General features: G+C 35.0%; 104 protein-coding genes, 5 pseudogenes and 1 riboswitch (1 of these 110 only partly in view). Of the genes and pseudogenes, 22 read left to right on the forward strand and 87 right to left on the reverse strand.

The window, feature by feature from the left end; genetic code table 11:
* Together MHB74_RS18050 and MHB74_RS29225 are read left to right on the forward strand one after the other, a co-directional pair.
* Positions 1–227 (forward strand): annotated as a pseudogene (locus MHB74_RS18050) (Gly-Xaa-Xaa repeat protein) (its annotated part extends 654 nt beyond the left edge of the window); the annotation flags it as partial.
* Between the two features lie 11 nt (positions 228–238).
* Positions 239–770, forward strand: a pseudogene (locus MHB74_RS29225) (Gly-Xaa-Xaa repeat protein); the annotation flags it as partial.
* A 19-nt stretch (positions 771–789) separates the two neighbouring features.
* On the opposite strand, the gene hfq reads toward MHB74_RS29225, so the two are convergent.
* A complete protein-coding gene (hfq, locus tag MHB74_RS18070; RefSeq protein ID WP_445661911.1) occupies positions 790–1002 on the reverse strand; it encodes an RNA chaperone Hfq in 213 nt (70 codons plus the stop codon).
* 21 nt (positions 1003–1023) lie between these two features.
* Positions 1024–1977, reverse strand: a complete 954-nt coding sequence (gene miaA / locus MHB74_RS18075; protein ID WP_061676391.1) for a tRNA (adenosine(37)-N6)-dimethylallyltransferase MiaA — start codon at positions 1975–1977, stop codon at positions 1024–1026.
* A gap of 335 nt (positions 1978–2312) precedes the next feature.
* Between miaA and MHB74_RS18080 the strand changes: the two genes are divergently transcribed.
* Complete coding sequence (locus tag MHB74_RS18080; RefSeq protein WP_048545845.1) at positions 2313–2558, forward strand: hypothetical protein; 246 nt, start codon at positions 2313–2315, stop codon at positions 2556–2558.
* Between the two features lie 62 nt (positions 2559–2620).
* On the opposite strand, the gene entD is transcribed toward MHB74_RS18080, so the two are convergent.
* The 8 genes from entD to gabP all read right to left on the reverse strand — a co-directional run bounded on the left by entD (position 2621) and on the right by gabP (position 11597).
* Complete coding sequence (gene entD / locus MHB74_RS18085; protein WP_061680374.1) at positions 2621–3553, reverse strand: cell wall-binding protein EntD; 933 nt, start codon at positions 3551–3553, stop codon at positions 2621–2623.
* Between the two features lie 348 nt (positions 3554–3901).
* Positions 3902–5758 (reverse strand): PTS fructose transporter subunit IIABC, encoded by a 1857-nt coding sequence (locus MHB74_RS18090; RefSeq protein ID WP_061680373.1) that lies wholly within the window; start codon positions 5756–5758, stop codon positions 3902–3904.
* 13 nt (positions 5759–5771) lie between these two features.
* Entirely contained in the window at positions 5772–6683 is a 912-nt protein-coding gene (gene pfkB / locus MHB74_RS18095; RefSeq protein WP_061680372.1) for a 1-phosphofructokinase, read from the reverse strand.
* Positions 6680–7432, reverse strand: a complete 753-nt coding sequence (locus MHB74_RS18100; RefSeq protein WP_061680371.1) for a DeoR/GlpR family DNA-binding transcription regulator — start codon at positions 7430–7432, stop codon at positions 6680–6682. The genes pfkB and MHB74_RS18100 overlap by 4 nt, the downstream gene beginning before the upstream one ends.
* A gap of 158 nt (positions 7433–7590) precedes the next feature.
* Complete coding sequence (locus MHB74_RS18105) at positions 7591–8754, reverse strand: iron-containing alcohol dehydrogenase (protein ID WP_061680370.1); 1164 nt, start codon at positions 8752–8754, stop codon at positions 7591–7593.
* 116 nt (positions 8755–8870) lie between these two features.
* Entirely contained in the window at positions 8871–9413 is a 543-nt protein-coding gene (locus MHB74_RS18110; protein ID WP_000228316.1) for a DUF420 domain-containing protein, read from the reverse strand.
* Positions 9414–9730: 317 nt separating this feature from the next.
* On the reverse strand, positions 9731–10069 hold the full coding sequence (locus MHB74_RS18115) for a hypothetical protein (protein ID WP_002072695.1): 339 nt from the start codon (positions 10067–10069) through the stop codon (positions 9731–9733).
* Between the two features lie 133 nt (positions 10070–10202).
* On the reverse strand, positions 10203–11597 hold the full coding sequence (gene gabP, locus MHB74_RS18120) for a GABA permease (RefSeq protein ID WP_061680369.1): 1395 nt from the start codon (positions 11595–11597) through the stop codon (positions 10203–10205).
* 270 nt (positions 11598–11867) lie between these two features.
* On the opposite strand from gabP, the gene MHB74_RS18125 reads away from it, so the two are divergent.
* Both MHB74_RS18125 and MHB74_RS18130 read left to right on the forward strand, forming a co-directional pair.
* A complete protein-coding gene (locus MHB74_RS18125; RefSeq protein WP_061680368.1) occupies positions 11868–12950 on the forward strand; it encodes a chitinase in 1083 nt (360 codons plus the stop codon).
* Between the two features lie 120 nt (positions 12951–13070).
* Positions 13071–14227 (forward strand): IS3 family transposase gene (locus tag MHB74_RS18130; RefSeq protein WP_340844345.1). Its coding sequence is split into 2 segments (ribosomal slippage): positions 13071–13323 and positions 13323–14227, totalling 1158 coding nucleotides; the frame shifts between segments, so codons are not numbered across the junction.
* A gap of 200 nt (positions 14228–14427) precedes the next feature.
* Here the strand turns inward: MHB74_RS18130 and MHB74_RS18135 are convergent.
* Positions 14428–15321, reverse strand: a complete 894-nt coding sequence (locus MHB74_RS18135) for a metallophosphoesterase (protein ID WP_061680494.1) — start codon at positions 15319–15321, stop codon at positions 14428–14430.
* Positions 15322–15516: 195 nt separating this feature from the next.
* Between MHB74_RS18135 and MHB74_RS18140 the strand changes: the two genes are divergently transcribed.
* Positions 15517–16332, forward strand: a complete 816-nt coding sequence (locus MHB74_RS18140) for a formate/nitrite transporter family protein (protein ID WP_061680495.1) — start codon at positions 15517–15519, stop codon at positions 16330–16332.
* Between the two features lie 141 nt (positions 16333–16473).
* Positions 16474–16746 carry an HU family DNA-binding protein gene (locus MHB74_RS18145; RefSeq protein WP_001043902.1) on the forward strand — a complete coding sequence of 91 codons (273 nt, stop codon included), beginning with the start codon at positions 16474–16476 and terminating at the stop codon, positions 16744–16746.
* Between the two features lie 20 nt (positions 16747–16766).
* Here MHB74_RS18145 and MHB74_RS18150 read toward each other — a convergent pair whose 3' ends face one another.
* From MHB74_RS18150 to MHB74_RS18170, 5 genes are all read right to left on the reverse strand, one after another.
* The gene (locus tag MHB74_RS18150; RefSeq protein WP_061680497.1) at positions 16767–17246 is read right to left on the reverse strand and encodes a GNAT family N-acetyltransferase; all 480 of its coding nucleotides are present in this window, start codon (positions 17244–17246) and stop codon (positions 16767–16769) included.
* 493 nt (positions 17247–17739) lie between these two features.
* Positions 17740–20160, reverse strand: coding sequence for a heavy metal translocating P-type ATPase (locus MHB74_RS18155; RefSeq protein ID WP_061680496.1), 2421 nt, complete (start codon positions 20158–20160; stop codon positions 17740–17742).
* A gap of 95 nt (positions 20161–20255) precedes the next feature.
* Positions 20256–20462 (reverse strand): copper chaperone CopZ, encoded by a 207-nt coding sequence (copZ, locus tag MHB74_RS18160; RefSeq protein WP_000436980.1) that lies wholly within the window; start codon positions 20460–20462, stop codon positions 20256–20258.
* Between the two features lie 203 nt (positions 20463–20665).
* Positions 20666–20968 carry a metal-sensing transcriptional repressor gene (locus MHB74_RS18165; RefSeq protein WP_000349636.1) on the reverse strand — a complete coding sequence of 101 codons (303 nt, stop codon included), beginning with the start codon at positions 20966–20968 and terminating at the stop codon, positions 20666–20668.
* A 291-nt stretch (positions 20969–21259) separates the two neighbouring features.
* Entirely contained in the window at positions 21260–21487 is a 228-nt protein-coding gene (locus MHB74_RS18170; protein ID WP_000849103.1) for a hypothetical protein, read from the reverse strand.
* Between the two features lie 318 nt (positions 21488–21805).
* Between MHB74_RS18170 and MHB74_RS18175 the strand changes: the two genes are divergently transcribed.
* A protein-coding gene (locus MHB74_RS18175; RefSeq protein ID WP_340844345.1) for an IS3 family transposase occupies positions 21806–22962 on the forward strand; the annotation gives its coding sequence in 2 pieces (ribosomal slippage) (positions 21806–22058 and positions 22058–22962; 1158 coding nt in all).
* A 69-nt stretch (positions 22963–23031) separates the two neighbouring features.
* On the opposite strand, the gene MHB74_RS18180 is transcribed toward MHB74_RS18175, so the two are convergent.
* From MHB74_RS18180 to MHB74_RS18200, 5 genes and pseudogenes are all read right to left on the reverse strand, one after another.
* Positions 23032–23979, reverse strand: a complete 948-nt coding sequence (locus MHB74_RS18180; RefSeq protein ID WP_061678134.1) for a cation diffusion facilitator family transporter — start codon at positions 23977–23979, stop codon at positions 23032–23034.
* 46 nt (positions 23980–24025) lie between these two features.
* A complete protein-coding gene (locus tag MHB74_RS18185; protein ID WP_061678135.1) occupies positions 24026–24268 on the reverse strand; it encodes a ferredoxin in 243 nt (80 codons plus the stop codon).
* A gap of 55 nt (positions 24269–24323) precedes the next feature.
* A pseudogene (gpmA, locus tag MHB74_RS18190) lies at positions 24324–25031 on the reverse strand (2,3-diphosphoglycerate-dependent phosphoglycerate mutase).
* 66 nt (positions 25032–25097) lie between these two features.
* The gene (locus MHB74_RS18195; RefSeq protein ID WP_061678136.1) at positions 25098–25472 is read right to left on the reverse strand and encodes an ArsR/SmtB family transcription factor; all 375 of its coding nucleotides are present in this window, start codon (positions 25470–25472) and stop codon (positions 25098–25100) included.
* A gap of 187 nt (positions 25473–25659) precedes the next feature.
* The gene (locus tag MHB74_RS18200) at positions 25660–26724 is read right to left on the reverse strand and encodes a helix-turn-helix transcriptional regulator (RefSeq protein ID WP_061678137.1); all 1065 of its coding nucleotides are present in this window, start codon (positions 26722–26724) and stop codon (positions 25660–25662) included.
* Positions 26725–26814: 90 nt separating this feature from the next.
* On the opposite strand from MHB74_RS18200, the gene MHB74_RS18205 reads away from it, so the two are divergent.
* Entirely contained in the window at positions 26815–27504 is a 690-nt protein-coding gene (locus MHB74_RS18205) for a class I SAM-dependent methyltransferase (RefSeq protein ID WP_061678138.1), read from the forward strand.
* Between the two features lie 38 nt (positions 27505–27542).
* On the opposite strand, the gene MHB74_RS18210 is transcribed toward MHB74_RS18205, so the two are convergent.
* From MHB74_RS18210 to MHB74_RS18235, 6 genes are all read right to left on the reverse strand, one after another.
* Positions 27543–28361, reverse strand: coding sequence for an alpha/beta hydrolase (locus tag MHB74_RS18210; protein WP_061678139.1), 819 nt, complete (start codon positions 28359–28361; stop codon positions 27543–27545).
* A 16-nt stretch (positions 28362–28377) separates the two neighbouring features.
* Entirely contained in the window at positions 28378–29199 is an 822-nt protein-coding gene (locus MHB74_RS18215; protein ID WP_002014663.1) for an ABC transporter ATP-binding protein, read from the reverse strand.
* A gap of 14 nt (positions 29200–29213) precedes the next feature.
* On the reverse strand, positions 29214–30236 hold the full coding sequence (locus MHB74_RS18220) for a FecCD family ABC transporter permease (protein WP_061678140.1): 1023 nt from the start codon (positions 30234–30236) through the stop codon (positions 29214–29216).
* The gene (locus MHB74_RS18225; RefSeq protein WP_061678141.1) at positions 30229–31236 is read right to left on the reverse strand and encodes a FecCD family ABC transporter permease; all 1008 of its coding nucleotides are present in this window, start codon (positions 31234–31236) and stop codon (positions 30229–30231) included. The genes MHB74_RS18220 and MHB74_RS18225 overlap by 8 nt, the downstream gene beginning before the upstream one ends.
* A 27-nt stretch (positions 31237–31263) precedes the next feature.
* Entirely contained in the window at positions 31264–32229 is a 966-nt protein-coding gene (locus tag MHB74_RS18230) for an iron-hydroxamate ABC transporter substrate-binding protein (RefSeq protein ID WP_061678142.1), read from the reverse strand.
* A gap of 298 nt (positions 32230–32527) precedes the next feature.
* Positions 32528–33286, reverse strand: coding sequence for an exodeoxyribonuclease III (locus tag MHB74_RS18235; RefSeq protein ID WP_061678143.1), 759 nt, complete (start codon positions 33284–33286; stop codon positions 32528–32530).
* A gap of 154 nt (positions 33287–33440) precedes the next feature.
* Here MHB74_RS18235 and MHB74_RS18240 point away from each other — a divergent pair, with 154 nt between their 5' ends.
* From MHB74_RS18240 to MHB74_RS18250, 3 genes are read left to right on the forward strand one after another with little or no spacing between them, the layout of a single operon-like run.
* A complete protein-coding gene (locus tag MHB74_RS18240; protein WP_061678144.1) occupies positions 33441–34037 on the forward strand; it encodes a bifunctional transcriptional activator/DNA repair enzyme AdaA in 597 nt (198 codons plus the stop codon).
* Positions 34018–34548, forward strand: a complete 531-nt coding sequence (locus tag MHB74_RS18245) for a methylated-DNA--[protein]-cysteine S-methyltransferase (RefSeq protein ID WP_061678145.1) — start codon at positions 34018–34020, stop codon at positions 34546–34548. The genes MHB74_RS18240 and MHB74_RS18245 overlap by 20 nt, the downstream gene beginning before the upstream one ends.
* Positions 34545–35456 (forward strand): DNA-3-methyladenine glycosylase family protein, encoded by a 912-nt coding sequence (locus tag MHB74_RS18250; protein WP_061678146.1) that lies wholly within the window; start codon positions 34545–34547, stop codon positions 35454–35456. The genes MHB74_RS18245 and MHB74_RS18250 overlap by 4 nt, the downstream gene beginning before the upstream one ends.
* 37 nt (positions 35457–35493) lie before the next feature.
* Here the strand turns inward: MHB74_RS18250 and pepT are convergent, their stop codons facing one another.
* Positions 35494–36726: a peptidase T gene (pepT, locus tag MHB74_RS18255; RefSeq protein WP_061678147.1), complete on the reverse strand. Its 1233-nt coding sequence runs from the start codon at positions 36724–36726 to the stop codon at positions 35494–35496.
* Between the two features lie 193 nt (positions 36727–36919).
* Here pepT and MHB74_RS18260 point away from each other — a divergent pair, with 193 nt between their 5' ends.
* Positions 36920–37558: a YczE/YyaS/YitT family protein gene (locus tag MHB74_RS18260; RefSeq protein WP_061678148.1), complete on the forward strand. Its 639-nt coding sequence runs from the start codon at positions 36920–36922 to the stop codon at positions 37556–37558.
* A 92-nt stretch (positions 37559–37650) separates the two neighbouring features.
* Here MHB74_RS18260 and MHB74_RS18265 read toward each other — a convergent pair whose 3' ends face one another.
* The 4 genes from MHB74_RS18265 to MHB74_RS18280 all read right to left on the reverse strand — a co-directional run bounded on the left by MHB74_RS18265 (position 37651) and on the right by MHB74_RS18280 (position 40246).
* Positions 37651–37968, reverse strand: a complete 318-nt coding sequence (locus tag MHB74_RS18265; protein ID WP_061678149.1) for a hypothetical protein — start codon at positions 37966–37968, stop codon at positions 37651–37653.
* 226 nt (positions 37969–38194) lie between these two features.
* Positions 38195–38803 carry a histidine phosphatase family protein gene (locus MHB74_RS18270; protein WP_061678150.1) on the reverse strand — a complete coding sequence of 203 codons (609 nt, stop codon included), beginning with the start codon at positions 38801–38803 and terminating at the stop codon, positions 38195–38197.
* Positions 38804–38833: 30 nt separating this feature from the next.
* Entirely contained in the window at positions 38834–39649 is an 816-nt protein-coding gene (locus tag MHB74_RS18275) for an alpha/beta fold hydrolase (protein ID WP_061678151.1), read from the reverse strand.
* 207 nt (positions 39650–39856) lie between these two features.
* Positions 39857–40246 carry a VOC family protein gene (locus tag MHB74_RS18280; RefSeq protein WP_061678152.1) on the reverse strand — a complete coding sequence of 130 codons (390 nt, stop codon included), beginning with the start codon at positions 40244–40246 and terminating at the stop codon, positions 39857–39859.
* 422 nt (positions 40247–40668) lie between these two features.
* Here MHB74_RS18280 and MHB74_RS18285 point away from each other — a divergent pair, with 422 nt between their 5' ends.
* A complete protein-coding gene (locus MHB74_RS18285; protein ID WP_061678153.1) occupies positions 40669–43389 on the forward strand; it encodes a sensor domain-containing phosphodiesterase in 2721 nt (906 codons plus the stop codon).
* Positions 43390–43484: 95 nt separating this feature from the next.
* On the opposite strand, the gene MHB74_RS18290 is transcribed toward MHB74_RS18285, so the two are convergent.
* Genes MHB74_RS18290 through MHB74_RS18305 form a run of 4 tightly spaced genes read right to left on the reverse strand, consistent with a single transcriptional unit; the run spans position 43485 to position 46838 of the window.
* Complete coding sequence (locus MHB74_RS18290; RefSeq protein WP_061678154.1) at positions 43485–44549, reverse strand: undecaprenyldiphospho-muramoylpentapeptide beta-N-acetylglucosaminyltransferase; 1065 nt, start codon at positions 44547–44549, stop codon at positions 43485–43487.
* Positions 44550–44597: 48 nt separating this feature from the next.
* Positions 44598–44918: a DUF6572 domain-containing protein gene (locus tag MHB74_RS18295; RefSeq protein WP_061678155.1), complete on the reverse strand. Its 321-nt coding sequence runs from the start codon at positions 44916–44918 to the stop codon at positions 44598–44600.
* A 25-nt stretch (positions 44919–44943) separates the two neighbouring features.
* Positions 44944–45855, reverse strand: a complete 912-nt coding sequence (locus MHB74_RS18300; protein WP_061678156.1) for an NAD-dependent epimerase/dehydratase family protein — start codon at positions 45853–45855, stop codon at positions 44944–44946.
* Complete coding sequence (locus MHB74_RS18305) at positions 45852–46838, reverse strand: UDP-N-acetylglucosamine 4,6-dehydratase family protein (protein WP_000932599.1); 987 nt, start codon at positions 46836–46838, stop codon at positions 45852–45854. The genes MHB74_RS18300 and MHB74_RS18305 overlap by 4 nt, the downstream gene beginning before the upstream one ends.
* A 310-nt stretch (positions 46839–47148) precedes the next feature.
* Between MHB74_RS18305 and MHB74_RS18310 the strand changes: the two genes are divergently transcribed.
* Together MHB74_RS18310 and MHB74_RS18315 are read left to right on the forward strand one after the other, a co-directional pair.
* On the forward strand, positions 47149–48327 hold the full coding sequence (locus tag MHB74_RS18310) for a DUF2515 domain-containing protein (protein WP_061678157.1): 1179 nt from the start codon (positions 47149–47151) through the stop codon (positions 48325–48327).
* Positions 48233–48715 carry a CBO0543 family protein gene (locus tag MHB74_RS18315; RefSeq protein WP_061678158.1) on the forward strand — a complete coding sequence of 161 codons (483 nt, stop codon included), beginning with the start codon at positions 48233–48235 and terminating at the stop codon, positions 48713–48715. Before MHB74_RS18310 ends, MHB74_RS18315 begins: the two co-directional genes overlap by 95 nt.
* Positions 48716–48768: 53 nt before the next feature.
* Here the strand turns inward: MHB74_RS18315 and MHB74_RS18320 are convergent, their stop codons facing one another.
* Positions 48769–49524, reverse strand: coding sequence for an HAD-IIB family hydrolase (locus MHB74_RS18320; RefSeq protein WP_061678159.1), 756 nt, complete (start codon positions 49522–49524; stop codon positions 48769–48771).
* A 78-nt stretch (positions 49525–49602) separates the two neighbouring features.
* Between MHB74_RS18320 and MHB74_RS18325 the strand changes: the two genes are divergently transcribed.
* Positions 49603–50292 (forward strand): Crp/Fnr family transcriptional regulator, encoded by a 690-nt coding sequence (locus MHB74_RS18325; protein ID WP_061678160.1) that lies wholly within the window; start codon positions 49603–49605, stop codon positions 50290–50292.
* Between the two features lie 63 nt (positions 50293–50355).
* Here MHB74_RS18325 and MHB74_RS18330 read toward each other — a convergent pair whose 3' ends face one another.
* The 10 genes from MHB74_RS18330 to MHB74_RS18375 form a co-directional block, all read right to left on the reverse strand.
* On the reverse strand, positions 50356–50781 hold the full coding sequence (locus tag MHB74_RS18330) for a YfmQ family protein (protein WP_061678161.1): 426 nt from the start codon (positions 50779–50781) through the stop codon (positions 50356–50358).
* 20 nt (positions 50782–50801) lie between these two features.
* The gene (locus tag MHB74_RS18335; RefSeq protein WP_061678162.1) at positions 50802–51473 is read right to left on the reverse strand and encodes an LrgB family protein; all 672 of its coding nucleotides are present in this window, start codon (positions 51471–51473) and stop codon (positions 50802–50804) included.
* A 23-nt stretch (positions 51474–51496) separates the two neighbouring features.
* Positions 51497–51853, reverse strand: a complete 357-nt coding sequence (locus MHB74_RS18340; RefSeq protein ID WP_061678163.1) for a CidA/LrgA family holin-like protein — start codon at positions 51851–51853, stop codon at positions 51497–51499.
* A gap of 33 nt (positions 51854–51886) precedes the next feature.
* Positions 51887–53320, reverse strand: coding sequence for a MocR-like pyridoxine biosynthesis transcription factor PdxR (gene pdxR, locus MHB74_RS18345; RefSeq protein WP_061678164.1), 1434 nt, complete (start codon positions 53318–53320; stop codon positions 51887–51889).
* Between the two features lie 59 nt (positions 53321–53379).
* Positions 53380–54060, reverse strand: coding sequence for a bacillithiol biosynthesis deacetylase BshB2 (gene bshB2, locus MHB74_RS18350; protein WP_061678313.1), 681 nt, complete (start codon positions 54058–54060; stop codon positions 53380–53382).
* A 47-nt stretch (positions 54061–54107) separates the two neighbouring features.
* Complete coding sequence (locus MHB74_RS18355; RefSeq protein WP_061678165.1) at positions 54108–54299, reverse strand: hypothetical protein; 192 nt, start codon at positions 54297–54299, stop codon at positions 54108–54110.
* Positions 54300–54503: 204 nt separating this feature from the next.
* Entirely contained in the window at positions 54504–55211 is a 708-nt protein-coding gene (locus MHB74_RS18360) for a GntR family transcriptional regulator (protein ID WP_061678166.1), read from the reverse strand.
* Positions 55212–55241: 30 nt separating this feature from the next.
* Positions 55242–56651 carry a glycoside hydrolase family 1 protein gene (locus tag MHB74_RS18365; protein WP_061678167.1) on the reverse strand — a complete coding sequence of 470 codons (1410 nt, stop codon included), beginning with the start codon at positions 56649–56651 and terminating at the stop codon, positions 55242–55244.
* A 245-nt stretch (positions 56652–56896) separates the two neighbouring features.
* Positions 56897–57883: a phosphatidylinositol diacylglycerol-lyase gene (gene plcA, locus MHB74_RS18370; protein ID WP_061678168.1), complete on the reverse strand. Its 987-nt coding sequence runs from the start codon at positions 57881–57883 to the stop codon at positions 56897–56899.
* Between the two features lie 177 nt (positions 57884–58060).
* The gene (locus tag MHB74_RS18375; protein WP_061678169.1) at positions 58061–59902 is read right to left on the reverse strand and encodes a S8 family peptidase; all 1842 of its coding nucleotides are present in this window, start codon (positions 59900–59902) and stop codon (positions 58061–58063) included.
* Positions 59903–60198: 296 nt separating this feature from the next.
* Between MHB74_RS18375 and MHB74_RS18380 the strand changes: the two genes are divergently transcribed.
* The 3 genes from MHB74_RS18380 to MHB74_RS18390 all read left to right on the forward strand — a co-directional run bounded on the left by MHB74_RS18380 (position 60199) and on the right by MHB74_RS18390 (position 64952).
* Positions 60199–60996 carry a cell wall hydrolase gene (locus MHB74_RS18380; RefSeq protein WP_061678170.1) on the forward strand — a complete coding sequence of 266 codons (798 nt, stop codon included), beginning with the start codon at positions 60199–60201 and terminating at the stop codon, positions 60994–60996.
* Positions 60997–61260: 264 nt separating this feature from the next.
* Entirely contained in the window at positions 61261–62598 is a 1338-nt protein-coding gene (locus tag MHB74_RS18385; protein WP_061678171.1) for an NAD(P)/FAD-dependent oxidoreductase, read from the forward strand.
* Positions 62599–63032: 434 nt separating this feature from the next.
* Positions 63033–64952: an LTA synthase family protein gene (locus tag MHB74_RS18390; protein WP_061678172.1), complete on the forward strand. Its 1920-nt coding sequence runs from the start codon at positions 63033–63035 to the stop codon at positions 64950–64952.
* A gap of 84 nt (positions 64953–65036) precedes the next feature.
* Here MHB74_RS18390 and MHB74_RS18395 read toward each other — a convergent pair whose 3' ends face one another.
* Positions 65037–67820 carry a dynamin family protein gene (locus MHB74_RS18395; RefSeq protein ID WP_061678173.1) on the reverse strand — a complete coding sequence of 928 codons (2784 nt, stop codon included), beginning with the start codon at positions 67818–67820 and terminating at the stop codon, positions 65037–65039.
* Between the two features lie 483 nt (positions 67821–68303).
* Here MHB74_RS18395 and MHB74_RS18400 point away from each other — a divergent pair, with 483 nt between their 5' ends.
* Together MHB74_RS18400 and MHB74_RS18405 are read left to right on the forward strand one after the other, a co-directional pair.
* Positions 68304–68489 carry a hypothetical protein gene (locus MHB74_RS18400; RefSeq protein WP_000461128.1) on the forward strand — a complete coding sequence of 62 codons (186 nt, stop codon included), beginning with the start codon at positions 68304–68306 and terminating at the stop codon, positions 68487–68489.
* A 313-nt stretch (positions 68490–68802) separates the two neighbouring features.
* Positions 68803–69429, forward strand: coding sequence for a chloramphenicol phosphotransferase CPT family protein (locus tag MHB74_RS18405; protein WP_061678174.1), 627 nt, complete (start codon positions 68803–68805; stop codon positions 69427–69429).
* A gap of 487 nt (positions 69430–69916) precedes the next feature.
* On the opposite strand, the gene MHB74_RS18410 is transcribed toward MHB74_RS18405, so the two are convergent.
* The 39 genes and pseudogenes from MHB74_RS18410 to MHB74_RS18600 form a co-directional block, all read right to left on the reverse strand.
* Positions 69917–70903: a choloylglycine hydrolase family protein gene (locus MHB74_RS18410; protein ID WP_061678175.1), complete on the reverse strand. Its 987-nt coding sequence runs from the start codon at positions 70901–70903 to the stop codon at positions 69917–69919.
* A gap of 230 nt (positions 70904–71133) precedes the next feature.
* Complete coding sequence (gene mutL / locus MHB74_RS18415) at positions 71134–73077, reverse strand: DNA mismatch repair endonuclease MutL (RefSeq protein WP_061678176.1); 1944 nt, start codon at positions 73075–73077, stop codon at positions 71134–71136.
* An 8-nt stretch (positions 73078–73085) separates the two neighbouring features.
* Complete coding sequence (gene mutS, locus MHB74_RS18420) at positions 73086–75758, reverse strand: DNA mismatch repair protein MutS (RefSeq protein WP_061678177.1); 2673 nt, start codon at positions 75756–75758, stop codon at positions 73086–73088.
* 181 nt (positions 75759–75939) lie between these two features.
* Complete coding sequence (cotE, locus tag MHB74_RS18425) at positions 75940–76482, reverse strand: outer spore coat protein CotE (protein ID WP_001288800.1); 543 nt, start codon at positions 76480–76482, stop codon at positions 75940–75942.
* A gap of 125 nt (positions 76483–76607) precedes the next feature.
* The gene (locus tag MHB74_RS18430) at positions 76608–77039 is read right to left on the reverse strand and encodes a RicAFT regulatory complex protein RicA family protein (RefSeq protein WP_000870464.1); all 432 of its coding nucleotides are present in this window, start codon (positions 77037–77039) and stop codon (positions 76608–76610) included.
* A gap of 3 nt (positions 77040–77042) precedes the next feature.
* Positions 77043–78572 (reverse strand): tRNA (N6-isopentenyl adenosine(37)-C2)-methylthiotransferase MiaB, encoded by a 1530-nt coding sequence (miaB, locus tag MHB74_RS18435; RefSeq protein WP_061678178.1) that lies wholly within the window; start codon positions 78570–78572, stop codon positions 77043–77045.
* Between the two features lie 429 nt (positions 78573–79001).
* Positions 79002–79868: a 2-oxoacid:ferredoxin oxidoreductase subunit beta gene (locus MHB74_RS18440; protein ID WP_000190158.1), complete on the reverse strand. Its 867-nt coding sequence runs from the start codon at positions 79866–79868 to the stop codon at positions 79002–79004.
* Complete coding sequence (locus MHB74_RS18445) at positions 79855–81612, reverse strand: 2-oxoacid:acceptor oxidoreductase subunit alpha (RefSeq protein ID WP_000625416.1); 1758 nt, start codon at positions 81610–81612, stop codon at positions 79855–79857. Before MHB74_RS18445 ends, MHB74_RS18440 begins: the two co-directional genes overlap by 14 nt.
* A gap of 227 nt (positions 81613–81839) precedes the next feature.
* Entirely contained in the window at positions 81840–82763 is a 924-nt protein-coding gene (locus tag MHB74_RS18450; protein ID WP_061678179.1) for a dipeptidase, read from the reverse strand.
* A 58-nt stretch (positions 82764–82821) separates the two neighbouring features.
* On the reverse strand, positions 82822–83082 hold the full coding sequence (gene spoVS / locus MHB74_RS18455; RefSeq protein ID WP_000404341.1) for a stage V sporulation protein SpoVS: 261 nt from the start codon (positions 83080–83082) through the stop codon (positions 82822–82824).
* 149 nt (positions 83083–83231) lie between these two features.
* On the reverse strand, positions 83232–84026 hold the full coding sequence (locus MHB74_RS18460; RefSeq protein WP_001221093.1) for a TIGR00282 family metallophosphoesterase: 795 nt from the start codon (positions 84024–84026) through the stop codon (positions 83232–83234).
* 144 nt (positions 84027–84170) lie between these two features.
* The gene (gene rny / locus MHB74_RS18465; protein WP_016086643.1) at positions 84171–85736 is read right to left on the reverse strand and encodes a ribonuclease Y; all 1566 of its coding nucleotides are present in this window, start codon (positions 85734–85736) and stop codon (positions 84171–84173) included.
* Positions 85737–86217: 481 nt separating this feature from the next.
* Positions 86218–86640 (reverse strand): annotated as a pseudogene (locus MHB74_RS18470) (recombinase RecA); the annotation flags it as partial.
* A gap of 327 nt (positions 86641–86967) precedes the next feature.
* Positions 86968–87576, reverse strand: a pseudogene (gene recA / locus MHB74_RS18475) (recombinase RecA); the annotation flags it as partial.
* Between the two features lie 144 nt (positions 87577–87720).
* Positions 87721–88959, reverse strand: a complete 1239-nt coding sequence (gene cinA / locus MHB74_RS18480) for a competence/damage-inducible protein CinA (RefSeq protein ID WP_061678180.1) — start codon at positions 88957–88959, stop codon at positions 87721–87723.
* A 20-nt stretch (positions 88960–88979) separates the two neighbouring features.
* A complete protein-coding gene (gene pgsA, locus MHB74_RS18485; RefSeq protein ID WP_001052972.1) occupies positions 88980–89558 on the reverse strand; it encodes a CDP-diacylglycerol--glycerol-3-phosphate 3-phosphatidyltransferase in 579 nt (192 codons plus the stop codon).
* 63 nt (positions 89559–89621) lie between these two features.
* Positions 89622–90533: a helix-turn-helix domain-containing protein gene (locus tag MHB74_RS18490; protein ID WP_061678181.1), complete on the reverse strand. Its 912-nt coding sequence runs from the start codon at positions 90531–90533 to the stop codon at positions 89622–89624.
* 21 nt (positions 90534–90554) lie between these two features.
* Complete coding sequence (locus MHB74_RS18495) at positions 90555–91340, reverse strand: DUF3388 domain-containing protein (RefSeq protein ID WP_000574107.1); 786 nt, start codon at positions 91338–91340, stop codon at positions 90555–90557.
* A gap of 139 nt (positions 91341–91479) precedes the next feature.
* On the reverse strand, positions 91480–91728 hold the full coding sequence (locus MHB74_RS18500; RefSeq protein ID WP_000114455.1) for a DUF3243 domain-containing protein: 249 nt from the start codon (positions 91726–91728) through the stop codon (positions 91480–91482).
* A 75-nt stretch (positions 91729–91803) separates the two neighbouring features.
* A complete protein-coding gene (gene ymfI / locus MHB74_RS18505; protein ID WP_061678182.1) occupies positions 91804–92517 on the reverse strand; it encodes an elongation factor P 5-aminopentanone reductase in 714 nt (237 codons plus the stop codon).
* Positions 92518–92620: 103 nt separating this feature from the next.
* Positions 92621–93907 carry an EF-P 5-aminopentanol modification-associated protein YfmH gene (gene yfmH / locus MHB74_RS18510; RefSeq protein WP_061678183.1) on the reverse strand — a complete coding sequence of 429 codons (1287 nt, stop codon included), beginning with the start codon at positions 93905–93907 and terminating at the stop codon, positions 92621–92623.
* Entirely contained in the window at positions 93908–95182 is a 1275-nt protein-coding gene (yfmF, locus tag MHB74_RS18515) for an EF-P 5-aminopentanol modification-associated protein YfmF (RefSeq protein ID WP_061678184.1), read from the reverse strand.
* 199 nt (positions 95183–95381) lie between these two features.
* Positions 95382–96341, reverse strand: a complete 960-nt coding sequence (locus tag MHB74_RS18520) for an ABC transporter permease (protein ID WP_000008857.1) — start codon at positions 96339–96341, stop codon at positions 95382–95384.
* Complete coding sequence (locus MHB74_RS18525; protein WP_001085261.1) at positions 96342–97400, reverse strand: ABC transporter permease; 1059 nt, start codon at positions 97398–97400, stop codon at positions 96342–96344.
* On the reverse strand, positions 97393–98925 hold the full coding sequence (locus tag MHB74_RS18530) for an ABC transporter ATP-binding protein (protein WP_000456925.1): 1533 nt from the start codon (positions 98923–98925) through the stop codon (positions 97393–97395). Before MHB74_RS18530 ends, MHB74_RS18525 begins: the two co-directional genes overlap by 8 nt.
* A 118-nt stretch (positions 98926–99043) precedes the next feature.
* The gene (locus MHB74_RS18535) at positions 99044–100120 is read right to left on the reverse strand and encodes a BMP family lipoprotein (RefSeq protein WP_061678185.1); all 1077 of its coding nucleotides are present in this window, start codon (positions 100118–100120) and stop codon (positions 99044–99046) included.
* Positions 100121–100212: 92 nt separating this feature from the next.
* Complete coding sequence (locus MHB74_RS18540) at positions 100213–100938, reverse strand: GntR family transcriptional regulator (protein ID WP_061678186.1); 726 nt, start codon at positions 100936–100938, stop codon at positions 100213–100215.
* 233 nt (positions 100939–101171) lie between these two features.
* A riboswitch (purine riboswitch) is annotated at positions 101172–101273 on the reverse strand.
* Between the two features lie 203 nt (positions 101274–101476).
* Positions 101477–103861, reverse strand: coding sequence for a DNA translocase FtsK (locus MHB74_RS18545; protein WP_061678187.1), 2385 nt, complete (start codon positions 103859–103861; stop codon positions 101477–101479).
* Positions 103862–104074: 213 nt separating this feature from the next.
* Positions 104075–104278: a YlzJ-like family protein gene (locus MHB74_RS18550; protein ID WP_000605027.1), complete on the reverse strand. Its 204-nt coding sequence runs from the start codon at positions 104276–104278 to the stop codon at positions 104075–104077.
* Positions 104275–105024, reverse strand: coding sequence for a translocation-enhancing protein TepA (gene tepA, locus MHB74_RS18555; protein WP_061678188.1), 750 nt, complete (start codon positions 105022–105024; stop codon positions 104275–104277). The genes MHB74_RS18550 and tepA overlap by 4 nt, the downstream gene beginning before the upstream one ends.
* Before the next feature lie 104 nt (positions 105025–105128).
* Positions 105129–106799, reverse strand: a complete 1671-nt coding sequence (locus tag MHB74_RS18560) for a ribonuclease J (RefSeq protein ID WP_061678189.1) — start codon at positions 106797–106799, stop codon at positions 105129–105131.
* A gap of 750 nt (positions 106800–107549) precedes the next feature.
* On the reverse strand, positions 107550–108428 hold the full coding sequence (dapA, locus tag MHB74_RS18565) for a 4-hydroxy-tetrahydrodipicolinate synthase (RefSeq protein ID WP_061678190.1): 879 nt from the start codon (positions 108426–108428) through the stop codon (positions 107550–107552).
* Between the two features lie 11 nt (positions 108429–108439).
* Positions 108440–109672: an aspartate kinase gene (gene dapG / locus MHB74_RS18570; protein ID WP_000692479.1), complete on the reverse strand. Its 1233-nt coding sequence runs from the start codon at positions 109670–109672 to the stop codon at positions 108440–108442.
* Between the two features lie 23 nt (positions 109673–109695).
* The gene (gene asd, locus MHB74_RS18575) at positions 109696–110742 is read right to left on the reverse strand and encodes an aspartate-semialdehyde dehydrogenase (RefSeq protein ID WP_061678191.1); all 1047 of its coding nucleotides are present in this window, start codon (positions 110740–110742) and stop codon (positions 109696–109698) included.
* 150 nt (positions 110743–110892) lie between these two features.
* A complete protein-coding gene (gene dpaB / locus MHB74_RS18580) occupies positions 110893–111492 on the reverse strand; it encodes a dipicolinate synthase subunit B (RefSeq protein WP_001049480.1) in 600 nt (199 codons plus the stop codon).
* On the reverse strand, positions 111489–112391 hold the full coding sequence (gene dpaA, locus MHB74_RS18585; protein ID WP_000954736.1) for a dipicolinic acid synthetase subunit A: 903 nt from the start codon (positions 112389–112391) through the stop codon (positions 111489–111491). The genes dpaB and dpaA overlap by 4 nt, the downstream gene beginning before the upstream one ends.
* A gap of 273 nt (positions 112392–112664) precedes the next feature.
* The gene (locus tag MHB74_RS18590) at positions 112665–112916 is read right to left on the reverse strand and encodes a YlmC/YmxH family sporulation protein (RefSeq protein ID WP_060631972.1); all 252 of its coding nucleotides are present in this window, start codon (positions 112914–112916) and stop codon (positions 112665–112667) included.
* A gap of 130 nt (positions 112917–113046) precedes the next feature.
* Positions 113047–114288: a M16 family metallopeptidase gene (locus MHB74_RS18595; RefSeq protein ID WP_000593004.1), complete on the reverse strand. Its 1242-nt coding sequence runs from the start codon at positions 114286–114288 to the stop codon at positions 113047–113049.
* Positions 114289–114374: 86 nt separating this feature from the next.
* Positions 114375–115274, reverse strand: a complete 900-nt coding sequence (locus tag MHB74_RS18600; RefSeq protein WP_061678192.1) for a polysaccharide deacetylase family protein — start codon at positions 115272–115274, stop codon at positions 114375–114377.
* Between the last annotated feature and the right edge of the window lie 69 nt (positions 115275–115343).

Genomic DNA, 115343 nt, shown 5'->3' on the forward strand with positions numbered 1-115343 from the left:
ACACGGGTTAACAACTTCATTTTTAATACTGCAATTAACATAAACAACATTATCTTCAACGGCACAGATACAGTTACTGTTATCAACGCTGGTATTTATGTCATTAGCGTATCCATCTCTACAACTGCACCAGGATGTGCCCCACTTGGACCTCAAGGTAGGAATTTCAATAAATGGAGCAGTCGCAACTGACAACGTTCTCTTCAAATCTAATAGGCGACTCACTTCAAGGTCATTCACTGGTGCCACTGGACCTCAAGGTGTTCAAAACACAGGTGCTACTGGACTGCTCAAGGCACAGGTGCTAAACATTCAAGGTCACGGGTGTTAAATCAAGGTAACACGGGTGCTACTGGACCTCAAGGTGTTCAAGAACACAGGTTACACCTCAAGGTGTTCAAGGTCTGAAACACCTACCGGACACCAACTGGACCTACTGGGCCTACATTTCCCTGTGGCAACAATTGTCGTTACAAACAACATGTATTTTTAACAACTTCATTTTTAATCGCAATTAACATAAACAACATTATCTTCAACGGCACAGATACAGTATTGTTTTTATGTCATTAGCGTATCCATCTCTACAACTAAAAAAAATTTCAATAAATGGAGCAGTCGCAACTGACAACTTCTCTTCAAATCTAATAGGCGACTCTTTTTTACGATCGAAACATTAGTTTTCTGTTAAATGCGAAATTACAATTCCTGAAACAGGCAACACTAACATCATGTATTTAGAATCGCTTAAATTCCACGATCTTGTTTAATTCAATTGAAACATTTTTTTCAATTGAAACATTTTTTTGGTACAAATGTAGAAATTGCATGTTTATAAATAAGCTGTTGCTTACCTTCTGTTTCCAGTAGGACTGTAAAATTATCAAATCCTTTAATTAATCCACGAAGCTGGAAACCATTTAATAAGTACAGCGTAACAAACGTATTCTCTTTACGGAGTTGATTTAAAAACTGATCTTGAATATTGATTGATTGCTTCATGTCGAATCCTCCTCTTTTTCTCTACTTACTATTATTCGACTTTAGTTGTAACTTTCCTTCTATGTATCGTAAAATTTCTGACGTTTTTTCACCGTCTGTAACATCAAACCATGTGACATCCATCTTATTACGGAACCATGTTAATTGACGCTTTGCATAACGACGTGAATTCGTCTTTAATTGTACTACCGCTTCTTCTAAAGAGACACGATCCTCAAAATAATCATATATCTCTTTATACCCAATCGCTTGAATAGATTGACAATCTCGTATCCCGCTATTATACAATCCTTCTACTTCTTTTAATAAACCTTGGTCCATCATTATATCAACTCGCAAGTTAATGCGATCGTATAGCATTTCTCGATCCATTGTCAAGCCAATCAAGGAAACATCGTATAATAACTCGTTTTCTTGTTTTTCAAGTTGATCACTCATTTTTTCACCCGTCGTGTGGAAAATTTCTAACGCCCTAATGACACGGCGTACATTATTTGCATGAATACGCTCAGCGCTTTCTGGGTCTACTTCTTGTAACTTTTTATGTACATATTCCACACCACGTTCTAATGCTAACTGTTCCATTTGTTCTCGGTATATAGTATCACCAGCATCATCCGTAAACTGATAATCGAATAAAACAGATTGTATATACAGGCCAGTTCCACCAACGATAATTGGCAATTTACCACGCTCTGTAATCTCTCGAATATGCTTACGAACACGTTCTTGAAATTCGGCAACAGAAAATGATTCTTCCGGATTTTTTATATCAACCATATAATGTGGAATTCCGTCCATCTCTTCTTTCGTCACCTTTGCAGTTCCAATATCCATCGTACGATAAATCTGCATGGAATCTCCACTTATAATTTCACCATTCAACGCTTTAGCAAGATCAATACTTAACTTCGTCTTCCCAACAGCAGTTGGTCCAATGATGACAGCAACTTTTTCACGTTGCACTTCTCCCATATCATTCAACTCTCTTTATGTGATGTACTCCATCTATTGATTATATCCAATCTTACCAATTTTAACGGCATGATTGCAAGTTCTTTCATTCCGGTACATGAAATTATAAAGTGAAACTTTAATCAGCGGGGGTTTTCTTCATCCCCCACTGATTATCAGCCCTCACCAATCGGACTTTTAGGGGCAGTTGATCCCCCACCTAACTTCTTTGCTTTCGCTGCATTTTGAGGTGGGGGGTCTTACTGCCCATTAAAGCGGGATAAATAAAAAAGAACATAGTTTGTCCAATTCCGCATATACATGATAAAAAATACCTTCGAGAGGATGAGTTGACTATGAAACAATCCACCATTAATTTTTCATCTTTAACAAAAGACCTCATTTTAGCTACTGCTACAAAAGAACAAAATTGCTCACAAGAAGAATTATACTTCGCCTTAAATTGTTTGCTACGTTCTTTTCATTCTACTCTCCAAGAAACAACATTACATCCAGAAAATGAAAATACAGAATATATTCAAAATCAATTTTGCAGTGCATATAAAATTATTACAGGTAAAACGATTTATCCTTTTCAATAATCCACAAAAGGCGGTTGCTTATACAATTTCAAGCAACCGCCTTTCATATTCATACATATATACTACTCTATAACTTTCACTTTTACAGATTTGCGCCCCCAGTTATCAGCACTACCATCTGAACCAACTAAAACATCAATACGATTTCCTTTAATCGCGCCACCTGTATCTCCAGCAATTGCTTCTCCATATCCTTCTACCCATACTTTTGATCCAAGTGGAATCACTTTAGGATCAACAGCAATGACCTTCATATTTGGATTTGCTGTTAAATCATGCCCCATTGCAGTTAATACACGACCACCATACGTACCATTCTCACTTGGGTGCGCTGTATACGCTGTCGCTTCTACTGTTATTTCACGTCCACCAGCAGGCGCACTTGTTTCAGCAGATTTCGCAACTGGTTTCGCAGTTGTCTTCTCTTTTGCCACAGGTTTACTTGATTCTACATTCTTAACAGACTCTTTACTCTTAACTGCTTTATTATTTTTAACCGGCGTATTTATTTTTTCCGGTGCTTCTTCTTGCGTGACAACTTCTTTCTTTTCAATCACAGGTGCCGTCCCTGTTAAAAATGGCACGTGAACATATCCTGTTTTTCCATTATAGTCAAATTGTAACCATTCATTTTGAACTTGATTTGTCGTTTCAATTACATCATTTTTATTAAGTTTACCAAGAATTTCAGAGTCCGTACTCGCTCCAGCACGAACATTTAACACGCCCGCTGTTACATAATATGTACTTTTTGTAAACTCAGCACTCACAAACGCTTCTTGACCATTTAATTTAATTTTTGTCCATCCATTTTCTGTATTTACCACATCTAATGTATTTCCACTCAACATTTTACCTACAAGCTTTGATTCTACATTTGGGTTTTCTCTAACATTTAATACGTCTGTTGTTACAATCGTTTCTGCTTTCGCAGAACCCGCAAAAATCCCAAGACCAAAAACTGCTGCTGTTGCTATACCTAATAATTTTTTCATGAATAGCCTCCATTTGCTTTGTTTTCGTATTTTCATTATAGCAACAGATTTTTGAGATTTTTAGAAATCACACAATTACAAACCATTCGTAATATGCGATTAATGAGTTGTAACATAAATTTCCATATTAATGAATTCTCTTTCCAATAGAATCCCCAATAGTTTTCATATATTTTCCACGTACAAGCACCAGAATTTTTTTCCAGAAAAAATTACAGTATTACTTTTTTGTTACAAAAAATTCATATTTCATTACATCTTTTACCAAAATCCATCATTCTCCAATTATTAACCTTCTTTTTTGTAATAAAAAGGATCAGCTAATAAAAGCTCCTCCTTTTTCATGTGTTATTTAACTTTCTTTTTCCAAATCCCCATCATAAGAGCTGAAACAACTGTCCCTATCAATATCGAGAAAATATATAACACCGGTTTATTTACTAATGCGATAACAAACAATCCACCATGTGGCGCTGGTAATGTAATTTGGAATAACATAGATAATGCACCCGCAATACTTGAACCAACAACACAACTTACTATTACTCGAATCGGATCTGCAGCTGCAAATGGAATCGCACCTTCTGTAATAAACGACGCTCCCATAATATAATTTGTTAAACCAGATTTACGTTCTGCCTCAGTAAATTTTGATTTAAAGAAAGTAGTTGCGAATGCAATCGCTAACGGCGGTACCATACCACCAGCCATAACTGCTGAGTGAATTCCAAAGTTCTGCGCTTCTATTGCAGCAATGCCAAATGTAAATGCTGCTTTATTAATTGGACCACCCATATCAATTGCCATCATGCCACCTAAAATAAGACCTAATAATATAGCATTTGTACCGTTCAAACCATTTAACCATCCTGTTAACATTTCATTCATTGCTACTACAGGTGGAATTACTACTTTTTGCATAACAACTCCTGTAATCAACAATCCAAAGACTGGATATAACAATACAGGCTTAATTCCTTCTAACTGTACTGGTAATCCTGAGAACAATCGTTTCAATCCTACAACAACATACCCAGCTAAGAAACCAGCAATTAATCCACCTAAAAACCCAGCATTCGCATGTGCTGCTAAAAATCCACCGACAACACCAGGCATAAAACCAGGACGATCAGCAATAGAACTTGCAATAAATCCAGCTAAAATTGGTACGAGGAATAAAAACGCCCCTGTTTTACCTCCACCAATAGACATTAACAATTCAGCCAATGGCCCTTCTGCTTTTATACCACCAACCCAAAATGCTAATGCAATTAAAATTCCGCCACCAACAACGAATGGAAGCATATTACTTACACCGTTCATTAAGTGCTTATAAATTCCTAACCCTTTTTCTTTCTCGGCGCTCTCTATCTTCCCATCTTCCTTTATTCCTTTAAAGATTGGCGCATCTTGTTTTACAGCTCGATTAAGAAGCGCTTCCGTTTTTCTAATCCCATCAGCGACTGGCACTTGAATGACATGTTTCCCAGCAAAACGGTTCATTTCTACTTGTTTATCTGCCGCAACAATTATAGCCGTTGCACGTTCAATGTCCTCTTTCGTTAAACCGTTTTTTATACCTGTTGATCCATTCGTTTCAACTTTAATTGCTATACCTAGCTCTGCTGCTTTTGCTTTCAAGCTATCCGCCGCCATATACGTGTGAGCGATTCCAGTTGGGCAAGCCGTAACCGCTAATACGTATGGTTCATTTCCTTCTGGTTTTGCAACTTCAACCTCTTCTTCTTTTTCATTCTCTTTTTCATCAAATAAACGAAGAAGTTCCTCTTCATCCTTTGCTTCTAATAATTGCTTACGAAATCCTTCATCCATTAATAAAGTAGATAAGCGGGATAACGTTTCTAAATGAGTATTATTCGCCCCTTCACTCGCAGCAATCATAAAGAATAAATACGCTGGCTGTCCATCAAGCGATTCATAGTTGATACCGCTTACACTTCTGCCAAAACAAATCGCCGGCTGCTTAACAGCTTTTGTTTTCGCATGAGGGATTGCAATCCCTTCCCCTATTCCAGTCGTACTTTGTGACTCCCTCTTTAAAATAGCTTCTTTAAATTCCGCTTTACTATTTAAACGATTTGCACCGTCTAATTTCTCAACTAATTCATCTATGACAGCTTCTTTATTTGAAGCTGTCAAATTTATAATAACTGTATCCCTTTTTAATAGTTCTGTAATTTTCATATGTTGCTTCCCCCTATCGCTTAGTTACAATTACTTGCGACAATAATTCTTCTACTTTTTCCTTTTCACATAAATCAGCTGAAAATGCTGTTGCACTCCCTGTTGCAACGCCATATTGAAATGCCTTTTCAATATCTTTCGTCTGTTCATATTTCCCTACAAATCCTGCAACGAGAGAATCTCCAGCCCCAACCGAATTAATTACAACACCTGTTGGAACAGTTGCTTCATATATACCTTCTGCCGTAAATAGTAAAGCTCCATCTCCAGCCATTGATACAATCACATGCTCTACACCTTGTTCAATTAATTTTCTTCCATACGGTAAAATATCTTCTACTGTGGAAATCTCTACACCGAATAACTCACCAAGTTCATGATGATTAGGCTTTATTAAAAATGGTTTATTTTTAATTACATGCTGCAGTGCACTACCACTTGCATCAACCACTACGCGAATACCTTTTTCAGCTCCGAGCGCTGCAATCGATTCATAAAAAGTAGTTGAGATAGACGCCGGTACACTTCCAGCCAGTACAACACAATCTCCCTGCTTCATACTTTCAATCTGTTTCATTAATTGTTCAAATTGCTCTTTTGTTACATTAGGACCTTGCCCATTTAATTCCGTCTCTTCTTGTCCTTTTATTTTCACATTAATTCGGGAATCTCCGTCTACTTGGACGAAGTTTGTTGTTACACCTTCCGCCTGTAATACATCTTTAATAAATTGACCGGTAAATCCACCAGTAAATCCAAGTGCTACATTTTCAACACCTAAACGATGAAGAACGCGAGAAACGTTAATCCCTTTTCCTCCAGGAAATTTCATATCTTTCTTTGCTCGATTTACCGCGCCTAAATCGAAGGAATTAACTTGTACTACATAATCAATAGATGGATTTAAAGTAACTGTATAGATCATTGTTTATCAGCCTCAATTACATTGGTTTGTCTTTTATATTTTTCTAAATCAATTTCTAAATGGTTTGTAATAATATTTGCCTCTTCAACATTGGCAATTTTCGCAAACGCAACTTCTGAAAACTTACTTTCATCAATTAAGAAATATCCTTCGTTTGCTAATGTTAATGCCATTTGTTTTAAAAGAGCCTCTTCTGGATCCGGTGTTGTAAAACCAAGTTGTTCATGCACACCATTCGCGCCTAAAAAACATTTATCAAAACGATACTTTTGCATACTTTCCTGTGCCATAGCACCAATTAAAGCCTTCGTCCTACTTTTCATCATTCCGCCTAGTAAATATGCACGAATATTATTTTCAACTAAAGCTTCAATATGCATAAGTCCATTTGTAACGACAGTAACGTCTTTATTTATTAAAAATGGAATCATTTCAAATGTCGTACTTCCTGCATCTAAATAAATACAATCACCTTGTTCAACAATGCTAGCCGCATGCTTCGCAATTTGTTGTTTTATTTGAATGTTTTTGGATGATTTTTCAACCATCGTCGGCTCTTGTCCTTTTCCTGTTAAAACAGCCGCACCACCGTGAACTCTTTTTAATAACCTTTGTTTTTCCAATTGTGCTAAATCACGACGAATTGTTGATTCAGAGCTTTCTGTTCTTTCCACTAATTGTTGTAATTTAACAACCTTCAGCTCTTTTACAAGTTGCAATATCATTTGATGACGTTCAGGAGTTAACATTTCATTCACCTCTTCTTTGATTACAGTATAATGAAAATGATCACAAAAATCAACCATAAACATTCATAAATAATCAAAATCAATCATAAACAGTTATAAACAACAAAGAAGAAACCCATTTGATATACCAATCAAATGGGTTTCTTTGCTCGATTCACTTATAAAGAAGCTTTATATATGCTTAAAACATCGTCTTTATTTAATTTTTTAAAGTTACCAAATTCGCCATAAGCCATCGCTTTATCCGCCATTAAATCAATTTCATTTTCCCCAATAGCGTAATCAGCTAATGTTACCGGCGCCTCAATTGAAGTCCAAAATTGACGTAACGCCTCAATTCCTTCTAACGCAATTTCTAGATCAGTTTTCCCATCTGTTTCTACATCGAATACACGAATAGCGAACTGTTTAAAACGACTTACATTTTCATCTACGACATGCTTCATCCAGTTCGGGAATAAAATCGCAAGGCCACCCCCGTGTGGTATATCATGAACCGCAGAAACTGCGTGCTCAATATTGTGAGTTGCCCAGTCTCCTTTTACTCCCATCGCTAAAATGCCGTTTAACGCCATAGTACCGCAATATAAAATGGTTTCTCTATGCTCATAATTTTCTAAATCACTTAAAAGCTTAGGAGCGGTTTCAATTACTGTTTTTAATACAGATTCACAATAACGATCTTGTAGTTCTGTATTTGTTCCATGATGGAAATATTGCTCTAATACGTGTGACATAATATCTACCATACCGTAAATTGTTTGGTCCCTCGGTACAGACGAAGTATGAACTGGATCTAAAATCGAAAACTGCGGGAAAGTAACTGGGCTACCCCAGCCATATTTTTCATTCGTTTCCCAGTTTGTAATGACAGAACCCGCATTCATTTCAGACCCTGTCGCTGCAAGAGTAAGCACCGTACCAAATGGTAACGCCTCACTAGCAAATACTTTTTTCGTTACAATTTCCCACACATCTCCATCGTACTTACTACCAGCAGCAATTGCCTTCGTACAGTCGATCACACTTCCTCCGCCAACTGCTAAAATAAATTCAACACCATTATCTTTACAAATTTGAATCCCTTTCTTTACAGTTGATACACGTGGATTCGGTTCAACGCCTGTCAATTCAAATACTTCTGCATTTATATCTTTTAAAATAGAAAGTACATTATCATAAATACCGTTTCTTTTAATACTGCCTCCCCCATATACGAGAAGAACTTTTTTACCAAACTGTGGAATTTCAGTTTTTAACTGTTCTAATTGACCTTTACCAAAAATAAGTTTCGTCGGATTACGAAATACAAAATTTTGCATATCCCTTTACCATCCCTTCTATATGAAAAGCAACTATACTTTTGTATACCATATTTTTTTCATTTCACAAAAATATTTGCCTAACAAAAAAATCCCAGCCTACAGGCTGAGATTTTTTATTGGTAATAAGGTGAGATCATTAAGTAAACAATAACACCAGATAAACTTACATATAACCAAATCGGCATCGTCCAACGTACAATTTTACGATGACGTGTTAATTGATTTGTAAAACCAAATACAAGTGCAAACAATGCAAGTGGTACAATAATTGCTGCAAGGATAATATGTGTAATTAAAATAATGAAGTACACATATTTAATGAATCCTTCCCCACCAAAATGTGTTGCCGGCGCCAAGTAATGATACGATAAATAAGAAACACAAAATAGCAACGTCGTTGTAAATGCTGCCAGGATGAAACCGCGGTGCATTTTCACATTCTTCTTAATAATCGAGTATAAAGCTGCTAATAAGAATACGAACGTAAAGCTATTAAAAATTGCATTTAACATTGGTAAAATCGTTACATCAAAATGTACTTCTCCTTCATAGCCAACAGGTCCAAAGAACAAAAATAAAATAATCGCATTTACAATTACAGAAAGCGTTATCACAATAGGAGCATAGCTTTTCTGATTAGTTGATTGATCCACCAAAATGGTCACTCCTCTTCCTTCAAATATGTATACGTAACCTCACTATTTTAACATATTATTCACAGTGTAAATGTGACAATAGTTTGACACAGTAAGACAGAGCAAAGAAAAAAATCCTTCTTAATAAAACTTCTTAAGAAGGATTTTATCGCTTTATTATTTAAATAGCAATGTAATTAGTTTTTGTTGAAAAACGTATTGCTATATGCTTGAAAAATTTCAGACACTTGATATCCCATTAAAGAAATTGCTGTTAATGAAAAGAAACCAATCATAAGAAATCGAAACCACATATAAATCTCCTCCTTGTATTTAGCTTAAAAAGCAGTCGCTATATTACAAGTTGAGTGGCACTCTTCATCGTCACTTTCCTTTTTCTTTACAATTGCTGTTATAAATCGAATCATAAAGAATATAACAAAAGGAATTTGTTCGTAATTTACCTTGGCATAGTTTGGCAACGGCTCGCGCTGCACATCGAACGGGGATGAGAAGGAATAGAACATACCTTGCTCTTCCATATATACAATTACAATTTTCATACAAAACATTATTCCTAGAAACGAAACAATATCTTGCCATTCTGTCGTATATAACAGGTTATACAGCTCTAATACGTACTCTTCCATTGTCATCCCCCCTTCCTTTTTTACCATTTTGCTCGCCTTCGTATAAAAAGTCAAGAAAAAAGTTTATATTCACTATGACAATAGTAATTACTTGTTTCTATGATTATATATGATTCTTTTATAGCAATGATTGGGTGTAACTCTCTTCTAAAACAAGAAATTAGAATCGAACAGATTCCTCATTTTTACTTTTAGGATTCAACACTGCACTATTTTTATTTCTATTGAAAATAAAATAAGAAAGTATTATAAGAACAGTAACAAGCATCGTTAATAGTGCCTGTGAACGTAAAGATTCAATTACGAGCATTGCAACTAAAACTGCTATAATCGCAGCAATTGTAACATATGTTACATATGGAAAAAGCCACATTTTCACTTTCAAATTTTGTTGTTCCGCTTTCCCCATTTTTTTACGTATCTTGAAATGTGAAACTGCTATAACGAGATAAACGAGTAACGCAATCCCACCAGATGCATTCACTAAAAATAAAAATACTTTATCTGGAGATATGTAACTAAAAACAACTCCAACGTAAGCAAAGAAAGTTCCAAATAAAACCGCCCGAACTGGAACACCACTACTATTCAATTTCAAAAATGCCTTTGGCGCATCTCCTCTTTCTGCCATTGAAAAAAGCATTCTTGAGTTCGTATATAAACCCGAATTTAAACAAGAAAGTACAGCTGTTAAAACGATAAAATTCATAATTTGCGCTGCCGCTGGTATCCCTATATGTTCCAGTACCGCCACAAACGGACTTTTTAGTATGTTCGCCGAATTCCACGGAAGGAGTGTAACAACTACAGCGATCGATCCAATGAAAAATACGAGAATACGCCAAATTACACTATTTGTTGCTGTTTTTACGGCTTTTACAGGTTCAGCAGACTCTCCAGCGGCTACTGCAACAATCTCAGATCCCATAAATGAAAATATAACGACGGTGATTCCAAGTAACACCGAACTTATACCATTTGGCATAAATCCTCCTTGACCTACTAAATTCGAAGTGCCAGGTGCTTCCGTTCCTGGTACAAATCCTAAAATAACAGCTAGTCCAAGACAAAGGAACAAAACAATACTTATTACTTTAATAAATGAAAACCAATATTCAAATTCTCCAAATGATTTCACCGAGAAAACATTCGTCAATGTTAATAAAATCGTTAATATTAAGCTTAATAACCAGAGCGGGATTTCTGGAATCCAGTATTGAATAATACCAGCACCTGCTGTAGCTTCTATTGCAATAACAATTACCCAGAAAAACCAATATAGCCACCCAATTGTATAACCTGCCCATGGACCAATTGCCTCTCTTGCATATGTTGCAAATGAACCACTTGTCGGATTAATAGCTGCCATTTCTCCTAGCATTCTCATAACGAAAATAACTAGAAGTCCTGCTAATGCATATGAAACGATAGAACCTGGACCTGCTGAATGCACAACCGCACCACTTCCAACAAACAAACCAGCTCCTATTACGCCACCAATGGAGATCATTGTAATGTGGCGTATTTTGAGGTCTTTCTTAAGATTTTTATCCAACTCTTGTACATCCCCTTCCAAACTTAATTTTGAAATTTATGTAAGAGTATTATGCGAAAAATCTTGTCCTATACTTTAAAATATATCAAAATATTCTGAATTTAACAATCGTAATTCGACCCCCTCCAGAAATTATTTCATTAGGTTTAATAATTTCCCATACACAATTGTTGAGAAAATTATAGTCGCCTTACAAAAGGGTGAATTTTCAGATATTATTAAATAAACAAGATTATACATCTAGACAACTTTTTGTATAGGAGTGTTGATATGGTAAACAAGTTCAAATTCATTTGTTGTACTTTAGTAATTTTCTTACTGCTACCGCTAGCTCCCTTTCAAGCACAAGCAGCAAACAATTTAGGATCAAAATTACTCGTTGGATACTGGCATAACTTCGATAATGGTACTGGCATTATTAAATTAAGAGACGTTTCACCGAAATGGGATGTAATCAATGTATCTTTCGGTGAAACTGGTGGTGATCGTTCCACTGTTGAATTTTCTCCTGTGTATGGTACGGATGCAGAATTCAAATCAGATATTGCTTATTTAAAAAGTAAAGGAAAGAAAGTAGTTCTTTCAATAGGTGGACAAAATGGGGTCGTTTTACTTCCTGATAATGCCGCTAAGCAACGCTTTATTAATTCCATACAATCTCTAATTAATAAATACGGTTTTGATGGAATAGATATCGACCTTGAATCAGGAATTTACTTAAACGGAAATGACACTAATTTCAAAAACCCAACGACTCCTCAAATCGTAAATCTTATTTCAGCTATTCGGACAATCTCAGATCATTATGGTACAAATTTTCTATTAAGCATGGCTCCTGAAACAGCTTATGTTCAAGGCGGTTATAGCGCATATGGAAGCATCTGGGGTGCATATTTACCGATTATTTACGGAGTGAAAGACAAACTAACATACATTCACGTTCAACACTACAACGCTGGCAGTGGGATTGGAATGGACGGTAATAACTACAATCAAGGTACTGCAGACTACGAAGTCGCTATGGCAGATATGCTCTTACATGGTTTTCCAGTAGGTGGTAATGCAAATAATATTTTCCCAGCTCTTCGTTCGGATCAAGTCATGATTGGACTTCCTGCAGCACCAGCTGCCGCTCCAAGTGGCGGATATATTTCTCCAACTGAAATGAAAAAAGCTTTAGATTATATCATTAAAGGAATTCCTTTCGGAGGAAAGTATAAACTTTCAAATCAGAGTGGCTATCCTGCATTCCGTGGCCTAATGTCCTGGTCTATTAATTGGGATGCAAAAAACAACTTTGAATTCTCTAATAACTACAGGACATATTTTGATGCGATTCCCTTGCAAAAATAATATAAAAACCAACAATAGGTTTTAAATGATCTTGAAGTGAACCCGAATAGTGGTACATGAAAAAAACACCTCCTGAATTCGCATACTAAGTATGCAAATTCAATGGAGGTGTTTTTTCGTATGACGACAAGAGTTCATTACCCAGAAGAAACAAAGTGGAAAGTAATTGAAATGAAGAATGATGGTTATTCAAATCGTACAATTATGGAGAAACTCGGAATTAAAAATGTTTCCCAAATTAAGACATGGATGAAATGGTATCGTACAGATCAAACGTATCGTTTTCAACAACCTGTAGGAAAACAATATTCTTATGGAAAAGGACCAAAAGAGCTCAGTGAATTAGAACAACTACGTCTAGAAAATAAGCATCTAAAAACAAAATTACTTGTATGGGGAAAGTATCTGGAAATCGAAAGGGGCTGAAACCAGAAACTGTAGTTACTTTATGGAAAAATGTAAAAACAAAAATAACGATAAAAGAATTGTGTAACGTATTAGAATTACCCCGTTCCACATTTTATCGCTGGTTACAACGAACGGAAGATCGGAAAGATGATATAGAAGAGAAAGTAAAGGACGTCTGTTTTAGGCATAAATTTCGGTATGGATATCGAAGAGTGACCGCTACTCTTCAAAAAATGGGACTGTGTGTGAATCATAAAAAAGTATTACGAATCATGAGACAAAATCACATTCTTTCAAAAGTACGTCGAAAGAAAAAGAAATATATCAATGGTACGGAACCAATGGTAGCCCCTCATCGATTGGAGCGTGAATTCGATGCATCCAGACCAAATGAAAAGTGGTTTACAGATGTGACGTATCTCTTATTTGGAGAGCGTACCTTGTATTTATCAACGATCATGGATGCCTTTAATCGTGAAATTATTAGTTGTGTCATCAGCGAATCACAAACACTGACATTAGCGATGAAGACATTGAAACAAGCAATGAGAGGGCGAAGAGTAAAAGATGTCCTTCTTCACTCGGATCAAGGAAGTATTTATACAGCAAAAGAATTTCAAGCGTATGCCAAAGAAAACGGCATTATCACCAGCATGTCCCGGAGAGGAAATTGCCATGATAATGCCGTCATGGAAAGCTTCTTTGGTCATTTGAAAAGTGAAGCTTTCTATTCACAAGAGATAACAAAAGTATCCAACACAACTGTGCGAAAGATTGTGCTAGAATACATTCATTACTACAATTGTGTGCGAATTCAAGAAAAATTAAACCACCTATCCCCTAAAGAATTTAGGGAACAAGTGGTTTAGGTGTTTTGATTGGTGTCCCGTTTTCGGGGTTCACTTCAATCTATTGTTGGTTTTTTATTTATGTAAATTACTTTTTCACTTCTACATGATGAAAAGATTCTTTTCCATGTTAACACTTCAAATAAAACTCACATAATATTCCATGTTTAACTAATAAAAAAAGAGAACTTTCTCTGAAAGTCCTACTACTCTTGAATAGTCTAGTTGCTATTTTGCTTTAACACAAATACTGAAAGTTCAGGTACACTCCAAAATCTAACAGGCATTCGAGTTGTCCCAATACCACGATTTACGTATAAATGTAACGGCTTATACTTCCCTTCTAATTCATACATACCTTCCACATAGCTCTCAGCTAATTTTGTAGTAATTAATGGACCTATAAAAGGAATTTGAACTTGTCCTCCGTGACTATGGCCTGACATTTGAAAATCAACTGGGTAACGAGCTACTTTGTCTACAACATCCGGCTCATGTACTAAGAGCATATTGAAATCTTGTTGTCTCACATGTTTTAAAGTCGAATCTATTTGCGGCTTTCCTAATAAGAAATCATCCAAACCTGATATTGTAATATATTTTCCGTTTTCTACTTTAATTTTTTGCATTTCATTTACTAACACAGAGAAACCAGCTTCCTCCATATACTTTTTATAAAATAAACTACCTCCCCCGCCTCTATCATGATTCCCAAACACTGCATATTTCCCTAAGGGTGCATGTATTTTTTGTAATATACCTTTCGCTTCTTCTCTTTCCGCCTTATACGATCCAAACTTATCTATTAAATCCCCTGTAAAAACTACTACATCTGGATGTAAAGCATTCATCTTCTCCACCAAATTTTCTAGTTGTTTCAGTGTAAATTCTGTCCCTAAATGCACATCTGAGAATTGCAATATCTTTTTATTATTAAACTCTTTAGGAATTGTAGATGCTTCTATTTCATTCCACGTAACTGTTACTAGTTTTCGTTCAATTTCTGTCGCATAGAAATACAAACTTACTGAAACCATTACTATACTTATAAAACTGATTATGAATATTTTTATGATTGATTTTTTTTGTTCTTTTTTTACATGATGCGTATTCATGTTCTCACCTCTAAAAGTACTCTACAGCCTTATTGTTACATTAATGTGACAACACGAACAATGTTAGTTATATCCAATTTTACCCCATTCACTTTGACAAACTTATGCAGAAGTCATAACATATTTTTATAATACATAGATTTTCAAAAATGTTCCTTCTATTCATTCTATCATTTTATTGAGGAGAGATTATTCATGTCTGTATTTACACCAGAAGAAATTACGGAACTTGCTGCGAATTCCGGAAGAAAAAAAGCTCATTTATCATTACTCCCTATGCTAATTCTCGGTTTTTTTGGCGGTGCTTTCATAGCATTAGGGTATTTACTCGATATTCATGTTATTGGAACAATGCCAAAGTCTTGGGGATCATTTACTAGTTTTCTAGGCGCTGCTGTATTCCCTATCGGTCTTATACTCGTTATTCTTGCAGGCGGTGAACTAGTAACTGGTAACATGATGACAGTTTCTATGGCTTGGCTTCAAAAGAAAATTACTTTATTTCATTTCATACGAAATTTAATTATTGTTACGTTTAGCAACTTCATAGGTGCTGTATTCGTTGCTTATTTTTTCGGTCATATCGTCGGATTAACAGAGGGCGCTTTTTTAGCGAAAACAGTTTCTATTGCGCAAGCTAAACTACAAGATACACCACTGCAAGCCTTCATTTCTGCCATCGGATGTAATTGGCTCGTTTGTTTAGCCGTTTGGCTCAGTATAGGAAGTAAAGAATTTATCGGGAAGATTATCGGTATCTGGTTCCCAGTTATGACTTTTGTTGCGATTGGCTTTCAACACGTTGTAGCCAATATGTTTGTTATCCCAGCTGCAATTTTTGCCGGGCAGTTAACTTGGATTGAATATTTTCCAAACTTCATTTTTGTTTTCTTCGGAAACTTAGTAGGAGGTATGTTGTTTGTAGCATTACCTTATTTCATATCTTATAATAAGAAATTACCTTCCAATAAAGAGCAAACCGAATTAAAGAAAAAAGCTGTATCCGCTTAAATGAACTGTCTATACAGTAGCTCTAAAAAATATTACAAATTTCATTTTTTTTACGAATATATGTGCGTACACTTGTTCTCGAATGTTTTATACGTTATAATAACAACTTAAATAGCATTATTTACATATGAGGTGAAAAACATGAACAAAACAGAATTAATCAAAAACGTAGCACAAAATGCTGAGATTTCTCAAAAAGAAGCTACTGTAGTTTTACAAACTGTAGTAGAATCAATCACTAACACTTTAGCTGCTGGTGAAAAAGTACAACTTATCGGATTCGGTACATTCGAAGTTCGCGAAAGAGCTGCTCGTACAGGCCGTAACCCACAAACTGGTGAAGAAATGCAAATCGCAGCTTCTAAAGTACCTGCTTTCAAAGCTGGTAAAGAACTTAAAGAAGCTGTAAAATAATGAAGAAATAGCCTTCTCGTTTATGAGAGGGCTATTTTTTTCATTACATAATTAGTAAAAATCTGACCATTATGCTGTTTCTTTTGTTCCTTTATGCAAATAAAACCTTTACTTTCAAAGAAAGGTTTTGCTGTAACACTCGCTTCTGTATATATCTCCCTATGCCTCAAGTTCACTGCTTCTTTTTCTAACTCCTGTAGTATGTAGGAAGCTATCCTTTTCCCTTGATAATCCTTATGCGTAAATAAGCGATCTACGTAATGATCATCATTATAATCCCCAAATCCCACTATCACACCGTTATGATCCGCTACATAACTAATATTCTTCTCTAAAGAATGTAACCAACTTTCTCTATCTAGTCGCTCTGGTGCCCATGCCTGTAGCTGTAACACGTTATAATCTTTTGCATTAATTGTATGAACTGTTTTATAGAACAACTGTAATACTTGTTCTAAATCCTCTTTATGGAATGTTCTAATGATCGTGTCTTTTAACATATATGAACCTGGTTTAAAATTCTTATAAAAATCTATAAATTGTTGGCGAACCAAGTCAAATGCCAACTACCGAAAAGGAATCTCACCTTTTTCCTGTCCGTAAGGGTTGTGACCTTTTCATCCACCTATTGTGAAAGAATGACGGCAGGTTCCTGTTAGGAACGATCTGTCCTTGCATACGACCATTCATCCAAGTCAGTAGTATGCAAGAGGTTATAAGAAATAAACCAGTACCCCCTTTTTCATCACCTGAAAATATTATATGTTGAATTCTGTAAAATATAAAACCTGTAATTGTAAATTTTGATAGTTTTTATAGATTCTTATTTACTGTTATTACCTCCTTACTAAACTATCATTTAACTTTTCTACCATCTAGTATTCAATATTTCTGCTTTATTATATCTTTTTTCTTTCTATATAAACAAAAAACAATACTTATTTCAAAGTATTGTTTTTTGTTTAAAAGCATATGCAATTACTCTATAGATTTTTATTTTTTTAATTTCACTCTTTGTAGTCGTAATGCATTTAATACAACGGATACTGAACTAAATGCCATCGCAGCTCCAGCAACCCAAGGTGCTAAGAAACCGAACGCTGCAATCGGGATTCCTAACCCATTATAAGCTAGTGCCCAGAATAAATTTTGCTTAATATTTCTTATCGTCATCTTGCTCATAAAGATTGCATCAGCAATACTATTTAAATCACCACGGATTAACGTAATGTCTGCCGCTTCCATCGCTACATCCGTTCCTGTTCCAATTGCCATACCGATATCTGCCGTAGCAAGAGCAGGAGCATCATTTATTCCATCTCCAACCATCGCTACTTTCTTACCTTGCGCTTGCAGTTTTTTCACTTCTTCTGCTTTTCCTTCTGGTAATACCTCTGCAATTACATGATCAATTCCAACTTGCTTAGCAATTGCCTGAGCAGTTTGTGTATTATCTCCTGTAATCATAACAACGTCTAGACCCATTTTCTTGAGTCTTGCGATAGCTGCTTTTGAAGTATCTTTTACAGTATCTGCAACGGCAACTATACCAGCATATTCTTTATTGATCGCAATAAGCATCGCTGTTTTTCCTTCTCGTTCTAGCGCTTCCATCGATTTAGAAACTTCTTCAATATCAATATCGAATTTCTTCATTAATCGACGTGTACCAATTAATAATTGTTTCCCTTCTACAACTGATTCGATACCGAATCCTGGAATTGCTTCAAACGTTTCTGAACTTGGGATATCAATTTTCTTTTCTTTAATTCCTTCTACAATTGCTTCTGCAAGTGGGTGTTCAGAATTTTTTTCTGCCGCACCTACTAAACGTAGTATTTCTTCTTCGCGGAATCCATCTGCTACAATTACATCTGTTAACACCGGCTTCCCGTTTGTCACAGTACCTGTTTTATCTAGAATAACTGTATCTAATCGGTGCGTTGCTTCTAAATGCTCCCCGCCCTTAAATAAAATGCCATACTCAGCCGATCTTCCTGATCCCGCCATAATAGACGTAGGCGTTGCAAGACCTAATGCACACGGACAAGCGATAACAAGTACGGCTATCATTTTCTCAAGTGCTCCACCAAAATCACCAGGTGTAACAAATAGCATCCACACTGCAAATGTGATAATAGCAATCACAACTACAACCGGTACGAAAATACCTGAAATTTGATCTGCTACCCTTTGAATAGGAGCTTTTGAACCTTGAGCCTCTTCTACTACTTTAATAATTTGAGCTAATGCAGTATCTCTTCCTACCTTAGTTGCTTTCACTTTTAAAAAGCCATTTTTATTTATTGTAGAACCGATTACTCCATCCCCAATTGTTTTATCAACTGGAATACTTTCGCCTGTCAACATCGATTCATCTATTGCTGACTTTCCTTCTACAATTTCCCCATCTACCGGGATCTTTTCCCCTGGTTTCACATAAACGATATCACCAGCTATCACTTCTTCGATTAAAATTTTTATTTCTGTTCCATCTCGTACAACAGTAGCGGTTTTCGCCTGTAATCCCATTAATTTTTTAATTGCTTCTGACGAACGTCCTTTTGCTTTCGCCTCAAATAATTTACCTAAAATAATTAATGTAATAAGTACTGCGCTCGTTTCAAAATACAAGTCTGTCATATGTTCCGAAGAACCAATCGACCTAATACTTAAATACACACTGTAAAAATACGCCGCAGACGTTCCAAGTGCCACGAGAACATCCATATTGGCGCTTTTATTTCGCAACGCTTTATAAGCCCCAACATAAAACTGCCCACCAATGATAAACTGAACTGGAGTTGCAAGAGCTAGCTGCACCCAAGGGTTCATAAGCATATCAGGTAAATAAATAAATGATGTAAATGAGAAATGACTTACCATTGCCCACAATAACGGGAATGATAAAATAAACGAAATGATAAATTTCTTCTTTTGTCGCTCAATTTCTTGTAAGCGATGATCAGTTGACCCATCCTGTTCATCTGATTTCACTTCCAATTTATATCCTAATTTCGTAATTGCACTCTTCATTTCATTTACATTAATTTCATCAGGATTAAAATCTACTGTAGCCGATTCCAAAGCGAAATTTACTGTCGCTCCGTTCACACCTTCTAATTTATTTAAACGCTTTTCCACTCTATTGGCACATGCTGCGCATGTCATCCCTGAAACAGTAAACTCAGCTTTATCACTGACAATTCCATACCCTAACGATTCAACTTTTTGCTTAAACTGTTGCGGATTTGTTTTTTGGGGATCATACATTATTTTTGTTTTTTCAAGTGCAAAATTTACATTTGCATCATGAACACCTTCTACTTTTTTTAGACCTTTTTCAATTCTATTTGCACATGCCGCACATGTCATTCCTGATATTTGAAGATTGGCCTCTTTTTGTTCATTCATGTCTCTCACCTCTATATACCCTCATAAGGTATAATTTTTAACAAAATAAATCGTACTTCCTATAAAGTACGATTTATTTCCATATCTAAAAATAATTATTGAACATCGTACCCTTGATCTTCAATTACAGCAACGATATCTTTTAACGTTACAACTGATGAGTCGATAGTAACTTCAACAGTACCTTCTGCTAATTGAACTTTCACTTGCTCAACACCGTTTAGTTCTTTCACGCTGCTTTCAATTGAATTTACACAATGTCCACAAGACATACCTTCAACTTGTAATGTTAACTGTTCCATTTAAAATCCTCCTCTTGTTTCTTCATTGTTTGTTAATCACAATTACATCTTACCATACCCCCCTAAGGTAATCAATGGTTTTGTATCATGATTTTTCAATTATTTTCTAAAAGTTTATTTTACACACACTTTTTCACATCAATCCCCCGAAATCCTATATAAAGGTAAAAAAAAAAACAAGCCAGTGACACACTAGCTTGTTTTTACGCTTTTGAAAAACGTTCAAATACAGTCATTAACTCTTCAATTGCTTCGTCACCATTTCCATCTTTAATAGCACCTGAAACACAATGACTTGTATGGTTTTTTAATACACCCATACCTACTTTTTTCATCGCTGCATTAATCGCTGAAATTTGCACTAAAATATCCACGCAATAACGATCATTTTCAATCATATTTTGAATACCGCGGACCTGTCCTTCAATTCTCTTTAATCTATTTATAATTTGTTCTTTTTCTTTTTCTGATCTATGTGTTACCGCTTCATGCTCTTTATGATCCATATTATCACCTTCTTAAAGTTTCTCTTCATCCAACAAAACAATTGCTTTTACGAGTATACCAATTATAGCACTAATTATCTATGTATGATACCCCATATGAGTATATTTCCGCTCTATGCTTATTCTTAACAATTCATTAGCTTCTCAGTCTCAATTTTCATAATACCCTTTCCTTTTTTCAAAAAACAATAATAAGCGGGGATGCACAATCCCCGCTTATTATTCATCCAAAAATACAAAATTCTCAATTTATACACGTATAAATTGAGAATTCTTTCTTCCTATATATAATTATTGCTGATCACATACTTTTGTATCATTCACTACTGAAGTTCCTTCAACGGTTACCGTATGAAAACAGTCATTTACACGAACTGTCACAACATTATCTTGCCGATCAATGATATGATATTCATTAAAATTTTTATTTAGAGCACTGCGAATTTGTTCTCCTTCATAAATTGGAATGCCATGTGATAAAACCCAAATAAGCCCAGCGATAGCAAGAATAGTTTTCATACGATCTACCTCCTTGAGAATATAGTGAACTTTTAATCCATGCTTTTTCAGCTCTATTAATCATGAATGGAATGAATCAAGCTTTTTGGAAATAAGTTCATTTCGTCTATTTTATGTTTATGCTAATTGTGACCGAATTGTGACAACTTTTTGTCTCTTTAGACGAAAAGTTGAAACAAAACTTTCAAAAAGGACAATTCTACTTGAACAAACAAAAGGCTATGGAGAATTGAAGTGAACCCGAATAGTGGTACATGAAAAAAACACCTCCTGAATTCGCATACTAAGTATGCAAATTCAATGGAGGTGTTTTTTCGTATGACGACAAGAGTTCATTACCCAGAAGAAACAAAGTGGAAAGTAATTGAAATGAAGAATGATGGTTATTCAAATCGTACAATTATGGAGAAACTCGGAATTAAAAATGTTTCCCAAATTAAGACATGGATGAAATGGTATCGTACAGATCAAACGTATCGTTTTCAACAACCTGTAGGAAAACAATATTCTTATGGAAAAGGACCAAAAGAGCTCAGTGAATTAGAACAACTACGTCTAGAAAATAAGCATCTAAAAACAAAATTACTTGTATGGGGAAAGTATCTGGAAATCGAAAGGGGCTGAAACCAGAAACTGTAGTTACTTTATGGAAAAATGTAAAAACAAAAATAACGATAAAAGAATTGTGTAACGTATTAGAATTACCCCGTTCCACATTTTATCGCTGGTTACAACGAACGGAAGATCGGAAAGATGATATAGAAGAGAAAGTAAAGGACGTCTGTTTTAGGCATAAATTTCGGTATGGATATCGAAGAGTGACCGCTACTCTTCAAAAAATGGGACTGTGTGTGAATCATAAAAAAGTATTACGAATCATGAGACAAAATCACATTCTTTCAAAAGTACGTCGAAAGAAAAAGAAATATATCAATGGTACGGAACCAATGGTAGCCCCTCATCGATTGGAGCGTGAATTCGATGCATCCAGACCAAATGAAAAGTGGTTTACAGATGTGACGTATCTCTTATTTGGAGAGCGTACCTTGTATTTATCAACGATCATGGATGCCTTTAATCGTGAAATTATTAGTTGTGTCATCAGCGAATCACAAACACTGACATTAGCGATGAAGACATTGAAACAAGCAATGAGAGGGCGAAGAGTAAAAGATGTCCTTCTTCACTCGGATCAAGGAAGTATTTATACAGCAAAAGAATTTCAAGCGTATGCCAAAGAAAACGGCATTATCACCAGCATGTCCCGGAGAGGAAATTGCCATGATAATGCCGTCATGGAAAGCTTCTTTGGTCATTTGAAAAGTGAAGCTTTCTATTCACAAGAGATAACAAAAGTATCCAACACAACTGTGCGAAAGATTGTGCTAGAATACATTCATTACTACAATTGTGTGCGAATTCAAGAAAAATTAAACCACCTATCCCCTAAAGAATTTAGGGAACAAGTGGTTTAGGTGTTTTGATTGGTGTCCCGTTTTCGGGGTTCACTTCAAATTTCCCCATAGCCTTTTGTTTGCATTTGACTAGACAATCATTTCATTATGTTTAATGTTAAGTGTTTCAATTTGAATGGTAGCATGTTCAATATGGAACTCTTGCTTTAACATATCGATAATATTTTGAAGTACTTCTTGATCATCTTGCTTTTTATCAATCATTACATGGACACTTAATGCATCTAATCCTGATGTAATTGTCCAAATATGAAGATCATGTAGATCACGGACACCTTCTACTCCTTTAATCGCTTGCTTCACTTTCTCTAGTTCAATTGCAACCGGTGTCCCCTCCATAAGTATATGAATAGAATGTTTTGTTACTCCCCATGCACTCTTTAAAATTAATAAAGCTACAACTACTGAAATAATTGGATCTGCTATATACCATGAAAATAATGACATAAGTACACCAGCTACTAATGCGCCCACTGATCCTAAAGCATCCCCAAGAACATGTAAATACGCGCTGCGTAAATTCACATTATTTTTCACGTCACCTTGTCTCATAAGTGCCCATGCACTAATTAAATTTGCTAGTAAACCAATTGATGCGATTAACATCATTGGACCACTTGCTACAGTTGGCGGTTCAAAAAAACGATCAATTGCTTCCCATACGATAAGCCCTGCTACAACAAATAACGTAATACCATTAATTAGTGCCGCTAAAATTTCAAAACGATAATATCCATACGTTTTTGTAGAAGTAACTGTTCTAGCTGCTAATCCAATAGCAATTAAACTTAATAATAATGAACTTGTATCACTTAGCATATGTCCTGAATCTGATAATAAAGCTAAACTATTTGTAACTAGTCCTCCGAAAAATTCAAGGAACATAATAGTTGCTGTAATGACTAAAGCTGTAATTAATCCTTTTCTATTTCCTTTCCTACTCTCCTCAAAATGATGATGTCCATGGGAATGCCCGTGAGCATGCCCATGATGTTGGTGACCGTGATGATGTCCCATATAAATGCCTCCTTTTAATTTTGTTTTGTCTTTCATAATTCCACTATTAAATTTTCACTTTATTTACAAATGACTCTTTTCTTATCTGAATCGAACTTGTTGGACAGCCGTCACTTGCCGCCAACATTGCCTGCAAGAAAGTTTTGGGAATACCTATTATTCCTTGGTTGTTATCTAATACACCAAATGATTTTCCTCTTCCGTCTAATTGATATATATCAGGTGCTATAGAAGTACATAGTCCACATGCCTCACAATTCTTTTTATTTACAACCGTATAATGTAGCAATTTAACTCACCTCCGTTACAAACATACAATACATAGGTAGGGTATATAAAAGTGTTTATTGTATACAAATTTCCCTATTTAAATAATAATGGCCTGTCGGTTTTAAATCTTTATCCAATTCATAAACCAATGGTGTTCCTGTTGGAATGTTTAGATTTTCTATATCTTCATCTGAAATTTGATCTAAATGTTTTACTAAAGCACGTATTGTATTGCCATGGGCTGCTATAATTACTTATTTACCAGCTTTTATATTAGGAGCTATCTCTTCATTCCAATATGAAACAACTCGTTTTTCTGTATCTTCTAGATCTTCTGTAAGAGGAAACTCATACTCTTTTACATCTCTATATTTCGGATGTGCTGCTTCATATCTTTCGTCATCTTTTGTAAGTGCTGGTGGACGTACATTTGTTGAACGTCTCCATAAGGTTACTTGTTCATCCCCATATTTTCTCGCTGTTTCTTCCTTATTTAATCCTTGAAGCGCACCGTAATGTCGCTCATTTAATTTCCATGTTTTATGAACAGGTATCCACATCAAATCCATTTCTTCGAGAGTAATCCATAAAGTACGCATCGCTCTTCTCAAAACAGATGTATATGCGATATCAAATGAGAAACCATTAGCTTTCAGCATTACTCCGGCTTCTCTTGCTTCTTCCAAACCTTTACTAGATAAATCAACATCCGTCCAACCTGTAAACCTATTTTCAACATTCCATTCACTTTGTCCGTGTCGTATTAAAACTAGCTTTACCATACTTATTATCTCCTCTCTTTTTAAAGTTGCATTTTCATAAAGAAGTATCTTTATGAAAATGCATAATTACATATCAAGATCTTTATGCTTCATTTCACTACTGTGACTAAACGCTAATTCAATTAATCCATTTACGTGGGAGTCATCTAATGAATAAAAAACAAGTTTCCCCTCTTTACGCTTTTTCGCCAATCCTATCGTTTGTAATAGTCTTAAGTGATGTGAAGCTGTTGCAATACTACTATGAATAATACTTGCGACATCACGCACGCAAAGCTCTTTTTCCGTATACAACGCATAAGCAATTTTCAAACGTGTTTCATCTGCAAGCGCCTTAAACATTTTCGCTACACTACTTATATTTTCTTTCTCAAGCATGTCACTTGCATGTTTTACTTTCTTCTCATCATGATAACAAAGTTCGCAATGCTCTTCCTTCATATGTAACACCTCTTATTCAAATACATATTTGATTATGTATGTAGTATACAGTATAAACGAGAAACATTCAAATGTTTATTTGAATGTTTCTCGTTTATACTAAAAATCCCACTGATTATTAACCCACAGCTATCCATCTTATGAGCTTTCCGATTGTTAATACCGAATAAATCAAACCGTTTTTCTTTTAGTATTCGTCCTGAGAAAAACAAAACTTTGTAAAGAGCTCCCATATAAGTTCGTTTCTACTGCATACTCCGACCTTTTCAAAAATTGACTTGAAATGATCCTGAACTGTATACGTAGAAATACACAATTCTTTTGCCACTTCTTTCGTTGACATCCCTCTAACAATTCCTACTATCACTTCTTTCTCTCTTTGAGACAAACAATAAGAATCTGCAAGAAGTGGAAAAACTTCTTCTGGCCGTGCACTTTCGAACAAAACCCTATATCCTGTATGACAACTACTATAACCTTCTAGCCTGCTCGCACGAATAACCAAAAATTGCCCACACGTTAAACTTATACAGACTGTTGCTTCTTTATTAGTTTCATTCGCTTTTACTTGCGAACAAACTGCCCGTATCGGCCTCGGAATGTCATCTTCATTCAATTGTTCATATTTTCTAAAGTTGGATAACCATATGTATCCTGTTTCATCCCAATAATTTAGTCTAAGATTTTCATTTAATACAATCATGCCCCTTCCTACTACTTTTACTTGTTCTTCTGACCTGATTATAAAGGATGTTCTTAAAGTATCTCCTGCCAATAAACCAACCTTCGATAAATACTTACATTCATCATGCTGAAAAGATACTTTTGTCTTATCTCGAAACAAACTTAAATGTCCAAAACATTTTCCTTTACTCATACAAACCACTCTTACTTCATCTATAAAACCAGCTGGTTTTAAAATGTTTCGATACCTAGTACTTTTTATTGGGTTATCATTTGTGATAATACACATCGCACCAACATGAGGAGGATTTCGTGCTAAGTCTTTAAATTTGTTGTAATCATCCTCTAAAAATTCATTCATAAATAACTGCGAATGCAGTTGTTCAATTCTTCGATCTGTATATGCCCCGGTTGATAAAAATGTGCGCGGGTCTATAGCGGTAAAACAGGAAGCATCAAAAGGAATTACCTTTTTTAAAATATTTAAAAACTCTTTTTGAACTTGTCTAATTGATCTCTCACTTTTCATCAACACTGTTATTTCTTTCGTTGCCTGTTCATAAAGCATCTTGATTTCCCCCCAGATTTATGGGATTGTTTCCTCTAACCATTTCATTTCATAATAAAGTGAAACTTATTGTAAAGAGGAGGCTAAAAAATGAGCTGGAATGATCGTACTGTACATACATATGAACGAACAATTCCGTTGAAAATCCCTGGATATTTTACCCTTTATGAAATGGTGAACCATTTTTTATTTACGACACTCCCTAAAGAAAACATGAATCCAAATTTACTAGTTATAGGTGCTGGTGGTGGACAAGAAATTCTCTCAATAGGTAAACAAAATAGCAACTTATCTTTTACAGGTGTTGATCCATCTAAAAGCATGCTACAGTTAGCTAAAAAAAGAATTGAAAACGAAGACTTGCAAAATCAAATTCACTTTGTACATGGAACTGTTCATTCATTATTAACCAATCCATTATTTGATGCTGCTACTTGTATGCTTGTTCTTCATTTCATCCCAACTATGAAGGAGAAAAAAGAGTTACTTAATGAAATTAGTAGTCGCTTAAAGCCAGGTGCTCCACTCTTTCTCTCTTCAATAAATGGTATACCCCATACAAGTATGTTTTCTGCACAATTAAATGCTTGGCGCAACCATATGATGCAAAATCAAATTCCATTAAAAGATTGGGACCGATTTGAAAATTCTTTTGAAACAGAAATATTTCCTATTTCCGAAACAAATCTACTAACTATTATGGAGGAATGTGGCTTTACTCACATCACTCGCTTTTTCAGTAGCTTTTTAATTGATGGATACGTTGCCTTTAAACAATAATGAAAAAAGGTAAGCAATTGCTTACCTTTTCCCCTCTTCTATACGTGACTAATAAACCTTAACCCTTTACTTAAAGAAGTCGGCACAACTGATGCATGATTCTCCCCTTCAGCTTCATAAAACGTAAATCTAAACTGATCGTGTTTTACTTGGAGAAGGCGCTCTGACAATTCGTTTGCCCCTACAACCATATGCTCTCGTTCTAGTGATCCAACTGTAAGGAACACCCCCGTTTCTAAATTGGCACTATTTAATTCACTTATAAGATTCTCTTCTTTTTCAAGCACAGATTGGTTATTCCACCAAATAGATGGACTACTAATAAAATAATTTTGAAAGGCATTTATGTTTGTAAATAGTATATGTAAAGCAAATAAACCACCTAGCGAATGCCCAAATAATGTTTGTTTTCCTTTATCAATCTCAAAATCATTTTCGATTTGAGGCTTCAGTTCTTCTTCTATAAAAGTAAAGAAGTTATGCGCTCCTCCTGTTTTAGGCCACGGTTTGCCATCTGGTTTTAAAGGCGCATCTTTTGAAATTACGCTAGGCGTAAAATCATAGCATCTTTCTTCACCTGAAAATGCCCCTTCAATACGATAACCAATACCTACTATAATGGCTGGTGAAACACCTGTTTTTTCTGCTCTAACTGATTGTATTTTAACCGCTTCATGAAATGTTTGAAAAAAGGCATTGCCATCTAATACGTATATAACAGGATATCCTGACTCTGGTGCTGGCTGCTTCGGCTTTGAAATAAGAATTTGATATTCCTTACCTTCTAGTTTTGAATACATTTTCCACTGCTCTGTATTAAATGTTATAATCTGCTGTTTTTCAATAGTAGTATTCATCTTATTTCCCCCCTCCTTAACTCGTTACATATATTTCTACTTTCTCTTCTTGAGATACAACGCTATCGTATCCAAAACAAACAGGAGACCCGTTATACGGATCAATCATGACACGCGCATCAATATGAAATACTTCTTTTAACACTTCATTTGTAATAATTTCTTCTGGGCTACCAGTTGTAACGATTTCCCCTTCCTTCATTGCAATAATTTCATCTGAAAACCTTGCTGCATGGTTAATATCATGTAGTACCATTACGACCGTACAATTATGTTCTTTATTTAATTTCTCCACAATTTGTAATACATCTAATTGATGAGACATATCAAGATATGTCGTTGGTTCATCTAGTAGTAACACTTCTGTCTCTTGTGCTAAAGCCATCGCTAGCCATACCTTTTGCCTTTGACCACCTGATAAATTTGCAATTTGTCTCGTTCGAAATTCAGAAGTTTTCGTTATTTCTAATGCCCAATCAATCATTTCTTTATCTTTTGAAGTTAACTTATTTACGTTATTTCGATGTGGATAGCGTCCATAAGAAATTAACTCTTCTACTTTAAGCTCTCCTGGCGCAATTGGAGTTTGCGGAAGTAACGCTAACTGCTTCGCAATTTCTTTCGTTGGAATTGTATTTAAATCCTGTCCTTGCAAATATACTTTACCGCTCTTTTGCTTTAAAATTCTTCCCATTGTTTTTAACAATGTCGATTTACCGCACCCGTTTGGCCCTATAATTGTCGTTACTTTTCCTTCTTGTATTTCCACATTTAAATCGCGAAACACTGTAAGCTTTTCATAACTCGTTTCTAAATTTTTTGCACTTAAAATACTCACTTTTATTCCTCCTCTTACGCTTTCGCCTTATAAAGTAAATATAAGAAATACGGTACACCGACAATAGAAATAACGATTCCAACTGGTAACTCTACAGGTGTGAACACTGTTTTTGCAATAAAGTCTGAAGCAATTACAAGGAACATTCCGATTACTCCGCACGTAGGAATGATATATTTATGCTGAATACCAACTAGCCTTTTCGCTATATGCGGTGCCATTAGTCCAATGAAGCCAATACTTCCTGAAACAGCAACACATGCGCTCACAAGTCCGATACTACTTAGTAGTAAAATAGATTTCTCTCTTTCAACTGAAACACCTAAACTTGTAATACTCGTTTCTTCCAATTGAAATAAATCTAATAAATAAGCTTTCTTTTGTATAAGCGGAATTAATATGATAAGCCACGGCAACATAGCAACAATATACTTCCAGTTTGCGCTATATATGCTTCCAGACACCCAAACTGCAGCCATCTCGAAATCAGTTGACTTCATTTTGAGTGATAAGTACATAGAAAATGCTCCAAATCCTGATCCAATTGCAATCCCTGTTAATAAAAGACGTTGCGAATCTAGCTTACCGTTTTTCCACGAAAACAGATAAATGATGATAGCTGCCCCTAATCCGCCGACTAAACCAAACATTGGCATCATCATAATAGACATCCAGTCTGTGCTCTTTAATTGCCCTTGAAAGAAAAACATAAAAATAACGATGGCTGTTCCGGCTCCAGCATTCACTCCTAAAATACCTGGGTCTGCCAATCCATTTCTCGTAATCCCTTGAATAACAGCACCTGCAACGCCAAGTCCTAATCCTACTAACCCAGCAATTACGATGCGTGGAAGACGAAAATCAAAGATAACTAGATCATGTTCTGGTACTGGATCAATTCTAAAAAGTGTTTTAAATACATCCGTAATCGTAATATCAAACGTACCGTTCGTTAAACTAATATAAATAGCACCAAAAATTAAAAATATAATAATCCCCATTGTCATTCCGAAACGTTGACTTGAACTTTTAGGCATGTCTCTCTCCCCCTCTTGTACGGATTAAATAAAGGAAGAACGGAATTCCAATTAAGGAAGTAACGACGCCAATTGGTGTTTCAAATGGATAGTTTACAAATCTACTCAAAACGTCACACAATGCTAAGAACACTCCGCCAATAACACCTGCACATGGCAAAATCCACTTATAATCTACCCCAATTATAAAGCGAGTAATGTGCGGAATAATTAAACCTACAAAACCTACTTTCCCGACTAATGCAACTGCTGTTCCTGTTAAAAGAATAACGGATAAAATCGCCATCCCTTTAACTAGTTTTGTACGTTGTCCTAGATTAATAGATACCTCTTCTCCTAAAGAAAGAATTGTAATAGATTTTGATATTACTAATGCTAAAGCTATCCCAATTATCCCAAAAGGTATCGTGATTATAATTACATTAGGGTCCACTTGATCTAACTTTGCATTAAACCAAAAACTAACATTTTGAGAAATTTGGAAATACGAAGCCATCGCAGCAGATACACTACTTAAAAATGTTCCAATAACTGTTCCGATAATTGCTAACCTAACAGGCGATAAACCATTTTGAAGGAGCGACCCGAAACCAAACACGATACCTGCTCCTAATGCAGAACCAATCATTGAACATAAAACCATACCGATTGATGACATTCCCGGAAGAAAAATCATACAAAGTGTAATAACAAAAGCTGCACCATCCGTCACACCCATAATAGAAGGGGATGCAAGATAGTTTCTTGTCATCCCCTGCATAAGTGCTCCTGATATGGCTAGAAATGCTCCGACTAAAAGAGCTGCAACTACCCTTGGTAAACGTGAAGTAATAATAATATTATGATTTACATCGCTTGAATCAAAATGAAATAATGCATTCCACACTGTTTCAGCATCAATGTTTTTCGCACCATATAAAATAGAAAGTATAACCGTAAATAAAATCAATATGGGTGCTATACATAAAATGGTTACTGGTACCGTATTCGTTTTCTGCATATCATTCAACGCACCTTACTTATTGTATTATTTAGATAAATTTTTCACTGCTTCTTTTAAGAATGCTGTTTTACTCCAAGCTGTACCACCTTGTGCCATTGGATCTACAACGTTTACAAATACTTTCTTTTCTTTCGCCGCATTCATACTTTGCCAAATTGGATTCTTTTCAATGTCTTCTAACACTTTCGGTTTATTATTTTCACTAGCCTCGTATTGTAAGAAGATATAATCAGGATTAACTTCAGCTAATTTTTCTAAAGAAATCTTTTCTTGTGCTTTTACCGTTTTAAGTTGTTCTGGAGCAGTTAGTCCAAGATCTTTATAAATTACAGGATTAAAGTATACTCCTTCTGGGTATAGGAATAAGTCGTTTGCTCTTAGTCTAATGACAAGTACTTTTTTGTCTTTTAACTTATCTCCTAATTTTGCTTTTGCTTTTTCAGCATCCGTATTGTAATCTTTAATAATCTTTTCTGCTTTATCTTTTTTACCAGTTAATTCTCCCATTAACTTTAAATTATCTTCCCAATTTGTTGAAACGTGCGATACTGGGAATGTCGGAGCTACTTTCGTGAACTTCTCAGCTGTTTCTGCTGGAAATTTCGTACTTGATGTAATAACATCTGGTTTTAATTGTAGTAATGTTTCAAAATTGGGTTCCATCTTCTCACCAACAGATTTTGCACCTTCTAAATCTTTTTCAAGATACTTCGGTAGTTTACCACCAACTGTAATTGCACCGACTGGCTTAATACCAAGTACCGCTGCATCTTCCATTGACTCTAAACTAGCTGTCGCAATTTTATCGACTTTTGCCGGCACTGTATATTCTTTACCTAAATATGTAATTTTTCTTTTTTCGTCTTTTTTCGTTTCCGTAGCTTTTGTCTGTTGCTTTTGCTCCCCAGAAGTTTTATCAGCGCTATTACATGCTGCTAATCCTACACTTAATACTGTAACCATCCCTAATGTAAATAACTTCTTGTTCATCTTTATATATCTCCTCTCGAATTTTCAAACTATATTCTTAATAAAATTTAACTATATGAAACTTGTCTTACATATACATTTCATTAGATTAATAATTCTATCCAGAACTCATTCCCGTTCACTTCCCCTAAACTATAATTCTTTTACACCTCATCCATTGATAACCTTTTTCATTGATAATGATTATCGTTACTAAGTATATATTTAATATGCAATTATTTCAAGAAAGATTTGAAAAATTTTAACAAACTGAATAAAAAAGAAGTATCCGCCTAATGTCAGGGAGATACTTCTTTTTTTAGAAATTTATGTGTAATTCAACTGGGCAATGGTCTGATCCCATTACTTCACTATTAATTTTCGCCTCTGTTATTTTGTCTTTCATTCTTTCAGAAACAACAAAATAATCTAAACGCCATCCAATATTTTTTGCTCTCGCCCCCATACGATACGACCACCATGAGTATGCGCCTTCCTGATCAGGATACAGATAACGATATGTATCAATAAATCCTTCTTCTAAAATACGTGTGAATTTCTCTCGTTCCTCATCAGAGAATCCAGGATTTTTACGATTACTTTTTGGATTTTTTAAATCGATTTCTTTATGAGCAACATTTAAATCACCGCAAAAAACAACTGGTTTCTTCTCATCTAACCGTTTAATATACGCCCGGAAATCATCCTCCCATTTCATTCTGTAATCTAATCGTTCTAATCCACGTTTTGAATTTGGTGTATATAACGTTATCATATAAAAACCTTCGAATTCTACAGTAATAACTCGGCCTTCTTGATCATGCTCTTCGATGCCTAAACCGTATGTAACAGAAAGCGGTTCTTTTTTCGTGAAAATAGCCGTTCCTGAATAGCCTTTTTTCACAGCATAATTCCAGTATGTATAATATCCCTCTGGATTTAAATCAATTTGCCCATCTTGTAGTTTAATCTCTTGTAAACATAATATATCAGCATTTGATTCCTCAAGATATTCTAAAAATCCACCTTTTGCGATAACTGCTCGCAAACCATTTACATTCCACGAAATTAACTTCACCTATAGTCCTCCTCTTGATGTTCACTTTCAAATTTCATGCTATCACAAAATAGAAAAACAATCATATCTTCATCTTTGTAATCTTGCTCTTACATTTGTGAATACATACATACGCACTTTATTCAGGTTATACTAATTTCAGAGGTGATGTTCTTTGCGCAATGAAAGAGTTACGTTAACAAATGAGCATTGGCAAGCAATTATTCATAATGATTCTTCCTATGATAGCAAATTCTTTTATGCTGTGAAATCAACCGGAATCTTTTGCCGGCCTTCATGCAAATCAAGAATACCGAATAGAAACAATGTACGAATTTTTCATCATGCAGAGCAAGCATTAAGTGAAAACTTCCGCCCGTGCAAACGTTGTAAGCCAAATGGGCTCACTTTACCTAATGAAGAGTGGGTAGAACAAATTAAAGATTATATCGAAAAACACTTCGATGAATTATTAACTCTCGATATACTTGCAGAAATGTGCCATGGTAGCCCATTTCATTTACAACGCACTTTCAAAAAAACAACAGGAATAAGTCCAATAGAATATATACTACAATTCAGGATTGTTAAAGCAGCAGAACAGCTATTACAAACAAATCAATCCATTAAAGAAATTAGTACTGCTGTCGGGATAGAAAACCCCGAGTATTTTGCAACTTTATTTAAAAAGAAAACTGGATTTACTCCTACTGAATATCGAAAAAAGAACGAAATGAAAGAAGGATATAATAATGAATTCCAACAAAAATAAATTTATTTATTGGACGCTACTTACACATAAGAATTGGCAGTTTCATATTGCTGCAACAGAAAATGGGCTATGCTTCATTGGATCACAAGATGAAAATTTTGAAGAACTAAATATATGGGCTAGAAAAAAATTGCCACAACATATATTGGCCTGTAATCCAAATTATCTACAATCATATGCGAAAGAAGTTATCGAGTATTTAGAAAGTAAACGAGAAAATTTTACATTCCCTATCGATGCTTACGGAACTGATTTTCAATTATCTGTTTGGAATGCGGTACGTGAAATTCCTTATGGGAAAACATATTCTTATTCAGAAATTGCCGAAAGAATGCAAAAGCCTACGGCTGTACGTGCTGTTGCTACTGCTATTGCTGCCAACCCTCTTCTCATTACGATTCCTTGCCATCGTGTTATTGGAAAGAATGGTAAATTAACCGGATTTAGAGGTGGATTAGAAATGAAGAAAGAATTGCTTACATTAGAAAAGTCGCAGGTAAAATGCATATGACAGCAGAACATACTAGCGCATTAACTTTAGTAGTTCCAACAGAATTTAGTTTCCAAGAAAATTTACGCTATCTATCGCGTTCTAACAATGAATGTATGTTCCACATTGAAGATAACAAAATTTATAAAGTTATTCCTGTTCAGGATGTAAATCCTTTGGTGGAAATTAGTATGAATATGGATGGACATATCCAAATACGTTTTTTAGAAAAATTATTTACATCTGAAGAATCGATATGCGAAGCTGTAGCTCACTATGTGAAAGAGTGGTTTGATTTAACTACTGATTTAGCTCCCTTTTATACATTAGCTAAACATGATGTACTCCTTCAAAGACCAATTGAACAATATTATGGCCTTCGCACTTTAGGTATTCCAGACTTATTTGAAGCACTTTCCTGGGGAATTATCGGTCAGCAAATTAACCTCACATATGCTTATACACTAAAAAGAAGATTAGTCGAACAATTTGGAAGTTATGTAGAGTGGAATGATAGAAAACATTGGATATTCCCTTCTCCTGAAACAATTGCCAATTTACACGTAGAGGATCTCAAAAACTTAAAAATGACGACTAGAAAATGCGAATATATAATCGGTATTGCAAAGCTTATTACAGAAGGAAAACTATCAAAAGAATCTTTACTGCAAATACAAGACGTGAAACAAGCTGAAAAACAATTAACTGCTATACATGGTATAGGACCGTGGACTGCCAATTATGTTTTAATGCGCTGTTTACGATTTCCTTCCGCTTTTCCGATTGACGATGTTGGTTTGCATAATGCAATTAAATATATAACAGGTTCTGAAAGTAAACCGACTAAACATGAAATAAAAGATTTTGCGGCAAATTGGACCAACTGGGAGTCTTACGCAACTTTTTATTTGTGGCGAGTATTATACTAAAAAACCAAGTAGCGCATCCGCACTACTTGGTTCTTTTTTAAGCTTGTTCTTCGAATCGTCTTGCGATTTCCACAATAACTTGAACAGCTTTTTCCATCGTATCTACCGAAACATATTCAAATTTACCGTGATAGTTTTCACCACCTGTGAAAATATTCGGCGTCGGTAATCCCATATACGATAATTGTGATCCATCTGTTCCACCACGAATCGGATGAATGTTTGGTTCGATATTTAAGCTTTTCATCGCTTCATATGCAATATCAACAATTTCTCTCACTGGTTCAATTTTTTCAAGCATGTTATAGTATTGATCATTCATTTCTAAAACGACTGCATCTTGTCCATACTTCTCTTGCATTTGCTTCACAATATTTTCAACGTTTTGTTTACGCGCCTCAAAATTTTCACGATCAAAATCTCGAATAATATAATACGCTTTACTTTGTTCAACATCACCATTTAATGAAAGTAAATGATAGAATCCTTCATAACCTTCTGTACATTCTGGTGCCTCTTCTACTGGTAAATGCCCATTAAACTCCATAGCAAGTTTAGTTGCATTACGCATTTTATTTTTCGCTGTTCCAGGATGTGTATTCGTTCCGTTAAACGTTAACTTAGCACCTGCAGCATTAAAGCTTTCATACTCTAAACCACCTAATGGACCTCCATCCATCGTATAAGCACATGATGCACCAAACGCTTCTACATCAAAATGCGCTGGCCCACGACCAATTTCTTCATCCGGCGTAAATGCTACTCTTATTTTCCCATGTTTAATTTGCGGATTATGTATTAAATAGTTCATTGCAACCATAATTTCTGTAAGACCCGCTTTATCATCTGCTCCTAGAAGTGTCGTACCATCTGTTGTAATAATCGTATGTCCTTTATATGATGGTAACTCTGGGAACTGTTCTGGCGTTAACACAACATTTAGCTCTTCATTTAACGTAATCGCATTGCCATCAAAATTTTCATGAATTTGTGGTTTTACGTTTTTCCCTGTAAAGTCTGTTGCCGTATCTAAATGTGCTAAAAAGCCGATTACTGGAACATCCTTATCCGTATTAGCAGGAAGTGTTGCCATTACATACCCATTATCATCCATCGTTACTTCTGTTAAGCCAATCTCTTTTAACTCTTCCACTAATAACTTACCAAACTCAATTTGTCCAGGTGTTGTTGGTACTGTATGACTTTCTTCATTTGATTGTGTATCAATCTTTACATATCTCGTAAATCTTTCAATAAGTTCTTGTTTCAAACTCATTCACTCCCTTTTATGTTTCTCTCTCTATTATAGTCCTTAAAACGAAATATTTTAACTTTTTTGACTGCGAATATATATTTCATTTGTATTTTAGAAATTATAAATACCAGCTAAAAAGTCGTAATATTTGTACATTAAAACTCTTACATGTAATATACATAATTATACAATATGGGAGGTTTTAAAGATGAGGCTAACTCTCTTTCGCTATTTTCTTTTTTTCTTAGGATTAATTTTTTTCGGCCTTGGAAATGCTCTTGCAGTCAAAGTTAAATTTCTCGGTTTACATCCTTGGGAAGTTTTAAACATGGCTCTCTACCAAAGGTTTGGATTGACGATTGGTACGTGGAGTGTCATATGTGGATTATGTCTCGTTCTCATTTCTTTACTAGTAGATCGAAAATATATAAATGTGGGTACATTTTTAAATGCACTACTTATCGGTCCCATTATGGACTTTTTCTTACAATCAAATATCCTTCCAAACGCTAGTGATTTTTTATGGATAAACTTACTCATTTTATTTGCTGGCATTGCCATTACAGGTATCGGGGGAGGGATGTACGTTGCGGCTGGGATTGGTGCTGGACCTCGCGATGGATTCATGCTTACTATTTCCGACAAAACAGGGCTGTCTATTAGCCGTGCTAGAATTATAGTAGAATGTGTTGTACTCGTTATTGGATTTATGCTAGGAGGTCCTGTTTTCATCGTAACTTTTCTGTACACCTTTATTCAAAGTCCAATCTTTCAACAATCATTTAAGATGTTTCAAACACTTTTACATACTTTACATAGCAAAAAGAACATTAGTGAACATATTTAAAGTACAGCTTAATTCAAATAAATTCACCCTATTTACGATTCTCACCGCAAATAGGGTGTTTCTTTTTTCATCTCACGGTTTAAGAATATATACTATTTATTCACAATAAAAGTATATACATCATCATAAATACAACCGTTTACTCTAACAACATACTTCCCCGGTTTACTAAAACGAATTGTGTATTTATTTAGCTGAATTGCTTCTTTATCCCCAGAAAGAACATCAATACTTCTACCACTCAATACATAAAATTCACTTTGATTCATCGTTACATCAATTGCATTGAAGCTTTCTTCTTTCACCTGCTGTGTTTCTGCAGCACTTACACTGGGTTCTAAAAACAGTAGTCCACTTAATCCAATCGTCCCTGCTAAAGCAAATCCCGCAAACTTTTTAATCTTTTTCATCACAATGTCCTCCTTATAAATTTTGTGTAAAGGTGATTTTCCCCTTTACACCACAAAGCCTATATGTAATGTAATGAAAAGTAAACGAGGACAGTAAGACAAAATTCTACATCTTTTTCTCTGTTTGAATATAAATCCAACGTTTGGAGTTTTGTCATATTTTAAATTGTTTCCTTAAACCAACTTCCAATTATATTATTCAGAAACTGAATAATTACTTATTGATTTAAGATTCTAAAAATAGTTGATAAAGGTTCTTTCTATCTCCTATCCATAATCTTTCTACATTCATTAATTGCTCATCCTTAAATTCCAACTTATATATATCGGGCTTCGATGCGTGTATAAGAAATTCAAACCCGTATTGCTTATCAAAATAATTCATCATTAAAGTCATTACAAGTCCATGTGTGCCAATTACAATTTTTTGCCCTTGAAAATTCATTAATATTTCCTTTAACACTTTCACTACCCTTACCTGACAATCCTTGTATGACTCTCCTTCCTTTAGCGCAAAATCCGGATCAGAGAACATCTTCTTTACAAGTGGATACACCTCTTTATCTGATATAATCTGGCCCTCATTTGAAAACATACACTCTTTGAGATTTTCATATACTACTATTTCTTTTTCATAGAAATCGGCTGATTTTTCTATCGTTAACACAGCCCTCTTATACGGACTCGAAATGAAAGTATCGATTCCCTCTGTTTTTAATATGTCAGTTACTCTATGAGCATCTAAACTTCCCTTCTCAGTTAACCCACGCGTTCTTTCATTTCCTTCTAATTTTGGTGATTCCCCATGTCTAACCATATAAACATATGTACTCATACTTCCTCCTTGAAAATATTCATTTGTCTTTTACAAACTTTGTTGATTTGTTCGTCTAATCCACTCGCCTACTAAACTCTCGAATACTTCAGGTTGTTCAATTTGTAAATTATGCCCTGCCATATCTAACACCGCTAATGTCGCTCTTGGATAATCATCAATAATTCTTATAATGTCTTGATAACCTACCGATATATCTTGTCTTCCGGCTAGTAAAAGAACGGGTTTCTCATATTTCATATGATGAAAATTCATAGTAAGAGAGTAATTCTGTTGCAACCTTTCAATAAATTCATAATTAGCAATATCTAGTCCCGGCTTAATCTCCTCTTTAAATCTCGTATATGTATATTCATTCGCGACTACTGCTAATTCGCAAAACTCTTCTCTATCAGTGGAAGTTAGTGTATTTAAAAACTCCTTATCTTGTACAATTACCTGTTTATTCGGGCGATCCCTTTTTTCTTGCTCCGCTACAACAACAGGGCATACTAATAGTAATCCATTAACTCTTTCAAACAGCTTTGTGAGTATACCTCTAGCTAAATATCCCCCATAAGATTCTCCTACTAATAAAAAGTTTTTCGTTGGAATGATTTCTTCAATACATGCAAGTAACAGTTCTAACATATGATCTGAACTATTTATCCAATCTGGAGCATTCGATTTCCCCATGCCAGGTAAATCAATATATATTCTTTGATAGCCTTTATATTTTTCGAATACTGATTCCATGCACCTCTGCATTAACCTATGATCAGGTGCACAGCCATGTATAATAATGACTGGTTTTCCTTCGCCAATGATTTCATAATATATTTCTGTATCCTTAATCCGGCATTTCATAAAAAGCCCCCTACTTTTCTACTTATCTTTACAGACTCTTCTCTTAAACCAATAGGAATATACGTTCTTATTTTACAACTTTTCAGAATATAATTTCAAATTTTATTTTTCAGATTCCAAACAAAAAAGCCTTCCATGAGTGTATCCCCTCAAAAGAAAGCTCTTTTACGTATTTCGTCCTACTTGAACTTCAAGCATCATTACCCATTATTCCTCTAGTTTCATCAACACAATTCTCCAACCATCTGGATCCTCTATCGTTATCCCCTTATCTTTCCAGTATGGATTTTCAGGCTCGACCTCATCATATCCCAATGCATACAGCCTTTTACTCACCTTTTTCATTTCACTATCTTCACGCATATAAAATACGAGTAAATTATCTTTCGTCGGAGCTGGACATGGACTCCCCTCTATATGTCTCGTAAATTCTAAATGATATTCTTCATCTGGGAGTCCAAACATGACCCCATCATAGCCTTCATGATCGTAGAATTCACCTATACGTTTTAAGCCTACTCCTTTTTCATAGAATTCTATAACCTTTTCAAACTGATCAGTTGGACGTGCTATTCGAAATTTCACCCAATTCTTCATGCTTTTCCTCCCATACTAAAAATTTTATACATGCTTACGTATTATTGTATATACGTAACCTCTTTTTGAAATCCCTCATTAGTATGAGAATAAATACATACAAAAGTTTAGTTCATACTTTATAATGAAAATATTTTATATAAAATTGAATGTATTATCTTTATGCAATTATGCATATTCACTTGCGAAATATTAAAAAACCTATAGAATCCAAAGGATGACTAAATATACAATTCCCATTTAAAATCTTGATGAAGTACATATTATTAAAAACAACACTTTTTTAATTTTAAGAAGTATTACACTTTTTAACACTTTCCTTATAAACATGATTTTTATAAGGAAATCTGATACAATTCTTAAATAATATTATTATGTATAGATATTACGAATATAGTGCATAATTAAAGAAGGTGATTTTATTGAAATTAAATAAAAATTTACAACTATATATATTAATTGGAACATTAATATGCTATTCAATCTATTTTATATTTTTTTATCTGTTCCCTACTCATTTTTCAAATTCGGATGTACGCTTCGCTTCACTTATCGTTGAAGCCATTACATTTGTATCACTCATTTACTCTATATATTCTAAAAAAGTTAGTTCAAATCCATTTTGGATATGTATCACAATAGCAATCGGTAGCTTTTTATTAGGGAAAATAGTATACACATATGAGGATAGCTTCTTCGAAATTCCAATACATCGATTTACTATTTCTGATGTATTTTACATGTTTTTCTTATTTTTCTGTCTTATCGCTTTCTGTTATAAAATTTTAAAAGAATGCGATAAATGGGAAAAAGCGTTCTTTATTTGTGATATATGCATCGTACTTACTTCCATATTCACATTGGAGTGGTATTTATTTAATCAGCCAAATTTAAATATATTCTCTCTTTCACTAGGAGATGTTTTCCTTTCATTTCTATACCCAATTGCAGATTTATTATTTCTTCTACTAGGCGTTAGTCTCTTTTTCCGTCCGACAATTTTTAATTCCAAACGGAAGATTTATATCTTTATTTTTGTATTAATAAGTTCTGCAACTTTTAACTATATTTATTTTTACTTAAATAATCATTTATCAACTGAAACGATAACATTATTACGTCTTTTATATAGAATACCTATATTACTTATTGCAATAGCTGGTTCTATTTCAGATGATTATAATAGCACTAAAAATTACTTTATTGTACACCCTAAACTAGGAAAAAAAGTTTTAGTTGCATTCCCCTATCTTGCCGTTACAATACTAATCGGGTTTACACTAAAAGAACAAACAGCATCTTCAACTCTCATTACAGGAAATTGTATTACTTTTATTTTCGTACTCATTCGTCATTCTATTGTACGTATGCAAAACAATTCCCTAACAAAACGTTTACAGGCATTTAATGCTCAACTAGAAGAAAAAGTGACTTTACGAACTTCTGATTTAGTTTATAAATCAGAGGCTCTATCTCAGAAACAACAAAAATTCAAATCACTATATGAATATCATCCTGATCCTATTTTTACGATTGATTTAAATGGAATCTTCTTAAATGTAAATAAAGCTGGAAGTATGTTACTGGGAGCACCAACGAATGAGTTACTCGGTGAAACTTGTTTTTCGATTATTTTAGATGAAGATAAACATAAACTAGCATCTGCATTAGAAAAAGTGAAACAACAAGAATCGGCATCCTTACAACTCAGTTCTCAATATAAAGATGGCTTTACTTATTTTTTATACGTTACCATCGTCCCTATTATGATAGACGGGCAAATTTCAGGAAGCTATATAATGGTGAAAGATATTACTGCACTAAAAAAACAGCAAGAAGAAATAAAATATTTAGCATTCCATGATACTGTAACGAAAATTGGGAACCGTGCCTTTTTCCATAAGAAATTAAAAAGAGTTATAAAAAATGCTAGAACAACAGACAGTGAGTTCGCATTATTATATTTAGATTTAGATCGCTTTAAAGCAATTAACGATACACTGGGACATTCGTCAGGAGATTACATATTAGAAGAAGTAGCAAAGCGATTCCAATCCTATCTTCCATCACATACTCATCTGTCAAGAATCGGTGGCGATGAATTTACAATTTTAATTGAAAACTATACTGACGAAGATTCCTTATTCCAATTATGTAACCGGTTATTTGAATGCATGGAAAAGCCGTTTGTCATACATGAGCATACATTAACTTTATCACTAAGTATCGGCATCGCAATTTATCCACATTCCGGAATCGATACCGCTACACTTCTGAAAAACGCTAATGTTGCAATGTATGATGCAAAGGCAAAAGAGCTTAACTCTGTCTCTATTTATGACGATGTAATTGCTAAAAAAATTGAAAGACGATTACGATTAGAAAAAGATTTACCAAACGCAATACAAAATGAAGAATTATTCCTTTTATACCAACCTCAAGTTGATAGTGAATCTAATAAAATTATTGGTGCAGAGGCATTAATCAGGTGGAATCATCCTGAATTAGGCGTTATTTCTCCATACGAGTTTATTCCGATTGCAGAAGAAACACTACAAATTATTCCAATAGGAAAATGGACATTAGAGCAAGCTTGCGAGCAAATGAAACGTTGGCATGCACTCGGATATTCACATTTAAAAATAGGTGTAAATTTATCTGCTAAAGAATTTGAACAAGAGGATTTTGTAAAGTCTATTTCTTCTACTTTAGCAAATACAGGTTTACCAGCAAGTTCTCTCGATCTTGAGTTAACAGAGCGAATTGCAATGATGGATGAACGAGAAACATTGATAAAATTGCGCACACTAAAAAGTTTAGGGATTCACATTTCAATCGACGACTTTGGTACAGGCTATTCTTCGCTAGCTTACTTACCTTTATATCCAATCGATACGTTAAAAATCCCAAGAGAATTTATTACAATGTCTGAAACATGTGACGATGGAATGGAAATTATTAAAACAATCATCACATTAGCAAATACATTAGGAATGTCTGTCATTGCTGAAGGGGTAGAAACGAAAGAACACGTGAATTTCCTTCAAAAAAATAAATGTCAGTTTATTCAAGGTTACTATTACAGTAAACCTATTCATACTAATGCATTTACTGAGCTATTAGAAAGTGGGATTCACCCATAATACATAGCTAATCAGGATAAGTAATAATGAATTTGAACAACTATAGTAAAAAGGAAAGAAGATACCTTCTTTCCTTTTTACTATTTAAATTTCTATTACTGCACCACTTCATTTATTATATCTATTAATTGATGAATCCCCTCATCATTTGTTTTCGTATAGCCAGTCATGTTTTGAATATATCTCTCCTTATTTGCATACAACTTATTTACTGCATGTATGAATACATTCATACTTACTTTGTCTTGGAGTATAACTTCTGCATATCCTTGCCGAGAAAAATATTCAGCATTTAAAACTTGATCTCCCCTACTGGAACTGTTAGTTAGCGGGATAAGCAACATTGGTTTCTTCAAGAATAGCAATTCAGAAATAGCAGTAGAACCCGCTCTCGAAACTACAACACTCGCCATATTTAGTATATGCGGCAACTCTTCCCCTATATATTCAAATTGCATATAACCTTCCATACCAATAGATGAATCCACCTTCCCTTTACCGCACATATGAACAATATTAAAATTTAATAGTAATGTTTCCAAACTTTCCCTTACTATATCATTTATCCATTGAGCACCTTGACTCCCACCCATAATTAACAATACCGGTTTATCTTGCTGAAATTTACAATAGCTTCTTCCCCGTAATACATTGCCCCTCTCAATTTCTTCCCTTACAATTGGTCCTACATAAACCTTCTTCTCATTACTTACATTTTCTCCTGTCTGAGGAAATGTTGTGCATAGTTTTGTAGTAAAAGGTAATGCTATTTTATTTGCTAATCCTAACGTACTATCTGGTTCACGTATTATTACGGGTACTTTATTCATCCACGCTCCTATTACTACCGGAACGGAAACAAATCCTCCTGCCGAAAAAATAACATCTGGTTTTATTCGTTTCATCAATTTATAACTTTGTATGCAACCTTTTATTATTTTAAAAGGATCTTTAAAGTTCTCCCAATCCCAATATCTCCTAAACTTTCCCGTTGAAATACTATTGTATTTCACATTTTGAACTAATAGTTTTTCAATTCCATTTTGAGATCCAATATACTCAACTCCCCATCCTTTTTCCATAAATTTAGGAATCAATACCATATTAATCATTACGTGTCCGGCTGTACCGCCCCCAGTAAAGAGAATCTTTTTATTCATAATTTATATCCACCTTTATCATTAAAAATCTTGTTTTATACTTATCTATTAAATGTAAGTAAACTTACTATTATTTATATAAACATTTAACTCAAATCCTATATCTTGCAAAAAATCTTTAACGAGATCATAAAAATCATTTCCATACTCACTACATTCATACTGAGCAAAGACTTGAATTACCGCCCTAGTTCCTGTACCTATTACTGGACTTTTCCTATCACCCTTTTTACCTTCCACATAGGCTAGACATTTATTTATCGCCTCATAGATACACAAAACATGCTCTTCCTCATCTTTCCAGTCCAGCGTATCAACAATTAAAAGAAATAGCGTATTTTGATTATCTATTGTTTTATAGCCATTCATATATTTCTTACACCCTTTTTATTTTTCATTGAATGCAGATTTCACTACACTTCGCATACTCAAGTACATCTTTTAATGATTGATGAAATTGAATTTCTGGGACCCAACCTAACCTTTTTATATCCTCTATTACTAAACTCTCATTTGCTTCGCTCCCACTATGCTCTGCTTCTTTTATGGAAAAATTCAGCTGTGTTAATTCTTTGTATTGTTCTAGTACATCTAATAAAGACCGTTTTATCCCTGAACCAATATTATATTGTTTTCCATTTATTCCATCGCGTAATAACACATGATACGCTTTAACCGCATCACGTACATCTAGAAAATCCCTACTATCTTTCAAACTGTTTACTTCAATAATTGGCTCACTTTTATTCGACTCTATCGTTATCATTTTTTTTGCAAGAATAGAACAAATACCATTCGATACTCCTGGACCAATTAAATTCGTGGGCTTTGCAATGATAATATTTGAATTCATTAATTCACTCCATGCTTCTGCAATAATGACTTGCATCGTTTTACTTAAACTATATGGATTTGAAATTTTTATTTCGTTCATACTATCTGCTTGCAAAGCAGATCCTATAACCAACGTTCTACAGTGAGGTGCTTCTTGCTTAATTGCTTCTAATAAATATAATGTCCCTATTACATTAATCTCTACATATTCAAGAGCAGCTGTCCAAGACTCTATGACCGAATTCCTTCCTGCTAAATGCAATACATAATCTGGCTTTATTCGTTTCATTACCTTCATTACTTCGCTCTTATTAGTTAAATTACAAGTAATACCATTCCCAATTGTTTCTCTATATGCACGATTTTGAAACATAGGAATTACATGAAAGCCCTGCTCTAAAAAATATTGGCAAGCATGGCGTCCTGTGAAACCATTTGCACCAGTTATTAAAAGGCTCGCATTTTTTTTCATCGTAAAAACCCTCCTTTTCCTAGCATTTGTTTCACCTCATGTTTTGTAAGTAAGTCTTGTTGAGAACTAAAACTCTTCATATCCACTAGCGGATAGCTAGAATAATATTCTTGAAGTCCTTCTATAGAAATCGTCGGTAGTACCACAAAATAATTTTGATCAAAACTTATACTTGTTTTACTCTCTACCTCAGATAAAAGCATTTCACTTAATTTTTCACCCGGTCTTATCCCTACCTCTTTTACCTTAATGTTTTCTTTTTCCGAATCTTCAATTAATACTTCTGCTAAATCTGTTATTTTACATGCCGGCATTTTCATAACAAAGATTTCCCCGCCTCTACCTTGATATACGGCTTTAAATAACAATTCAACAGCATCTTCAACTGTTAAGAAAAATCTAGTCATATTGGCATCGGTAATCCCTACTTGTGAAGATTTTTTAATTTGTTGTTTAAAAAGTGGTACTACACTTCCACTCGTTCCTAAAACATTTCCACCACGAACACAAATGAATTTTGTTTTCTTCGTTTGCATATTCGCATGAACCATTAATTTCTCACCAATTGCTTTTGTCATCCCATACGTATTTGATGGATCGGCCGCTTTATCCGTTGAAACATATATAACTTTCTCAACTTGCATCTGTATAGATGCTTCAATTACATTTTGTGTACCATGTATATTAGTTTTTATAGCTTCATAAGGGTAATACTCACATACTGGAACATGTTTTAAAGCTGCAAGATGGAATACATAATGTACACCTTGGCAAGCATAGGCTAGTTGATCTTTATCACGAATATCTCCAATAATAAATTTTAATCTATCATCATTTATAAACTGTTGCTGCATTTCAAACTGAACCGTTTCATTTCTTGAAAAAACCCTAATTTCTTTCGGTGATTTTTCTAATAGTTGTTTTATAAGTTCATGTCCCCACGAGCCTGTACCACCAGTAATTAAAATTATTTTATTTAGCATTTCTTTTCCTCCTACTACACATTTCAATTAAAATTGTATTTATAAAAATTTATTGAATTATTTTCAATTGATTTAAATCATAATCGTCGTTTGTTACATTTAATTGACAAAATAAAAAAACAGAAACTATTAAACATAGTTTCTGTTTTTCATTTCACCTCACAACAGTAAGATTTTTTATGCTTTTTGTATGATAATTAAATCCTTGTAAAAAACACCGCTCATTTATTTCTTATACTCGTAATAAAATAAATAGAATGACTCATAGCCAATAATCATGTTTAAATTTATGAATAAGGGAGGTAACGGAATGGACCGAAATAATTCAAATCATACATATAACGGACCTTCCAAAGCCCTGCCTCTCTCACTATTCGATATAAAAAATGAATTGAAACAAAAAAGCAAGCTTATTCCTTCTGGTACCATGTATAAATTAACGAAAGAAGAGCAACTCATCATCAACAAAATAAAAATACAAACAGAACAGCTAAATAAAAATAATGTGACGAGAACACGCGCATACTATCAATTTTACATTCAATATCCAGAAATACATTGGGCACTGCTTGGACATATGGTATCACGTAACGGTGGTTGGAATATGACTGATTTAAAGGGCGATTTATATACGAGAATTTTATCAGAGAAAGATCAATTCATATTTTTTTCTTTTTTAGAAAGAGGGAATTGGCTTATTTTCCAAGATGTATACCCTCAATTTTTACTTTACGAACAAAGTATAAAGAGATCACAAAAGTTATTTCACCTTCTCCCTCACCTAAATGTTTCTACATTTATGGAAACGATGTGGAACGATTTTTGGAAAACAGGCAACAAAAAAACATTAGCGATTGCAACTATTATTAATGAACAAAACTACTTAGAAAAAAGAGTGATTCAAAATGGACAATTTAAAAAGACTGTACTAAATAGTATTGGATTTAAACTCTTTGATTTCTTTCAGTTTAATCATATCCTTTTCCCATTCTACGAAAATGATAAGAAACACAAAGTATTACTATTTGGTGATACAATGAAACATTTCACTTCCTTACACGAACGAATCTTAATTGGAAAAAGGTTGTATTCATTATTATTTCGAGACACACATGTCTTATCTCAAATAATAAGCTGGGCCCAGCACCATCCACATACAGGATCAAGGAAAGATTACTGGCCTCATTTATTTTCAAGTGTAAATGAATCTTTTTCCCGTGAATTTTATAAGCGTCGAATAAAGAAATGCCAGTTGCGTAATGGCGCTCATCGTATATACAGTCCTGCACTCATCTATGCATGGCGAGATATGAAGCATGAAGAAGTTGACAGTGAAGATTGGTTTACGGACTGGCAAGTTGTAAATTACTTAGTAGATAAGGAGGAAAATATAAATGGACAAATTACAGAAGATTACTGTAAAACGCTCGAAAAAATTGAACTCGCCATTCTTGCAAAGAAAAACGTCCTTCTTCGAGAAGAAGAATAACCTTTTCGCATTAGTCGTTCCAATCTTACTCTCTTCTATGATTGGAACTTGCTTAGATGCTTTCTTCGTTGCGAAACAAATGTATTCCTTTCCGGTTAGACCGTTCTCATCCATATTTTCAGTTAATATTGGCTTTACTTTGTTTGTACTACCGATTTTAACAACGATTTTCATACAAATTTCAAAAACATTATCTGCAGTTTCTAGAATTCTATTTATTATTTCAATAGGTATTTGTGCTAGTATTTTTGAACAGGTTGCTGAAAGATTCGGTTTCTTTATTCATAGTGTGGATTGGAATCATACATATTCTTTATTTGGCTATATGATTTTCTTTTCTTTTATTTGGAAAGTATATCATTTCATAATTAATAAAAAAGAGTACTAAAAGGCTAACAAACATTTTAGTACTCTTTTTTATTATGTTTCACATACATATTATTACGCATATAATTCAGATAACTCAATTATTTTATTAAAAATACTTTGTTCATCTGTTTTTAAACATGTGGACGCATGGCTCACTAATACTTCATGACTCCCAATACAAATACTTTCCTTAGCGTGTATAAACATTGATAAATCGTTTAAATCATTACCAAACACTACGAATTCCCTCTCTTTTATTCCTAATCGTTGTAACCCCATCCATTTATCAATATTTTCAGGGCTTATATCTACAATTCCCTCATTATCATGTTCATAAATACGTATAGGAAGTTCTTTCAACATATTCATAATATATGCTTTTTGAACATTATCAGGAAATAATACCACCTTTACTACTTCCTTAATTTCATCAATATGTACATTATTAGCCAATTGATTAGGGTCTATGTTTTTGTAGATAGGGTGATTCTTGCTTCCTGTATAAGAATAATTCCAATGACTATCTATCAAATATGAAAGGCTATGTTTCTCTATTATTGAATGTATAGCACTTACCGTTCCAGGATTAAAAGTTATAACTTCAATATTCTCCTTTCCCTTTGCAATAAATGCACCATTCCCACCAATCATTGAATAATGATGCATATGACTTGGTAGCACCGGTAATAAGTCCCTAATCGGTCTGGCTGATGCAAATATAATCTCATGCCCTCTACTTTGACATACGTCTAGTGCCTGAATTATCCCTTTCGTTACTGCGTTCCCTTTAAAACAAATCGTACCATCAATATCAAAAATAAATTTCATATACATCACTCCTTTCTTTTTAATGTATATGAATTATTTTATAATAGACAGGACAGATGTCCCAAAAGGAGAAGCATTATGCAAAATATTGTAGATAATACCTTATTATTAAGCTACTTAAATAACGAGTACATAAAGAAGCTATTCCAACAATTCAATCATCCATTTGAAATCCGTAGATATGAAGCGAAAGAAGCTGTATTACACGAAGGCGAAACGATTGATGGCCTATATATTCAAATGTCGGGGCGTACAAAAATAACCTCAAGTGTAATTACAGGTAAAGCATTATTACTAAGATTTTGTTCTGCCGTTTCTATCATGGGAGATATTGAATTAATTCAGTCCGTAGATATACAATCTCATGTAACCTCTGAACAACAGACTGATTTTCTTTTTATCGATAAAAATTATGTAACAAGTTACTTATTACACGATGTAGTCTTCCTTCAAGAGCTCATTCATCACGTCACTTATAAACTACAAACCTGCACAACGGCTTCACGTATCAATTTACTAGCTCCTGTGGAAACACGCTTTGCTAGTTATTTATGTACAGCCCGAAATCCATCTCATTTATTTGGGCGCGAAATTCATACTAAAGATCATCATGAAATCGCCTCATTAATTGGGACAACTACCCGTCATCTTAATCGAGTCATCGAAAAACTAATAGCTGACAATATAATTCATAAAAATAATAAACAAATTGTTGTTGACGATTGGAAAGCTATTGATACCCTTTCAAATGGATTACGATATGAATAAAAAATTTAATAATTATATAGATTCTTCCTATAATAAAGAGAACGTTTTTACAACGATCTCTTCTTAAGCATAATCTTCAGTTATTGCTAATGATGCGGGATTTTGAAGACTTTTTGAACGTAAACGGTAGGCTACGATTTTCTTCTTATATTGCTTGATTACATCAACATGTTCCTCATAGCTATATAGAGAAAACCTAATCTCTTTATTCCCTTTCTTCGTGTTAATAACGATCGGTGTCCCTTCCCCGTGCGGCGGGAAATAATGTTTATCTAAAAATAAAGCTTCATTAAATTCATGAATAACTTGTAGTTTCATTTCTCCCTCTATATTTTTTCCATCTATCGATATAGAGGTATTCTCTTCCTCAAGTTTTTGATGTAATTCAAATCTACTAATAATTGATTCTACAACAGAAGTTGGCATACTAGAAACTAGTACTTTAAGAGCCCCAAAAATAAATAAAGTAACTATAAACCATGTTGTCATTTTCATCATCTCCATTACATTTAAAAAATAAATTTCGTTCCATACGGTATGAGTATACTAATGAGTATTCCTGTTACAACCATCGTCACCGAACCGATTGTCGCCTCTTTCTCGCCTTCCTTCACGAGGCGGCTCACACCGATAATATGTGATGCGCATCCCATCCCCACTCCTTTTCCAATCGTACTTGTTATTCGGAAAAACTTCAGTACTGTCGGTCCGATCATAGCACCTGTTATTCCTGCAACTACTACGAAACTAGAAGTCATAGATGGAATACCACCAATTTGATCCGCTAATGAAATGGCGATAGGCATCGTCGCTAATTGCGGCAGTGTCGTTAATATGAGTTCCTTATCTATATTTAACATCCCGCCAATCACTACATTCATACTCGTTAAAGCCACTATACCTACTACTACGCCGATAAGTATCGACAAAAAGTTTTTCATAAGTATGTTTCGCTCTTTAAATAACGGTATCGCTAACGCTACAATTGCAGGACTCAATAAACCGGAAAGAATATCTCCCCCATTTTCTCTATACTCTTGATGAGAAATACCAAAAATCAAAAATAAGCAAATCATACTTGCTGTAACTGTTAGCACCGGTAACGTAAAAGGAAATGGAATTTTTTTATATAACTTTGTCGCCAATACATACATTAGTATAGTAATAATAATTAAGACCATTTGCATCTTGCACCTTGTCGATTTTATTTTTTTGATGTTACTAATAATTGACTTATATACCCTGAAATAATTAAAGTTACTACCGTGCTTACAACTACTAAAAGAAATATAACGCTCCCTTTACTGAAAAGAAAAGGCCCATATTCCATCAGCCCTGTTGTCGAAGGAATTAGAAATAACGGTAAAAAGACGATTAATTTTTCCGCCCCTTCCTCAAACCACTTTAATGGTAAAATACGAGTAGCAAGGAGTAGAAATAGCATTAACATCCCAATTAAACTTCCTGGCATTGATAGATGGAATTCTCCCTGAATCCACGTACCAACTAAACTAAATATATATAGCACGCCTACTTGAAGTAAAAGCGTCACGTACTTCATTTCTTTCCCTCATTTCAATATTACGCATCTCTATTATGAAATCTCATTTAACGTTTCAGCAAACCTTGTCATTCCCAGCTGAATTTGTTCGGCATTTACTCTCCCAAAAGTAAAACGAATATATTCACTTTTAGTACCTAAAACACTCCCCGGGACAAACGCTACACCATTTCGTATAGATTCGCCTAATAAATGATATTCATCAAACGTTCCTTGCACTTTGCACCATAAATGGATTCCACCCTCTGGAACAAAAAATTCAACCTGGTCCCCCAATATTTCTTCAAGCTTTTTAATTAACACATCTCTTCTTTCTTTCAATTGTTCACGAAGCATTGTAATATGTGCATGAAAATCTTCTGATTCTAAAAATTGATTTGCCACCCACTGCGTAAATACGCTATGGCCAAAATCAACTTGCTGCTTCGCATCCGCTAAACGTTCAATTACACGTGTAGGGCCAATTACCCAGCCAATACGTAATCCTGATGCAACAATTTTTGATAATGAACTTATATAAAGAACATTCCCGTTTTGATCCATTGATTTTAATGTTGGATTCACTTCTCCATTAAATGACGTTAAGCTATACGGATCATCTTCTACAATCGGTATACCAAATTCAGAAGACAGTTCTAAAATCTTTTTACGTCTTGCTAATGAAAGCACTGTTCCCGTTGGATTTTGATAATCTGGATTCAAAAATACCATGCGAATACGATGCTTTTTATGCAAATCAATTAAATCATCTGGATTCATTCCATGCTGATCAACAGGTAGATGAAATATTTGTAAGCCCGCGGATTTAAACATCGGCAATGAAAAACAATACGATGGATCTTCAATTGCAATCGCATCGCCAGGTTTTAATAAACATTGAACGATAAGATTCAGTGCCTGTTGTGCTCCAGATGTAATAAGGATAGAATTCGAATCTGCTTCAATTTGTTTATATTGCTGAACATGTGCTGCAATTGTTTTCCTCAACATTTCATTTCCAAGTGGATGGTCATAACCGAGGTTTTCCATAAATGTTTTCTCCGACAAAATCGTTCGGAATCTATCACTTGGAATTAACTCTGGTGACAATTCACCACTTGCTAAATTAATTAAATCATCCTTTTGTGTTTCCGTTCGAATTTGTTGAACGAGTGGTACGTTAGGTAAGAACGATCCATCCTCCACGTACCTACCCCAGTTCGGTATTCGTTTATGTGAGACACCCCATATGTCTGTATTGACCCGTGTTCCGCTTCCCTTTTGCCGTTCTACTACTCCAAGTGATTTTAATTCTTCATACGCAGCTACTATTGTACTCCGGTTCACCTGTAATTCCTTTGCCAATATACGCTCAGAAGGTAACTTACTATCAGAAGGAAATTCACCTGAAGAAATGCCTCTTTCAATATAATCAGCAATTTGTTTATATACAGGTGTCTTATCTGCACGATTTGGTTTCCATTCCATCCTGTTGCCTCCTTTCAAAACGAACTATCCCTTATTCAAGTAATAATAGTATGAATCAGTCACATTTTCTTATCCTTAAATGAATATATCCAAAACGGTTCTTCCTCTAACCATTCAACTGTTTCTCGCACACCTTCTTCATACTCTCTTTTCAGTTCCGTTACTTTCGTCGCAAATTGAGATGCATGTGCTTCCAATGCCTCAAGCTTTTTTGGAACATACTCTTTCACTTCATTTTTAAAATGCGGAGGACCTATTTCTGCTTCATGATTATTTGAAAAAGCTACCGCATAAAATGTTGGCCTTTTATTTTCTGGAATATGAGCTAACGCCTCGGCTACCGCTTCCCCTGTTGCATCATGATCTGGATGAACTGCATATCCCGGATAAAAAGAAATGACTAACGAAGTATTCAATTCTTCCACACAGTTTTGTATGACACGTCTTAACTCTCCAGGAGTCTCAAATTCAAGAGTTTTATCACGGTATCCCATCATACGCAAATCTTTAATCCCTAAAATATTTGTAGCCCTCTTTAGTTCTTTTTCTCTTATTGCATATAATGATTCACGTGTTGCAAAAGAAGGATTTCCCATCGCTCTCCCCATTTCACCTAACGTTAAGCAAACATAAGTAAGCGGAACATTTCGCTGCGCATAAGCTAAAATTGTACCTGCCACGCAATACGACTCATCATCTGGATGCGGAAAAACAATTAAAACGTGACGTTCATTTTTTATCAAAATCATACTCCTCCATCCTATACAAACCTTTTCTTTCAAAATTATTAAATCACTACCGCATACCATGTTACCCCTACAAGTAGTACGAAAAGAAGGAGAATATAAATAGTTGATAAGTTTTTCACATTTCTCTTTGTAGACTTGCCATAATTCTCCTCGACATTTCGTGCTACTAGCACGGTGCCGAACAGCGATCCAATTACAATAATAACGACTAGTGAAATTGCAAAACTCATTGTATTTTCACCTCTCTACAGACAATCTATTTTAATAAAGAACTTTCTCTTTAAAACGTTGATAACATACTACCTTTCTTCTCTTATCATAATAGATGTTTGCAAAAAACGGACCAACCACTTTTGTGTTTTTTTGCTCATCCACTTTAAAAATAAAAAGCAACTGATCACTTAGGACCAGTTGCTTTTTCTACACGATAATTTTCATTTAAAATTAATTCGATTTAAAAGTTTAGTCTTTTCATAATGAAACATCGATTGAGATAACTCGAAAATTGTTCCATTTACAAGATACACTGTATTTTCAATAAGAAGCGCCGGATCACCTTCATTTAATTCTAAAAGCTGTGCATTTTCTTTATTTACTTTTTCACAACTAATAACTTTATCAGCAAAACCAATATTTAATCGTAAATCTTCAATGAAATAACTGTATACAGAGCTTAATGCTATTTCTTCGTTCAAATATGGAATAATATCCTTTTTGAAATAACTTACTTCAATAGAGAATGGTTTAGCATCTACAATTCTTAAGCGCTTCAAAAAATACAATCTAGCTCCGGCTTCGCATTGCATCCGCTTTGCTATCTCCTCGTCCGCATCTATTACTTCAAGCTCTAACACTTTCGTTTCAATATTTTGTGAAACAAGATTTTTCGTTAATCCACGTAAACTTCCTAAATTAATGTAATCTGTTACAGAAGTTTCGCGTAAAAACATGCCACTACCTTGCACTTGAAAAATATAACCTCTATTCACAAGCTGACTAATTACTTTACGTATCGTATTACGGCTTACTTCAAATCGATTCATCAACGCTTCTTCTGTAGGTAGTTTTTTCATTTCATTAAAAAGCCCATCTCGAATGTTTTGCTCTAACACATCTGCAATTTGTTTATACTTTGCACTCATACACTTTCTCCTAAAATACTCTTTTATCTGTTATAACTCTTCCCCTCTCGTTTCGATCACATGTTTGTACCAATGAAACGAAAGTTTCTTCTTACGTTTTAAGTTATCATTATGATCGACAAAAATAAAGCCATATTGCTTTTTATATCCATTTAACCAACTTAAAAGATCAATCACTGACCATGCATAATAACCTTTTAAATTAATCCCCTCTTCAATTGCACGCTTCATTACTTTTAAATGCTCTTCAATAAATTTAATTCTCGGAACATCTACAATTTCTCCGTCAATGATTGGATCTTCATCACCAAGTCCATTTTCCGTTACATACATCTTTATGTCACCGTAACGCGCTTTCAACATATGCAATCCATCTAAGAAACCTTCGGGAGATATTTCCCATCCCCATTTTGTATATATTTTATCATCCATTTTAACTGTTCGATAAAAACCATCAAAAGAAGGGTTACCTGGAGCAAGTGTTGAGCTTTCTCGAGAATGTTCCTCACTCTTTATATCCATATCGTATCTTTCTACTCGTATTGGTTGATAATAATTCAAGCCAATAAAATCATTTTCTTCTGCATTTTGTTTAATGATTTCTAATTCTTCAACCGTCCAATTAGGAGTCCACCTTTTTTCCTTTAATTGTTGTACAACATAAGACGGATACTCACCTTTTAAAACTGGATCATAATACCAATACGTTTCATATTCATTCGCATGATTTGCTGCTCGTATATTTTCTTTTTGATCATCCACACTATAAGCAGGTAAGAAAACATGTGTAATCCCAATCTCACCATATTGTTTCAGCTGCTTGTACACCGCAACTGTTTTCGCATGTGCATAAAATACATAATGAGTCGCTTGAAAATACTTTGGAACATCATTTTGGATTCCTGGTGGATGTGCACCTTTTAAATAACCTAATCCACAAAACATTACTGTCTCATTAAAAGTAATCCAATGCTTAACTCTGTCACCAAATGCCTTAAAACAAGTTTCTGCATATTTTACGAAAGCCTCTGCTGTTCTTTTATTCGTCCATCCACCATCTTTTTCTAACGGTAATGGTAAATCCCAATGATATAAAGTGACAAACGGCACAATCCCGTATTTTAAACATTCATCAATTAAGTTGTTATAAAATTCAATCCCTTTTTCATTTACCTCTCCATCTCCAGTCGGCAATATTCTCGCCCAAGAAATTGAAAAACGATACGATTCTAATCCCATCTCAGCCATTAAGCGAACATCTTCTTTATATCGATGATAATGATCCACAGCTACATCACCATTTGTTCCATTATATGTTTTACCAGGAATTTTTGAAAACTCATCCCAATTCGTAACACCTTTTCCATCTTCATTCCATGCACCTTCTACTTGATAAGAAGCTGAAGCAGCTCCAAATAAAAAATCATGTGGAAACCTCATAGTATATACCTCCATTTCATTACAACAAATTAAATTCATTGATACATATAAAATTTATAGGTACAAATTTTATATGTATGATTATATCTTATGTTTTTATTTTTTTCTATTATAAAAGTACAATTTCTATTGTTGGTTATTGGAAAATAAAAAGAAGCGATATATTTTATCGCTTCTTTTTCTCATCATCTTTATTCTTTTATCCCGCTATTTGCCGGGCAGTAAGACCCCCACTAATTAAAGTTTCACTTTATCAATGACTTATTCGCTCTTATAACTTCTTGATACAATAATGGTGACCACTTTTCATTTATGTAGTCTTGAATTATCCAACCTACTCTTGTAGGACTCTTTTGTTTTATATAGTTTGCAATTTCAGGATTTATATAAGAGGCATAGTAATATGGACTATTCCATGCTGTACCACCTGAAGACAAGCTTGTAAAATTAACATATAGGTGATTTAAATCCTCACTATTATTCATCGTTTCATTAATTATATCTTTAATAGATTTTACTTTCTCATCATAACTCACTTTATATTTATCTTGTACTGTTACATTTACATTTTGATTTACAGTTGTCGTAAACGTCTCATTATCTGGCCAATAAAAATTATTATATCCTCCAGATTCATTACTACCACTATATCTTTTTAGTAGTACAATTTTCCCACGAGCATCTCCAAGTTTTATATTTCCTTCTGTTTTTAAAAAGATCGGATCAACAAAATATTTTTTTTCAAACGTACTACTAAATGAATCTTCTGCCCCTTTCATATCCTCATACTCTTTTTTTAAAGACATAATAATTGTTTCACTCGGGTTATCTTTTAAAAATTGTTTCGCTTCATTTATGAATTCATGCAGTGTTACATAAAGATATAATGGCCCATGATGAAGAACTATCGTATTATCATCTGTTAAACGTCCTCTTATATCAAAAATGCGAGCTCCATGATCCATTTGATAGCGAAAATCATACTCTTGCGTCATTCCCCATACTTGCTTAATTGGATTTTGCAACTTGAACGTACCACTATCATGTGTTCCTGGAATTGAAATTCGTGCTAACGGGATGTTATCAGGTATAGGTTGCATCCATTTTGACCAATTTTCAAGATCATTAACAGAGCTAGCTGCAACTACTTGCTTATCATGTAAAGCAAATACAAATGTGATAAATATCATACTACATATGAATAATTTCAAAGTAAATTTCTTATTGCTCACTATTATTTCTCCTTTTTCTGTTTTATATTAAACTTATTGAATATGATATAAGCTAGTTCATAAAAAATAAATAATATTTTATCAATATGAAATATTGCATAGAAGTAAAGTTAAAAAATCATTCACATATACTGAATTAGAAAAATTTAAAGGAACTTCATCTGAAGTTCCTTTTGTTTATTTTATGTTCAATACATATGAACCATCTTTATTCTCATACTTATAGACATATAAATAATATTTACCTGGCTTTGCATTATAAGTTCCTTTAACTACATTCCCTTCATTTTCACCATATGCTACATAGTTGTTTAAATCTGATTCATGATGAAGTACCCATGTCATTCCAATGTTTTGTTCATTTAGTAGAGAAATTTTAATATTTTCGAGTGAGTCAATTTGGAAAGTAAATACATCTACTCTATCACTATTATGTAGTGTTCCTTTCACCGGTGTATGAAAGTTAACTTTATTTGCCTGTCTAGGCTCATTATTTGGTTCATTTTCTGTTACTTGTAACTCATTCCCACCGTTTGGTTTTCTTTGTTCATAACCTAAGTTTACTAGTATAGACTTCAAATCTGGTAAAACACCAATTTTATCTGCATATGGATCTTTAGATTTTGTTCCTGTGTTGCGGTTGCTTAATATTGCTCTTAGTTCACTTGGTCTATATGGTTGTCCTAAATTTTCTTTAGCAATACTTTGTACTAAAGCCGCTGCTCCTGCGATAATGGGTGAAGCACTAGATGTTCCACTAAAGCTTGAAGTATAAAGATTTACAGCACTTCGACTTTGCTCGGCTGTAGTTGTATCTACATTTTCTCCCCACCCGTACACATCAATCCGACTTCCATAATTTGAAAACCACATACGCTCATGAGGGAAAGATGAAGAACCCGCGCCTACCATAATTGCACCTGAATCTTTAAAATCTTTACTATTACGATTTAAGACTTGTTTACCATTTCTATCTTTAAATTGATCTAAATCATTCCACCCATTTGCTCCAGCTTCTATAATGACAACACCTTTATCTGTACCAGCACGAATCGCATCAAAGATATCTGGTTGTATTTCAACAGGTAAATATTTATCACCATATCCATCAAAGGAAGCTTGTGCCTCTAATAATAAAACATCCCCAGCTTCTAACTGATTTACAGCACTTAATATTGCATCAGCTGTATTATACTGTCCGTTATCTCTTATTTGAGAAATCACTTTCGCTTTCGCTTTTGGCGCAATCCCAATATTCCCAACCTCATTATCCTCAGAGGATACAATCCCTAGTACAGACGTTCCATGTCCAACATGCTGATCTATATTTCTTCCAGACATTAATTCAATATTTTGATGTATTAAATCCTCATGATTTAATAGCCATCCATATTCCATATCAACAAAGGTTATATCGCCTCCATTACCACCTTGGACTCCCCAGGCAAAAGGCGCATTAATACCGTATGGTGCCGCATCAAGGTAACCTTGTTTTTTATATCTAGGATTGTTATTAGGATCAAAAGATACACTTAATGGTTGTACTTCCGGTGGCGTTATTTTTTCTTGTTTCTTCACATACACATCTTCTATTAAAGAAGATGTCTTTAACTTATCTACTAGTTCTTCTTCCTGCTCACCATTTTGAGTTTGAAGAATATAGTAGTTTAATAAACTTGTAGATACATTATTAGGTGCTTTCACTTCAAGGTTTTGTATTTGTTCCGGGCTTACAGATGTGAATAAACGAGTGAATGTTACCTCTGGATATTCTGCAAAAAAATCTTCTAGTACTTTATCGTTCGTTTGAGATTGTATTTGTTTTTCAATACCATCTTCATATGGAAATTTCAAATCCGCTCTGAATTTTACAATGATTTGCTTATCTGTTTCTTGTTCTATCCCTAATTTACTCTGCTGTTCTACAGAATCAGCATTTACAATATTGACAGTGTCCCCTATTCCTAAAAATGTTGAAATAATTACAGCTGAAACAGATATTCTTTTAAATACATTCATTACATCACTCCTCAAATTAATAAACAATAAATTATTATATTAATCTATAATAATTTAATTTCTATAACATATAAAGTTACCTTTCTACCAATTAGATTATAGTAATCAGCACTATGAACTTCAATGTATTTTTATATGCAATATTTCATATTCAAGCTCTATATTGCATTTATAAAAAACTTATAATGATTATTTATTTCATATGTGCTAATATACTTACATTAAAATATTATGTGTAAACATTCTGAACTACATTACTTAACCGTTTGCCTTAATTTTTTCTAGGAGGATTTACAATGAAATTATTAAAAATAAAACATATAATCCCTTTATCTGCAGCTGCAATTACATTCGTATGTCATCAAAGTACAGCTGAAGCTTCTACCATTCATACAGTAAAAAAGAATGATACACTTTGGGGCATTAGTAAACAATACGGAGTTTCAATACAATCCATTAAACAGGCTAATAATAAAGGAAACGATCAAACTTTTATTGGTGAACAGTTAAATATTCCAGATTCCACGAACTCAAATGAAATCTCTGCTCGTCAAAATGCTAGACCTGCGAACATTTCTGGACAAATTATTTATCAAGTACAACAGGGAGATTCATTAGAAACGATAGCAAAGCGTTACAATGTTACCGTTCAATCTATACAACAAATTAACAATATAGCCGGAAACAAGCTTTATACAGGACAACATTTAAAAATTAACTCAAGCATTTCAGAAAAAGAAAAAGACTTAATGGCACGCTTAGTTACCGCTGAAGCAGGTGGCGAATCCTATAAAGGAAAAGTGGCTGTAGCAAAAGTTATTCTAAATCGTGTAAATGCAAAAGGTTTTCCAAATACAATAACAGGCGTTATTTATGAACCTATTAAATACGGATATGCCTTTACTCCTATTACAGATGGAAGAATTAATCAGCCTGCAAGCCCAGAAGCAAAAATGGCAGTAGAAGAAGCTATCTCCACAAATGGAATACATTCTGATTGGCTTTATTTTTACAATCCAAAAACGTCAACAGACAAATGGATTACGACACGCCAAACAGTAGCAGTAATCGGTAACCATGTGTTTGCTAAATAAGATTTAAAACCATTAACAGACCTCTTCACTTAAAAGGTCTGTTTTTTATATGTTAGATTTTATTAATCATAGGACATAGTGATCATTTAAAAATACTTCTTCTTTCAAATAAAAACATTTGTGTTTACTCCTCCACTCGGAGAAATAAAAAAAGCATCTAAATCAAAAACTCCCTCTTTATTAATAAAATCTATTTCTTAACTTCATAAAATTGTTATACACTAGAAAAATAAAAACAAACTATTCGTTAGCAGGTGAAAGAATATGTATGATGTTACAATTATCGGCGCTGGAGTAAGTAGCATTTTTATAGCTTATTCACTAGCTAAAAGTAACAAAAAAGTTTTAATTCTTGATAAAGGTAAAGCGCTAGAAGATCGTCATTGTCCTTTAGACGAAGGAAAAGCATGTACTTGTACTACATGCGATAAATATTTTGGGTTTGGCGGTTTAGGAAAATCTGAAGGGAAATTTAATTATACAAACGGATTTGGCGGCGAACTTGAGCAAAAAGTCGGTAAAGAAGGCTTTATACAACTCATGGCTGAAGTAGATGAAATTCTATGTCAGTTCGGAGGAAGTTCTGTTTCGAAATATTCTACAGAAAATCCAACTCTCAATAAGAGAGCTGAAGCGTGTGGCTTACAAATGCTAACAACAGAAGTAAGACATCTTGGCACTACCCTTTCAAGTGAGATTTTTCAGCAACTCTATGAATTTTTACTTACGAAAATAAATATACAATTTCATATAGATGTGCAACATATTATGAAACAGAAAGATCATTTTACAATAGAGACAAATGAAGGAACAGTTAAATCTAAGCAACTAGTATTTGCAACTGGACGTTCCGGAGCGGATTGGTTAAAAGAAATGTGCACTTCTCTCAATATTTCTCAGGAGCAAACTCGTGTAGATTTAGGTATTCGAGTAGAGATGAAAGAACACCAATTACGTTCTATATTAAAAGATACATTTGAGACTAAACTTTCTTATGAGCATGAACACTTCACAGCAACTACGTACTGCATGAATCCAAAAGGACGCATCATTAGAAAGTACGAAGAAGGTTTAGTTATGCCTGACGGTCAAAATTTTCGAGAGAAAGGAACTGGCACACCTAACTTAAATTTCACTTTATTTATCCCGCGCTATTTTTCAACTCTCAAAGAAGCTAATATATACGCAAGTTCAATTATTAAAAACATTAACCAAGGAAGAGATCGAATTGTTATACAGCGCTTAGAGGATTTACTAAATAAACAACCTACAACAGAGAACGACATAAAACATAACCGTATACAACCTACACTACAAGGAGATTATGGAGATTTAAATACAGAAATTCCTCCATTCTATATTGAAGGACTTAAAGGATTTTTATTACGCTTAGAACAATTCATCCAAGAACCGATCGATACAGATACTTTATTATACGGAATTGACGGAAAATTCTATGCTCCTACGATAAAAATCAATAACCATTTTGAAACAAGTATGCATGGACTATTTTTAGTTGGAGATTGTTCAGGCGTCACTCATTCATTATCTCAAGCTGCTGCAAGTGGGTTGTATGTCGGAAAATATTTATCTCACATTTAATTTCTTTCATTAAGATTACAATCAAATATTTTAACTTCCATAGTAATAGCTTACTAACAATTCTGCCGCAAAGAATCCGAGTTTTATGAGATACATATTTAACATAACCATTGACATTCAATTCTAACAAATTGAATGTCAACAGGTTTAAAAGCCTCTATTCATTTCCCTTTTCATTTGTTCGATATTTTGTAACATCATCATAGTGTTTAATATGTTAGGATGTCTATAAGTATTTTTTACTACAACTATGACTTTTTCTGCTCTGTTTCTAAAAAATAGATTTATGCTTTAAAATTCCTCATTGTACGTATATGAATACTTCACATTATTACCTTTAGAAAACATAAGCTAAATGTTTCATTATACTCTAATAGTTATAAAAATATAACATATAACACGAGTTAAATAAATTGTATAAAGAAGGTATAAAAATGAAAAATAAAATCAATTTACAAATGAAAAATATAAGCTTTGTTTTAATAATTGCTATGGCAGTATGGTTAAAAACATACCTTATTACAAGATTCAGTTTTGATTTAAAAATTGAGTCTTCTACACAAGAGCTTATTTTGTTTATTAGCCCTCTCGCAGCATCATTAGCATTTGTCGGATTAGCATTATTTGCAACCGGTGAAAAGAGAAATTATATCGCGCTATGTATTAATTTCTTATTAACAATCGTACTTGTTGGGAATGTAATGTTCTATGATTTTTATAGCGATTTCGTTACGTTACCAGTACTTGGGCAAACATCAAACTTTGGCCAATTAGGCGGCAGTATTATAGAAATATTGAACTACAAAATTATACTCGCATTCGTAGACATTATTTTCTTCTTTATTTTATTGAAGAAGAAATCAATTGTCTTCCAAACAGGACGTGTAACTCATCCGGCACGCCTCGTATATTTTCTTTTAACGATTGGTGTATTTTTTGCAAATCTACATCTTGCAGAAAAAGAGCGACCTGAACTATTAACGAGATCATTCGACCGAGTTATGCTTGTTAAAAATTTAGGACTATACACTCATCAAATATATGATTTAACACTACAAGTAAAAGCAGGATCACAAAAAGCACTTGCTGATAGCAGTAAATTACAAGAAACAGAAAACTACGTAAAGGCAAACCAAAGTGAACCGAATCCTAACATGTTTGGTACAGCGAAAGGAAAAAACGTAATTGTCGTTACTCTTGAATCCCTGCAAACCTTCTTAATAGGCGCATCAGTTAACGGGCAAGAAGTTACACCATTTTTGAATCAATTCATAAATGAAAGCTATTACTTCGATAACTTTTTCCACCAAACTGGGCAAGGAAAAACATCCGATTCTGAATTTCTAATTGATACGTCGTTATATCCATTAAATCGAGGAGCTGTATTTTTCACACACGGTAACAATGATTATACTGCGACTCCAGAAATTTTACGTCAGCAAGGTTATTTCACTTCTGTATTCCATGCGAATAACGCAACATTTTGGAATCGTAACATTATGTACTCTGCTCTTGGTTATGATCGTTACTATAACGAACTTGATTACAAAATTACGCCCGAAACAAATTTAAATTGGGGATTAAAAGATATCGAATACTTTGATCAATCTGTAGATATATTAAAAACTGTTGATCAACCATTTTACGCTCGTTTCCTTACGCTAACGAACCATTATCCATTTACGTATGATGAAGATACAAAATTCATTGAACCATACAACTCTGGTAATGGCGTATTTGATCGTTATATCGTAACAGCACGTTACTTAGACGAATCCATCAAAAAATTTATTGAGCGTTTAAAAGCCGAGGGAATGTATGATGATTCTATTATTGTATTGTATGGTGATCATTATGGTATTTCTGAAAAACATAATCGTGCAATGGCACAGTTTTTAGAAAAAGATCAAATAACAGAATTTGATACTTTAAATTTACAACGCACACCTTTATATATTCATATACCTGGCCAAAAAGAAGGTCAAACGATTTCAAAGCCTACAGGACAAATCGATATGAAACCTACTATTCTAAATTTACTTGGGATTGATACTAGGAACGATATTCGTTTTGGCCATGATATGTTTTCAGATGAATATACCGGATTTGTTGTTTTACGTGATGGTAGCTTTATTACAGACAAGTATGCATACACAAACAACACTTTCTACGACCGCATAACAGGGGAAATTGTGGATTTACCAAAAAAAGAAGCACAAGCACTCATTAACCGTGCACAAAATGAATTACGAATGTCTGACAAAATTATTGAAGGTGATTTATTACGTTTCTCAGAAAGTAATAAAATTAAAACTGGCGAAGTACAAACTAAAATTAAAGAAACTGAAAAATAATTTAAATATGAAAAGGGAGCAACTCATTACAGTTGCTCCCTTTTACTCTCTTATAACATATGATGCAATGTCGTATAAGAACTTTTATTCTACGCTTGTTTCCAAAGTTACATCTGTATAAGTATGATTGTCACCTATATTTAAAATTACTTCACATTGACGTAATCTCAATTCAAAGAGCTTGATAGAATCATGATAGACTTCAGGATTTGATTTCATTTTATGTAACATCTCTTGTTTTTCTTGTATTTCCAAATGAGTGTTTTCTACAGCTTGTTTCAAGGAGTTAAATGGATTCCTAAAGAATATATGAATATCCCTCTCTTGCGTGTTCTCAAATAGCTCAAATTGCAAGAAAAACTTCCTCATAATAGAAGCTGTTACCTCGGTATAATCCTCATTTTCAACATACTGTTTATATTTGTTATATAGCATAGTTTTGTTTTTAGGAAGAACCCCAAATAATTTACCGGCACTTTTCAGTAAAAATTGTGCTGGCGTAAATCGACGTAAAATATTTACTTCATCCATTTGTATTCTAGTCGTCATTCTGTCAGTATCTCTGCGCCAGTCATCAAGCACTTTAAAATCACATGCTAACTGTATTCGATTTTCTCCAAATAAAGAATTAAGTCCTTCACTAAGTTCTTCTAGGTACGATTGACTTTGAAGGAGCTCATTATTAGAAGTTGCAATCCAATTTTGCATAGAAAGAGCAAGATTAGGTAATACCGTTTGTTCTAGGTATTTATGCACTCTTTCATTCATTGCTTTATTTAGTTCCGTATCCATATGCCCGAAATTACTTTCTTCACTAATTAAATCCGAACACCCTTGTAATATCTTCGGAATATTTTCAGTAAGATCATTCGTAATTTCAGTTTTCATTGTACGATATGATTGTGTAATAAAATGAATTTTTTCCTTCTCAAAAGCAGTAAGATTATTAGTACTACCATTTAGTTTCACTAGTATATCTTCATTCCAATTAATCGCATCCACTAAATTATTTTCTTTCTCAACGCGTTTATCTAAAAGATATGTAATTGTTTTTCGGATGAAAAACAATAGCTTTTCAGTACGTTCTACATCAATATCTTTATGATTACAGTTAAAATGAATAAACTCCGTTAACTCATTTAATTGTTGACTACTTGTATATAGCGAAGAATAAGGGAAAATTCTCGCATGCGGGAAATATGTGTTTATTCTAGCTTGCGTATCATATAATACTCTTTTCACTTCTGCTTCACTGTATATGTTATCGATTTTATTTAATAAGAAATGAATTTGTAAATTTGGTGTATGTTCTTGAATGCTTAATAGAATGTCACGTTCTTTGTCAGTAAAAGGTGAATCCGCATTCAATACGAATAGTAATTCGTCTACGGAATTTAAATATTCAAATATCTCATCCCTAGTGTCGTTATTTCTATTAAATCCAGGTGTAACTACAAATGTAAGTTTATTTTCACTTAAAAATCTGCATGGTAATTTAAATTCCACACATGCTCTATCTCTATATGTTTGATGGTGTTGAGACATCATATTATGGTAATCAGAGACATCTTCCGTTGTTGTAATTGCAGAGTCTGTTATGGCGTTAATTTCTGTATGAGCATCATTTTTTAAAACTACTACATTTGAAATTGATTTTTCTACTATATTTTCTCCTAATATAGAGTTAATAAATGTAGTTTTTCCGTTCCCTGAAGTTCCTGTTACTAAAATGCGGTTTGTGCTTAAATCTGCGAGTTCGCCAACTAACCATCTAAATCGGTGACCCATTTCTATATTATGCTCTTGTGCCCACTCTGTAATAGATTCAAAAAGATGCAAACTATACTCTAAGCCATTCACATGATTAATAGAATATAACAACAGGTTTTCCGCATGTTTTATATTTGCTGAATCTATTTTAGAAGGGAAAATCTCATCCCATGCCAATACAGCTGCTGATGGAAATACAGCATAAGATGGATTGACTACCTTTAACCAATTTGTTAACAAGTTTGGAATGATGTCGTGCAATTGTGTAAGCATATATTGACCTTGAATTAATTCAAAGTACGTTTCTTCGTAAAGAGAAGAAATTTTGTTCCATATATCGGACGAATGTATTTCAATATGTAAGAAAAATTCATTTATTGTATTAAGCCATAATAAGTAATTTTGTTCATTTTTATAACTATTCCAAAGTGATGAAACCATTTGCGTAAATTGTACTTGATCTACATTATTTAACGTAACTAATACTTCATAGAAATAATCTGGTGAAATATGTTTAGTGAATCCTTTATCAATATATCCTTTTAAAACCTCAAACCACGGATAAGATTCTGTTCGAATTAACTCATTCACAGCAAGCTCTACTGCACTATCAAAATCTTGCTGCTCCTCATAAAAAGAACGGGCAATTTTTGTGACATTCGGGTAATCGGGATTTAAAGAAACCGCTTCTTTAATAACAGAGAAAGCGGAATCAAAATTATTTTGCTCTATGTAAAGAGAAAGTAATTGTAATCCAATTTCGGTCATCAATATTTTATTATCAGTAGTAATAGAAGTATACACATTTTCAGCAACTGATAATTGATTCAGTTCGAAATAAGCATCCGCAATATTTTTTTGTGCCCACGGCGCTAATTCATTACTAACTTTTTCCCATTTAAAAATAGCAGCTTCAAAATCTTGATGACGATAATAAAACTCACCTTGTGCAAAACGAATATAAGATCCATCAGAAATCTCATTTCTTTCTTCGTTTACATAAACTTCCCCAAGTACGTCAAGAGGTGGTTTTGTTTCATTCTCCATTAGGAATGTTTCATAATACATCTTTTTTATTAATTGTTTTTCTACTCTCATCTTTTCCCCCACTATATCTTGAAAATACATTTTTAAGATATGTCAATACTTTTTGTATGTATGCTTTTTATCTTAACAAAGAATATCTTTTGGAAAATTTCATTTTCCTTTCATTTTTCAAGTAAGATTGAATTTTTATGAGAAAAGTTTCAGTTTTTTTTCAATTTCCTTTCAGTTTTGAAACAGCATTAAATGTTCCTAATAACCTAATAACACTATAATCTCTCGCATTATATTATCAGGAAAAACCTATATAAACCATATTATAAAAACAATTTATAACGAATATATATGCAAAACTCCTTTCACTAATAAATGAAAAAAATTATTATCATACATTTCTCACATTGTTTTTCTTTGAAATATTTCAGTAAGTACAGAATTAAATTCCATTAACCTATATAAATAACTAGTCCAAAAAAAACCTATATGCATATCATGTTATAGTAAAGAATTCAGGAAATCCTAAAAGGAGGCATTTTCATGTTTGAAGATAAATCTAAAATAAACTACCCATATGAATTTACTGAAACTACAACAATCCCGCTAAAAAATCCCATCAATAAAAACTTCAAAAACGGCTCTGGCACACATACTTTCCCAATTAAAAAACACTATAAAGAACAGGTGTTATATACAGAAAAAATTAATAATAATAAAAACAAATAACCTTATAGGCCCTTATAACAATTAATCAAATAAGAATCTATATTAGACCTTGTATAGTTATAGGTAATAAATAAATCTTTCTTATACAACTCATGTACTTTTAAAAAGTGCTGATATACAGCGCTTTTTTATACATAGTGTACAGAGATAATAAAGTTGTTTTAAACGACTTTATTATCTTATTCAACAATTGGATCAGATTGTGAAATAAGAAAGGACTCTTGAGGATCATTCTTGAAATTGTAAGTTATTCCTTTAAAGGGAAAATCGGAGTTAAGATTACACGGTAGAATCATGAAAGGGGTATTCCTGTATGTTACCAATGGATAAACCTGGACAAATTGTTATTATGAACGGTACTCCTAGATCTGGGAAATCCAGCATCGCCACTATAATCCAGAGCACGTTTAAAGGTGTGTGGATGAACTTAGGAGTAGATGCGTTCATGCAAATGACCCCAGAACGCTATCAGCCAGGTATTGGGTTACGTCCTGGTGGCGAGCGACCCGATATTGAACCCTTGGTTATACTTATGTATAAAGCCATGTATGAGTCTATCGCTGCACACAGTCGTTTAGGGATAAACGTCGTAGTTGATGTTGGTCATCATGACAATTATTCCGTCTCACGGAGAATTCTGCCCGAATGTGCACGGATACTAAAGGAACTGCCCGTTATGTTTGTGGGAGTACATTGTCCAATTGAAATTATTATGCAACGACGGATAGAAACATGGAAAGTTAGTTACTCAGAAGATGGTTCAATCCCATTACCAGTAAAACTATGGCAAGAGTACGTCCATGAGCCCGGTATTTATGACTTAGAAATCGATACTTCAGTACTAAAACCTGAAGAGTGTGCTAATTTAATTCGCTTGAGGCTTGAAAATGGGCCACCCCCGACAGCATTTCAATTAATTGAACACATGGGAACTGGCTAATGCTTTGTTATGGCATGGATTACAGCATAAACCCCGGTTTTTCTATGAATCAGGTAATTATTTCACTCTGATATTGTAGATTAATCTTTCATTAAAGGCGCTATTGTTGAATAAACCTTAGATTTTCAAACGACTTTATTGTTATATTTTTGAGTACAATGAAATATCTTATATCGAAAATTAAACAACTATATTTTAACCCCGTCCTAGATTTAGAACGGGGTTATGCTTGTTTTAGGCTTTAAAATTTAATAGCTTTATTGTCTTTTTACACATAGATAATAGAAGAACAAAAGAGGTATGGATATTTTCCACACCTTTTTTGTTCTTTACTATTTATAAATGGAGTACGTCCATGTTTATTTCACCTAATGGTACTTTAATGGGCCTTCTAGAGGTCATTGGATTGAATTTATATCCCTTCCAATCCCTATTATTGCTCTATTATATATATTTGAAAATTTACTAAACGTTGTTTCAAAGCTACTTAGTTTTCATAAAATATTTTTTGTTTTCGCTGGAATGGATAGGATTTAATCTCATCTGTATCTAAATTTTCATGAAATAAATGAATAGCTATAATTTGTCTACAATCGTAAGTATGATAATAATATGTTCCAGACTCCATACACATTACGCTTGTATAAATGGTATTATCTAATGCACCTTCTTCTGTTATTACTCCGCCTTTAGGAACCTCGCAATTTGATAAGATATGAAATAGGGCCGATACTCCCTCTTCTTCACTATCTATACCTTGAATGTTTTGTTTACCATATGCTGCTCGCACAAACCTTGATGGCGGGGTGAAATCACCTGGAAGTCCCATTGAGCCTGAGCCCTGACCAAAAGCACTTAATGGTAAGTTACTCCACTCAGTTGGCGCGAATGGCTGCGATTTAAGGCCAATATATTGTCTTAAATTTTGCAAATGCCAATTAAACTCCGGACTATTCGTCATCACTCCCAGTGGGTTATCATACATTTTTAACCCTTCATTTGTCGGCTCCAGTACAATACAATCTCCCCATTTATCCGCTAAAATCCAATGGAGCGGTGGCGTAAGTCCTAAATCCGGTAATGGTATATCCAAAAAGGTAAGGCTATCTACAGATTTCTTTAACTCTTTGACAGAATTGAATTGCGTGAGACTCCAAGTTACAAAATCAAATGGAGCTAAATTCGTATTGTTGTCATCTATGCTTTGACTATAAGTAGCGAATCCTGGAAAATAGAGTGTTGCACATGTCATACCTGCTTCATTTACTCCGTCCGCCATAATGATCCTTCCTTGATGATTAATTCCCATTCCAACCGTAGCATGTTTCGTATTAATGATTTCACCAGTTATATTATTCCACTGGTAATGTCGAGGAATAATTATTACTTCTTGATTCATATCTAATGTGAAGTCCATCGTTCTTGCAAAAAGGTGCTGACCGTTTTTTGTTTGTAATGTCAAACTAGTACACATAAAGAACACCCCATTTTATGGTTTTATCTACACTTTACATAATTCTGATAAAACTGTAAATTAAAAACCTCTTTCTTCACAAAAAAATGAGAAAACACATATAATTTATAAATGGGTTAAGTTTATAAATAAATTTTAAAAAAGGAGCGACTTGTTACTATCGCTCCTTTTTTTCTCTCTATATTTTATTAAAATAACCATGATTCATTTTTTCTCTATGGACAGTATCCCTACATAACCCTCTTAAACATTTTCTCCAGCTCATAAGTAGAATGATGCACAAGAATTGGTCTTCCGTGCGGGCATGTGTATGGGTTTGTTGTTGTACGTAGTTCTTCCAGTAAAGCAAATATTTGATCGTTCGTTAAATATTGATTTGCTTTAATGGACGCTTTACAGCTCATCATGATGGCTGCTTCTTCACGTAATTTTTTAATATCAACTTTTTTTAGTTTGACGACTTGTTCCATCATTTCGTCGATAATTTCTGTTTCTTGTCCTTTTGGGAACCACGTTGGATGTGAGCGGACGATAAAGGATTGATGTCCGAATTGTTCTAAGAACAGTCCAACTTTTTTCAGTTCTTCTAGTTGCTCTTCGACACGTAAAAATTCGGTAAGAGATAAATCGATACGGTACGGTACAAGTAGCTCTTGTACTTCTTGTGCTACTCTTCCTACTTTATCGCGGAAGTATTCATAATTAATACGTTCCTGCGCGGCATGCTGGTCAATCATATATAAGCCTTTATCATTTTGGGCGAAAATATATGTTCCATGCATTTGTCCAATTGGATAAAGCGGTGGTAAGTCATTACCGTTCATTTCAATCTCTTCTATTTCCTGAACTTCTTCTTCCAATTCCTCTAATTCAAAGTCTTCATCGTTACTGTTCCACGGTTTCTCTTCTCGAAGCGGTTCTTCTATTATCGGTTTAGTAGATGGCTGCCAACTCTGTTCTTCTCTTACGAGCGATTGTGGTGGCTGCCATTCTTGCTTCGGTGGTTGCCACAGTTGTGCTGGCTGTTTCACTGCCAGTGGTTCTTCTCGTTTTTCATCCATGCCCGTCGGTAAAATGATGTCCGGCATAGATGGCTCTTTCGGCTTCGCATGCTCAAACTTGAACTGTTCTTGCACACTTTCATCTTTTTCTTTTTTCTTCGTTGTTACACCTGCATCTGGGATGAGCTGTATTTTTTTAAATGCTGCTTGCAATGTTTCTTCGATAAGCTTTAGCAATTCTTGTTCTTTACTAAAACGAACTTCTAATTTCGCAGGATGTACGTTAACGTCAACAAGCATTGGATCCATTTCAATCGATAAGAAGCCAATTGGGTATCGTCCGACTGGCAATAATGTATGGTATCCTTGCTGAACGGCTTTCATTAATACGAAATTTCGAACATAGCGACCATTTACGATCGTTGACATATAATTTCGAGATGCTCTCGTTACTTCTGGTAATGTTACATAACCTTTAATTGTGAAATCTAAAGATTCAGCTTCAATTGGAATAAGCTTCTTCGCAACTTGAATGCTGTAAATTGATGCAAGTACTTGTCTTACATCACCATTCCCTGATGTATGAAGCAATTTCTTTTCGTTATGAAACAGCTTTAACGATACTTCTGGATGTGACATTGCGATACGATACACGATATCTGTAATATTCCCAAGCTCTGTATGAATGGTTTTCATATATTTAAGACGCGCTGGTGTATTAAAGAATAAGTTTTGTACTGTAATATCTGTTCCTTTTCGGCTCGCTGTTTTCTCCTGCTTTATAATGTCTCCACCTTTAATCATAAGGTGCGTACCAGGCGCATCACCTGTGCTAGTGATTAATTCTAATTCACTAACTGAGGCAATACTCGGCAATGCCTCACCACGGAAACCGAGTGTTCTAATACGAAACAGATCGTTCTCATCTTTAATTTTGCTCGTTGCATGTCGTTCAAAAGCGACAATACAATCTTCTTCTGCAATGCCATCCCCATTATCAATGATGCGAATTTTTGATAAACCAGCTTCTTCTAAGTGGATTTCAATAGATGTACTATTCGCATCGATAGAATTTTCCACAAGTTCTTTTACGACTGAGGCAGGGCGCTCTACTACTTCCCCTGCCGCAATTAAGTTAGAGAGTTGGTCATCGAGTTTGCGAATTTTCCCCATCTACTTACTCATCCTTTCTTTAACTTTTTCTGCAAGCGATACAGTTCGTTCATCGCCTCTAAAGGTGTCATATCAAGTAAATCAATTTTTTTGATTTGCGTAAGTACTGCCGTTTCTTTTGCATCTAAAACTGGCTTGTCTTGTTTTTTCGAAGACTGTTCTCCACCAAAGAATGATAGTTGCGATTCTTCCTCAGTCTCTACTTTCGTCTCTTGTATTTCTGCTGGTTCTTCTTTTACAACAACTGGTTCTGGAGCAACTTCTTGTACTTTCACTTCTGTACGCTTTGGAATAATAATTTCTTCTTGTCCTTCTAGTTGTGCTAACACTTCTTTCGCACGAGCGATTAAGCTATCTGGGAGCTCCGCAAGTTGCGCAACGTGAATTCCGTAACTTTTATCAGCTGCTCCATCTTGAATTTTATGAAGGAATACTACTTTTCCGTTCTCTTCAATAGCTGAAACGTGTACATTCTTCAATTGACCTAAACTTTCTTCTAGCACCGTCAATTCATGATAATGCGTAGAGAATAACGTTTTCGCCCCAATTTGGTCATGAATATGTTCAATGATTGCTTGTGCAAGTGCCATACCATCATACGTAGATGTACCCCGTCCAATTTCATCGAATAAAATTAAACTTCTTTCTGATGCATTTGCAATTGCATTTTTTGCTTCTAACATTTCAACCATAAATGTACTTTGACCTGAAATTAAATCATCCGCTGCACCAATTCTCGTAAAGATTTGATCGAATACAGGTAATACCGCTTCTGTTGCTGGTACGAAACAACCAATCTGTGACATAACAGTTACAAGTGCTAATTGTCTCATATACGTACTTTTACCAGACATGTTCGGTCCTGTAATTAAAAAGACATCCATCTTCTCCGGCATAATACAATCATTCGGTACATACAATTTCCCGTTCAATACTTTTTCAACGACAGGATGACGACCATCTTTAATAAAGATTTCGCGCTTAGTTGTTAAAACAGGTTTTACAAACTGTTCTTCTTCACTAACTGTCGCAAAACTTTGCAGTACGTCTAGTTCACTAATTACTTTCGCTAAATGCTGTAATTTCGGAATGAATACTTTTACTTCTTCGCGAAGCGCTGTAAATAAATCGTATTCTAATTGTACAATTTTTTCTTCTGCTTCTAAGATTAACGTTTCTTTTTCTTTCAGCTCATCTGTTATGAAACGTTCAGCATTAGCAAGTGTTTGTTTACGCTCATAGCGGCCTTCTGGAAGTGCTGCAAGGTTCGCTTTCGTTACTTCAATGTAATAGCCGAAAATTCGGTTGTACCCAATTTTTAATGATTTAACTCCTGTAATATCACGCTCTCGTTTTTCAAGCTCAGCGATCCACGTTTTTCCGTTTTTACTAACGTAACGATATTGATCAAGCTTGTCATTATAACCGTCTTTAATAATATCTCCATCTTTAATAGAAAGCGGTGGGTTTTCTTGAATACTTCTTCCTAGTAATTCAGTTAGGCTCTCACATGGATCCGCACCTTGAATTAACCTTGCTGCATACGCATTATCTAACAAACTAATCGCTTCTAAAATAGCTGGTACTTGAAGTAAAGATCGTCTTAACTGTAATAAGTCCCGTGCATTCACATTACCAAATGCAACTTTCCCTGCTAAACGTTCTAAATCATATACTTCTTTTAATTTTTCTTTTAAATCTTCACGTAAGAAGTAATCATTTACAAATGTTTCAACCATTTCTAAACGCTCTTCCACTTTTTCTTTCTGAATAAGTGGACGTTCCATCCACTGTTTTAACATACGACCACCCATAGCTGTTTTCGTTTTATCTAATAGCCATAATAATGATCCTGTTTTTTCTTTCGTTCGAAGTGTTTCTGTCAGCTCTAAATTTCGCTTTGAATGCACATCAATTTTCATAAACTGGTTCGTATAATAAATTTCCACTGGTTGCAAATGGTCTAACGAACGTTTTTGCGTTCTTATCACATAGTTAAATAAGCGTCCAACTGCTTTAATTAACTTTGCTTGCGAAACGTTTTTCACAAGATGTTCTAATCCCTCTGGAATCGATGTTGCATCTTCATACGAAATCGTCATTTTTAATGTTGCAGTTAACTTATTTAATTCATCTTTTGAAAATGTAGAATCTACAACAATTTCTTTTGAACCAGTTGCATACACTTCTAATAAAATATCTTCTACTGAACCTGTTAACAACGTTACTGTATTTTGTCCAGTCGTTAAATCATTACAAGCTAAAGCATACGATCCATCTTCAAAATGTGTTAATGCTGCTAAGAAGTTATTTTCTTTCTCATCAATCGTACGCCCTTCCATCATCGTTCCTGGCGTAATGAGTTGTACGACTTCACGTCGCACTACACCTTTAGCTGTTTTTGGATCTTCCACTTGCTCACAAACAGCTACTTTATATCCTTTTTCAACAAGTTGTTCAATATAATTTTTAGCTGCATGATGCGGTACACCACACATCGGTATACGATCACTACTACCACCATCTCGGCTCGTTAATGTAATTTCAAGTTCATGAGCTGCTTTAACCGCATCTTCAAAGAACATTTCATAAAAATCACCTAATCGGAAAAATAAAAAGGCATCTTGATAGTCTGCCTTAACCTTTAAATATTGCTGTATCATAGGGGTATATTGCGTCATACTTATCCTCCGTAATTCTTACATAGTAATCAATTTTCATATATGTCACACTTCACGGACATCCATATCTCCTATTTCAGGAGTCTTTCTTCATTATAGCACATTTCATAAAGAATCATGTTCATTCACGTATTACTTATGTAAAGTAAAAAGCTAGGAAGAACTTCTCCCTAGCTTTCTATTACTCTTCTTCTGCATCAACGATAAAGTTCGGATCTAATTCTTCAAACTCATCATCATCGATTTGGAAATCTTCGTCTGATTCTACACACCCTTCAGGATTTACACTTACACAAATTTTCGTTTCTCCAACTACTTCTGTTACAAATTCACGTTCTACAGTCACAACAATTTTATTACCATTTGGTGATACAAGAGCTTCTAAACAATTTGGTGGCTGAATGACACGAGCAATAATTTCTAAATCATCACCAGAAAAGTTTTTATCACGATACCCAATACTCACTTCATCAGTGTAGTTCACACGTTCTGTTACAACTTCTGTCTTTGTATTACCATCAAACGAATACCAAGTGTTCACATCATAGAAACCTTCAATTTCCACATGCTTTCCATTCTTTCTTGCTTCGTACGAGTGGTTAATTACCCAGCACCCTAAAATACTTGTTGGCTCATTATTCGATTCACATGTATGCGTTGACTTTGTATACTTACGTCCTTTTCCAACCACTGCTTTTGTAATAATCTCTCTAAATTCGGACATTCGTAACCCTCCTCAATCACTATTCACTTAATCATATGCGTGACAATAGCGGAATGTGTCATTCTTTTTTCGAGAAGAACTTACGTTTAACCCACTAAAAAAAGAGATGTCAATTCGACATCTCTTTAACAACCACAATTTCCTTTTTTACTTTCTACCTCTGCGCCCGTTTCGCCCTTCAATACATCGCCATTCGTTGAAATTAATATTTCATCTGTTACGTTGTTAGAAATCGTACTGGCAACTAGCTGTAGTAAGTCATTTACATATGTTTGTGAAGATTTAAATTCTTGTACAACTGGGATACTATCCAACTTATCTTGCAATGCATCAATTTCAGCTTCTACTTTTTTCAAAGCTTCCCATTTCCCGTAATGCTGCAAGTTTACTGCTTGCTTTTGCAGTGCTTTAATTTCATCAATTGCGCGCTTTACATTTTCATTTTTATGAATTTGCGCCTCTGCTTTCTTAAAGAAATCAACTTCTTCTGTTTCAGAAATCATTTTTGCTAATTCTTTCGCTTGCTCAACAATGTCATCTTTCGTATATACTTTCATCTATTATTCCACCTCGATCGGCTCTTCAACTAATTCTCCGTTAAGAGACCAAGTTTTCGCATCCGTTACTTTTACTTTCACAAGCTGACCAATTAAAGATTTTGGTGCAACGAAGTTTACAAGTTTATTCGTACGAGTATAACCTGCAAGTACTTCCGCGTTATTTTTACTTTCCCCATCAACTAACACTTCTACAATTTGACCTTTATAACGATCATTCTTTTCAACTGCCAATTTATTTACTAATGTATTTAAGCGTTGAAGACGTTCTTTCTTTACTTCCATCGGTACATTATCTTTCATTTTTGCAGCTGGTGTACCTTCGCGCGGAGAATAAATAAAGGTAAAGGCAGTATCAAATCCTACTTCACGATATAACGACATCGTTTCTTCAAATTGCTCATCTGTTTCATTTGGGAAACCGACGATAATATCAGTCGTTAATACCGCGTTTGGAATTACTTCTTTAATTTTTCTTACAAGCTCTAAATAATGCTCACGTGAATATTTACGCGCCATAATTTTTAGCATATCTGTGCTTCCAGATTGAACTGGTAAATGAATATGTTCTACTAAGTTTCCACCTTTTCCAAGCACTTCAATTAGGTGATCATCGAAATCACGTGGATGACTCGTTGTAAAACGAATACGGGCAATATCAACTTTACGGAGTTCGTCCATTAAATCGCCAAGTCCATATTCAAAATCTTCAAAGTCTTTACCATATGCATTTACGTTCTGGCCAAGTAATGTAATTTCTTTATAACCATTCGCAGCTAAATGACGAATTTCTTGGATAATGTCTTCTGGACGTCTGCTTCGCTCTTTTCCACGTGTATACGGCACAATACAATATGTACAGAACTTATCACAGCCATACATAATATTTACCCAAGCTTTAATATCACCACGGCGTACTTTCGGAAGGTTTTCAATTACATCCCCTTCTTTTGACCAAACTTCAACTACCGTCTCCTTCGAGAACATTGCATCCTTTAGAATGTACGGTAATCTATGAATATTATGCGTTCCAAACACCATATCTACATGCTGATTTTTTTGCATAATTTTATTTACAACAGATTCTTCTTGCGACATACAACCACATACACCAATTAAAAGGTCCGGATTTCTTCTTTTTAATGACTTTAAATGACCTAGTTCACCGAACACTTTATTTTCAGCATTTTCACGAATGGCACAAGTATTTAATAACACTACATCTGCATCTTCAGTTGAAAAGGTTGGTTCATATCCAAGTGCAGTGAAAATACCCGCCATTACTTCTGTATCATGCTCATTCATTTGACAACCATATGTACGAATATAGAACTTTCTTCCTGTACCAAAATTACGAAACTCTTCAGGTAAGCCAAAATCCCGTTCAATTTTAACTTCTTCTTTCCCTCGTTTTTTCGCGTCTTTTAAGGAAGGTGGTTGGTATACACTTTCAAAGTATTTACTATAATCTTTCTCTTCTTTTTTCGTAGAGGAATTTGCTTGTTGACTTGCTAATCGTTGTTGCTCGTTCATCGGTAATCTCCTTTCACCCTTAACTATACACACTCTATAGTCCATTTTAATGCGCTTTGACTCACCTCAAAAATGGTTAGATAGCTTGAGAGATAACTTGTCCTTTGAAACTTGAGTAGTCAATCTAATCATTCATAAAAATGAAGTCTTCCCCACACACAAATAGACATTCCCTTTTAATATTTCTTTTTGTCCTACCCAAAAGCATATTGCTTTATCCTTATAAACATTACCATAGTATGAAGCGTTTCGCCAATTTTAACAAGAAAGATGCTCTGTTTGGATCTTACATTTCATAAGCAATGAACTCACCATTTTCATACAACGATTTATATATTATTTTACCATTCTGAATTTTCTAAGTAAATAAGACTATCCTATATTTTCTTATAAAAAAAGGCTGCCACATGGCAACCTCCTCTTCTTATATTACATAAATTCAGCAACAAGTTCATCAAACATTTTCTGATCCATGTTTAAATCAGCTTGCACTAAAGGCTTCTCACTATAACCTTTTACAAGTTCTTGGTATGAAGGTTGCGCTGTATTTTGATAAATTAAACCTGTTACTAATCCGTTATTTTCCATTAACGTTTGCATAGCCATCATGCGATTAGATGGATCATATCCCTCTACTGTACTTAGTTTTGTTAAATTCTCTTTAAACCAATCGTAAGTATTTACTTTATTGTAAGTAACACATGGGCTGTATACGTTAATTAATGAAAAACCTTTATGGTTAATACCAGCTTCAATAATTTGTGTTAATTCTTTCAAATCACTTGAAAAGCTTTGCGCCACAAATGTCGCACCAGCTGTTAAAGCCATTTCCATAACATTTAGTGATGGCTCAATTGAACCTTGTGGTGTGCTCTTCGTTTTAAATCCAGCTTCACTACGTGGTGAAGTTTGCCCTTTTGTTAATCCGTAAATTTGGTTATCCATTACGATGTACGTAATGTCGATGTTACGACGAATAGAATGGATTGTATGTCCCATACCAATCGCAAATCCATCACCATCGCCACCTGATGCGATAACTGTTAAATCACGATTTGCCATTTTTACACCTTGTGCAATTGGAAGGGCACGACCATGAATACTATGCACACCATATGAATTAATATAACCTGAAATACGACCTGAACAGCCGATACCAGAAATAACAGCAAGTTCATCTGGATTTAAGCCAACGTTAGCTGCCGCACGTTGAATTGCAGCTTGCACCGAGAAGTCTCCGCAACCTGGGCACCAGTTTGGTTTTACACTGTTACGAAAGTCCTTAAATGTTGCCATTTAATACAACCCCTTTTTTGCATTCGTTGTAAATCTCTTTCGGCAAGAATGGGTTCCCATCATATTTTAAAAGACTAGAAATTTTCTCACCGTTACCAAGATTCATTTTCATAATGTTAGCAAGCTGACCTGTTGCGTTGTTTTCTACCACTACAACACGCTTCGCATTTTTCACAAGTGGATCGATTTCAGCTGTTGGGAACGGGTGAATTAAACGCACATGAGCATGGTTTACTTTCATACCCTCTTGTTCTAAGCGCTCCATTGCTTCTTCGATCGCGCCACGAGTTGAGTTAAATCCAACAAGCAATACGTCTGCTTCTTCATGCTTAACATTTTTATAAACAGGGGTATTAAACTTCAAGTTCTCCATTTTACGGAAACGTTTGTCCATTTGATTTTTACGGTTTATAGCTGATTCAGATGGTTTACCAGTTTCATCATGTTCTACACCTGTAACATGGTGAACACCATTTTTCATACCAGGTAAAACACGTGGTGAAACGCCATCTTCTGTTACTTCATAACGCTTGAAGTATGCTTTATTTTCACGTTCTGGTAATTCCGCTTCTAAATCAAGCTTACCGCGACGAATTTCCACTTTATCTAAAGTAAGCGGTTCTACCGTTTGTTTCCCTAAAGAAAGCTGTAAATCCGTTAAGAAAATAACAGGAACTTGATATTCTTCAGCTAGGTTAAATGCTTCTACAATATCATAGAAAGCTTCTTCAACTGTACTTGGCGCCATTACGATTTTTGGAATCTCACCGTGCGTACCGTAAATCATCGCCATTAAATCAGACTGCTCTTGTTTCGTTGGTAATCCTGTACTTGGACCACCACGTTGTGTATCAACAATTACTAATGGTGTTTCTGTAATACCTGCTAAACCAATCGCTTCCATCATTAAAGATAGACCCGGACCAGCAGATGCAGTTAATGTACGAACACCAGCATAGTTTGCACCGATTGCCATTGTACAAGCTGCGATTTCATCCTCAGTTTGGATTACTGTCCCGCCAACTTTTGGCAATTTTTTAATTAAGTATTCCATAATTTCAGATGCAGGTGTAATTGGATATGCAGACATAAAGCGAGCACCACCAGCTACGGCACCAAATGCGATTGCATCGTTTCCAATCATAAACATACGTTTCTTACCATCAGCTTTTTCAAGCTGCATCATGTTTACTTTTTCACCTAGCAATTCTTTCATATATTGAGAGCCGCGCTTAATTGCGTCCATATTCTTTTGAACAACTTGCTCTCCTTTACGACCAAAGATCTCTTCAACAACATCTAGATAAGCTGTTTCATCTAATCCTAATACCGCACTTGATGCCCCAACAGCAACCATGTTTTTCATTAATGATGTGCCTAATTCTGAAGCAATATCTGTAAACGGTATCACATATAGATTTACATCTGTATTATCAGGTATTGTCGGATTAAATTTCGCATCCGCAACTACAATTCCACCTGGACGTAGTTCGTGGAAGTTAAAATCAATAGTTTCTTGATCAAAAGCAATTAAAATATCTAAATCATCTGAGATCGCGCGTACTTCTGTTGTACTTACACGAATTTTATTATTTGTATGGCCGCCTTTAATACGTGATGAGAAGTGGCGGTAACCGTATAGGTAATACCCTAATCGGTTTAATGCAATACAGAAGATTTCTCCTGTACTTTCAATTCCTTCACCTTGTTGGCCTCCAACTTTCCATGAAAGTTGACTAATCATCTCCTACACCCCTTTTGGCTGCATTCATTGTAGTGTATTTTTTTACAGTAATAGTTTAGCATTTTTTATACAAATAAACTACAACGGACGCAAATTATGCCTCTTCTGATTTCCCTGAATCTTTAGTATAAAGCTATTTTGTTTTTCATTCTAGTATTAGGTCTTAAAAAAAGCAATAATATCAAATGAATTAATTCTAATTTTTCTGGATTTTTAAAACAAAAATCTTAAAAGCTTATACGTTCCACAAAATTATCATGTAAAAATCGTTCTACAGTAGATGCTGCATAGTGTTTACAAAGCTCATTTATTACATTTTCGTATTCTCTATACGCTGATACATTTACAACTGTTTCTAAAATCCCATCAAAATCCGAACCAAATCCTATATTGTTCTCTCCACCTAATGAACAAATATATTCGATATGGTTTACTATATCCGCTATATTCGCTTGTTTTTCACTTGTTAGAAACTGTGGTACAAAAGTAACACCAATCATGCTATTTCGCTTTATAAGAGCTCTAAGTTGTTCATCTTTTAAATTACGTGGATGCTGACAAAGTTTCATACAATTTGAATGGGAGGCAATAGGATTTTTTGCAATTTCTATCACATCCCAAAAGCTTCTTTCATTCAGATGAGACACATCAGTCCATACATGTAACGTATTAAGTTCTTGTACAACATGTTTACCAAAGGTCGTTAAACCCGCCCTACGTGTCTCTAGCGCACCATCAGCTAATAAATTGGCATAATTCCATGTTAGTCCAAAAGAACGTACTCCTAGACGATAAAACAACCGTAATTTCATTGCATCTTTTCCAATTGCTTCGCATCCTTCTAGTGTTAATATCGCTCCAATCTCGTCCTGTTTTAACACGTTAATATCATCTTTTGTCTGAATAAACTTCACACCCGGTAATGATAAAATTTCATTATAAAAAATATCGACCATCTGTAATGCTACTTCAAAACGTTTTTCATATAGCACCGTTTCTGGCACATATACAGCAAAACATTGTATACTCCCTTTTCTTTTCTTTAATTGTTCAAATGTAATATGTAATTGCGGATCGTTTTTAAAATTCTTTTTCCCCTGTGCACTCCATAACTGAAAGAGTACATCACAATGAGCATCAAAAATTTTCATTTCCATTCCTCCATTATAAAAACAACCTGTTTGCATACTGCAAACAGGTTGTTTAAACTTAACGAGGTTCTACAATTAATTTTATTGCTGTACGCTCTTCCCCATCAATCATAATATCCGTGAACGCTGGGATACAAATCAGGTCCAAACCACTAGGCGCTACAAATCCTCTTGCAATTGCTACTGCCTTTACCGCTTGGTTCAATGCACCTGCACCAATGGCTTGAATTTCTGCTGTTCCGCGTTCGCGAATAACACCTGCAAGTGCACCAGCTACAGAATTAGGGACCGACGTTGCTTTAACTTTTAATATTTCCATTCCGCGTTTCCTCCTCGTTTCTATAAAAAGTATTAGCAATTATTTCACTTTAACTTATATTCACGAGGAATGACGCGTATTCCTGCTAAATTTCTGTAATTTTTCTAAAAAATTAAAAAATAATAACTTTTCTAATTTTTACCTAGAAATTACTCAAAAAATGGTTGATCATCATTAATTAAGATACGCTGAATTTTCTTAGCTTTTCCTGTATTCGGATCCACATCAACTAGCACTGCACTTAATTGTGTTCTACCACTTGTCACTTCAAATCGTACTGGTAAGTTTGTTAAAAACTTCTTCAATACTGCTTCTCGATCCATACCTAAAATTCCATCGTAAGGCCCTGTCATACCAACATCTGTGATATATGCCGTTCCGCTTGGTAAAATACGATTATCTGCTGTAGGAACATGTGTATGTGTACCTACTACTGCTGTAGCACGACCATCTACATACCAACCTAACGCTTGTTTTTCACTTGTAGTTTCCGCATGAAAATCAATAAAGATAATATTCGTACGTTTTTTTGCAATGTTTATTAATTCATCCACTTTACGGAATGGGCAATCAATTGGAGGAAGGAATGTACGTCCTTGTAAGTTAATAACTGCAACTTCTGTTCCATTACAGTTCACAAAGATAAGCCCTTTTCCTGGAGTTCCTTCTGGGAAGTTAGCTGGTCTTGCAAGATATTTTGCATCATCAATAAATTCAAATACTTCACGGTTATCCCAAGCGTGGTTTCCAAGTGTAACCGCTTGTGCCCCGCATTCTAAAAAGTTTCGATATATTTTTTCCGTAATTCCACGTCCACCTGCTGCATTTTCTCCATTAATAATGGTTACTGTAGGTGTATATTTTTTCTTTAATGCCGGTACGTATTGTTGAATCATACCTCTACCAGGAGATCCTACTACATCCCCAACAAATAATATTCTCATATGTCTTACCCTTCCTATGTACTACATTTTTTATTACTATAGCTTCAAGTGATTCCCTTACAATAAAGTTTGTTTCACTTGTATGCTAATTTCCTTTATTTTAACCAATTCCAACACAAAAAAATAAAGTGGTGTTTCACCACTTTATTTTGCGTATTCCACTGCACGTGTTTCACGAATAACAGTTACTTTAATATGTCCTGGGTAATCCAGTTCATTTTCAATACGTTTTCGAATATCACGAGCTAAACGATGAGCTTCTAAATCATCAATTGTATCTGGTTTTACCAGAATACGAACTTCTCGTCCTGCTTGAATTGCGAAAGATTTTTCTACGCCTTCATAAGACTCTGAAATTTCTTCTAACTTTTCAAGACGACGAATATAGTTTTCAAGCGTTTCACTACGAGCTCCAGGTCTTGCAGCTGATAATGCATCTGCTGCTGCAACTAAAACTGCAATGATAGAAGTTGGTTCTGTGTCCCCATGGTGAGATGCAATACTGTTTATAACTACAGGATGCTCTTTATATTTCGTTGCGAGTTCGACACCAATTTCAACGTGGCTACCTTCTACTTCATGGTCAATCGCTTTACCGATATCATGTAATAGACCAGCACGTCTTGCTAGTTTTTCATCCTCACCAAGCTCTGCTGCCATAAGTCCAGTTAAATATGCAACTTCCATAGAGTGTTTTAAGACGTTTTGTCCGTAACTTGTACGGTACTTTAAACGACCTAAAATCTTAATTAAATCTGGATGTAAACCGTGAACACCCACTTCAAACGTTGTTTGCTCTCCGACTTCGCGAATATACTCGTCCACTTCACGTCTTGATTTTTCGACCATTTCTTCAATACGTGCTGGGTGAATACGTCCGTCCTGTACTAGTTTATCAAGAGCGATACGAGCTGTTTCACGACGAATTGGATCGAATCCAGAAAGGATAACCGCTTCTGGTGTATCATCGATAATTAGGTCAATACCTGTTAACGTCTCTAACGTACGAATATTTCGACCTTCACGTCCGATAATACGTCCCTTCATTTCGTCATTTGGAAGATTTACAACCGAAACGGTTGTTTCAGCAACATGATCAGCTGCACATCTTTGCATTGCAAGAGATAAGATTTCTTTTGCTTTCTTATCCGCTTCTTCTTTCGCACGAACTTCACTTTCTTTTACCATTACGGCAATTTCATGAGAAACTTCACTTTCTACTTTACCAAGAATAATTGCTTTCGCTTGTTCGCGTGTCAGATTGGAAATGCGCTCTAATTCTGTTTGTTGCTTTTGAACTAACTCTCCCACTTTGCTTTCCAACTCTTCAATCTGTTGTTGTCTCGCTACAAGAGAATCCTCTTTCTTTTCTAACTGTAGCTCGCGTTTATCGAGCGTCTCGTCTTTACGATCAAGGTTCTCTTCTTTTTGCATTAAACGATTTTCTTGTTTTTGTAATTCGCTTCTACGGTCACGAATTTCTAATTCAGCTTCTGTACGAAGTGTATGAATTTCATCCTTTGCTTCTAAAAGCGCTTCTTTCTTAAGTGCTTCAGCCTCACGATTCGCTTCGTCTATAATACGTTTCGCTTCATTAGCTGCACCATTAATCTTCGCTTCAGCAATAGACTTTCGAACAAAAAAGCCAACAACTGCACCGACTGTTGCAAGCAAAATGGAGATGAGTATCCAAACTGTAGTACTACTCATGATTTCACCTCCCCTTGCTATGAATGAAAAAAGACTGTCGGCATGTACATTGAATACCAACATACAGCAAAGACCGTCGCCCCACTTTTTTAAGGGACTTTCTTCATTTCACAATTAAAATGTCATATTATTATTTCGGCAAGATTTAAGTCTTACTCCGAATATTACTTCTCTTCTTGAGAAGAGTGTTTCGTATATAAGAAAAAATATACATTCTCATTGTATCTATCGCAATTTTCATTGTCAAGCGTTGTCTACTTTTACTTTCTTTACCTTCAGCCCTAATTCATATATGAATTTAAAAAGCAGACAGCATATTATCCTGGAAAACCTTAGTAAATTCCAGTTTATTCATATAAAACATGCATATATTCCTCTTTATACATAGCCTTTTAAGCAGATTAAATATTTTTTCGCCAACGATATACAACGCTTTCATAATAATAAAAAATAAAAGACACGGTCCCGTGTCTTTTATTTTTTAATCTTGAAGATTTGAATCTTCCGTGTCTTCCACACCAGAGTCTTCACCAATTCCGTGATGATCACGAACAAAGAATGCAATTTCTTCTCTTAAATCCGTATTCTCTTTTAAGAATTGCTTCGAATTTTCACGACCTTGTCCTAAACGCTCTTCATTATAAGAGTACCAAGCACCACTCTTTTGAACGATATCAAGTTCGGAAGCCATATCTAAGATTTCACCTTCTCTTGAAATACCTTCTCCATACATAATATCAACTTCAGCAACACGGAATGGTGGTGCTACTTTATTCTTAACTACTTTTACTTTCGTTTTATTACCAACGATGTCGTTACCTTGCTTTAATTGCTCCGCACGACGTACTTCAAGACGAACTGTTGAATAGAATTTCAACGCACGACCACCTGGAGTTGTTTCTGGCACTATCTATAGATTTTCCATCTCTATAGTCCGGACTATCTCTTCATCTCTTTACAGAGAGCCTTGCACTTCCAGCAGTAGCCTATCATCTGCCGTACCCTACTCAGTTAACTAAAAGTCCTTTTCGGTAGTCTCTACACCTTCCCCATATAAATATGAAGCTTGGCACGGTATTACCCTAAATAATGGTGGGCTTCACCGTTAGCAACTATATGAATAGTTACACCCTTAGGCAATAAGGTTCACAAGGTTTTTTAACATGCTATCACTAGCAAGGGAAACCCATGGTAAACTCCTTAATCTTTACGATTAAGCAACTTGTAGTTGATTTCCGAACATAACCCCAACTTTTTCACGAATTTGGTTAATAAAGATTGCGATTGTTTTTGATTTATTAATTGCACCTGAAAGTTTACGAAGTGCTTGAGACATTAAACGAGCTTGTAAACCTACGTGTGAGTCACCCATGTCTCCTTCAATCTCAGCTTTCGGTACAAGAGCCGCTACAGAGTCAATTACAATAATATCAACCGCGCCACTTCGTACAAGTGCTTCTGCGATTTCTAGTCCTTGCTCCCCTGTATCAGGTTGTGATAATAGTAATTCATCTATGTTAACGCCTAATTTTTGTGCATATACAGGATCCATCGCATGCTCCGCATCAATGAACGCCGCTTGTCCACCTTGACGCTGTACTTCAGCGATTGCGTGTAATGAAACTGTTGTTTTACCTGAACTTTCAGGTCCGTAAATTTCAATAATACGGCCACGTGGGTATCCGCCTACCCCTAGTGCCACATCAAGTGCTAAAGAACCACTTGAAATTGTAGAAACTCTACGCTCCGCTTGTTCTCCTAATTTCATAATTGAACCTTTACCGAATTGCTTCTCTATTTGTTTTAACGCCATATCTAATGCCGCTTGACGATCACTCATTCAAAATTCCTCCTTAACTGAATTGCTAATCTTATTATACCTATTTTCAATTCAATTTGCCAACAAAAATCGAACATTTATTCGTTTTTTTTATTTTCCATTAAATAAAACTGCATTTAAGCATTAAAAAAAGCTAGAAGAGACTCACATCTCTTCTAGCTTTTTATATAAATGATAAAATCCATATTTCGCCGAACGTTCCCTGATTTGTTGACGACTTCCACTTAAATTAAGAGGAAAGACTACAGTTGGTTCATCCTTCATCGCCAATCCAACGAATACTGTTCCCGGCTCTTTATGTTCTGAAGCATCCGGTCCTGCTACCCCAGTGAAACTAATGCCGATATCTGCTTTTAATAAACCCTTAACATTTTCAGCAAGATAACGAGCACATTCTTTACTTACTGCACCATCAGTAGACAACACTCCCTCAGATACATGTAAAACATGTTGCTTCACATCATTATGATAACAAATGACACCGCCTTTAAATACTGAAGACACACCAGCACTTTCTGTTACTTGATTCCCGAAGAGTCCACCGGTTAAACTTTCTGCACACGCTAAAGTTAATTCTTTTTTCTTCAATAACTCTATCGCCTTATCATGCAGAAACTCTTGATCATACCCGTAGAAAAATTCTCCTACTCTTTCTAAAATCAAATCTTCCATATGCTGAATGAGTTTCGCCGCTTCATCAGCATTTTGATGTTTGGCAGTTAAACGTAATGTCACTTCTCCATCATTCGCAAGGGGGGCGATTGTCGGATTCGTTTGTCCATCAATTAAATCTTGAACTTTCACTTCTAATTGAGATTCCCCAATCCCGAAGAAGCGAAGCACACGAGAATAAATGTTTTCTCCTGTTGTAAAGTTACGTAAAAAAGGCTCTACATAACTGTTATACATCGGCTTCATCTCTTTCGGTGGTCCTGGTAATAAAATATAAACTTTCCCGTTCTTATTTAACCCCATACCAGGTGCCATGCCGTGATCATTCGCAAATACAGTTGCTCCATCTAAAACGAGCGCCTGCTTTTTATTATTCTCTGTGAACTCACGACCTGTACGCTTAAAGTACTCGCTTATCGATGCTAATGCCTGTTCATCATACACTAGCTCTCCACCCAAACTAGAAGATATCGTTTCTTTCGTCAGATCATCTTTTGTCGGGCCTAATCCACCTGTGAAAATAAGTATGTCAGCACGTTCTTCCGCAACTTCAATCGCCTGCTGTAATCGCTTGTTATTATCTCCAACTACAGTATGGTAGTACACATTAATTCCAATTGAAGCTAACTTTTCAGATAAAAACTGGGCATTTGTATTTGCAATTTGTCCAAGCAATAATTCAGTTCCAACCGCAATAATTTCAGCATTCATCCCAATTCCCCCATAAACTTCTATTTTGAGTTTACAAAAGCAGCTCTATTTTTCCAGAAATAATCCCACCCTGAAATAACAGTAAAGAATAATGCAATCCATATAAAGATATCAGCAACTGGAATATGGATTAAATTTAAAGGTACATCGTGTAATAAATACGCTGCAATCGCAATAATCTGTGTCCACGTCTTAATTTTTCCTAACTGATTTGCCGCCACTACTTCTCCTGTTCCAGCAAGTACAAGGCGTAAACCTGTTACTGCAAACTCACGGCTTATAATTACAATAACGATCCAAGCAGGTACGTATTGCATCTCAACTAACGTGATAAGTGCTGCTGAAACAAGTAATTTATCAGCTAACGGATCAAGGAACTTCCCTAAATTCGTTACAAGATTATACTTTCTTGCGTAATATCCATCAATCCAATCTGTAGCCGAAGCAATAATAAAGATAAGTGCCCCTACTAAATGTTGAATTGGTAAATCAACATCACCAATTGTGTATGAACCCCAATCAAAGGGCGCTAACATAATTACCATAAAAATTGGAATTAAGAAGATTCTAGATATTGTAATTTTATTTGGTAAATTCACAGCTATTCCTCCATCATATCAAAAACATTTGTTCATTGAAAAAAGTCATCGAAGCGATGACTGTTATTGTGCAGGTTGCTCTATCCCTTGGTTTTTTATCACCAATCTTTGGTGAAGTTCTTTTTCTGGATCCAATGGATAAGCGACCACTTGGCCATTCAGTTTAACTTCAACATTCGTTGCATTTCCAATATTAAGTCGCACTTCTTTTATTGTTGATACATCATGTTTTTCTATTTGACCCTCTTGTACTGTAGTGTTTAAAATTACTTTACCAGTATCATCTTTAACATCTACATAACTCGCACCTTTACCCGATATTTCCAGTTCTAATGTTTTATTGTTATGAATTTCCAAAGTAGATACTTTACCGGCTGTTCCAACTACTTTCACTTCTTCTTTTCCAGTTGGTTGTGCTGGTTGTTCCTCTTTCTTTGGCTCTTCTTTCTTTGGTTCCTCTTTTTTCGGCTCTTCCGCTTTCACTTCATCTTTCTTCGTATCTAACGGAGAGTTTTCTGCTTTTTTAACCTCAATTTTCTCACTTTGAGCGTTCGGAACTTTTTCATCATCTTTTCCAGTTAACGCTTGGAAAACAAACCAAATCACCACTCCAAATGCGATTACTAACAACGCTACTAAAATTTTCGGCATATGATCTGCAATTGGCCATGATGAAGATTTTTGCATTGTTTCTTGTGTTTTTTGTCCTGTTGATACTTGTGGAACGTCGCGTTTTTCAGATTGTGGTATCGTACTCTGATATTCTACAAGCAGTTCCTCTCCATTTAATCCAACCGCATCTGCGTATTGTTTAATGAATGCACGCGCATAAAAAGCTCCTGGCAATACATCATAATTGCCTTCCTCAATCGCTACTAAATGGCGTTTTTGAATTTTTGTAACCTCATGCAGCTGATCAATAGACAAGCCTTTCGTTCCTCTTGCTTCTTTCAGCTTTTGTCCTAATTCTGTCACTACTAACACCTCAATATTTCTTTAAAAGTCAAACATAGAGAAATTATTTTGCGTACCTTGCTCAATTTCATCTACTAAATTATATTGAATTTCTTCATCATAATCGTTACGCAACTCGATAATATAATCAAAATCATCCAATGTGTATTCCGACTGACTCACAAATACGTCAGGATGTTCCACAACTTTCGTTGCAGGTAATCTCATAATTTCACGAACAAGCTGCCAATGCCTTTCGTTAGCACGCTTTGTTGACACGATTCCATCTAAGATGAAAATATTGTCGTCGCTATACTCATCTTCAATCAATTGACTACGAACAGTTTGCTTAATAAGAGTAGATGATACAAATAACCATCTTTTATTTGCACAAACACTTGCGGCAACAATGGATTCTGTTTTTCCGACACGAGGCATTCCTCGTATCCCGATTAGTTTATGACCTTCTTTTTTCATGATTTCAGCCATAAAGTCTACAAGTAATCCTAATTCATCACGTACAAATCGAAATGTCTTCTTATCATCTGCATCTCGTTGTATGTACCTACCATGTCTAACCGCTAGCTTATCTCTTAGCTTTGGCGGACGATATTTCGTTACCGTTATGTTATCCATCGTATTTAAAATTGATTCAAGTCTAGAGATTTGCTCTTGATTATCACACATAAGGAGTAATCCGCGTCGTGCATTATCTACACCATTAATTGTGACAATATTAATGCCGAGCATACCGATTAACGAAGAAACGTCACCAAGCAAGCCAGGTCGGTTTTTATGTATTTCGTATTCAAAATACCATTCAATCATCCAAGATCACTCCCCTTGCTTACTTTACACCTACGTACTATATTATATGATTTCACCTTAATAGGGAAGCTAAATGTATAATCTAACCCGCGTTATTATTATACAAAAAAAATAGAGAGGAGAATCTCCTCTCTATTTTTTACTTATGTTGTACAAACTTCACCATTAAGTTTGCGATTGTATGTTGCTCTTGTTCATCAGCAACTTTCCAAAGCTCAGACAATAATTTCTCTTGATCGTTGCGCGCTTCTACTTCATTTGCTAAATAATCTCCAACACGAAATGCCATATCTGATACAGCACCGCCATCAAGACCTTTTCCTGATGCCTGTTCTAATCTTTCTCCTAAAAAGCTCTTCCATTGATCAAAATTATCTAAAACTGACATGTGTAAGCACCTCACTACTTAGTAATAGAATCATGCTTAATTTGTACAGTTTTTTATTTTTTATGTAAGAAATTTTTAGCAATGCCAACCGCCGTTCACTCCGATAATTTGTCCCGTTATGTAAGATGCACCTGGCGATACGAGGAATGACACTGTTTTCGCTACTTCGTCTGGTAGTCCCAACCTGCCTAACGGAATCTCTTCAGCAATCCCATTCTTATCCTCTTCTGAAAATACGTTTAACATTTCCGTTTCAATTGCACCTGGCGCTACCGCATTCACTCTTACTCCACTTAATGATACTTCTTTTGCTAAAGCTTTAACATATGAATTTTGTGCACCTTTTACCATCGAGTAAAGCACTTCACATGATGCGCCAATTTGTCCCCATATAGACGAAATAAGTACAATATTGCCACTTCTCCGCTGAATCATAGATGGCAGTGCCTTTGATAATAATTTATAAATACTCTTCACTTGAAGTTCTACCATATAATTTAATTCATCGTTCGTTACATCTGTTACGAGTCCAAATATACTCTTCCCAGCTGCATATACGATAACATCAAGAGGCTGTTCAATTTGTTCCCACAATTGCTCTGCTCCATCAGCAGAAGCTAAATTGGCTTGAATGGGAATCACTTCACCCCATTCTTTCTGCAACTCATTCACTTTCTCTTCACTGTTATTATAATGAACATATACTGTATATCCATCTTGAATTAATTGTTTTGAAATAGCAGAGCCAATCCCTCCGCTCCCTCCAGTTACTAATGCATACTTTTTCATATAATTCCTCTCTTATCTCAACAAAATCTTTATCCTACAAATAAATAATACCCTCATCTTACAATTTATCAATGATAAGATGAGGGTATTATTATGAAACCTTTTATTTCTTCGGTAAAACCTGACAAACGCTCATTCTTTCTTCTGATAATAATGTTTTCGCTACTTCTTGTAAATCTTGAACAGTTAACCCTTCTAATACAGTTAATGCTTCAAACAGACTCGATTCATTAAATGCATATCGTGTAAACTGATTTGCAATATATTCCGGTGAATTCAAGGAGCGTAAAAAGCCACCTATTTTCTTTTTCTTTACTCGTTCTAATGCCGCCTCATCTAATTGATCATAATTTGTATTTAATAAAATACCTTTCAAACGCTCTTCCAGCTCATCAGGTTGCTTCGTATCGCCGCCAACCATTGCAAAACCGAAGTTATTCTCTTCCGTATAATCATACGAGAACGAATCGTCAATAAGCCCTTCGTTATATAAAGATTCGTAATGAACGGAGCTTTTTCCAAATAAATAATCTAAAAGTAACGTAAGCGCAATTTCTTGTTTTAAAAGAGCTCTCCCTTTTTCTTTTAAATTCGTCGCCTTAATACCGACTAAACATTTCGGTGTTTGTACAGGCATTGAAATAATTTTCTTCTTTTCATTTACCTCATTTGGTTCTTCTTCAAATGAACGTACAATTTCTGGTTGGTTTTTATAATCTTTTTTCGCTTGATTTTCACGTACTAAATCCATTGTTTTCTCTGGATCAATCGCACCCACAACAAATAGTAACATATTGCTCGGATGATAAAATGTTTCATAACATTCATACAATAGGTCTTTCGTAATTTTACTAATAGACTCGATTGTCCCTGCAATATCGATTTTAATTGGGTGCTTTACAAACAAGCTATCAATTAAACCGAAGTATAAACGCCAATCTGGATTATCTTGATACATTTGAATTTCTTGCCCAATAATCCCCTTCTCTTTTTCAACTGTTTTTTCAGAGAAGTAAGGCTCTTGTACGAAGTTTAGCAATGTATTTAAATTTTGTTCTACATTTGATGTACATGAAAAAAGGTAAGCTGTTCTTGTGAAAGATGTAAAAGCATTTGCCGATGCTCCTTGTTTGCTAAACAATTGGAAAGCATCATGATCTTCTTTTTCAAATAATTTATGCTCAAGAAAATGAGCAATTCCATCAGGCACACGAATCATTTCTTCTTTACCTAATGGTACGAATGTATTATCCATAGAACCATATTTTGTCGTAAACGTTGCAAATGTTTTATTAAATCCTTGCTTAGGTAAAATATATACATCTAATCCATTAGGAAGTTTTTCATAATAGAGTGTCTCTTTTAATTGCTCATAAACAATTTTCTCCATTTATTCTCCCTCCGTTCCTTGTAAAAAGTAAATTGTATCTAGTTCAATATTTTTAGCAACTTTCACAATCTCTTCTTTCGTCACACTTTCAATACCTGTAAGCCATTCTTCAACCGGACGCGTACGGTCTGAAATAATGCCATGATACAGCATTTCCACAAATCCGCGCGGTGTATCAATCGCCTCTAATATTTGATTTTGAATGACACTTTTCGTTTGATGCATCTCTTCTTCAGAAAAATCACCATTTTGCATCGCTAACATTTGTTCTTTAATAATCTCAACAGCTTTTTCATAATTTTTCGCTTCGATCCCTGACATGACAAACAATAAGCCTTTATGACTTTCAAAGCGGGATGCCGCATAGTACGCTAAACTATTTTTTTCACGGACGTTAACGAATAACTTCGAATGAGAAAATCCTCCAAACAATCCATTGAACAATTGCAGCGCAAAATAATCTTCATCTTTATACGTAATAAACGTACGATAGCCGATGTGTAATTTACTTTGCTTTAATTCTTGTTTTTCTACAACTTCTTTCTCTTCATTATTTCTCTTATGAAGAAGTACATTTCTTTCCCTCACAGGACGCTCCGAAATAGAAAAATACTTACTTACAAGATCCACTGCGTTTTCTGAAATATCACCAATAATGTATAGATCCATTTCATCTTCCGCTAACACTTTTTGATAATATTGATACAAACTTTCATTTGTAATAGAAGAAACACTCTCTTTTTTCCCATTTGCACTTAAACGATACGGTTCTACTTTACACATTTCTTCAATTAAACGCTCGTTTGCATAGCGCATTTTATCATCATACGTAGCTTCAATTCGTTGCAAGAGCGCTCTTTTTTCACTTTCTACGATAGAAGGTAGAAAACCGTTCCCTTCTGTCGCTGGATGTAAAACTATATCCGATAACATAGAAAGCGCTTTTTCAAATAACGGTGGTGCATCATGCAAATATACTTCATTTGCAATGTCCACATAAATAGAGATAATATGGTCTTCACCTTTTTTACTTACATCTACTGCCAAAGAAGATCCGTATAATTCTTCTAAATATTGACGAAGACGAATTACAGAAGGAAGCTTTTCTGTCGCACTTTGCAATACGTATGGCAATAGGGCACGCTCTGTCACCGTCTCCTCATTTAAAGGTGCTTTCAAACGAAATACAAAAGTATTTGTTTTATATTTATCTGTTGGAATAATATGTACTCGTAAACCACCTAACTCATGTAACTGTTGTTCCATTAGTTTCATTTATAGCCCTCCTTTGCGTATGTAGGAATATTCCTCTTCAATATACAGTTTTTAGAAATAAAAAATCAACTTTTCTTCCTCACTTTACTTACATTAGGCTCTTTCTAAAAACTTTCATTTGTAAGGAACATCGTAAAATTCCGTATTAAATATAGTCTATGTAAAAAAGCCCGCACTAATGTGCGAGCTTTTTTTATACTTATCGTTTTCCTTTTTCATAAGGTGTTCCTAATGCTTTCGGAGCTTCAGAACGACCTACAAAACCAACAAGTGCTAATATTGTAAATACATACGGTAATATCGTTAATAAAACACTCGGAATTTGATCTAATACAGGAATTGTTCCACCTGTTACACTTAACGATTGTGCAAAACCAAAGAATAGCGCTGCACCTAATGCACCTAGTGGATTCCACTTCCCAAAGATCATAGCAGCTAACGCTAAGAAACCTTGTCCAGTAATAGTTGCCCCTGAGAAGTTATTAGAAATTGACATTGCAAAAATTGCTCCACCAATTCCAGCAAACACACCTGATATACAAACACCAATATAGCGCATTTTATATACGTTAATCCCCATCGTATCAGCTGCCATTGGATGCTCACCAACCGCACGAAGACGCAGACCGAACGGTGTTTTATAAATAACATACCAAACAACGAATGCTAAAATAATAGCAATATACGACGTTATCGGTACGTTCGAGAAGAATATCTTCCCTAAAACCGGAATATCCGAAAGGCCTGGAATATCAATCTTTTCAATACGGTACTGAATAAAGTCAGTCTGTCCTTTATCAAAAATCTTCTTAATTGCAAATACCGTTAATCCAAGAGATAAGAAGTTAATCGCTACACCACTTACAACTTGATCCGCTCGGAATGTAATAGATGCTACCGCATGAAGTAATGCAAATAATCCACTACCAATTGCCGCAAATAATAACGCAATCCACGGAGTCATCGTTCCCCAAGTATCACCCATTAATAAGTTTGTAACAACTCCAATAAATGCACCAAATAGCATTAGTCCTTCTAACCCTATATTTACAACACCTGACCGTTCACTAAATACACCACCTAGTGCTGTAAAAATTATAGGTGCTGATGTATATAACGTACCCGTCACAAGAATGGCTAATATATCTAAAAAGCTCATTTATTTCCCCTCCTTGCTCATGCGTGTAAGCGCCCATCTTAACACATAACTACATGCAACAAAGAAGATGATACATGCAATAATCACATTAATTAGCTCTGATGGTACATCTGCCTCAAAGTTCATTTGAGGGGAAGCACTTTTCAAACCACCAAATAATAAAGCTGAAAGGATAATACCAAACGGATTATTCCCCCCAAGTAAGGCTACGGCAATCCCGTCAAATCCTACTCCTGTAAACGAAGACATTGCTGTCATACTTTGGAATGTTCCTAACCCTTCCATCGCTCCACCAATCCCCGCAAATGCACCAGCAATTGTCATAGAGAATACTACATTGCGAGAAACCTTCATACCAGCATATTGGGAAGCATGTTGATTAAATCCTACCGACTTTAATTCATACCCTAAAGTTGTTCGATCTAATAAGAACCACATTAAAATAGCGATTAAAATTGCTACAACAATTCCCCAGTGAAGGCGCGAACCATCAGTGATGGCAGCAAGCCAGTCTGAAGATAATGACGCACTCGCTTTGATGTCGTACGTTTTATCATTACCCTCATGCAAGAAACGCTTAATAATGTCATATGTTACGTATAACGCAATATAGTTCATCATAATTGTTACAATAACTTCATTAACTTGAAATTTCCCCTTTAAATACCCAGGGATGAAACCCCAAATTCCACCTACCAATGCTGCAAATAAAATAGATAACGGAATGTGAAGAACAGCTGGTAGCGAAACTGCATAACCGAACCAAACTGCTGCAAGCCAACCAACTAGTAATTGACCCTCTACCCCGATATTAAATAAACCTGTACGAAATGCAAACGCCACTGATAAGCCGGCAAGAATAAGCGGGATCATTGTACGAAGCGTTTCACCTATTGCACTTGGGCTACCGAACATTCCTGTCCAAAGTGCACTATAACCAACAATCGGATCATAGCCACTAACTAGCATTACAATTGCTCCGACAAGTAAGCCGAAAATAACGGATAGTACTGGGACTAAAATATTTATCGTTCGTTCTGTTAAAAGTTTTTTAGCCATTTGTACCCACCTGCTCCTTCTTTGTTCCTCCAGCCATTAACAATCCAAGCTGTTGTTCATTCGTTTCTTTCGCATCAACAATTGCTACAATTTTCCCTTCATAAATAACAGCAATTCGGTCACTAACATTTAAGATTTCATCTAACTCTAAAGATAAAAGTAATACACCTTTTCCTTTATCCCTCTGCTCTATTAATCTCTTATGAATAAATTCAATTGCTCCTACATCTAAACCACGTGTTGGCTGTGCCGCGATTAATAAATCTGGATCACGGTCTACTTCACGTGCAATAATTGCTTTTTGTTGATTCCCCCCAGATAAAGCGCGCGCTAACGTTTGCTCACTAGGTGTACGCACATCAAACTGTTCAATAAGTGCCTTTGCTTTTTCTGTAATTTTACTAAAATTTAAAATCCCTTTCTTTGAAAACGGATTTTTATAGTACGTTTGCAGCACTATATTATCTCTAACAGAAAAATCAAGAACAAGGCCGTGTTTATGACGATCTTCTGGAATATGACCAATTCCTTCTTCCGTTATCCTTCTAACAGGCCAATTTGTTATTTCTTTTCCTTTAATTGCAATAGAACCTGACTCAACTTTTCGTAAACCAGTAATTGCTTCTATCAATTCACTTTGTCCGTTTCCATCAATCCCTGCAATTCCAACAATTTCCCCCGCACGAACAGTTAAGTCAAGGCCTTTTACAGCAGGTAGTTGACGTGCATCGTGAACAACAAGATTTGCAATTGAAAGTACCTCTTCTTTTGGCTTCGCGTCTATTTTTTCTGTTTTAAAATTCACTTGACGTCCGACCATTAATTCTGCAAGTTTATTTTCATCCGTATTTGCAACGTCAACCGTTCCAATCCCTTTTCCTTTACGAATAATCGTACAACGATCGCAAACTTCCATAATTTCTTTCAACTTATGTGTAATAAGAACAATAGATTTTCCTTCTTGTACAAGCTTTTTCATAATTTGAATTAGCTCATGAATTTCTTGCGGTGTTAACACAGCTGTCGGTTCATCAAATATTAAAATTTCTGCACCACGGTAAAGTGTTTTTAAAATCTCAACACGCTGCTGCATACCAACTGAAATATCCTGTATTTTCGCATATGGATCTACAGCTAATCCGTATTGTTCAGACAGTTTTTGAATTTCTTTAGCAGCTTCCTCAACAGCAATTTTCCCTTTTTTCTTCGGTTCATTTCCGAGAATAATATTCTCTGTAACTGTAAAATTATGAACAAGCATAAAGTGCTGATGAACCATTCCAATACCAAGGTCATTTGCCACATTTGGATTGGTAATGTTTACAGACTTTCCTTTAATTTTAATTTCACCTTGTTCCGGTTGATACAAACCAAATAGTACATTCATCAATGTGGATTTCCCTGCACCATTTTCTCCAAGTAAAGCATGTATTTCTCCCTGCTTTACTTGCAGCGTAATATCATCATTCGCTACAATGCCTGGGAATACTTTCGTAATGTTATTCATCTCAATTACGTATTCCATTGTGTTCCTCCTTTTAACAGGGAACATTCCCCTATTACACTATTAACTTATTAAGCAATTTGGAAGTTTTATACATACAAAGGTTAGTTCTATGAACTAACCTTTGCTATTTCTCTATTTATTTTTTTAGAGAAGCTTCATATTCTTTATACTCTTTATCTGTAGCTGGTACTTTAATTTCACCATCTGTAATTTTCTTTTCAAACTCTTCTACTTTTGTTAAAATTTCAGGGTTAACTTTTTTCACGTTGTCTGTTGTTTTTGCAATACCAACACCGTCATCTTTTAAGCCAAACGCTTCTACTTTACCGCCTTTTAATTTACCATCTTTCGCTTCTTGTGCTACTTTTTCAACAGCGATATCTACACGTTTTACCATTGAAGTTAATGTTACGTTTTCAGGCATACCTTCTTGGTTTTGGTCACGGTCAACACCAATTACCCAAACATTTTCACCTTTTTTCTTACGGTTTTTCGCTTCAGTGAACACGCCGTTACCTGTACCACCAGCAGCATGATAAATTACATCTACACCTTGACCATACATTGCTGACGCAAGAACTGTACCTTTTTCAGGTTTATCAAATGCTTCCGCATATTCAGATACGATTTCAATGTTTGGATTTACTGCCTTTGCACCGGCTTTAAATCCATTTTCGAATTTACTAATTAAATCACTCTTCATTCCACCAACAAATCCTACTTTATTCGATTTTGTTGACATAGCTGCTACCGCACCCACAAGGAATGATCCTTCATGATCTTTAAATGTAATACTTGTTACGTTTGGTGCATCTACAACAGTATCAACGATTGCGAATTGTTGTTTTGGAGATTCTTTTGCAACTTCTTTCATTGCACCTTCTAATTTATAACCGATTCCGAAAGATAAATCATACTTATCTTTTGAAAATTTCTTTAAGTTCGGAATATAATCTGCTTCTTTTTCAGACTGTAGGTAACGATAATTTGTTTTTTCCTTTAATCCATTATCTTTACCAAACTTTTTCAAACCTTCCCAAGAAGATTGGTTGAATGATTTATCATCAACGCCCCCAACATCTGTGACCATACCAACTTTGAATTCTTTATCTTCTTTCTTGTCACTACTCGCCTTATCCGAGTTACCACATGCACCTAAAACCGTGCTTGCTGCTAATGTTAATGATAATAAAAGACCTGTTTTTTTCTTCATACTAGAAACCCCTCCTGAAATTATATATATCTCTTTATTCTTACGCTGCTGTCCCTAACTTCTTGCTGTCACCTCCCTAAAATGGAACTTACCTACATACGTTTTCTTAATACGTGGAAACTAAACTTGTCAGCTCTAAAGTAATTGATAGAATATAAGATTGGCTCATCATTTTGATCATAGTGCATTTGTTTTAAAACTAGCAGTGCTGTTTCTGGTTCACATTCTAAAATCGGTGAGATTTTCGGATGATAGCCAATTGGCTCAATGTGTGCAACCGCGTATGTGATACGTTTATGCGTATTGTTATGTATCACTGTAAGCAATGATTCTTCGTTGTATCCCGATAAATCCGGCAAGATTTCTTTTGCAAGTTTATCGATACAATATACAACAGGTTCCCCATCTGCTGTACGCACACGCTCAATCATTACTGCATTAAAACCATCGTCACTATTAAACTTCTCTTTTTCTTCTTCTGTTAAACTTGTTGTAGATGATGATAAAAAGATAGTTCCTGGTGTTTTCCCCACACTAGAAATCATATCTGTAATGCTGGAAAGTTGTTCAATCCCAGAAGAAAATAACGGCTTTGCATTTACAAATGTCCCTACACCATGTCTACGAATGACAACATTTTCTTCTTCTAAAATACGCAGCGCTTCCCTTAAAGTCGCCCTACTTACACCAAGTTCTTTCGCTAAATCAAACTCTGATGGTAACTTCTGTCTTTCTTTGTAAGCTCCATCTTTAATTTTTTCTTTGATGTGATCAATCACCCGTAAATATAGGTGACGACTATCGGATTTTACTGACATAAGACTCCCCCGCATTTCAATTATTCGACCTCTGATGTAAGACTTCTTTTCTCTTTTTTCAACTTACAACATAATAAAAATTGCTAAATACTAAAAATAAACTTAATTGTCGAATAAATATTAATAATTTTTTAAGATAAAATTTTCACTCTTTACTGCATAAAAAAAACTTTGCACCATAAACATTCCTCATTTCGAGAAAAAGTTCGGCACAAAGATCTCTTACATCCTTTGTTACACACTTTTCCCCTCATAGTCCAGCAATTCATGGTTGCCAGGTAGAAACTTATGGACCTTATCTCCAAGATTATATGAGGCAGTGATTCTTTTCGAAGTAATCTTACCACTTGCTCTCATACGTGTCAACAAAATTTAACATTTTTCTACATTAAATATCGAACATTCACCAAAAACATATTCAAAGCATTCGTATTCTAAAGAACCCCTTCCAATGTAAGCCCTTTCTTAATCACTGAATATAGTATATAACAAAACCAGTATATAAAAAAGCCTAATTGTAAAAACAATTAGGCTTTTTTTATGAACTTTTTTCTTGTACATCATTAATGAGCACTTCTCGTGGTTTACTACCTTCATACGGACCTACTACACCATTCATTTCCATTGCATCAATTAAACGGGCAGCTCGCGTATAACCTACCCTAAACCTACGTTGCAACATAGAAACAGATGCTGTTTGCATTTCCACTACGAGTTGAACTGCTTCATCATATAATTCATCTTCTACTTCCTGCTTCGTATCAGGAACATCTTGCGGAATCATATCTTCTTGATATTGCGCTTTTTGCTGACCAATAACATATTCTACAACTCTCTCAACTTCATCATCTGATAAAAACGCACCTTGTACACGTACAGGCTTCGATGCACCGATTGGTATAAACAGCATATCTCCACGACCTAGTAGTTTTTCTGCACCACCACCGTCAAGAATTGTACGAGAATCTGTTTGAGAAGATACAGCGAATGCAATACGTGATGGAATATTCGCTTTAATAACTCCCGTAATAACATCAACTGAAGGACGTTGCGTTGCAATAATTAAATGAATACCAGCCGCACGGGCCATTTGCGCTAGACGCATAATTGCATCCTCTACATCCGATGAAGCAACCATCATTAAATCTGCTAACTCGTCCACAATGACTACAATATAAGGTAATTCCGGTTGTTTCGCTTCCGATTGACTATTATGTTCTTTAATATGATCATTATATCCTTCAATGTTACGCGTGCCACTATGAGCAAACAACTCATAACGACGCTCCATCTCGCTCACAACTTTTTTCAAAGCTTGCGATGCTTTTTTCGGATCAGTTACAACTGGTGTTAATAAGTGTGGAACACCGTTATATACATTTAACTCTACCATTTTCGGGTCAATCATCATTAACTTTACTTCATGTGGTTTTGCACGCATTAAAATACTAACAATAATACCGTTAATACATACACTTTTCCCGCTACCCGTCGCACCGGCTACTAGTAAATGGGGCATTTTATTTAAGCGGGCTAATACAGCTTCACCTGTAATATCTCGTCCAAGACCAATTAACAACTTCTCTTCTGGATGATTATTAGCCTTAGAATCAAGGACTTCTCTAAGTGTTACCATAGAAACTTCTGAGTTCGGAACTTCAATCCCTACAGCTGATTTCCCGGGAATTGGTGCCTCAATACGAATGTCTTTCGCAGCTAAAGCAAGTGCTAAATCATCACTTAAACTAACGATTTTGCTTACCTTTACTCCCATATCAGGATATACTTCATATTTTGTAACTGCAGGACCTCTATGTACTTTTGTTACTTTCGCTTTCACTCCAAAGCTTTGGAATGTACGTTCTAATTTACGAGCATTCTCATAAATTTCTGCATTTTCATTTGTAACTTGCTTGTTCTTAGGAAATTTCAATATATCAAGTGCAGGAAGCTTGTAATCTTTATTTTCTACATTTGAAAATTGCATAGGAGGCGCTTGTGTTTCACTCTCTAGCGATTCAACGATTTTTTCTCCACGCTTTTTCTTAGATTCTTCAACAGGCGGAGCCTCTTCAATAGACGGTGAAGTGATCAACTCTGCTTCCTGTATTTCGCCAATTCGTTTATCCTCTTCTTCATTTACTGGATAATTCTCAGTGAAATTCGAAATAATGGGAGGATCAATTGAGATTTCTTCCATCGGCTCAATAATTTCTTCTTGTTCTGCAGCACGTTTGCTCCTTGTGCTTCTCGTTGTTTTTTTCTTTTCTGTTTGTTCAGCCGTTCTTTTGGATCTCCAATCTTTATAATCCCCTTGCATTACTTCAAATTGACTTCTAAGGATTCTTCCTACAGGGGCAAGTACTTCCCCAATATGCTTATTTGTTATACAAAGTATGCCTAGAATCACTAAAATAATTCCAATAATATAGGCTCCTACTTCATCAAATAAGAAGTAACATGTCGCGAACATAAGCGCGCCAAACATACCACCGCCTAAATGAACGCTATCTGGACCCTTTTTCATTTCAAGAAAGAAGTTATCTTTCGTACTCACAATAACAGAAGTATTTTGCACTGCTCCATCTTTCGTAAGTAGGTTAAATAATGTAATATGACTAAACATTAATATCGCCAATACTATTAAATAAAAACCGATTAACCGTTTATTTAAAAGGTTCGGCCATCCACGTTTGATAACAAACGAAACCGATAAAGCTATTACACCTAACACACCAATTATGTACCACTCACCAAAGAAGAAGCGAAAAAATAACACAAACGATTTTCCTACAACGCCTAGCTGTAAAATCGTAATGATTGAAAGTGCAAAAAGAGTTAAACCGACGATTTCATAATACAAAGTTGGCTTTATCGTGCGTCTTGCTTTTGCCTTCGTCCCTCTTTGCTTTTGTTTTGCCATTTCTTCACCTCGTGTTCTACATGTAAATAGAGCTTCCTGAAAAAAAGCTCTACTTATATGTCTGTTTTCTCTATTTTTTCAGGTCTTATATCTTCTATTTTTACACTTCTTGTAAATTGTTAAATAAACAGAAGAAAGCAGCCCTCTCATGGCTGCTCAACCGTCTTGTTTTTTATATTATACCATAGCTTCTAAACAAAATCCTTCTTTTTGCTAAAAGGTTATTTTCTGACCAGGCTCAAACTCTAAGTAGTGAAGTGGATCCGTACTTAACACACGTACAATAGAATAATATCCATGTTCTTCTTCAGAAACCATTAACTCAACACCGTTTATATTTACAACTTTTTGACTTTCACATTGCGAATAATCGGCTGGATAGACAAGTTGCTCTGGCATAATTGTATATAAAATCATTGTAACATTGTCCCTTCTGCACGATCATCCCCGCGTGCATCTATTAATTCGTTCAATTTTCGAATCGCATTTCCGATACCACCGACATCATCTATAAGACCATATTTCACTGCATCTCCGCCAATTACATTCGTTCCAATATCTCGCGTCAAATTCCCTTTCGCAAACATAAGCTCTTTAAAACGATCTTCCGTTACTTTCGAATGCTTCGTCACAAATCGTATGACTCTTTCTTGCATTTTATCTAAATACTCAAATGTTTGCGGCACACCTATAACAAGACCTGTTAGACGAATAGGATGAATTGTCATCGTCGCAGTTTCCGCAATAAATGAATAATCCGTGGAGACAGCAATCGGTACACCGATAGAATGTCCTCCGCCTAGAACAAGAGAGACTGTTGGCTTTGAAAGCGAAGCTACCATCTCAGAAATTGCTAGCCCTGCTTCAACATCACCACCAACCGTGTTTAATATTAAAAGTAAACCTTCAATTTTCGGATTTTGTTCTATCGCAACAATTTGCGGAATGATATGCTCATATTTCGTTGTTTTATTTTGCGGTGGCAACTGAACATGACCTTCCACCTGTCCAATGATTGTTAAACAATGAATACGCGATTCATTCATTTGTGGTACATTCGTTTGTCCAAGCTGTTGTATTTTTTCCACTATTGAAGCTTCTTTTCCAGTTTCTTTCGGCTCAGCCTCTTTCTCTTCATTTGCATAACGATCACGTTCTGTCATATCGCATCCCCTTTCACTCGTATATCACTATTATTTCTTAAGTTATAAATTTCATTCGATAGAGTTTAAAAAGAAAAAAAGATCACCCGTAAAGGTGACCTTTTTTACACTTCCATAATAATCGGTAAAATCATAGGTTTTCTCTTTGTCTCTTCGTACAAGAATTGTCCTAATAATTCACGAATATTTTGTTTTAACATAGACCATTCAATTGAATATTCTTTAATTGATTGCTCAACAATCATACGTACAATCTCTGTAGAGCGGTCAATTAACGCTTCTGATTCACGTACATATACAAAACCACGTGAAATGATTTCTGGACCAGAAACAATTTTCTTTTCATCCTTACCAAGTGTTACAACAACTACTAATATTCCATCTTGAGATAACATTTTTCTATCTCGAAGAACGATATTACCAACGTCACCTACACCTAATCCATCAATTAATACATTGCCCACTTGCACTTTACCAACTAAGTTCGCTTCATCGTCACCAAAACCGATTACATCGCCTTTTTCTACGATAAAGATATTTTCTCTTGCAATACCTACATCTTCAGCTAAATATGCATGTGCTTTTTGCATACGGAACTCACCATGTACGGGTACAAAATATTTCGGTTTCATTAAATTTAACATTAATTTTAATTCTTCTTGGCTACCATGACCTGAAACGTGAACTTTTCTTTCACCGTAATAAACAACTTCAGCTCCCGCTCTAAATAACAAGTCGATAATTTTTGATACAGATATTTCATTACCCGGAATTGGAGAAGCCGCAATAATAACCGTATCACCTTTACGAATTGAAATTTGTTTATGAGCTTGCTTCGCCATTCTAGAAAGGGCCGCCATCGGTTCACCTTGGCTACCTGTCGTTAAAATAGCTACCTTTTTCTCTGGGAAATTGTCTACTTCTTGTAGTGAAATAACCATACCTTCTGGAACATCTAAATAACCAAGACGTCTTGCGATATCTACTACTTTCACCATACTACGTCCTACAACCGCTACTTTTCGTCCTGTTTCAGCAGCTGCATCAAATACTTGTTGAATACGATGTACATTCGATGCAAATGAAGCAACGATAATACGTCCTTCTGCGCCGTAGAACACTTTAGAAATTTCTACACCAACTTCTTTTTCAGAACCTGTATAGCCTGGACGCTCAGCATTTGTACTATCAGATAATAAGCACAGTACGCCTTCGTTTCCAATTTGCGCCATTTTCCCAAGATCTGCTCCACTATTTCCAATTGGAGTTTGATCGAATTTAAAGTCTCCTGTATATACAATCGCACCTTTTGATGTATGGAAACAAACACCAACAGAATCTGGAATACTATGTGTCGTTCCAAAGAATGACACCGTTGTAGTATTAAACTCTACTGTTGAATTTGAATCGATTGTTTTTAAGTCTACACGGCCTAACATACCCGCTTCGCCAAGTTTTTCTTGTATAAGTCCTACTGTTAATTTCGTTGCATACACTGGAATAGATAATTTACGAAGTACGTAAACAATACCACCGATATGATCTTCATGACCGTGAGTAATAAATAAACCTTTTACTCGCTCTTGGTTTTCCACTAAATATGTAATATCAGGAATAACGATATCAATTCCAAACATTTCATCTCCCGGGAACATTAACCCTGCATCTACAATAAAGATTTCAGAATCAATTTCAACACAGTACATGTTTTTCCCGATTTCACCTACTCCACCAAGAGCAAATACTTTAACAGACTCATTCTCTTTTCTCTTCATGTTGTTGCCTGGTTTAAAAATCTTTCAAACACTGATTTCACTAAAATTGCAGAGACACCAGGGGAAACTCTACAACCACCATATATTCACCGTCCAAGACGAATGTCCTTACCGTTATGCGATATCATGTCCTTGTTTATTTTTTAAACCAGGTTTCACCTCTCTTTCATTATATAAATCAAATATCTTATTCGATATGATATGAAAATGTAATCAAATTATAATTTTTTACCAATTTTGCTAAGCATACCCGTACTAAGCTACTTAGCCATATTATACCTGATACAAGAAATAGAACACAAGTTAAATCGTGCGAAAGAATAGGTAAAAGAACGGAATTATAACAAAAGTATCGAACGTATTTCCTTTATATTTACTTCGATTTTATACTCCATATTATTTTGAAGAAATAGCCATACATACGCTAAATTCATTTCATAATATGGATTTTCAAGACTTATTTTTCTAGAATTGAACAAAAACACTTACAAAATGGAGTTTTTTTATGAATTACGTCACATCTGAGGGGATTTCTCTAAAAAACAGAAGCGGTGGTTTATTATGTTTATTCTAAAATAACTATGATTTTTTGATCCTTTTAAAGGGGGACGATTATTTTCTTATACACATTGCAATACATAATAAAAAAGCGGTTAATAATCTTATAAGTATTCATGTAGGTAAGAAAAGAACGGCAAAGATTTTCTTACCAATAAAAAATGACCTAGTTCTACACTAGGTCATTTTTTATTAACGAGGGATAGATTGCATAACAGATTGTAACGTTACTCTTTCTTCTTCTGTTAACGGAAGAAGTGGTAAACGTACAGAACCTACATCTAATCCAACCATTTGTAACGCTGTTTTTACTGGCGTTGGGCTTGGCGCCATAAATAATGAATCCGTTACTCTTACAAGTAATTGATGTAATTTTTGCGCCTTCTTGAATTCTCCTGCTTGGAATGCTGCAATCATTTCTTGCATTTCATTTCCAATCACATGAGATGCTACAGAAACGATACCTTTCGCTCCAACTGCCATAGCTGGTAACGTTAAACCATCATCACCGCTGTATACTGCAAAGTCGTCCGCTGTTTTTTCAATGATTTCTGTCATTGTTAACACATCGCCGCCTGCATCTTTAATCGCAACAATGTTTTCTATTTCTGATAAACGAACAACTGTATCAACGGAGATTTGTACAATAGATCGTCCTGGAACGTTATATAGCATAACCGGAAGCGGCGTACTTTCAGCAATTACTTTAAAGTGCTGATACATTCCTTCTTGACTCGGTTTGTTATAATACGGTGCTACTAGCATTACTGCATCAACACCAACTTCTGTTGCCTTTTTAGTTAAGTCAATAGAAGCATGCGTATTATTACTACCTGTTCCAGCGATTACGGGCACCCTTTTATCGACAACAGATACGACATGGCGATATAACGCTACTTTTTCTTCTGAAGTTAATGTAGGAGATTCGCCTGTCGTTCCTCCTACCACGATTGCTGTTGTACCGTTATCTATTAAATAATTTACCAATTTCGTTGTCTTTGCAAAATCGATATTTCCGTTTTTATCAAACGGAGTTACCATCGCGGTTGCAATTGTCCCAAAATCTATCATGGTCTCACTCCTTATTGTTCCAGTTGCTTTTCTTTTGAAAGCTCAAACGCACTATGTAATGCATTTACAGCCTCCACTAAATCAGTTTCTTTTACAAGAACCCAAATTGTCGTATGGCTATCTGCCGATTGCAGAATTTGAATACCTTTTTCCGCTAAAGCTGTAACGATTTTCGCAGTAACCCCTGGGTAGCCTGCCATTCCAGCTCCTACAATAGATACTTTTGCACAATGCTCTGTCACAATTGGCTCATATCCAAGGTTTTTTAATAATTCAACTGCACGACTTGATACACTATCACTCACCGTATAAGCTACCCCAGTAGGTGAAATGTTAATTAAATCGACACTGATTCCTTCATTCGCCATTTCTTTAAACACATGCTGTTGTAAATCATATGCTGTTTCTTTTGCAAGCACTTTAATTTGCGTCACATTTGATACATGAGCGATACCTGTAACAGGCCGTTCTTCTACATCACGGCCTTTTGTCGCACCATCCGATGCTGAAATAAGCGTACCTTCACTATCAGAATACGTAGAACGTACACGAAGTGGTACTTTCGCATGCATCGCAATTTCAACTGCACGTGGATGAACGACTTTTGCACCTTGATATGCCATATTACAAATTTCATTGTACGTTACCGTTTGAAGATGACGTGCATCTTTTACAATGCGAGGATCCGCAGTCATAACACCTTCTACATCTGTAAAGATATCAATAAATTCAGCATGAAGCGCAACACCTAATGCAGAAGCTGAAGTATCGCTACCTCCGCGTCCAAGTGTTGTCGTATCACCTTTTTTCGTTTGTCCTTGGAATCCTGTAACGACGATTACATCTACATTTTCTAGCTCTTCATGTATACGATCGCAATTCATTTCAATAATCTTAGCATTCGTAAAATCATCATTTGTTACAAAACCAGCTTGTGCACCATTTAACGCTGCTGCTTTTATACCATTCTCATTTAACATATTAGAGAAGACGATTGCTGAGATTAATTCTCCGCATGATAATAATAAATCTTGCTCACGATTAGAAATGCGAGATTCCTCTTGATTTACAAGACTTAACAAAGTATCAGTTGCATATGGTTCACCTTTACGGCCCATAGCAGATACAACAGTAACTACTTTATAACCCGCATCTAGCGATTTTTTTATATGATGAAGCGCATGCTTACGTCCATTTTCATCACGTACAGATGTGCCACCAAATTTTTGAACAATAATTTTCATATTTTGCACCTTCTCTTAGCCGTTTACACTAATTGTAATTTTACTAAGCGCTCTGCAATTTGAACAGAATTCCATGCAGCGCCTTTTAATAAGTTATCAGATACGACCCAAAGATGGAATCCTTTATCGTTATTTAAATCTTTACGGATTCTTCCAACGAATACTTCGTTTTTACCTACTGCAGTAGCTGGCATTGGATATAACTGCTCTTCTGGGTTATCTTGCAGAACAATACCTTCTGCATTCGCAAGTAAGTTTTTGAATTCCTCTACTGTTACACCTTCTTTTTCTACTTCGATGTAAACAGACTCAGAGTGACCTGATACAACTGGTAAACGTACACATGTTGCCGCTACTTCTAGCTCTGGCATATGCATAATTTTTTTCGTTTCATTAATCATTTTCATTTCTTCAAACGTAAATCCATTATCTTGGAATTTATCAATCTGTGGAATCGCGTTGAAAGCAATTTGGAAATGTTTCTTATCACCTGATACAGGTAAAACATTTGCCTTCACTTCTTCGCCATTTAAGATTGCTTGTGATTGTTCATGAAGTTCTTCAATCGCTGCCGCACCAGCACCTGATACAGCTTGATATGTGGAAACGATTACTCGTTTTAAACCATATTGCTGACGAACTGGCTCAAGAGCTACTACCATTTGAATTGTAGAACAGTTTGGATTTGCAATAATACCATTATGTTCTTTTAAGTCGTTTTCATTTACTTCAGGTACAACAAGTGGCACGTTTTCTGTCATACGGAATGCACTTGTATTATCAACAACAATCGCACCGCGCTTTGCTGCTTCTGGCGCTAATTGTTTTGATACAGATCCACCAGCACTAAATAGTGCAATATCTACTCCTTCAAAACTTTCAGGAGTTGCCTCTTGAACTGTAAATTCTTCGCCTTTAAATACAAGTTTCTTACCTGCAGATCGTTTAGATGAAAGTAACGTTAACTTCCCGATTGGAAATTCTCGTTTCTCTAAAGTATTTAACATTTGTTCACCAACTGCGCCGGTTGCTCCAACTACAGCGACATGAAAAGTTTTTTGCTTTTCCATCACTATGCCCCTTTCTAGATACCAATCCTTCTATAACTTAGAATCAGAAGGAGTATACAATACCCCTTCTAATCTTAATAACGTTAATTTTATCATATTCTACAGTAAGAATGATGGTTTCATCAAAAATTGTCCGTTTTTTTTCGTTTTTTAATTCATATATCTGAATTTTTCTACGACAACCGGTTGCAATTGCTTCCCTTGCAATGCTTCTAATACTGTATCTTCCAGTAGCTCCATGCGAGCTACCATTGAGTTCGGTTTTTTCTCTGGTGCATCTTGGCCGAATGGGACGAAGTAGATGTTTTTTGTTGCCATTAGGCGCATTAAGTTTACGCCATTAAGTCCTAAAGCATCATTCGTCGAAACAGCCAATACGACAGGCTTACCATTTCTTAACGTCGCTTTCGCTGCCATTAATACTGGAGAGTCTGTCATTGCATTTGCAAATTTACTCATAGAATTCCCTGTTAGTGGTGCAATTACCATGCAATCTAGTGGAATTTTAGGTCCTAGTGGTTCTGCACCAACGATGGAATTAATTGCTTTAAAGCCTGTTACTTCTTCAATCTTTTTAATCCACTCTGCTCCTTCTCCAAATCTCGTATTTGTTGATTGAACAGTGTAAGAAACAACAGGACGTACTTCTGCTCCCTCAGCGATTAATTTTTCTAAGTGAGGCATTACTTCTTCATACGTACAATGTGAACCAGTAAAACCAAATCCTATTCTTTTCCCTTTTAAATTCATTCCCCATTCTCCTTTCTTGCGATTACATCTTCTGCTAATAACTGAGAAAGAACGTTCGCTAAAATTTGTCCTGCTGTTTTCGGAGCAACAATACCTGGTAATCCAGGTGCTAACAGCGCTTTAACTCCTCTTTTTTCCGCATATCTAAAGTCGGTACCGCCTGGTTTAGAAGCTAAATCAATTACTAACGTATGAGCCGGCATTTTTGAAATGACATTCGCTGTCACAACGAGATGCGGAATTGTATTAATGACAATATCGATATTCCCTACTTCTTTCTCAATATCTTGCATATGAAAAGGAGAAAACATCATTTCTGTAATACGTGCAATATGTTCCGATCGTCTTGCTCCAACTTTGACATGGGCTCCTAATGATTGAAACGCTCTGGCAACACTCATCCCTGTTCTACCAAATCCTAAAACCATTACATTGGAACCATGAATTGTATAGTCGGTATGTTGAATTACCATCATTAATGTACCTTCTACAGTCGGAATAGAATTGTAGATTGCGACATCATCACGATCAAATAATTTAACAAGTTTTCGGTTTGTAGTAGATACGAGATTTTCCAAGTAAGGCGTGCCAATACCTGAATATATAGTAAAGTGTTCTGGTGTATTTTCAATTTGTTCTTTCGTTATAGAAACTTTCTCGTTTGAAAAAATAGTATCTACTTCTCCCTTGGCATTTGTACCTGCAACTGGCAAAATAATTGCATCTACAGAAGTGAAATCTAAATTTTGTATACTTTCTTTTGCTGCCCCTGTGAAGCCATGATCTAACTGGTCAAACCCTATCAATGAAAGTTTCGCATCCAATTCAACTAGCTTGCGAATTACTTCTAGCTGTCTTGCATCTCCTCCTATGACAGCAATATGCATCTCAGTCAACATTCCCTAATTCACCTTCTTTTTCTGTCATTTATAAGAAAAGTGCCTACTTTTTCTTTTTCCTCCACATCATATGTAATGTACGAGTTTTAGGTGATTGAAAAACAAAAAGCACACATGATTGATCCCGCTCTTTGTATGCAGAAAGACCTCCCCTCAAAATTCCGCATATGAGAGGACATTATGTAGGAAATTGATTGCCCGTAAAAGCTCGATTCATGTGAGCTAATACTCTGCGGGGAATGCGCAAAAAAAGATGACCAAAATGGCCATCTTTCACTTCGAATTTGGACGATCTGTAATATCACAAAGGATCATATCATGCCCTACTTTCTTAATTTGGCTCCACGTGACTCTTACTTCTTGTGGTTCCTTTTTAAAGCCTCCCCATTTCCCAGCAGGTATGATAAGAGCCTGTATTTGACCATCCTTCTCATCAATTTCTAAATCCACATAACCTAGAACCCCCATTTTTTCGGCTCTTTCTAAATTTACGATCTCTTTACCGCTTAATTCACTTAATCGCATACGCTCTCCCCCTACAGAAGTTATGAATGTAAGTTATCTATAATTAGTACCTATTCTGTATATCCCAAAAAAATAACCGTATCTCATTTAAAAGAGATACGGTTATTTTTACATACTTTATATAAAGCAATTATAGTTTTATTCCTTTTGGAAGTTTTCCATCTGGACTAATTAATGCTGCAGAGAATTCATCTGTAAACATGTTACGAATTAACTCATCAACATTTGCTTTCGTTACAGTGTTTACACTTTCAATAATCTCATCAAGTGAACGATGCTTACGAAGTAGCAATTCATTCTTACCATTGCGGCTCATACGGCTATTCGTACTTTCTAAGCTTAACATTAAGTTTCCTTTTAATTGCTCTTTACTATTAATAAGCTCTTTTTCTGTAATACCTGTATTTTTCAATGTTTCTAATGTTTCCTGCATTGTGTCATACAGTGTATCTAATTGTTGGCTACCTGTTCCACCATACAGCGTTAACATACCTGTATCTTCATAAGAAGAATGGTAAGAAAATACTGAGTAGGCTAACCCGCGTTGCTCACGTACTTCTTGGAATAAACGGCTACTCATACTACCGCCTAAAACGTTATTTAATACAATTAAGTTATAAATATCTTCGTGTCCCATTTGTAAGCCTTTATATCCTAAACATAAATGAGCTTGTTCTGTTTCCTTTTTACGTGCTACCTTATTAAAATGGAAAATTGGGCTATGTACTTGTTCACGGTTTGTTGTTCCTTCATAACTACCGAAATATTGCTCTACCGTTTGTAAAAAGGCTTCATCAATATTTCCTGCAACTGAAACAACGACATTTTCAGGTGTGTAATGATCTTTTATATATTGGCGTAGCGTATCACCTGTAAACGTATCAAGCGTTTCTTCAGTTCCTAAAATAGGATATCCAAGCGGATGCGTTTCATATGTTGCTTTCGTTAACATATCATGTACAATATCATCTGGAGCATCTTCGTACATTTTAATTTCTTCACATACGACATTCTTCTCTTTTTTCAGTTCTTCCTCATCAAATGTTGAATTAAAGAACATATCTGCTAATACATCTAAAGCATATTTAGCATGCTCATCTAGCACTTTTGCATAGTAACAAGTGTATTCTTTTGAAGTAAAAGCATTCACTTGCCCACCAATGCTATCAAATGATTCTGCAATTTCGCGTGCACTTCGTGTTTCCGTCCCTTTAAAGAACATATGCTCTAAGAAGTGGGAAACCCCATTATTTTTTTCATTTTCATTTCTTGATCCCGCATGGATCCAAATACCAATCGCAACCGATCTTACGGTTGGTATATTCTCCATAACGATTCTTACACCATTTTTACAAGTATATTTTTTAATCAAAAACTTTCCTCCTACTGCCAGTTTCTCTAAATAATTGCTATTATTTAATGATAACAAGTTTAAGGATGAATGTCATGCAAATGTATTTAATCCACACGTTTTTCATCCAGTAATTCTGTTATATTCCCTACTCGATATCCTTGTTCCTTCAATTTTGTAATCATTGTATCTAATGCTTCTGCTGTAGATGAAGTTGGATGCATTAATACGATAGCACCTGGATGTATTTTTCTCATTACTCTCTGCAATAGTACATCTGGATCAGGTCGTTTCCAATCAATTGTATCGACAGTCCACATGATCGTTCCCATTTGGAAATCATCAGCAATTTTCACGACTTCATCCCGAAAACTTCCACTCGGCGGAGCAAACCATCTCACCTTTTGATTCGTAGCAACTTCAATCATTCGATTTGTTTTTTGTAACTGATCTCGTATTTCATCAGACGATAGCGTTTTCATATTAGGGTGTGTGTAAGAATGATTTCCAACTTCTTGATTTGCATCGACAATCATTTTTGCAAATCGCAAATTTTCTTTCACCCAGCGTCCTTCTAAAAAGAAAGTCGCCTTCACATCATGTTTTTTCAATATCTCTAATATACGCGGCAAATACTCGTTTCCCCATGCCACATTTATTGTTAATCCCACCATCTTTTTATTTGGATGTCCCCTATAAATTGGAGCTGGTGATAAATCTTTTAAGTGAACACTTGGGGATACTTCCTTGAATTCAAGATTTTTTTGATCAAATTTCCTTAGCTTCTTCATATTATTATAAGATGCTTCGATATCAACTTGTCTTCCATTATATCCCGGTGTTGCTTTCCATATTTTATCAATCATCGCATTTTGAGGTGCAATCTCATATTGTTTTGCATGTTTTTGAATTTCTTCATACAAGTTATCCTGTGCAAAAACGGAATAAGAGCCCACACTGACATATAAAAAGAATATACATATGTATGCCAATATACGAACTTTCATATAAACCCTCCCATTAACTATATAAATACCTTTTTCTTCTTATCTTTGTTAATTTGAGCGTTATAATGA

This window comes from Bacillus sp. FSL K6-0069 (genome assembly GCF_038007785.1).
Classification (GTDB): Bacteria; Bacillota; Bacilli; order Bacillales; family Bacillaceae_G; genus Bacillus_A; species Bacillus_A mobilis.

What these genes read in the sequence shown, in the direction of transcription:
- MHB74_RS18410 (WP_061678175.1), bottom strand. Translation starts at nt 70,903, where the DNA reads ATGTGTACTAGTTTGACATTACAAACAAAAAACGGTCAGCACCTTTTT.
- MHB74_RS18200 (WP_061678137.1), bottom strand. Translation starts at nt 26,724, where the DNA reads ATGCTTTATGAACAGGCAACGAAAGAAATAACAGTGTTGATGAAAAGT.
- mutS (WP_061678177.1), bottom strand. Translation starts at nt 75,758, where the DNA reads ATGACGCAATATACCCCTATGATACAGCAATATTTAAAGGTTAAGGCA.
- tepA (WP_061678188.1), bottom strand. Translation starts at nt 105,024, where the DNA reads ATGACAGAACGTGATCGTTATGCAAATGAAGAGAAAGAGGCTGAGCCG.
- MHB74_RS18535 (WP_061678185.1), bottom strand. Translation starts at nt 100,120, where the DNA reads ATGAAGAAAAAAACAGGTCTTTTATTATCATTAACATTAGCAGCAAGC.
- MHB74_RS18080 (WP_048545845.1), top strand. Translation starts at nt 2,313, where the DNA reads ATGAAACAATCCACCATTAATTTTTCATCTTTAACAAAAGACCTCATT.
- MHB74_RS18325 (WP_061678160.1), top strand. Translation starts at nt 49,603, where the DNA reads ATGCAAAATATTGTAGATAATACCTTATTATTAAGCTACTTAAATAAC.
- MHB74_RS18150 (WP_061680497.1), bottom strand. Translation starts at nt 17,246, where the DNA reads ATGTTAAAAGACACGATCATTAGAACATTCCATAAAGAGGATTTAGAA.
- MHB74_RS18220 (WP_061678140.1), bottom strand. Translation starts at nt 30,236, where the DNA reads ATGCCTAAAAGTTCAAGTCAACGTTTCGGAATGACAATGGGGATTATT.
- MHB74_RS18340 (WP_061678163.1), bottom strand. Translation starts at nt 51,853, where the DNA reads ATGAAGTACGTGACGCTTTTACTTCAAGTAGGCGTGCTATATATATTT.
- MHB74_RS18195 (WP_061678136.1), bottom strand. Translation starts at nt 25,472, where the DNA reads ATGAAGGAAGAGCATTGCGAACTTTGTTATCATGATGAGAAGAAAGTA.
- yfmF (WP_061678184.1), bottom strand. Translation starts at nt 95,182, where the DNA reads ATGAAACTAATGGAACAACAGTTACATGAGTTAGGTGGTTTACGAGTA.
- MHB74_RS18260 (WP_061678148.1), top strand. Translation starts at nt 36,920, where the DNA reads ATGAGGCTAACTCTCTTTCGCTATTTTCTTTTTTTCTTAGGATTAATT.
- MHB74_RS18545 (WP_061678187.1), bottom strand. Translation starts at nt 103,861, where the DNA reads ATGGCAAAACAAAAGCAAAGAGGGACGAAGGCAAAAGCAAGACGCACG.
- MHB74_RS18375 (WP_061678169.1), bottom strand. Translation starts at nt 59,902, where the DNA reads ATGAATGTATTTAAAAGAATATCTGTTTCAGCTGTAATTATTTCAACA.
- MHB74_RS18430 (WP_000870464.1), bottom strand. Translation starts at nt 77,039, where the DNA reads ATGAAAGTATATACGAAAGATGACATTGTTGAGCAAGCGAAAGAATTA.
- MHB74_RS18525 (WP_001085261.1), bottom strand. Translation starts at nt 97,400, where the DNA reads ATGGCTAAAAAACTTTTAACAGAACGAACGATAAATATTTTAGTCCCA.
- spoVS (WP_000404341.1), bottom strand. Translation starts at nt 83,082, where the DNA reads ATGGAAATATTAAAAGTTAAAGCAACGTCGGTCCCTAATTCTGTAGCT.
- pfkB (WP_061680372.1), bottom strand. Translation starts at nt 6,683, where the DNA reads ATGATCTATACAGTTACTTTAAATCCATCTATTGATTATGTAGTACAA.
- MHB74_RS18320 (WP_061678159.1), bottom strand. Translation starts at nt 49,524, where the DNA reads ATGAAATTTATTTTTGATATTGATGGTACGATTTGTTTTAAAGGGAAC.
- mutL (WP_061678176.1), bottom strand. Translation starts at nt 73,077, where the DNA reads ATGGGGAAAATTCGCAAACTCGATGACCAACTCTCTAACTTAATTGCG.
- MHB74_RS18245 (WP_061678145.1), top strand. Translation starts at nt 34,018, where the DNA reads ATGAATTCCAACAAAAATAAATTTATTTATTGGACGCTACTTACACAT.
- MHB74_RS18600 (WP_061678192.1), bottom strand. Translation starts at nt 115,274, where the DNA reads ATGAAAGTTCGTATATTGGCATACATATGTATATTCTTTTTATATGTC.
- asd (WP_061678191.1), bottom strand. Translation starts at nt 110,742, where the DNA reads ATGGAAAAGCAAAAAACTTTTCATGTCGCTGTAGTTGGAGCAACCGGC.
- MHB74_RS18250 (WP_061678146.1), top strand. Translation starts at nt 34,545, where the DNA reads ATGACAGCAGAACATACTAGCGCATTAACTTTAGTAGTTCCAACAGAA.
- MHB74_RS18265 (WP_061678149.1), bottom strand. Translation starts at nt 37,968, where the DNA reads ATGAAAAAGATTAAAAAGTTTGCGGGATTTGCTTTAGCAGGGACGATT.
- MHB74_RS18385 (WP_061678171.1), top strand. Translation starts at nt 61,261, where the DNA reads ATGTATGATGTTACAATTATCGGCGCTGGAGTAAGTAGCATTTTTATA.
- yfmH (WP_061678183.1), bottom strand. Translation starts at nt 93,907, where the DNA reads ATGGAGAAAATTGTTTATGAGCAATTAAAAGAGACACTCTATTATGAA.
- MHB74_RS18445 (WP_000625416.1), bottom strand. Translation starts at nt 81,612, where the DNA reads ATGATTAGTCAACTTTCATGGAAAGTTGGAGGCCAACAAGGTGAAGGA.
- MHB74_RS18275 (WP_061678151.1), bottom strand. Translation starts at nt 39,649, where the DNA reads ATGAAATGCCGGATTAAGGATACAGAAATATATTATGAAATCATTGGC.
- MHB74_RS18380 (WP_061678170.1), top strand. Translation starts at nt 60,199, where the DNA reads ATGAAATTATTAAAAATAAAACATATAATCCCTTTATCTGCAGCTGCA.
- MHB74_RS18280 (WP_061678152.1), bottom strand. Translation starts at nt 40,246, where the DNA reads ATGAAGAATTGGGTGAAATTTCGAATAGCACGTCCAACTGATCAGTTT.
- MHB74_RS18365 (WP_061678167.1), bottom strand. Translation starts at nt 56,651, where the DNA reads ATGAGGTTTCCACATGATTTTTTATTTGGAGCTGCTTCAGCTTCTTAT.
- MHB74_RS18145 (WP_001043902.1), top strand. Translation starts at nt 16,474, where the DNA reads ATGAACAAAACAGAATTAATCAAAAACGTAGCACAAAATGCTGAGATT.
- MHB74_RS18305 (WP_000932599.1), bottom strand. Translation starts at nt 46,838, where the DNA reads ATGCTAAATAAAATAATTTTAATTACTGGTGGTACAGGCTCGTGGGGA.
- MHB74_RS18100 (WP_061680371.1), bottom strand. Translation starts at nt 7,432, where the DNA reads ATGTTAACTCCTGAACGTCATCAAATGATATTGCAACTTGTAAAAGAG.
- copZ (WP_000436980.1), bottom strand. Translation starts at nt 20,462, where the DNA reads ATGGAACAGTTAACATTACAAGTTGAAGGTATGTCTTGTGGACATTGT.
- cotE (WP_001288800.1), bottom strand. Translation starts at nt 76,482, where the DNA reads ATGTCCGAATTTAGAGAGATTATTACAAAAGCAGTGGTTGGAAAAGGA.
- MHB74_RS18205 (WP_061678138.1), top strand. Translation starts at nt 26,815, where the DNA reads ATGAGCTGGAATGATCGTACTGTACATACATATGAACGAACAATTCCG.
- MHB74_RS18300 (WP_061678156.1), bottom strand. Translation starts at nt 45,855, where the DNA reads ATGAAAAAAAATGCGAGCCTTTTAATAACTGGTGCAAATGGTTTCACA.
- entD (WP_061680374.1), bottom strand. Translation starts at nt 3,553, where the DNA reads ATGAAAAAATTATTAGGTATAGCAACAGCAGCAGTTTTTGGTCTTGGG.
- MHB74_RS18440 (WP_000190158.1), bottom strand. Translation starts at nt 79,868, where the DNA reads ATGGCAACATTTAAGGACTTTCGTAACAGTGTAAAACCAAACTGGTGC.
- rny (WP_016086643.1), bottom strand. Translation starts at nt 85,736, where the DNA reads ATGAGTAGTACTACAGTTTGGATACTCATCTCCATTTTGCTTGCAACA.
- MHB74_RS18135 (WP_061680494.1), bottom strand. Translation starts at nt 15,321, where the DNA reads ATGAATACGCATCATGTAAAAAAAGAACAAAAAAAATCAATCATAAAA.
- ymfI (WP_061678182.1), bottom strand. Translation starts at nt 92,517, where the DNA reads ATGAAAAAGTATGCATTAGTAACTGGAGGGAGCGGAGGGATTGGCTCT.
- dpaA (WP_000954736.1), bottom strand. Translation starts at nt 112,391, where the DNA reads ATGTTGACTGAGATGCATATTGCTGTCATAGGAGGAGATGCAAGACAG.
- MHB74_RS18225 (WP_061678141.1), bottom strand. Translation starts at nt 31,236, where the DNA reads ATGCAGAAAACGAATACGGTACCAGTAACCATTTTATGTATAGCACCC.
- MHB74_RS18270 (WP_061678150.1), bottom strand. Translation starts at nt 38,803, where the DNA reads ATGAGTACATATGTTTATATGGTTAGACATGGGGAATCACCAAAATTA.
- MHB74_RS18330 (WP_061678161.1), bottom strand. Translation starts at nt 50,781, where the DNA reads ATGACAACATGGTTTATAGTTACTTTATTTATTTTTGGGGCTCTTAAA.
- MHB74_RS18400 (WP_000461128.1), top strand. Translation starts at nt 68,304, where the DNA reads ATGTTTGAAGATAAATCTAAAATAAACTACCCATATGAATTTACTGAA.
- MHB74_RS18210 (WP_061678139.1), bottom strand. Translation starts at nt 28,361, where the DNA reads ATGAATACTACTATTGAAAAACAGCAGATTATAACATTTAATACAGAG.
- cinA (WP_061678180.1), bottom strand. Translation starts at nt 88,959, where the DNA reads ATGAATGCTGAAATTATTGCGGTTGGAACTGAATTATTGCTTGGACAA.
- MHB74_RS18460 (WP_001221093.1), bottom strand. Translation starts at nt 84,026, where the DNA reads ATGAGAATATTATTTGTTGGGGATGTAGTAGGATCTCCTGGTAGAGGT.
- dapA (WP_061678190.1), bottom strand. Translation starts at nt 108,428, where the DNA reads ATGATAGATTTTGGGACAATTGCAACCGCGATGGTAACTCCGTTTGAT.
- MHB74_RS18390 (WP_061678172.1), top strand. Translation starts at nt 63,033, where the DNA reads ATGAAAAATAAAATCAATTTACAAATGAAAAATATAAGCTTTGTTTTA.
- MHB74_RS18450 (WP_061678179.1), bottom strand. Translation starts at nt 82,763, where the DNA reads ATGAAAATTTTTGATGCTCATTGTGATGTACTCTTTCAGTTATGGAGT.
- miaB (WP_061678178.1), bottom strand. Translation starts at nt 78,572, where the DNA reads ATGAACGAGCAACAACGATTAGCAAGTCAACAAGCAAATTCCTCTACG.
- MHB74_RS18105 (WP_061680370.1), bottom strand. Translation starts at nt 8,754, where the DNA reads ATGCAAAATTTTGTATTTCGTAATCCGACGAAACTTATTTTTGGTAAA.
- MHB74_RS18310 (WP_061678157.1), top strand. Translation starts at nt 47,149, where the DNA reads ATGGACCGAAATAATTCAAATCATACATATAACGGACCTTCCAAAGCC.
- MHB74_RS18560 (WP_061678189.1), bottom strand. Translation starts at nt 106,799, where the DNA reads ATGAAGAGAAAAGAGAATGAGTCTGTTAAAGTATTTGCTCTTGGTGGA.
- MHB74_RS18125 (WP_061680368.1), top strand. Translation starts at nt 11,868, where the DNA reads ATGGTAAACAAGTTCAAATTCATTTGTTGTACTTTAGTAATTTTCTTA.
- MHB74_RS18520 (WP_000008857.1), bottom strand. Translation starts at nt 96,341, where the DNA reads ATGAGCTTTTTAGATATATTAGCCATTCTTGTGACGGGTACGTTATAT.
- miaA (WP_061676391.1), bottom strand. Translation starts at nt 1,977, where the DNA reads ATGGGAGAAGTGCAACGTGAAAAAGTTGCTGTCATCATTGGACCAACT.
- dpaB (WP_001049480.1), bottom strand. Translation starts at nt 111,492, where the DNA reads ATGAATTTAAAAGGGAAAAGAATAGGATTTGGTTTTACTGGTTCACAT.
- MHB74_RS18090 (WP_061680373.1), bottom strand. Translation starts at nt 5,758, where the DNA reads ATGAAAATTACAGAACTATTAAAAAGGGATACAGTTATTATAAATTTG.
- MHB74_RS18165 (WP_000349636.1), bottom strand. Translation starts at nt 20,968, where the DNA reads ATGGATCATAAAGAGCATGAAGCGGTAACACATAGATCAGAAAAAGAA.
- MHB74_RS18530 (WP_000456925.1), bottom strand. Translation starts at nt 98,925, where the DNA reads ATGGAATACGTAATTGAGATGAATAACATTACGAAAGTATTCCCAGGC.
- dapG (WP_000692479.1), bottom strand. Translation starts at nt 109,672, where the DNA reads ATGAAAATTATTGTTCAAAAATTTGGTGGCACATCTGTACGTGATGAA.
- MHB74_RS18140 (WP_061680495.1), top strand. Translation starts at nt 15,517, where the DNA reads ATGTCTGTATTTACACCAGAAGAAATTACGGAACTTGCTGCGAATTCC.
- MHB74_RS18405 (WP_061678174.1), top strand. Translation starts at nt 68,803, where the DNA reads ATGTTACCAATGGATAAACCTGGACAAATTGTTATTATGAACGGTACT.
- MHB74_RS18230 (WP_061678142.1), bottom strand. Translation starts at nt 32,229, where the DNA reads ATGAACAAGAAGTTATTTACATTAGGGATGGTTACAGTATTAAGTGTA.
- MHB74_RS18495 (WP_000574107.1), bottom strand. Translation starts at nt 91,340, where the DNA reads ATGATTGAATGGTATTTTGAATACGAAATACATAAAAACCGACCTGGC.
- MHB74_RS18335 (WP_061678162.1), bottom strand. Translation starts at nt 51,473, where the DNA reads ATGGTCTTAATTATTATTACTATACTAATGTATGTATTGGCGACAAAG.
- hfq (WP_445661911.1), bottom strand. Translation starts at nt 1,002, where the DNA reads ATGAAGCAATCAATCAATATTCAAGATCAGTTTTTAAATCAACTCCGT.
- MHB74_RS18295 (WP_061678155.1), bottom strand. Translation starts at nt 44,918, where the DNA reads ATGAATGGCTATAAAACAATAGATAATCAAAATACGCTATTTCTTTTA.
- pdxR (WP_061678164.1), bottom strand. Translation starts at nt 53,320, where the DNA reads ATGGAATGGAAACCAAATCGTGCAGATAAGACACCTGTATATAAACAA.
- MHB74_RS18360 (WP_061678166.1), bottom strand. Translation starts at nt 55,211, where the DNA reads ATGAGTGCAAAGTATAAACAAATTGCAGATGTGTTAGAGCAAAACATT.
- MHB74_RS18180 (WP_061678134.1), bottom strand. Translation starts at nt 23,979, where the DNA reads ATGGGACATCATCACGGTCACCAACATCATGGGCATGCTCACGGGCAT.
- MHB74_RS18315 (WP_061678158.1), top strand. Translation starts at nt 48,233, where the DNA reads ATGGACAAATTACAGAAGATTACTGTAAAACGCTCGAAAAAATTGAAC.
- MHB74_RS18540 (WP_061678186.1), bottom strand. Translation starts at nt 100,938, where the DNA reads ATGTCAGTAAAATCCGATAGTCGTCACCTATATTTACGGGTGATTGAT.
- MHB74_RS18395 (WP_061678173.1), bottom strand. Translation starts at nt 67,820, where the DNA reads ATGAGAGTAGAAAAACAATTAATAAAAAAGATGTATTATGAAACATTC.
- MHB74_RS18550 (WP_000605027.1), bottom strand. Translation starts at nt 104,278, where the DNA reads ATGATTTTATATACAATTATGCCAGAGCAACTTGTCTATCCAGCCGAT.
- MHB74_RS18290 (WP_061678154.1), bottom strand. Translation starts at nt 44,549, where the DNA reads ATGAATAAAAAGATTCTCTTTACTGGGGGCGGTACAGCCGGACACGTA.
- MHB74_RS18115 (WP_002072695.1), bottom strand. Translation starts at nt 10,069, where the DNA reads ATGGTAAAAAAGGAAGGGGGGATGACAATGGAAGAGTACGTATTAGAG.
- MHB74_RS18155 (WP_061680496.1), bottom strand. Translation starts at nt 20,160, where the DNA reads ATGAATGAACAAAAAGAGGCCAATCTTCAAATATCAGGAATGACATGT.
- MHB74_RS18170 (WP_000849103.1), bottom strand. Translation starts at nt 21,487, where the DNA reads ATGAAAACTATTCTTGCTATCGCTGGGCTTATTTGGGTTTTATCACAT.
- MHB74_RS18355 (WP_061678165.1), bottom strand. Translation starts at nt 54,299, where the DNA reads ATGAGTTTTGCAATTTCACTAGTCGTTATTATTGTAATTGGATCGCTG.
- MHB74_RS18500 (WP_000114455.1), bottom strand. Translation starts at nt 91,728, where the DNA reads ATGTCAGTTTTAGATAATTTTGATCAATGGAAGAGCTTTTTAGGAGAA.
- MHB74_RS18590 (WP_060631972.1), bottom strand. Translation starts at nt 112,916, where the DNA reads ATGCGATTAAGTGAATTAAGCGGTAAAGAGATCGTAAATTTAGAAAGA.